This is a genomic window from Salaquimonas pukyongi, from assembly GCF_001953055.1.
In the GTDB taxonomy this organism is placed as follows: domain Bacteria; phylum Pseudomonadota; class Alphaproteobacteria; order Rhizobiales; family Rhizobiaceae; genus Salaquimonas; species Salaquimonas pukyongi.
Genome location: NZ_CP019044.1, coordinates 2105135 through 2220477, shown reverse-complemented (window position 1 = coordinate 2220477; position 115343 = coordinate 2105135). Strand labels below are relative to the sequence as shown.

Sequence of the window (115343 nt, the reverse complement as noted above, 5' to 3'; positions counted from 1 at the left end):
AAGAAAGTGCCGGCCGAGGTCTTGAAAAAGCACCTGGTCTTCAGCCGAGAGAAGGACAAGCCCAGGCGCTATGTCCAGGACGAGTTGCGGGAGATGGAAGATCAGATCGTCGATCTGATCCAGGACCCCGCCACCCATGTTTACATTTGCGGCTTGCGGGCAATGGAAGAAGGGGTTGAGGCCGCGCTTGAGAACATTGCCGAAAGCACCGGGCGCGCCTGGAAGGAAATCAGGGATGTCATGCGCGGCGAAGGCCGCTACCACGTGGAGACCTATTAGAGCAGGAGTAAATGAAGCCGTTTGTTCATGAAATACGCGTCCGCTGGGCGGACTGCGATCCTGCGAAGATCGTCTATACCGGCAACATTCCCATGTTTGCCCTGGAGGCAATCGAGGCATGGTGGGAGGCTCATCTGGGTGCCGACTGGTATCGCATGAACATCGACCGCGACATCGGCACGCCGTTTGTCCACCTGTCGGTGGATTTCCGTTCGCCGGTGACGCCCAGGCATCTGCTGGAATGTTCCGTGGCGCCGCTTCGTATCGGGGAAAGCTCGATCCGCTTTCGTGTCATTGGCCGGCAGGATGGCACTGTCTGTTTTGAAGGAGAGTTCGTGGAAGTCTTCGTGGCAGCGCAGGCGCACCAGAAAATCCCTGTGCCGGCTGAATTCCGCGACAGTCTGGAGGCGCTGGTTACAGCAGCGCAGCAGGGATCATGAGACCATCCGGCCTGCACAAGGATGCTTCCGGCAAAGCCGGTACCGGACAGCACAAGCAGGCAGAAATGGACCAGGCCGTTGATGAACTGATCATCAGGGTTGGCGAGCGTGTGCGGCGGTTTCGGTCAGAGCGCAGCATGCCGAGGCGGGAACTTGCCCAGCTATCGGGTCTTTCGGAACGCTATCTGGCGCAACTGGAATCGGGACAGGGCAACATCTCCATCGGGTTGTTGCAGAAGGTCGCGCTGGCGCTGACGCTGCCGATAGAGGCCTTTGTGCGTGAGGCGGAAGAGGAAGTGCCGGTGCATCTGGCAAAGCTGTTTTGCCGGGCGCCGGAAGACATACAGGCATCGGTGTATGAACTGCTTTCTTCCAGCCGCTTTGAGGAAAAGCGGGCACGGCGCATCTGCCTGCTCGGTTTGCGCGGCGCAGGCAAGTCCACGCTTGGCAAGCTTGCTGCAGAGCGTCTTGGCATGCCGTTCAAGGAACTCAATCACGAGATCGAAAAGCAGAGCGGGCTTGCCATCGGCGAATTCATCGCGCTGTACGGGCAAGAAGGTTACCGCCAGCTTGAGCAGCGGGGCATTGAGCGGATCATCGATGAAAACGACAGCATCCTGCTGGCGGCAGCCGGCGGGATCGTTGCCGACCCGCAAACCTTTGCCATGGTGCTGGACAATTTCCACACGGTCTGGCTGCGTGCAACTGCCGATGAGCACATGGCCAGGGTCAAGAAACAGGGCGATACCCGGCCCATGGCCGGAAATCCCAAGGCGATGGAAGAACTCAAGTCGATCCTCACCGACCGGGAAGCAGCTTATGCCCGCGCTGCCCGCAAGGTGGACACCAGCGGCAGGAGCCTTGATCAAAGCCTTGCAGATCTGCTCGATGCGATCCACTCGCTCCAGGCCGTATAGGGCCGGGCACTTCTATGCGTAGTGCTGTACCGGGGTTCCGGCAAGGGCGGCGATGTTGACCAGCCCGCGGGCGGTGATCGAGGGTGTTACGATGTGGGCGCGGTTGCCCATGCCCATCAGGATCGGCCCCACTTCAAGCCCGTCAGCAACGGTCTTCACCGCATTGCGCACGGCGCTTGCCACTTCGGAGTTGGCAAAGACGAGCACATTGGCCTTGCCCTCGAACCGGGCATTGGGAAAGATGCGCTGGCGCAGTTCGGTATCAAGGGCAGCATCGAGCTGCATCTCGCCTTCATAAATGAAATTGCAGTCGGACCGGTCCAGAATGCCGATTGCCTCGCGCATGCGGCGGGCGGAAGCGGTTTCAAGATTGCCGAACTGGGAATTGGAGCACAGCGCGATTTTCGGCTCAATGCCGAAGCGGCGCACATGACGGGCGGAGGCGCGAACGATCTCGGCGATTTCGGCAGCCGATGCCTCGGGAAAGACCTGGGTGTCGGCAATAAAGAGCGGGCCGGAGTTCTGGATCAGCAGTGACAGTGCGCCGTTGGGCTGCAGTTCCTCGGTTTCCAGCATCTGCCTGACATAGCCCAGATGCCAGGAATACTGGCCAAACGTGCCGCAGATCAGGCTGTCTGCTTCCCCGCGATAAACCATCACCGCGCCGATGGCGGTGGAGTTGGTGCGCAACACCGCACGGGCAATGTCAGGCGTGACGCCGCGCCGCTCCATTACCGAGTGATAGGTTTCCCAGTATTCGCGGTAGCGTGTGTCGGCTTCCGGATTGACGATCTCAAGACGCGAGGAAAAGCTCCTGGGCAGACCGATGCTTTCGCTGCGGCGTTCGATCACCTCCGGGCGGCCGATCAGCACAGGCAGGTCTGTCGTGTCTTCCAGCATGGCAAAAGCTGCGCGGACAACCCGCTCGTCCTCGCCTTCGGCAAAAACGATACGCCGGTTGGCGGTGCGTGCCGCCTCGAAGACCGGCCGCATGATCATTGCGGAACGGAAGACCGCGGCCTTCAGGCTCTCCTCATAGGAAGGCAGGTCGCCTATTGGCCGGGTGGCGACGCCGGTTTCCATCGCCGCCTTTGCAACGGCACCGGCAACCACGTGCTGCAGGCGTGCATCGAAAGGTTTGGGAATGAGATATTCCGGCCCGAATTTCAGTTGTTCGTCGCCATAGACGGCCGCCGTTTCCGCTGTGCTGGTCATGCGGGCAAGCTGGGCAATGCCCTCCACACAGGCGATTTTCATCGCATCGTTGATTTGTGTCGCGCCGACATCCAGCGCACCCCGGAAGATGAATGGAAAGCACAGGACATTGTTGACCTGGTTTGGATAGTCCGACCGCCCGGTTGCAACAATGGCATCGGGCGAAACCTCAAGGACCTCCTCCGGCATGATCTCCGGCACCGGATTGGCAAGGGCAAAAACGACCGGCTTGTCGGCCATTGTTTTGACCAGCTCAGGTTTCAGCACGCCGGGGCCGGACAGGCCGAGGAACATGTCGGCGCCCTTGATCGTTTCAGAAAGATCTCGGTTCTTGCCCGGCTGGGCGTAGGCTTCCTTCTGGGGGTTCATGTCCTCCTTGCGGCCCTCGTGTACCAGGCCATGGATGTCGTGAAGCCAGACATTTTCGCGTTTGACGCCCATCTTCAGCAGCATGTTGAGGCAGGCGATGCCGGCGGCGCCGCCACCGGTGGAGACGATGGTGATGTCCTTGAAGTCGCGCCCGGTCAGATGCATCGCATTGACGGCGGCAGCGGCAACAACGATGGCCGTGCCGTGCTGGTCGTCGTGAAAGACCGGAATGCCCATCCGCTCGCTGCAGATTTTTTCGACGATAAAACAATCCGGCGCCTTGATGTCTTCCAGATTGATGGCGCCGAAGGTCGGCTCCAGCGCGATGACATGCTCGGCGAGCTTTTCGGGATCCTGCTCGTCGATCTCCAGATCGAAGCAGTCGATGTTGGCGAACTTCTTGAACAGAACCGCCTTGCCTTCCATGATCGGCTTGGAGGCAAGGGCGCCGATATTGCCGAGGCCGAGCGCGGCGGTTCCGTTGGAGACCACAGCCACCAGATTGGCCCGGCTGGTGAACCGGGCAGCATCAAGGGGGTTGTCGCTGATCGCAAGACAGGCTTCTGCAACCCCGGGGGAATAGGCGCGCGCCAGATCGCGCGGGCTGGCCATCGGCTTGGTGGGGCGGATTTCCAGCTTACCTGGCTGGGGGAACTCGTGATAATCCAGCGCCGCCCGACGGATGATGGATTGTGCGGCCTCGTCCCGGTCCAATTGCTTCCTCCCCTATCAGTTAAACCCGTCAGGAACCGCTTAGCGCACTTTGATACCAGTTTACCAGCAGCTTTCGTTCGCCCGGGCTCAAGGCAACGCCGAACCGGGCAGCCCCTGGCGGGGGCATGGCAGCGCTTCGGCCGGCCTGCAGATATATTTCGCGCGCCAGCCGGGAAATCTGGTTTTCGTTTTCCAGCAACACGCCTTTTGGCGGGACGATCAGGCCCTCCCAGCCGGGGATTTCCGCATGGCACATGGAGCAGCGCCCCTGCACCAGTTCAACCACTTGGGGGAAGGATTGGGTCGCAGCGAAGCGGTTTGAAGGGGCTGCGTTGTCTGCCTGGCTTGCTGTCTCCCGGTTGTCCGGCGCCAGGCTTGAAAGCCAGATGATTGCCAGGAAGAGCAGGGCAGTTGCCAGCCAGGTCCAGGTTGGGTCGCCGCTTCGTGCGTGCCTTGTATTGAAATAATGCCGGATTGTGACGCCCATCAAAAAAACCAGGGCGGCAATCACCCAGTTGTACTGGGTCGCAAAGGCCAGGGGATAGTGGTTCGACAGCATCAGGAAGATGACCGGTAAGGTGAGATAGTTGTTATGGGTGGATCTGAGCTTGGCGATCCTGCCATATTTGGGATCGGGTCTTCTGCCAGCCTTCAGATCGGCGACCACGATGCGCTGATTGGGCATGATGATGAAAAAGACGTTGGCCGACATGATGGTTGCGGTGAATGCGCCCAGATGCAGCATCATGGCACGGCCGGTGAAAATCTGGTTATAGCCCCAGCCCATGATGACCAGCAGGACGAACAGAAGCACCATCAGCAGGGTGGGCTTGCTGCCGAGACCGGATTTGCAGAGCAGGTCATAGACAATCCAGCCGATCGACAGGGATGCAGCGGAGATGGCGATCGCCTGCCACTGGGTGAGGTCGGCCTTGGCAGGGTCGATCAGGTACAGTCCGGCGCCGGCCCAGTAGACGATTGCCAGCAGCGCCGCACCCGACAGCCAGGTGGCATAGCTTTCCCATTTGAACCAGGTCAGATGTTCGGGCATTTCAGCCGGCGCGACCAGATATTTGCGGATGTGATAAAAGCCGCCGCCATGAACCTGCCATTCTTCGCCATGGGCGTCTTTGGGCAGGCTTTCATGCTGGCGAAGCCCCAGATCGAGGGCGATGAAATAAAAGGACGAACCGATCCAGGCGATGGCCGTTATGACGTGCAGCCAGCGTATGGCAAACGCCATCCATTCCCAAGCAACCGCATATTCGTACATGACGCCTCTCTTGATGGTTCCCGGCTTGATGGTTCCGGGGCCGGTGATCCAGCATGTTGGCCATGATGCCAAAATGCCAGCTTTTGCGCCTTGACAGAACCGCCGGCAGGTCCAAAGACTTTCAAAAAAATCGCAATAATCAGCAAATTACAATGGCATATGTAAGAAATCTCAAGACTTTTGTACGCGTATACGATCTCGGCAGCATGTCGGCCGCGGGCCGTGACCTGCGGGTTTCGGCGGCGGTTGCCAGCAGCCGCATCGCGGAACTGGAAAAACACCTCGGCGTTCGGCTGTTCAACCGCACGACGCGCACGGTGATGCCGACCGAACAGGGGCGGCTGTTCTACAAGGGGGCAATCAAGATCCTCGATACGATCGACGAGGTGGAGAGCGGCATTGCCGAAATTACCGCCAACCCCAAGGGCACCATTTTCGTTTCGGCCCCGCTCGGCATGGGAAAGCGGCTGATTGCGCCGCTGGTCCCTGCCTTCAAGGAGGAATATCCCGATCTGAACGTGCGCCTGCGGCTTTCCGACCGCAAGGTGGATGTGGCGGCGGAAGGCCTGGATGCGGCGTTCGTGCTGGGGCCGCTTGGCGATTCAGAGATGCGCATCAAACCGATCTATGAATTCGAGCGTGTCTTGTGTGCATCTCCGCGATATCTGGAGGCGCACGGCATGCCTCAAAGCGGCGAAGACCTCGTCGAACAGGGACACAAATGCCTGATGTTGCGCTTTCCCGGCACCAGTGAACATGCCTGGAACCTGCGCACCGGCAATGGCATCCGCAAATTCCCCTTCGCGGCGCCGCTCGAATCCGACGATGGCGACGTGCTGACGGCCTGGGCCCTGGCAGGCTGCGGCATCATCAACAAGCCGCGTTTTGAGGTGGCGCCCTATCTGGTTTCCGGCGAGCTGGTTTCGGTGGCAGAGGCGACACCGCCGACCGATCTTCCGTTTTCCTGCATTTATCCGCACAAACGCCTTCAGGATATGAAGGTAAGGCTGTTCATCGATTACATGGTGGCCGGCTGCAAACAGGCGTTGGGGCAGTAACGCAGGATGTGTTCAGCTTCCCCGGTAGGTCGAATAGCCGAAGGGCGATAGCAGCAGTGGCACATGGTAATGGGCGTTCGGATCGTCGATGCCGAAGCGGATCGGGATATCGTCCAGAAACAACGGCAGATCGCCGGAGGCGGCAAGTCCATGGGCGCGAAGATAGGTGCCGGCGCTAAAGACCAACTCGTAATGACCTGTGCTGAACGAGTCTTTCGGCAGGATGGGGGCGTTTGTCCTGCCGTCGTCATTGGTGGTTGCCGAGGCCAGTTTCTGGCGTGCGCCATCCTTGAGCCGGTAGAGGGTAATTTCGATGCCTTCGGCGGGACAACCGCGTGCAGTGTCCAGAACATGGGTGGTCAGATAGCCGTTATTGTCCGTCATGGATGATCCCTCTCACCTTCCGGTATTCGCCGGGCAGCGTGCGCACAAGTCAAGCACGCAGGCGGTAAGAACGAGCTTTAGCGTTTTTTTGAAAATCATGTAATGGAAAGAGGCTAAAACCAATGCCGAATGCCGCCGGGAGACGAGTTAGTTGAACCGCTATCGGAGAGATATGCTGGGCTATGGCGCAACGCCGCCCGATGCCGCCTGGCCAGGTGGTGCGGCAATCGCCTTGCAGTTTGTCGTCAATTATGAGGAAGGCGGCGAGAATTGCATTCTTCATGGCGATACAGCATCGGAAGCCTTTCTTTCAGAGATCACCAATGCACAGCCCTGGCCCGGCATGCGCCACTGGAACATGGAATCGATCTATGAATATGGTGCCCGGGCAGGTTTCTGGCGCTTGCACCGGCTGTTTGGCGGGGCAGGTATTCCTGTCACGGTGTATGGCGTTGCAACCGCATTGCTGCGCTCGCCCGAACAGGTCGCTGCAATGCAGGAGGCTGGCTGGGAAATCGCCTCCCACGGGCTGAAATGGATCGATTACCGCGAACACTCCCGCGAGGCGGAGCTTGCCGACATAAAGCAGGCGATTGCGATACACGAACAGGCTACGGGTGAAAAACCGCGTGGCTGGTATACCGGACGCTGCTCGGTCAACACCGTCGATCTTGTCTCGGAAACCGGACTGTTCGACTATGTCTCAGACTCCTATGCCGATGATCTGCCCTATTGGCGCCGCCATGGCGACCATGACCAGTTGATCATTCCCTATACGCTGGATGCCAATGACATGCGGTTTGCAATCCAGGCGGGGTTTTCCGATGGTGATGCCTTCTATACTTATCTGAAGGACAGTTTCGATGTGCTGTATGCGGAGGGGCAGGCGGGCAAGCCGAAGATGATGAACATCGGCCTGCATTGCCGCCTTGCCGGCAGGCCAGGACGGTTTGCGGCGCTGAAGCGGTTCATCGATTATGCCCGAGACCATGACGGCGTTTGGTTTGCCCGACGGATCGAGATCGCCGAGCACTGGAAGGCACAGCATCCGCCATGCAGACCGCCGATGGTTCCATGTGAGATGGCACGGGCGGCGTTTGTCGAGGCGTTCGGCGGGGTGTTCGAACATTCGCCGTGGATTGCCGAACGGGCGTATGATGGCGAACTGGGGCCGGCCAACGACACTGCGTGTGGCCTGCATGCAGCGCTTGCAGCGCAGTTTCGTGCAGCAACGCCCGAGGAAAGACTCGGGGTGCTGAAAGCCCATCCCGATCTTGCGGGCAAGCTGGCGGCAGCAAAACGGCTGACGGCGGAATCGGCCAGCGAACAGGCTTCCGCCGGGCTGGATTCCCTGACCGATGAAGAGCGCCATATGTTCACCGGGTTAAACGAAGCCTATGTGGAGAAATTCGGTTTCCCCTTCATCATTGCGGTCAAGGGATTGACCAAGGATACCATTCTCAAACAGTTCAAAACGCGCATCGACAACGATCGTGAAACGGAATTTGCCACCGCCTGCAAGCAGGTTGAGCGGATTGCGTTGTTACGCCTGAAGGATTTGCTGCCATGAGCAAGCCAACCTATGCAATGCCCCGGGCGGTGTGCCGCCACAGACCCAATTGCTGACAGGCCGTGCGGTATTCAAGGACGCCTATGCGGTAATTCCCCAAGGTGTCATGCGCGACATCGTTACCTCGCGGCTGCCGTTGTGGGAACAGACCAGGGCCTGGGTTCTGGCGCGGCCATTGTCCGGGTTTGCGGAAACCTTCGTACAGATGATTGTCGAGGTAGCGCCCGGCGGCGGCAGCGAAACGCCCGAGCCGGAGAAGGACGGCGAAGGCATTCTGTTCATTGCCGGCGGCGAAATCCGGCTTTCGGTGCAAGGTGCCATGCACACGCTGTCGCCCGGCGGTTATGCCTACCTGCCGGCAGGCTGCAAGTGGGCGATCCGCAATGATGCTGATGAAACGGCTACCTTTCACTGGATCCGCAAGCGCTATCAGGTAGTTGAGGGCATCGATCTTCCCGAGCCTGTGGTGACCCGCGAGCAGGATATCATCCCTGAATCTATGCCCGGCTCCGATGGCAAATGGCTGACCACGCGGTTTGTCGATCCGGCGGACATGCGGCACGACATGCATGTCAATCTCGTCACCTTCGAGCCTGGCGCGGTAATCCCGTTCAGCGAGACCCACGTGATGGAACACGGGTTGTATGTGCTGGAGGGCAAGGCGGTTTATCGGCTCAACGAGGACTGGGTGGAGGTTGAGGCAGGCGATTTCATGTGGCTGCGGGCCTTCTGCCCGCAGGCCTGCTATGCCGGCGGGCCGGGCAAATTCCGCTATCTTCTGTACAAGGATGCCAACCGCCACATGCCACTGGGGATTTAGGGGACAGGCCGGAGGCTGGGTCATTGACTCACAAGCAGGAGAGCCGGCGGCAATGAAGAAAAGAGGGAGGAAACGATAATGGCAACCGATTTGAACGCGCTCGGCACGCCCGAGCAATTGCGCGATCCGGACTACACGCCACCGCTCGCCAAGGCAGTGCCGCTGGGCATACAGCACGTACTGGCGATGTTCGCCAGCAATGTGACGCCTGCCATTATCGTGGCAGGAGCAGCCGGATTCGGTTTCGGCTCAAACTCTCCGGAGTTTCCAAATCTCATCTACATGATCCAGATGTCGATGTTGTTTGCCGGCATTGCGACCTTGTTCCAGACCATTGGTGTCGGGCCGGTAGGGGCGAGACTGCCCATCGTTCAGGGAACTTCCTTCGCCTTTCTGCCGATCATGATCCCGGCTGTGGCAGGTCTTGGCGCCGCCGGGCTTGGCGGTCTGATGACAGGGGTCTTGATCGGCGGCGTGTTCCATTTCTGCCTGGGCTTCGTGATCGGGCGTATCCGCTTCGCCTTGCCGCCGCTGGTTACAGGCCTCATCGTATTGATGATCGGTCTGGCACTGATCAAGGTCGGCATTCAATATGCCGCCGGCGGGGTGCCGCTGCTTGGAAAACCCGCATTCGGTTCGCTGGCGATGTGGATACCGGCGCTGGTGGTTGTTCTGGTGACCTTGGCGCTGAAGTTCTTTACCCGCGGCCTGGTTTCGGTGGCGGCTGTGCTGATCGGGCTGATCGCAGGCTACTTCGTCGCGCTGGCCATGGGGCAGGTGAATTTCGTCAATGTGGGACGGGCCGGCCTTTTCGAGGTTCCCGTGCCGTTCAAGTGGGGGTTTGAAATCAACTGGGCAATCATCATCGGCATGTGTCTGATGGCAATCATCTCGGCCATTGAAACCGTTGGTGACACCTCCGGCATCACCAAGGGCGGGGCAGGGCGCGAGGCAACCGACCGGGAGATAGAAGGGGCCACCTTCGCAGACGGTATCGGCACTGCCATCGCCGGGGTGTTCGGCGGTTTGCCGAATACCTCTTTCTCGCAGAATGTCGGCCTGATCTCGATGACGGGTGTGATGAGCCGCCATGTGGTGACGATCGGCGCGATATTCCTGATTGTCTGCGGCATGATCCCCAAGATTGGAGCGATCGTCTCCACGGTGCCGATCAATGTTCTGGGTGGTGGGGTTATCGTCATGTTCGGCATGGTTGCGGCCGCCGGTCTCAACATGCTGTCGGAAGTGAACTGGAACCGCCGCAACATGGTGATTTTCGCAACGGCGCTGTCGGTGGGATTTGGCCTGCAACTGGTCCCGGAAGCGCTTCAGCACATGCCAAGAACATTGCAGATTTTGCTGACATCCGGCCTGCTGCCGGCGGCAATCATCGCCGTTGTGCTCAATCTTGTCATCCCGCAGGATGACAGCGAATGAGCATCCATGCGCTCAGGATTACGGCAGTTTCACGAGCCATGGTTCGTCGAAGGCGAATTCCTCGAGGTTTTCGCCGGGGCCGACTCGGTCCACGACAAGAAAGTCGCCGGGTTCATCCAGCGGCGTGAGTACGCCATGCCACAGACCGGCAGGAAAACTCACGCCTTGCCCGGATTGCGTGACAAAGGCCGACGGCGTTCCCGGCTTTCCGGCCTCGTCGGGACACACAACGACCAGAAACGGCCGGTTGTGCAGGGGCATGAACGCCTGGCTGCCAAGGGGATGGCGCTCCACCATGGTGAGCCTTAGCGGCATGTCATAGGGTTTGCCGGCGAAGATGCTGATGGCAGGCCTGCCGCCTTCCGCGGCGTCGACGGGTGCAAGGTCGTGATGGCGGATGCACATGCCGTTGTTGATGTGGCGGACTTCGCTGTCCTTCTTTTCAATGACACTGCCGAAGGGCGCGAAGGCTTCCCGCGTCAGGGGCCTGGCGGTGATGGTTCGGGACATGGCGGCTACCTGGCTTTCATCGTTACGGTATACCGGGTTATTGTGCACCGGCATCGGGCAGATCGGGAAAATCGCAGAGCCGGTACCCGCCACGGCGTTCGGCGATGTCGAGATGCAGATGGTCGTTGTGGTTTGCATCGCTGTAGGGACCAAGCACGGTGGTGAAATGCAGGCAAGCGGCAAAGCGCACCGCCTTCTGATAGGCTTCCTGAGGGCGCCCGGTGCGCTGGCGCGGCTCAACCGCGATCTGTGTGCCGCCCTCAAAGAGGAAGGCCGAAATATCGATGGCCCTGCCAAGGGCATGTTCGGAGAGTTTTGCTGAAGGATTGTTGTTGCGCCCCCGGCAGACATAGCCCGAAGCGTTCCTCAATCCGGTGAGCGCCGGTTTTCCCGGCAGTTTTTCCGCATAGGGCAGGGCAGCGCCCTGAACCCAGCCCGACAGGGCAATGGCGGTCTCACAAGCAAGTATGGCTGGTGGCTGGATGGTGACGCTGCCCGCAATGGCGGTAATTTCATAGGGGGCGGCGATGCCGCAGCCATTCTCGCCACGGATTGCCTTGCGGCGGGTAAAGCGAACGCCAAGCGAGTGCATATGCTCTTCGCACTCGCGCAGGACGCTCTCATCGATTTTGCTATCGGCCGGGCTTTCCTCATCGCCTGATGCCGGTTTGGTTTGGGTGACGGGACCTTTCTCGATAGCCGGCCGTTTGGAAGGTACAGGAACCTCTGTGGCCATTGCTGGCGGTGCGGCCAGAAAAGCCAGTTCAAGAGCGGCTGCAAGCATCATGCAGGCGTAGATGGCAGTGGCGGGGCGGGCGGTCTTCATTTGACCCAAATCAAGGTGGCTGTGCTCCATGCGTCATAATGCATAGGCGCAATTTGGGCCAGAACATGGTTTAGAGCCCCCACGTTTCGTCAGAAACGGGGCAGTGATCTATTTCGCCGGCTATGTTCAAGCGTTCAGGTTTTCTGATGTTGTCAAAATCTGAATTGCCCTGGCATCCGCGGCCATAGATGCTGTATCCAATCAGTTTATCCTGGAGTGCAAGATGAAGCTTTCCCTCGTATCCGTACTGACCGCATTGATCGTCGCAGGTGGCGTTGGCTCGGCCCATGCCGATGGCGATGCCGCTGCCGGCGAAAAGGTATTCAAGAAATGCAAAGCCTGTCACGTGGTCGACAGCGACAAGAAAAAAGTGGGTCCAAGCCTGCAGAATGTAATGGGGCGCACCGCCGGCACCGTGGAAGGGTTCAAGTATTCCAAGGCCATGGTTGCAGCCGGTGAAGGCGGACTGGTCTGGAGTGCAGAGACGGTTGGCGAATACCTGAAGGACCCCAAGGGTTACATCAAGGGCAACAAGATGTCGTTTGCTGGCCTGAAGAAGGAAAAAGATGTTGCCAATGTGATTGCCTATCTCAAGCAGTTCTCGCCTGAAGCGGCCGGGGAAGAATCCGAAGCGGCCGAAGAAGGCGAGACAACGCAATAAGGATTGACTTGCCGTCCTTTGGCAGCAGAAATGTCCTGACCGTCCTGTCTGAACGGTGTGTAACCGGGCACAAATGCGGTCAGGACTTTAAGTTCAGGGCCTTCTGGGCTAGAAAAGAATATATATAAAAAGAAGAATATGTTGACGGGAGCACGGCAGGCCGATGGATTTTGAGGCGTTTTTCGGCGAAAAACTTGATGAACTTCAACACGATGGCCGTTATCGGGTTTTTGCCGATCTGGAGCGGCGCGCCGGCCATTTCCCCGGGCCTACCGCCATGTTGGCGAGGAAGTGCGGGAAGTAACGGTTTGGTGCTCCAACGACTATCTGGGCATGGGCCAGAACCCGCTGGTGATGGAAGCCATGAAGGAAGCCATCGATACCTGCGGGACCGGCGCAGGCGGTACGCGCAACATTTCCGGCACGAACCACACCCATGTTCTGCTCGAGAAGGAACTGGCGGACCTGCATGGCAAGGAAGCTGCCCTTCTGTTTACCTCAGGCTATGTCTCGAACTGGGCTTCGCTTGGCACACTCGCCGCGAAACTGCCGAACTGCGTGGTGTTTTCCGATGAGAAGAACCATGCCTCGATGATCGAGGGAATCCGCCATTCGCGAGCCGAGAAACACATTTTCAAGCACAATGACTGGAAGGACCTTGACGCCCGCCTGTCACAGGTCGAGCCGGGCCGCCCCATCATCGTCGCCTTTGAATCGGTGTATTCGATGGATGGCGATATCGCGCCGATTGAGGAAATTTGTGCAGTTGCGAAGAAGTATGGCGCTCTGACCTATCTCGACGAGGTGCACGCCGTTGGCATGTACGGGCCACGTGGGGGCGGAGTAGCCGAGCAGCGCGGCCTGATGGATCAGCTCGACATTGTCGAGGGAACCCTTGGCAAAGCCTTTGGCGTGATGGGCGGTTACATCACCGGTTCGGCCAGATTGTGCGACTTTATCCGCTCCTTTGCCTCCGGCTTCATCTTCACCACCGCACTGCCACCCTCACTTGCGGCCGGTGCGCTTGCCTCCATCCGCCACCTCAAGCAGTCCAGCGCGGAGCGTGAGGGCCAGCGCCGCAATGTTGCGAAGGTCCGTGCCGGACTGGAGCGCATGGGCATCCCTTACATGCCGAATGAAAGCCATATCATTCCGGTGATGGTTGGTGATGCCAAGAAGTGCAAATGGATATCCGATATTCTGCTGGAGCAGTACGGCATCTATGTTCAGCCGATCAATTACCCGACCGTTCCGGTAAAGACCGAGCGGCTGAGGATCACACCCGGCCCCCTGCACACCGATGAGGATATCGATCATCTTACCCGCAGCCTCAACGATCTGTGGTCGCAATGTGCCCTGGCCCGCCAGGTGGCATAAGGCGGCAGTTCAGCCATATGTGGTTTGCGACAGGCGGCTTTCGGGCGGCCATTTTCGTGCTGCAGGATTGGCTGCTTGCTTCAGGGCGAGAATGACAAACAGCGTGAGACCGCATCCCGCCCTCTACCTTGCCAGGGAATGGTATTCGTCATTGGGCTGTTTGTCGGTGGCTGCGCTCATGCGGTTTGACATGTTGAAAAAGGCGGCCACGGCGGCAATGTCCCAGATCTCGCGGTCCTTCCAGCCTGCCTTGCGCAGGGCGGCACGGTGTTCTTCGTCAATTGCCTCGGGATGCCTGGTCAGTTCCCAGGCGAAATCGAGCATGGCGCGCTGTTTTTCGGTAAGTTCAGCCGTGCGGTAGTTCATCACGAGTTGCTCGCCGAGCTTGGGGTCGCCGGAAAGCTGGCGCACCGCTGCGCCGTGGGCCGTCAGGCAGTAATAGCAGTGATTGGCGGAGGAAACCGTGACCGCAATCATTTCCCGTTCGAGTTTCGTCAGACCGGAATCGCCCAGCATCAGATCGTTGTACATTTCCGTAAAGGCCGCAAATTTCTGCGAATGCCAGGCATAGGCCTGCAGTACGTTGGGCACAAAGCCGAGTTTTTCCTGGGCAACGGCAAGGTACTTTTTCTGGCGGTCGGTCAGGGGAAGTTCCGCCTTTGGCATTTTCAGTGCGACGATGGGTTTTGTCTTGCGTTCTGAGGCCATGATCTACTCCGTGTTCACCGTGCCATTGTCACTGAAAGATGCTGTCAGAAACTTTGACTTGAGCCGTTCTCCGGATTGGCGATAAGTGCGGCATCTTGATTGCCGCCCTGAATCAGCTGGAGAATATCATGATCGAAACCCATCCGCCTCGAAAGCTCAAGGGCACGGTTACCCAGGTATTGCGTGCTGAGGGCAATGACTTCGTATCGGCGAAGGCTGGTTCCCTGCGCCTTGGCTTTGACGGCATTGATGGTGATTTTCATGCCGGCATTGCCCGCAAGTCCGGCGGCCGGGAGCCCTGGTATGAGCGCGGCACGGTGATGCGCAACGAACGGCAGATTTCAATCCTTTCGGAAGAGGAACTGGTTGAAATCGCCCAGGGCATGGGCATTGAGAAGCTTTCCCCCGGCTGGATCGGTGCCAACCTCGTGCTCGAAGGCATTCCGCAGATGAGCTATCTGCCGCCGCGTACGCTGCTGTTCTTCGAGGGAGGGGTGACGCTTCGCGTCGACGGATACAACGCGCCGTGCCGGCTGGCCGGGAGCAAGGTGGCCGAGGCCGTTGGCGCCGAGCCGGGTCCTGATGGGGATTATACCCGTTCCGACATGGCGCTTTCCTTCAAGGATGCGGCAAGGATGAAACGCGGTCTGGTCGCCTGGGTTGAACGGGAAGGGGAGATAACGGCTGGCGAGGAGGTCACTGCCCGGATCTGGGAGCAGTGGATTTATCCTGGCTGATACCGTTCATTCCCCGGCATTAATGCGGCGCGCGCAGCCCCATGCCTCAAGCTGGCGGTTGATGTCATCCAGAACAAAGTGCCGTGCGGCATCTGCTTCATATCCCTCCGCAAGCAACTGGTCATACTCTGTATGTTCGTGCCGGGCGATCGTGGTGGCTGCCTGCCAGGCTGCAATTGCCGGAGGCAAATGGCGCAAATGGCCTTGTTCGGCCACTCCAAGAACCGCCTGATGGCTTTTAAGGGAAGCCAGGGGCAGCAGTGTCCGAATCGCAGTGTTCAACTGCTGCCTTCGCTTTGCAGCGCCGGGAGGCGTCATGTGCGTGCTCGTGGGCGGATGACAGAAAAGTTCATGAATTCAATTGGCTACAGGTTTTTCAACATGAAATGAGACGGGCTCTTGCCAAATTTGGAAAATAATATAAAGATATCTTTATATCCTTGTATTACTTGGGCCTATCGCATGTTACGCAAAACGCAGTTGCCGCTTGATCATACCGTCAGCCTCTTGAAGGCGGCCGGTGAGCATACGCGTTTGCGGCTGCTGGCCTTGCTGGCACAGGGCGATCTTACCGTTTCCGATCTTATCGATATTCTGGGCCAATCCCAACCCCGCATCTCCCGCCATCTCAAACTGCTGAGCGAAGCCGGTCTGGTGGAACGCTATCAGGAAGGCGCGTGGGCCTATTTTCGTGCCAGGGAAGAGGGTGCGCAGGCCCAGTTCGTGCAATCCCTGCTGGCCCATCTGAGCGAGAACGATCCACAGCTTGTGCGTGATCTTGAGCAGCTTGAAAACGTCCGTGCCCGCCGCGCTGCCCAGGCAGACCGGTATTTTGCCGCCAATGCGGCGGAGTGGGATGAAATCCGTTCCCTGCATGTGGACGAAGGGCGTGTTGAGGCTGCGATCCTGAAATTGCTGGGTGAAGAAACGTTTGAGGCGCTGCTTGATCTGGGCACCGGCACGGGCAGGATGCTGCAATTGCTGAGCCGGCTGTACCAGCGCGGCACGGGAATCGATGCAAGCCGGGAGATGCTGTCGATCGCCCGGTCCAATCTGGATCAGTCAGGGCTTTCACGGGTGCAGGTGCGCCAGGGCGACATTGTGAACCTGGCGGTGCAGGAAGAGGCGTTTGATCTTGTGACCGTCCATCAGGTGCTGCACTATCTTGAAAATCCGGCGGTTGCGATCAGAAGTGCCGCCCGTGCCCTCAAGCCGGGCGGGCGCCTGCTGATTGTCGATTTTGCCCCGCACGACCTGGAATTCCTGCGCGAAAAACATGCCCATATCCGCCTCGGCTTTGCTGTCGAGCAGATGAATGCCTGGCTGGAGGCTGCCGGTCTTGAAGTGCTGGAGAGCCTGCGGCTTTCGCCCAGCGCGGCGGAAAAGGAAAAATCCCTGGTAGTGACACTGTGGCTGGCGACCGATCCGAGAAAGCCCGACCCGCAAACAGGCAGCCAGAGCTGAACCCGATTGCAGTTTCAGGAGTAAGCCGAAATGACACTTTTTCAATATTCCCATTCGGTGGCATCGAGCCGCCAGATCAACGTTTCCTTCGAGTTCTTCCCGCCGGTTTCCGACGAAGCCAATGACCGGTTGTGGGCGGCTGTAGAGCGGCTGCAATTGCTGGGGCCGCGCTTTGTTTCGGTCACCTATGGTGCGGGCGGCTCAACGCGAAAGCGCACGCTGGAAACCGTCAAACGGCTGGTCAGCGAGACCGATCTCGATGTTGCCGCACATCTGACCTGTGTCGATGCGAGCAAGAATGAGGTCGATGCGGTGGTGCGCGATCTTTACCAGGCTGGTGTCAGGCGGTTTGTTGCCCTGCGCGGTGATCCTTCCTCCGGCATTGGCGGCCGGTACAGCCCGCGGGAGGACGGTTACGGCAACGGCGCTGAACTGGTGGCCGGTCTGAAGGCGTTCAGCGATTTCGACATTACCGTTGCTGCCTATCCTGAAAAGCACCCCGAAAGCCCGGATTTCCAGCTCGACATTGATCTGCTGAAACGCAAGGTGGACAATGGCGCGACCCGGGCGATCACCCAGTTCTTCTTCGACAATGATGTATTTGAGGCCTTTCTGGAACGGGTGCGCAAGGCCGGCATCTACATTCCGATCGTGCCGGGCATTTTGCCGATCCACCATTTTGGCAAGGTGGCGGGCTTTGCCGAAAAGTGCGGTGCCAGCATTCCCCATTGGCTGGCGGAGCGTTTCGAAGGACTCGACAACGATCCCCATACACGCGAACTGGTTGCAGCAGCTGTTGCCGCCGAGCAGGTTGGCGATTTGACGCGCCGGGGCGTGAGCGATTTCCACTTCTACACCATGAACCGGGCCGAATTGCCGGTTGCCGTGTGCCGCCTCATCGGCATTCATGAACTGCAGCCGGAAACCGGCCGCGAGGTCGCTGCCTGATTTCAGCTGCCGCGCGATGAACGCAACCTGCCGTCAAGCAGCCTGCCGTCGAGTATGAGCAGACCCAGCCCGATCAGCGCCATGCCCGCCAGATGCCATGGCGAAAGGCTTTCGCCAAGAAAGATGATGCCAAGCACCACGCCGGTCACCGGAACCAGGAAAGTGACGAGGGAGACATTGGTGGCGCCGGCACGCGACAGGATGGTGAAGAACAGAACATAAGCGAACGCCGTGCAGGGAATGGCAAGGCCGATGACCGACCAGATGGCCGCTGGTGATGGCAGGGTGAAGGCAAAGAGCGCGCCGCTGGCCAGCACATAGCTCCCCATCAGCACTGTGGATGCGGCCAGTTGGCCTGCGGCGATCAGCATCGGGTCCACGCCCTTGAAGCGCTTGCCGTAAACACCGGCAAAGCCGTAGCTGATTGTTGCACCAAGGACAGCGGCCTGTGCCAGCGCGGAAGCCTTGAGGCCAGCCAGTGCATCGCCGCCCATCAACACCGCCACGCCGATGAACCCGGCAAGAATGCCGGCCAGCTTGCGGCTGCTCAGTTTTTCGTCGGCGGTCATGAAATTGGCAATCAGCACGGTCCAGATCGGCGTCATCGCATTGACGATGGAAGCAAGGCCGGAACCGATTTCCTGCTGGCCGTAGAAGATGAGCGAAAAGGGAATGATGTTGTTGAAAACCGCCATTCCGGCGATGGCAGCAGCGAATGAGAGCGTGATGTGGGGCAGGCCCCGGCGAAGCAGCAGCCAGGTCCAGATCGCCATCGCGGCCAAGGCAACGCGGAAGAACACCACGGCAAGCGGTGCCACTTCCTGTACCGCGATGCGGCCGAACAGGAACGAGCCACCCCAAATCAGCGAAAGCAGCAGCACCAGGCCCCAGGTTGTCATGTCCATTACGGGCGCTGCCGGGGCCTGTGGCCCCTGTTTGGAGTGTTGGGTCATGCAGGTGTATTCCGGTGCTGAAGAACTTGGGTGCTTTCTAGTTCCCAGTCTCGACTGCGGCCACCCGTTTCTTGCTGAAGGCGTTGCTTAATTCGCGCTGTCACTTGCCATCCGGCACAGCTTTGGCCTGTGAGGGTTTCTTAACCTTGCACGCCTATCCTGACATAATGGGAAACCGACTTGTCCGCAGAACAGGCCTCGATGTGCGCCGCCGGCAGGTAATCGCCGCCGGGCCGTTGATGCTGCTTTCAGGCGGTGCGCTGCTTTCAGGTTGTGCCAAAGGGTCTTCCAGCCATGCCGGACGCCGCCTGCGTACCGATGTGCATGCGCAACCCCTGCAGTTTGATGTCAAGGACGGCTTTGCCCGGCTCAACAAGATACGCCGGCGACGCTTGCTGCCGGAATTCCAGATGGATGGAAGGTTGCAAAAAGCGGCGCAGGACTATGCCGATCTGATGGGAAGCCGAGGGCTTTATGGCCATGAGATCGGGCCGGGAACCGATTTCAGAACCCGCATTTTTGCGGCCGGGTTCGATAATTCGGCAGGGGAGAATCTTGGCGTTGGTTACGGCTCCATAGACGAGGCCATTGAGGGCTGGATGGATTCGCCAGACCATCGCAAGAACATGCTGAAAGCCCGCTACCGCCTTGCAGGACTCGGCTATGCCTTCAATACATCGGGGCGCAATGAGCGTTACACCCATTTGTGGGTGCTCATCATGGGGGCTGCGTAGACGGTTCAGACCCGCAGTTCGCTGATCAATCCGCCGTTGATCCAACCGGTCATGTAACCGGCAACCCGTGCAGCCGCGCTTTCCGGATCATCCATCACGGAGGCCAGTTCACACAGGGTGGAAAAGGGCTTTCCGGCGATGCCCTGGTCGATCAGCATTTCCTCCTCTGCATTGATTTCGCGATAGCGGCTGATGAAGTCCTGCCGCCATACCAGCAGGTGGCGGGCTTCCGGCAGTTTGGCAGGGGAAGGCGGTTCGCTCTCATCCTTGAGCGACTGAAAAATCCTCAAGGCGTTGGTTTTCAGGGAAAGCCGGCGGATAGCGGGGGAAAAGACGATGGTCATTTCCGTAATGCGTTCGCCAGGCATAGCTGCAAGATCATCCATGTCTGCAACCGGCGCATCGGGCGCATCGAAAACGTCTTCCAGGGCTCCCTCGATGGCTGCAATTTCCGCAAGCACCGGTTGGTCCTTGTAACGGGTGTCGGTTGCCAGGAATTGCGGCAGACGGGATGAAACGAAACGGGCATTGGGATGGTTTGCGGGGCAGGCATCAAAATAGCGGTCTGCCATTTTGTAGAACTGTTCATCGCCGACATAGATCCACAATTTTTCATGGGACTCGCCAAGAATTTCGATCAGGCGCATCTTGTAGGCATTCTGATAGACGCCGAGCCGTTTTTCCTTGTTGCTTCCCGGTGGTGACTTGATGTCGGGCAGCGTGGTGTGCGAGCGCTGCATGATATCGGCCTGGAGGCGCTCCTGAAGTTCCGCGAGGTTTGCCATGGCCTAGGCTGCTGTCTGAAGGCTGGCGGCAGGCAGTACCTGTCCGGCGATTGACCGTGCGCGGGCCAGTTCCTCCAGCAGTTCTGCAAGCGGAGGAATGTTGTCGTCACGCTCGATCATGGTGGATACCGGACCGAAGCGCTCCAGGGCCTTGCCGTACAGTTCGAAAACCTCGTCGCACACGGGCTGATCGTGGGTATCGATCAGGCAATCCTCGCCTTCGCTATGACCAGCAAGATGGAACTGCACAACACGATCTGCAGGAATGGCCTCGACAAAGCCGGCATCATCAAAGGCGTGGTTCTGACCGGACACGAAGACGTTGTTGACGTCCAGCAACAGCCAGCAGTCGGCGCGGCGGGCAAGTTCTGCGACGAATTCCCATTCCTCCATCTCCGATTCGGCGAATTCCACGTAGGAGGAAACGTTCTCAATGGCGATGCGGCGGCCGAGATAATCCTGAACCTGTTCAATGCGCGAAACCACATGGTTGAGCGCTTCCTCGGTATAGGGAATGGGGATCAGGTCGTGCAGATTGACGCCGTGCACGCCCGTCCAGCACAGATGGTCGGATATCCATTTGGGCTCCACCCGCTCGGCCAGGGATTTCAGCCCGGCAAGATACTCCATGTTGAGGGGCTGGGTTGAAGCAATCGACAGCGACACGCCATGCATGACGACCGGATAGCGCTCGCGGATGCGGTCCAGCATGTGTATCGGCCTGCCGCCCTGCAGCATGTAGTTTTCGGAGATGACTTCAAACCAGTCGATAGGCAGCGTATCGCCACCTTCCAGAATATCGGTATAGTGTTGTGGCCTAAGGCCCAGGCCAAAGCCCAGAAACGGCGGTTTTTCAGCAGTCTTCCGGAGATCGGCAGAGATGGTCATCGGTTCGGGTTTTCAGCCATTTGGGTTCTGGTTCCGGCTCAAGCCACAGGCATAGCCAGTGTGCTACGAAAACCGCCAGCGCTGCAAGCGCCGGCGGAAACTCTCAGATCGCTCAGCGCTTAGCTTTCGTATGTGCCGCCCTGTTCATCGCACTCGGCCTTGGTCAGTTCCAGAAAGCCCTGACCCTTACAGGCGTTAAGTCCTTTACAGGAACTGGTTGCCGTTTTGCAGTCGCTGTGGCCTTTGCACGAGTTTACGCCCACGCACTGGACCTTGTCCTCTGCTGCCTGGGCACCTGAGGGAACGGCAATGCCGGTACCAGTGATGGCCAGGGCGAAAGCGGCGGCTGCAACTGCGGCGCCGGATTTTCCGATATGTTTCATGTTTATCTCCTCTTCCATGATTTCCCCCAGAGACAGGGTGGCCACACCATCGTTGAACGGGCCGTTCAAGTTCAAATAACGCTTGCGTGAGGCAGATCACATGGCTGTGAAGGGCAGGGACATGAATGAGGAAGAAAGGCAAAGGCCAGCAAGCGGTCCGATCCGGTTTTGGGCCAAAGAACTGGGACCGGAACCGGTTTTTGAAGTTGGCTTGCCGGCCAAATGTGCCGGCAAGCCGCGTTTGTTTTCAGCGGGCCGTCAGCCTTCCCACTTTCCGCCGACTTTTTCACACTCGAACTGGGTCAGGCTGACAAATCCCTGACCCTTGCAGTCGTTCAGACCCTTGCAGTTGCTTGTCGCGGTCTTGCAGTCGCTGTGCCCTTTACAGACGTTGACGCCGGTGCACTGAATCTTGGCTTCACCCTGGGCATGGGCACCGCTGGGAACAGCGATGCCGCTGCCGGCCACGGCGAGAGCGAATGCAGCAGCAGCAATAGCCGAACCTGATTTGCCTACATGTTTCATGGAAAATACTCCTCTAGCGTTTTACCCATCCACGACCGGAACCGGTTTTCCCGCGCCACACGGCACAGATCAACTGACGGTTGCGTGTTAAGGCATCACGTCGCCGTGATATTCAATCGCGCAGGTGTGAAGGAGGGCAATTGAGCATGAGGAGGAAGGGCTGAAGCGTAAAAGCCTGCTCTTATGCAGCCTCGGACGCCGTTTCCGCCTGGATTTCGGCCAGGACCTCGCTGAGCAGGTCAAGATCCACAATGAAGTGGGTTGTCAGAAACCGGGTCAGTTCCGTTCCGTAGAGGCCTTTGCGCAGGCAAAGCCTCACGGCATCGCGCATGGCTTCCGTTTCCACCAGACGCAGTTTGGAAACTTCAATCACTTCAGGTTTCATGGTATCCGCCCCACCTTGTTTGCGACAAAAGGGCGAGATTCGCATTCCGGCGTCAACGCGCAGGCGTGAAGCAATCCCCAGTAATGATATTTCACAAGTTGTGTTTTTGACTCATTGCGGCAAATAACCACCTGCGGCGGGGGTCTGAAGCACTACAGCATCGCCTGCCTTTACTTCAGTCTGGTCGCAATGTTTGAGCGTGTCGATGGTGCCACCTGCGCGGCGGATTTGCGTTTTACCGGTTTCGCCATCGCCGCCACCATCCAGCCCCTTGGGGGGGTGATAGCGCGAGGAGGAGAGAATGGCGCAGTCCATGTCTTCAAGAAAGCGCATGATGCGTGTACATCCGTCGCCGCCGGGGTATTTCCCCTTGCCGCCGGAGCCTGTTCTGATGGAAAACTCCTCGAGCACGACCGGATAGCGCATTTCAAGCACTTCGGGGTCCGTCATGCGGGTATTGGTCATGTGGACGTGAACGCCGGATGGACCGGCAAAGCCCCGGCCATCGTTCATTCTGCCGGCTGGAGCACCACCACAAACCGTCTCGTAGTTCTGATAACGGTCATTGCCGTAGGTCAGATTGTTCATGGTTCCCGGGGCGTTGGCCAGTGCGCCCAGCGCCATCAGCAGACAGTTTGTGACGTGCTGGCTGGTCTCGGTGTTGCCGGCGATCACAGCAGCCGGATATTCGGGTTTCAGCATGCAGCCGTCGGGAATAACGATGTTGATCGGTTTCAGGCAGCCGGCGTTCATGGGAATGTCGGCTTCCACCATGAGGCGGAACACATACAGCACGGCTGCGCGGGTGACCGGTTCCGGCGCGTTGAAATTGTTCTTTGCCATGGGGGATGTGCCGGTGAAGTCCACGGTCGCCTCGCGCCTTGCCTTGTCGACCGTGATCTTGACCGAGATCTGCTGGTCATTATCGGTCTGGTAGGTGTACTGGCAATCGGAAAGCGCATCGATCACCCGGCGTACGCTTTCTTCTGCATTGTCCTGTACGTGCTTGAGGTATGCCTGCACGACATCAAGGCCGAAATGGGCAACCATCTTGCGCAGTTCGTTGACGCCCATCTCGTTGGCGGCGATGTGGGCGCGGATATCGGCCATGTTCTGATCGGGATTGCGTGCCGGCCAGGGGTGGTTGGTCAGAATTTCGCGCATGCCGGTCTCATCGATAATGCCGCGCTTGACCAGCTTGAAGTTGTCGATGAGTACGCCTTCCTCGTCGATATGGGTGGCGCGGGGGGTGGCGCTGCCTGGCGCCATGCCGCCGACATCGGCGTGGTGACCGCGGGCGGCAACCCAGAACAGGATTTCCTTTTCATCATCGTCGAAGACCGGGGTGACCACCGTAATGTCCGGAAGGTGGGTTCCGCCATTATAGGGAGCATTGAGAATGAAGACATCGCCGGGATCGACATTGCCCCGGTTCTGCTCGATGACGGTGGTCACCGAGCGATCCATGGAACCCAAATGCACCGGCATGTGGGGCGCATTGGCGACGAGCGAACCGTCCGGGCCGAAGACCGCACAGGAAAAGTCGAGCCGCTCCTTGATGTTGACGGAGTAGGCGGTGTTTTGCAGCGTTACACCCATCTGCTCGGCGATCGACATGAACAGGTTGTTGAACACTTCCAGCATGACCGGGTCCGCCTCGGTTCCAATCGCATGGCCGCGCTTCATCTCCTCGATGCGCTCCAGAACGACATGGTTGAGCTTTGAAATACGGGCCTGCCAGCCCGGCTCGACAACGATGGTCTGGTTCGGCTCGATGATGAGGCCCGGCCCCTTGATGCGATGGCCGGGTTTGAGATCCTCACGCGGGCAGATGCTGGCAGTGTGCCATTTGCCGTTGGAGAAGAACTCCTGGATGTTGTCGGCGGCGATGACAGGGTCGGTAAGCTCGTGTTCGGTCTCTTCGATCTCGGCGCCGCCGCCGACGGCCTCGACCTCAATCGCTTCGACGATCAGTCCCTTGTTCTCGAACACAAAACCGAATTGCTTGCGGTGGGTGCTTTCAAACTCGGAAATCATGGCATCGCTCTCGCCGAGCGTTACCGGGATAGCGGTATCCGTGCCATCGTAGCGAATGTGCGCACGGGAAAAAATGCTTACAGAAGAATCGCTTACTTCCTGTTCTGCAAGTTCGGCGCGTGTTTCTCCCTCAAGTTTTGATTCAACGGCCTGAAGTTCTGATTCAAGCGCCTTGTCGAGCGGCTTTACCAGCGCTCGGGTGCGGTTTGCGCGGATCTTGGCAAGGCCCATGCCATAGGCAGACAGGATGCCGGAGAAAGGATGGATGAGGACGGTCTTCATGCCGAGCGCGTCGGCAACAGCGCAGGCATGCTGCCCCCCCGCGCCGCCAAAACAATTAAGCGCGTATTCGGTCACGTCGTAGCCGCGCTGCACCGAAATCTTCTTGATGGCGTTGGCCATGTTTTCGACAGCGATCTTGAGGAAGCCGTCAGCAACCTCTTCCGGTGACAGGCCGGCTTCCTTTGCCAGTACCGAGAACTTTTCGCGCACGGCTTCAACATCCAGGGGCTGGTCCTGATCAGGACCGAAAATCGCAGGAAAGAATTCCGGACGCAACTTGCCGACCATGACATTGGCGTCGGTAACGGCGAGCGGTCCGCCACGCCTATAGCAGGCGGGACCGGGGTTGGCGCCGGCCGAATCGGGGCCTGCCTGGAACCGGCCATCCTTGAAGGTGAGGATCGATCCGCCGCCGGCGGCGACGGTATGAATGCGCATCATCGGCGCGCGCATGCGCACGCCGGCAACCTCGGTTTCGAACGTGCGCTCCAACTCGCCATCATAATGGGAAACGTCGGTCGATGTGCCGCCCATGTCGAAGCCGATCATCTTTCCGAAGCCTGCGAGTTCGGCGGTCTCAACCGCACCAACCACGCCGCCGGCGGGGCCGGAGAGGATCGCGTCCTTGCCCTGAAAGAGCTGGGCTGCCGTCAGTCCGCCCGAAGACATCATGAACATCAGGCGCGGGCCTTCCCCAATTCCTCGGCGACCTGGTTTACATACCGGCGCAGGATGGGCGAGAGGTAGGCATCGACCACGGTCGTGTCGCCGCGGCCAACCAGTTTGACGAGTTGGGAAACCTCATGGCTGACGGAAACCTGCCCGAACCCCATTTTGCGGGCCAGTTTTGCAATCGCCTGTTCGTGTTCGGGGTATTTCCACGAGTGCATCAGGGCGATGGCAACCGCCTCAATGCCGACGTCGCGAATTTCCTCAAGCTGCCGGCTCACCGCGTCAAGATCCGGTGCCTGTTCCACCGTGCCGTCGGCCAATACGCGCTCATCGATCTCGGTTACGGATTCATAAAGCTGTTCGGGTTTGACGATTTCTTTGGCAAAGATATCCTGGCGCGCTTGGTAGCCGATCTTCAGCGCATCGCGAAAGCCCCTGGTAATCAGCAGCGCAGTGCGGTCGCCTTTTCGCTCAAGCAGGGCGTTGGTGGCGACGGTAGTGCCCATCTTGACCGCGTCGATGCGGCCGGAAGGAACCGCCTCGCCCTTTTTGACGCCAAGGAGATCACGAATGCCCTGGACAGCCGCATCGCGGTAGGCTTCGGGATTTTCCGAGAGGAGCTTGTGTGCATGAAGGCCGCCCTCAGGATCGCGCCCGACGATGTCGGTAAAAGTGCCGCCACGGTCGATCCAGAAGTCCCATTTACCGGCTTCAGCCATGTTTTTTCTCCGTCGGATAAGAAATAAGGATTGCGAACATCTACAATTTATCGATAAAATGTCAATGTTGAAAAGAGGGAATCATGGCAAAACACACGGACAAGGACATTGGTGAAGGTATCGGCAGGGCCGCCGGCGGGGCCGCAGGCAAGGATGAAGGGGCGGCATCCGTCGGCCCGGTTGTGCTGGCTTCGCATCTGGCATCAGGGGCGCTGCCACAGCTTTCGGAGATGGAATATGTGCTGACGGTGGCAACCAATGCGTTTCACCGCTGGATGGTGCGCTGCATGACCGCGGCTGGTCACCCGGGCATGACGCCGCTTGATGTATTGGTGATGCACGGGGTGATGCACAAGGAGCGGGAAAAAACGCTTTCCGATCTATGTGTCGTTCTGAATGTGGAAGACACGCATCTGGTCAATTACTCGCTGAAAAAGCTCGAGGGAATGGGGCTCTTGACCACCGGCAAACGCGGCAAGGAGAAAACAGCAAGGGTGACGGCCGAGGGGATGAAGACCTGCGAGCGGTATCACCAGATTCGCGAAAACCTTCTGGTGGAGAGCGTATGCGACCTGGGCGTCGATGCGGCTGAGCTTGCCAAGGCTGCCCGCCTTCTTCGTGCCGTTTCCGGGCAGTACGATCAGGCGGCACGCAGCGCCACCAATCTGTAGGAACCTTATGAAACGGATACTGAATTCCTTTCCTTATGCCATCGCCTTGTGGTTTTTCGCAGCAATTGCGGTGACCGCAGCTTCCTCGCTTGCCGGATCGGAATGGGGCATGGCAGGGCAGGACATGCCGTTCGTCCGGTTTGAAGCAGGCGGCCGTGTTACCGGCCATGCAGGCTGCAACCGCTTTTTCGGCAGCTATGAAACCGATGGCGAAAAGTTCAAGGCGGGCCCGCTGGGTGCAACGCGCATGGCTTGCCCCGGCGCGGTGATGGAAAAGGAGCAAGCGTTTCTTTCAAGCCTGCAGAATGCACGGAGATTTACCCGCAGGGGCGCCCGTCTTGAACTAATCGACGGCAAGGGCAAAGTCCTGACACTTGTTCAGCGGGATTGGGATTGAAGCCGTTGCCAAGTTGCCGCCCTGGCAAATTTTCTCTTCAATCGGCCATGCAAGTCGCCTAAACGGATTTCATGTCGATCTGGGCAAATTTCGGCGAGTTCATCGCAAGCACTGCCAGCCAGGCGTTTTCGGCGGTCGTCGAATCCGTCCGTACGGTGTTTGAGGGCGATCCTGCCACGCGCAAGCAGGTGACATTTTCCATCGCCATCATTGCGCTGTCTGCCAAGATGGCCAAGGCGGACGGCATTGTGACCCAGGAGGAAGTTACTGCCTTTCAGGAACTGTTTGAGGTGCCACAAAAGGAAGCGGCCAATGTGGCGCGGGTGTATAACCTTGCCAAGCAGGATGTCGCCGGGTTTGAATCCTATGCCAGCCAGGTCAAGGCGCTGTTTCCGGAGGAGGAAGACATTCTGAGGGATGTGCTTGACGGGCTTTTCCACATCGCCAAGGCCGATGGTGTCATCCATGAGCGCGAACTGGGTTTCGTTGAAACCGTTTCCGACATCTTCGGCCTCGGCCACCGGGAGTTCGAGGGCCTCAGGCTGCGCCATATGGAGCCGGAGGAAGGCGATCCCTATCTGGTGCTGGGTGCCGATCCAAACTGGGACAATGAAAGGCTGAAAGCGCATTACCGCAAGCTGGTGCGCGATAATCACCCAGACAGGATGCTGGCCCGTGGCGTGCCGGAAGAATTTTTGCGGATCGCGAACGACCGCCTTGCCGGGATAAACCTGGCCTGGCAGCATTTGTGCAGGGAGCGGGGAATTTGACCTTGCCGCCGGACAGCCGCTGCGTCAGCGATGTGGCAACAGCTGTAAATTTCAATGAGCGCCGTGCGCCGGTCGACATTCTGCTGCTGCATTATACCGGGATGGAGGACGGCGAGAAGGCTCAGCAATGGTTGTGTGCCGAAGAAAGTCAGGTCTCCTGCCACTATATCGTGCACGAGGACGGGCGCATTGTTCAGATGGTGGCGGAGGAAAAGCGTGCCTGGCATGCCGGTGCGGGAAGCTGGCAGGGCAGGGAAGATGTGAATTCCCGTTCCATCGGTATTGAGATTGTCAATCCGGGCCACGAGTTCGGTTATCCGGATTTCTGCGATGCCCAGATTGCCGCCGTCATCGATCTGTGTGGCGACATCATTGCGCGGTGCAGGATCGAACCTCGAAACGTGCTGGCCCATTCGGATGTTGCGCCGGGCCGCAAGCGCGACCCGGGCGAGAAGTTTCCCTGGAAACGCCTTCATGAAGCTGGCATTGGCCACTGGATCGAGCCGGCTCCACTTGCCGGAGGCCGCTTTTTGACCCTCGGCGATGGCGGCCCGCCGGTCGAAGCGCTTCAGGAAATGCTGTCGCTTTATGGCTACGGGATCGGCCGCAGCGGCGAATTCGACCGGGAGACGGCGCAGGTGGTCGCTGCCTTCCAGCGCCATTTCAGGCCTGGAAAGGTTGATGGTGTGGCCGATGTTTCAACCATCGAAACCCTTTACCGGCTGCACCATGCTCTGGGTGAGGGCTGAACGGCGCAATCACGCTGTCTTACATTCCGATACGGAAGTTCAACGCGCCGACACAATCCTGTCACGATTGAAACGCCAATGGCGGCCCGGTCCGGACGGCTCGGGAATCGGGGGAGGCCGTCCAGCTCAATGAAATCAAAGGGGCTCCCTATGACGACTTCAAAGTTACCCGCCGCGGCGCGGATTGCCGCGGCTGTTGCCGGTCTGATTCTTCTTACAGCCTGCACCTCGACTCAAACCGTCACGTCAAGCCACACACAGACCTACGGCTTTACCGCACCATCCCTGCGCACGGTTCCCGGACAGACATCGTCCGGCAAAACCGCCAGCAAGCAGAAAAGTTCCGAAAAAGCCGAACTCCAAAAGCGCAAGCTGGCGGATGCGAAGCGCCGGCTTGATTCTGCAAAGAAGCGCCTTGCTTCTTTCGACGCCATGACCAAGGGCCTCAGCGAGACGCAAAAGAGGCTGATGCAGAGCCAGCGCGACTATCTGGCGAAGAAAGTGAAGACAGCTGAAGGCGAGGTTGGGAAGCTGCAAGTCTCCTTGCGGCCGAAGATCGCGGCAGGCGGCGGTTCGGCGCGATATCACTCCCTGATCGCAAAATATGCCAGCGCAAACGGTATCCCGCTCAAGCTCGCTCACGCCGTAGTGCGCGTTGAAAGCGCCTACAGGGCCAATGCGCGCGGCGGTGCTGGTGAAATCGGGCTGATGCAGCTCAAACTGTCGACGGCACGTCTGATGGGCTATCGCGGTTCTGCCAAGGGGCTCTACAATCCGGAAACCAATATCCGCTACGGCATGAAATATCTCGGTGAAGCGCACCGGCTTGCCGGCGGTTCAACCTGCGGCACCATCCTGCGCTACAATGCCGGGCACGGTGCCAAGCGCATGAACCCGATCAGTGCCCGATATTGCAAGAAGGTGCAGCGGTATATCTGAGTCGTTGAATTTGATTCGCATTCAGGTTCTGCCGGTTCCTGCAGAGCCAGAATTGCTGCAATGCGGTACCGCGGGCGGTCCACCTATTCGACAATGATGCTAATGCGTTTTCCGGACGCCTGCAGGTTGGGCCTGCTGGGTGTACGCACGGCTTTCGGCATTACATAGTTTATTTGAGCGCTGTCTTTTCCGCGAAAGCCAGGCTTTGGCGTATAGAAGAAAACGATAAACCGCCCCTTTTTGTCCTTGCAGGGGCCATCGGCGAACGTTGAGGTGACGACACTGGTGGTTATCGTTCCGTTCTGTGCGTGCATGCGGGTCACCTTGGGAACGGGCCTTTGGTTGCAGTAAGTTCTGTTCCATACTCCAACGGAGTGAATTTCTGTCTTTGTTCCCGCTTTCACGGTAACCGGCTTGTTCCACTGTGCGGTGGCCGGAATGGCGGCAGACAGCACGGTCAAAGTGCCAGCGAGCACACCCGCCGTCACAAGACGTCGATTGATCATTTGAATTCCCCAACACCTGTTAACGCAGGCATGCTAGCAAGCTTTGACTGCGCAATGCAAGCCCCGGTTGTGCCGGTTTACAGTTTACCGAGGAAGCGTTCGACTGCCTTGGTAACGGCGCTGTCGCGCCGGCCGATCGATGAATTGATCGACAGGTGGTTGTAGCGGCTGCCGTCAAAGCGTGAGACCGGCGCGCCGGCAGCCGCCAGCGCATTGGCAAAGCGGATCGAGATCTTGTCGCGGTTCCTGCCGCCCGACCACATCACCAGGGTTGGCGGCTGGTTGCGGTTGTGGACATAGGAAATCGGCGACCAGCGTTTCCACTTCGCCTTCCGGTTCAGGGCCGAGTACAGGCCGGGGACCTTGCCGTTGTTGAGACGCGCCAGATAGGCGATGTCATAGGCGCCGGTATCGTTGCAGATCAACAGTTTCGGCGTGCAGGCTCCCGACAGGGTTGCAAGCGATGAGAGGTGACATCCTGCCGAGTGGCCCATCAGCGCCACACGGTCGCCATTGCCGCCATATTTCGAGATATTGGTCTTCACCCAGTTGACCGCCTGGGCAATCTGAACAGCCTGCTGTTCGGCATTGGCGCGCGGATACAGCGTATAGCCGATGGATACGAAGACATAGCCCTTGTTGGTGAAGTGGCGGGCCTTTGCACCGATCTTCTTCTTGTTGCCTGCCCGCCAGGCACCGCCATGCACGAAAGCCAGAACCGGGGCATTGGCTGCATTGGCCGGCAGGTGGATGTCGAGGGTGTTGGCGCCATAGCTGATGTCTTTCAGGGATGCCGCAGCAGCGGGTGCTGTCAGGGCGAACGGCGTTACAGACGCCAGCGTTGCTGCGGCCAGAGACTGAAGCGTCTGGCGCCGGGTCGGGGCAGAACAAAATCCGGGATCGGGGGTTTTATGGTTCATCGCGCAAACGACCTGCCGTCAATGAATAGCAGCCTGACTATCGCCCCGTTGGATTAAAGTAAGTTTAACCATAGCCGAAAACGAGTCAAAAATCAGGCAGCGCAGAAATTGTTGCCAAAGCCTGACAGATCAGGGGAGGCGAAGAGCGTTGACCTTGGTGGATGAAGATGTCTATTTCAATCCGCCAGCCGGCCGGGCGATCGCCGGTGCAAGTGCTGAAAGGCCGCACTGGAGGAAAGTCCGGGCTCCATGGAAACACGATGCCGGATAACTTCCGGCTGGGAAGCGGGCCATCCCGCGAACCCAAGGGAAAGTGCAACAGAAAACATACCGCCTGCGGCGAACCCGTTCGCTTCGGGCAAGGGTGAAAAGGCGGGGTAAGAGCCCACCGCGCATCCAGCAATGGCTGCGGCATTGAAAACCCCATCGGGAGCAAGACCGAATAGGGGCAACGCGGCAGCGCGAGCTGCCAGCCGGTTTTCAGGCCAGTTGCCCGGGTAGGTCGCGTGAGGTGTCTGGCAACAGGCATCCCAGATGAATGATCGCTGCGTTTCCTGTTCGCAGGAAGCCATACAGAACCCGGCTTACAGGCCGGCTGGCAAATTTTTCCGGTTATGAGCGGTAGTCTTTCGCCGTCACGCAAGCGCCGTCCAAAGGGCCCATGCGAAAAAGACACCATTGGCGCAAAGCAGACAGAAAACCGCAAAGGAGCCAAGGTCCTTTGCCTCCCGGCCATATTGGGAGATTTCCGGCGAGGTCCGGTCGACGACCAGTTCTATCGCCGTGTTGATTGCCTCCACGGCAAAGGTGGCAAGAAACAGGCAAAGGCTGCCGACATAGGCGAACCACCCGGCGCCGGCCCAGACATAAATCAGCAGGATTATCACAGCGGCGGCCAGTTCATGCCGGAAGGCCTGCTCGCCTGCCGCCCGGCGCAGGCCGCCCATCGAGTATTGCGTTGCGGCAACAACATGCGCTGCCCCGTATTTTTTGCTGGCCGGATCGAAGTATTTCTTGCTGTCTTTCATGACCATGCCCTGTTCGCTGCGGCGTCTGGCGGTTTTCAATCACCTGCATATGGCAGGTTTGTTGCAAGCGCAAAAAATTCGATGCCGGCAGGCGGCCGCGGCAGTTGTGCCGGAGGTGTCGTCCTGCATTCATGGATTGACGTTTTTTACGATTGCATCGGCAGCAACGATCGATAGGGTCCGCGGATGCACCCGGCGATGGCCGGGCCGGGAGGATTATTTCATGAAAGCTGCGGTGTGCAGGGAATTCGGCAAACCATTGAGCATCGAGGAGGTCAAGCTTGCCGGGCCAAAGGCAGCAGAGGTGGAGGTCGACATCAAGGCCTGCGCAATCTGTCATTCCGACATCTCGTTTGCTGATGGAGCCTGGGGTGGTGCGCTTCCGGCAGTTTACGGCCATGAGGCCGCCGGGATCGTCAAGCGTACCGGGCGCGGAGTGACGGGGCTGAAAGCCGGCGATCATGTGGTGGTAACGCTGATCCGCTATTGCGGCGACTGCCATTACTGCAATCAGGGCAGTCAGGTCATGTGCGAGGAGGTTTTTGCCCTCGACCGCAAGGGGCCGATTTTTGATGACAGCGGACCGCTGGAACAGGCGATGCGCACCGGCGCCTTTGCCGAACGGGTTGTGGTGCATCAAAGCCAGGCAGTGAAAATTCCCAAAACCGTGCCTTTTGCCAGTGCATCGCTGCTGGCCTGCGGCGTCATCACCGGGTTTGGCGCGGTGGCCAATACGGCGGACGTGAAGCCGGGGCAGAGCGTTGCCGTGATCGGCTGTGGCGGAGTGGGGCTTAACGCCATTCAGGGCGCTCATCATTGTGGTGCGGCAAAAATCATCGGCATCGATCTGGCGCCTGCCAAACTGAAGGATGCAAAGCGCTTTGGGGCAACCCATGGGTATAATCCCGCCAGCGATGATGTTGCCGCAAAGATATCAAAGCTGACCGCAGGCCGGGGTGTTGATCATGTATTTGTAACAGTGGGGGCGCCGGCAGCCTTCGAAGGTGCATTTGACTACATTACCAAAAACGGCAGTGTTGTTGTGGTCGGCATGCCGCCTTCGGGCGTTTTTGCCAAATACGATCCGGGCACCCTGGCAGCATGGAACCAGAGAATTGTCGGTTCGAAGATGGGCGATGCGGTGATCGCGCGGGACATTCCGCGGCTGGTGCGGGCTTATCGCAAGGGTGAATTGAAACTCGATGAACTGGTTTCCAACACCTATCGCCTGGAACAGATCAACGAGGCGATTGCCGAGGTGCGGTCGGGCACCGTCAAGCGCAATGTGATCGTGTTCGACTGATGGAAAACCTGCCGGCAAGGAGGCGAGGATGCATGTTCAGGATGTAAAGACCTGGGTGGTTGGCAATCCGCCGCCACAGACCGGCGGGCGATATTTCATTTTTGTCAAGCTGACGACCAATGACGGTATTTACGGCTATGGGGAAGCTTATGCAGCGACCTTCGATCCGCATCTTACCGCCAGGATGATCGAGGATGCAGCAGCGCGCTATCTGGTCGGAAAAGACCCGCACGATGTCGATGTGCTCTTCCGCAACTGCTATTCGTCGGGGTTTTCCCAACGGCCGGACGTTTCCATGATGGGCTGTTATTCGGCGCTCGAAATCGCCTGCTGGGACATTATCGGCAAGGCGGCCGGCCAGCCGGTTTACAAGCTGATCGGCGGACAGGTGCACGAAACGCTGCGCAGTTACACCTATCTTTATCCCAAGGATGGCCCGGTCTATCCCGACGAGATTGGCGGCAAGCACGTGTACAACGATCCTGACATGGCCGCCGAAGTGGCGGTGGAATGTGTTGAGCAGGGCTTTGATGCGGTGAAGTTCGACCCGGCAGGCCCTTACACGATCCATGATGGTCACATGCCGAGGCTGGAGGACATCGACCTGTCAGCGCGCATGTGCAAGGCGGTGCGCGAAGCTGTTGGCAACAGGGCTGACATCCTGTTCGGGACCCATGGCCAGTTTACGGCCGGTGGTGCGATCCGGCTGGCAAAGGCAATCGAACCGTATGATCCGCTATGGTTTGAAGAACCGGTTCCCCCCGACATGCCGGAAGTCATGGCGCAGGTTGCGCGCGCTACCACCATACCGGTTGCGACCGGCGAACGGCTGACGACGCGGTTTGAATTCGGCAGGGTGATCGAAAACCGGGCGGCCAGCATTCTGCAGCCCGACAGCGGGCGCTCGGGCGGCATTCTGGAAACACGAAAGATCGCGGCAATGGCGGAGACGTTTCACATCCAGATTGCACCCCATTGTTACTGCGGGCCGATCGTGGGGGCGGCCAATATCCAGATTGCGGCCGCATGCCCCAACTTCCTTATTCTTGAATCAATCAAGACCTGGGACGGGTTTCATGGGAAGCTGCTGAAGAAGAAAATCGAGTGGCAGGATGGGCATGTTATCCCGTCCAAAGAGCCGGGGCTTGGCGTCGAGCTCAATGAAGATGTATGCGAGGCGCATCCATGGGAGGGCGATGCGCTGCATCTGGAGATGGCCAGAGAGCCGCTGATGCCCTGACAAGGTTCTCTGACAAGGTTCCCTGACAGGGCGAACATCAAGTGGCGTGACTTGCCGGCCTTTACAGGTTCCAAAGTGTCATCTGCGTTGCAGGCTGGGCGATTTCACCTGCTACTGTCATGCCGGATCCCGCGGCAATTCCGATGGCGATGACCAATGCGGCAATGATGAACTTCATTTCGAAATCCTCCTTCCGGTAAACGCCCAATAGGCGTTTTCGTTGCATCCTCCTTTCTTATCTGAATGCAGATCACCGCTTCATGCTGTGCAATTTGGCACGTCATAACGCTTTGTTAACGCGATTGGGGCAATTGTTACCAACTCACTAAGAAAGGGTTCATTTTTCCCTAATTGCCCACGCTAGTCCATTGACCCCCAAATTTGCCCATGATACTCCAAATGAGATTTGGCCGCTTCCCGGCACCTTGCCGGACATGTGGGGCGGCGGGGAGATCGGCCGGCAGGCAATCGTCGGGGGAATTCCGGTTTGGCGAACGGTAATTGCGGCATGCGCTGCAATTTTCAGGAAACAAACCGGCCAGACGGTGGAACCGGCCCAATGGGGAGTGACGGGCATGGCGGCATGCACGCCCGGAGCCCGCCAGAGCCGGTATGCGGACCCGGGCAATGCCAGGGGTCCGGTTTCAGGTAGCGCGACAGCGGACCAAGGGGAAAACAGTGATGGATCGGTTCGTTTCGAACACGATCAACCGGGTGGACAAGAAGGGCCGCGTTTCGGTTCCTGCTGCCTTTCGGCTCGTCCTTGGCAGCCAGCCTGTTCTCAATACCATTTTGAGCGTCGAACACCCGGTGGCGGAAGCCGGCGGCAAGGAGTTCATGGATTCAAATCTGAAACGGCTGTCGATGATGGACCCGTTTTCAGAGGAATACGCCATGTGGTCGCTGTGCCTGGTGGGCGATGCGGACGAACTGAAAATCGATCCGGAAGGCCGGATCACACTGACGGACAATATCCGCGATCATACCGGGATTGGCGACGAAGTGGCCTTTGTGGGAGCCGGCCATTTCTTTCAGTTATGGGAACCGGCAGCCTTTCAGGCCTATCGCGAAACGGCCCGCGCAAAGGTGCGCGAAATGCGCCGGGCGCTGGGCCAGCATGGAACCGGCCGCGCCACCGGTTTGTCAAACCCCTTACAGAATTCCCCCGCAAGCCAGACGGGTTCGCAGGACGAACCCGGGGCTTTCGGCCCTGCAGGCAGCAGCAAGGAGCAGGATACGTGACGGACGGCGGCGAGGGTGCGGGCGGCGCACCGAAATCCGCTGGCGGACCCGGCCGGCACGTGCCCGTCATGCTCAACGAGGTGCTCGACTGCCTTGATCCGGCTTCGGGGGAAACCATTATCGACGGCACGTTTGGTGCCGGAGGCTATACCAGAGCCATTCTTGAAAGAGGCGCTGATGTTATCGCGATTGATCGCGATCCCGACGCGATTGCCGGTGGAGATGCGCTTGTGCGAGCCCATGAGCAACGTTTGAAGCTTGTAGCCGGCGAATTTGCAGCGCTCGATACAATTGCCCTTGAACAGGGTGTTGAAGGCGTTAACGGTGTGGTGCTTGATGTGGGGGTTTCCTCCATGCAGCTCGACCAGGCCGAGCGCGGATTTTCCTTCCGCGAAGACGGGCCGCTCGACATGCGCATGGGCCAGGACGGGCTTTCGGCTGCCGATGTTGTCAATCATGCCGATCAGGCAACGCTGACCCGCATTTTCGGCCTGCTGGGCGAAGAGCGCCAGGCGCCCAGGGTATCAGCCGCCATCGTCAAGGCCAGAAAGCAGGGCCCGATCACCCGCACCGGCCAACTTGCCAAACTGGTGGAGACGGTCATTGGCAGGAAACCGGGTGAGCGTATCCACCCGGCGACGCGGTGCTTTCAGGGATTGCGGATATTCGTCAACGGCGAACTTGAACAACTGGCCAGCGGGTTGTTTGCCGCCGAACGCATTTTAAAACCGGGTGGGCGGCTGGTGGTTGTCAGCTTTCATTCGCTGGAAGACCGGATCGTCAAGCGATTCTTTCAGGATCGCAGCGGCACGGTTTCAGGATCCCGGCATTTGCCGCGGGCTGAAGCTCCCAAACCGCTCTTTGAGCAGAAGCAGCGCGCTCCCCTTCTAGCGGGTGAAGCGGAAATCGCCGCCAATCCACGGGCCCGTTCGGCAAAACTGCGCTGGGGCATTCGAACGCGCGAAGCTTCCCGCGATGCCAATTTTTCATTGTTCAAGCTGCCCAGACTCTCCATTGATCAGGTGACATCCCGTGCTCAGACCCGTTGACCTTGTAATGATCGGCCTGTTGCTGGGCGGTGCTGCCTTTACCTTCAAGGTGAAGCAGGACTCTGAAACCGCCATAGACCGGGTTGGAGAACTGGAACGGGCCATCGAGGCGGAAAAGGATGCCATCGACGTGCTCAAGGCGGACTGGAGCCTGTTGACCGACCCCAAGCGGATTGCCCGTCTGGTTGAACAATATGCCGACCAGTTGCCGATTTCGCCACCATCGCCGGAGAGCATCGGCACGATTGCCGACATTCCGCCGCGCCCGGCCATTCCGCAATCGCCGCGAACCAAAACCATTGCCGACCTGATAGAGGGGCAGTTTGTCGATACCGCCACCACGGGCTCCGTGGATGGGCCGGAGGACGGGCAATGATGCGGATTTGGAAACAGCGGTCGAAACCAATCCAGGCGGCGGCCGGTGGCGCGGAGTTTTCTTCCCAGTCCCGCCATGCCGGCATGCTGAACCTGCAGGGTACGCGAAAGCGCGCCATCGACCGGTCCAGGTCCCGGCTGGTGATGATCATCATCATGATCATGGCGGTTTATGCGCTCATCGCCGGAAGGCTTGCATATTTCGGGGTTCTCGAACCCTCCGACCGGGTTCGTCTGGCGCTTGCGGACCCGACCATTTCCGCGCGCCGCCCGGACCTGGTGGACCGGATGGGCAGGACGCTTGCAACCGACATCAATACCGCCTCGCTGTTTGGGGAACCCCGGCGGGTGGTCGATGTGGACATGGCAGTCGAGCAACTGGCAACGGTACTGCCCGATCTTGATATCGAACTGACCCACCGGCGCCTGTCGAGCAAGGCGGGGTTTGTCTGGCTTCGCCGAGAATTAACGCCGGCCCAGCAGGGTAAAATCCTGGCATTGGGCATTCCCGGCATCGGCTTTAAACGCGAGACAAGGCGGTTTTATCCCAACGGGTCCACTGCCTCGCACCTTGTGGGGCATGTGAACATCGACAATGTGGGCATTGCCGGGTTCGAGAAGGTGATCGACGAGCGGATACTGGCCGATTTGCGGGCGGCCGGCTTTGGCGATGCGGCACTAGGCGAACCGGTTGAAATGTCGATCGACATCCGCGTTCAGAGCATCGTTCACGATGAGCTGGAGCGGGCCATGGACCGGTATCAGGCGATTGCCGCCGGAGCGGTTGTGCTGGACGTCCACACTGGCGAGATCGTCGCCATGGCATCACTGCCCGATTATGATTCCAACGATCCCGTCCAGGCACTGCAACCCGACCGGCTCAACCGGATGTCAGCGGGGCTTTACGAAATGGGATCGACCTTCAAGACATTCACCACGGCCATGGCGCTCGACAGCGGGCTGGTGACGATGCAGAGCAGTTTTGACGCCTCCAAGCCGCTGCGGATCGCCGGTTTCACCATCAACGATTTTCACGGCAAGAAACGGGTGCTCAGCGTCCCGGAAATTTTCATCTATTCCTCCAATATCGGTACTGCCAAAATGGCCGATGTGGTTGGCATTGAGGGCCATCGCGAGTTTCTTCATCGCCTTGGCCTTCTCGACAAGATGACGTTCGAATTGCCCGAGACCGCGACGCCGGTCGAACCGGCAACATGGAAGAAGCTGAATTCGGTCACCATCTCCTATGGCCATGGCGTCACCACCACACCGCTGCAAACCGCTGTGGCGGGGGCAGCGCTCGTCAATGGCGGCAGGCTTATTCCGCCAACCTTGTTCAAGCGCAGCCGCGAGGAAGCCGAAGCCGTTGCCAGCCAGGTTGTGCGGCCGCAGACCAGCGACATGATGCGCTATCTCTTCCGCCTCAATGTGGAGCGCGGATCAGGACGGCGGGCTGAGGTGAAAGGCTATTGGGTCGGTGGCAAAACCGGCACTGCCGAAAAGGTGGTCAATGGCCGTTATTCGAGCGAAAAGCGGTTCAACGCGTTTCTGGCTGCATTTCCAATCAACGATCCGCAATATGTCGTGCTGACCATTATCGACGAACCGAAGCCGGAGGAGGGGGCGCCCAGCGCGACGGCCGGTACCAATGCGGCGCCCATGGTAGCCAATATCATCCGCCGCTCTGCCCCGGTTCTGGGAATGCGGCCTCAATTTGGTGAAGATTTGAATATGATGTCCGTTCGATATTGACCGGCGGAGAATTGCCCGGCATTCCCAGCGGCTAACCGGCAATTTGTAACTTCCTGAAGCCGGATCGTGCGCAATTGCAATGGATAGAAAATGAAGCTCGGTGAACTGGCTGCGGCATCCGGAATTGACGGTCTCAACGAGCGGTTCGGACCGCAGGCTGAGCAAACTGCTATTGCAGGGATTACGGCTGATTCCAGACAGGTCGCACCGGGATATTTGTTCGTTGCGCTCAAGGGTACGGCTGCCGATGGCGCCGCTTACATTTCCCAGGCGATTGAAAAGGGTGCTGCGGCGGTCTTGATCCATGAAGGTGCGGGGCAGGAAGCGCTGCCGGTACCGGTTGCAAGGCTGGAAGATCCGCGGCAGGCGCTTTCCAGGCTGGCTGCAGCCTTCTATGCCGGGCAGCCTGAAACCATGGTTGCCGTTACCGGTACCGCCGGCAAGACATCGGTTGCCTCTTTCGTACGGCAGATTTGGGAAGGGACCGGCAAGAGCGCCGCCAGCATCGGCACGACGGGCGTCACCGCGCCCGGCCGCGAAGAATATGGCAGCCTGACGACGCCTGATCCGGTGGCGCTGCACGCGCTGCTGGCAGAGCTTGCCGGGGCGGGTGTGACCCATTGTTCGATGGAAGCCTCGTCCCACGGCCTCGACCAGTTCCGGCTTGATGGAGTGAGACTTGCAGCTGGGGCCTTTACCAATCTTGGCCGCGATCACATGGATTACCATCCCACGGTCGACCACTATTTCGATGCCAAAATGCGGCTGTTTGGCGATCTGCTTTCTCCGGGCTCGCCGGCGATCATCTTTGCCGATGATCCCTGGAGCGAAAAAGCGGTCGCGGCAGCGAAAGCTGCTGGCCAAACTGTGCTGACGGTCGGGCGCGCAGGTAGCTATATATCGCTCAAACGGGTCGAGCATGAGCGTTTCGGGCAGGTTGCCGAAATCCATCATGAAGGCAGGCATTACCGGGTGCCATTTCCACTGGCCGGCGATTTTCAGATCGCCAATGCCCTGGTTGCGGCAGGGCTTGCGATTTCCACCGGCAGCGAGCCTCAGGCCGTGATGCATGAGTTGGAGAAACTCAAAGGCGCTTCCGGGCGGCTGGAACTGGTTGGCTATTCTGCAAGCCATGCGCCGTGCTATGTGGATTACGCCCACAAGCCGGACGCGCTTGAAAACGTTCTTGCGTCACTGCGCCCCTTCACGACCGGAAAGCTGGTGTGTGTCTTCGGATGCGGTGGCGACCGCGACCCGGGCAAGCGGCCCATCATGGGCGAGATCGCCAGCAGGCTGGCGGACAGTGTAATCGTTACAGACGACAACCCGCGCAGCGAGGAACCGGCGGCGATCCGTGCGGCGATCATGGCGGCAGCCAAAGGCGCGAAGGAAATCGGTGACAGGGCCCAGGCGATAAACGAGGCTGTTTCCATGCTCGGCAAGGGAGACTGTCTGGTGGTCGCCGGCAAGGGACATGAGACCGGCCAGACCGTTGGCGAAACAACCCACCCCTTCAGTGATCATGAAGTGTTGCGCAACGCGCTGACCGCAGCCGGAGGCAAGGCTGCATGACGCTGCTGTGGGAAAGCGATGCGCTGCTGGCAGCAACGGCGGGCCGGCCGGTCGGCGCCATGCCGGAAGGGATTACCGGCATCTCCATCGACACGAGAACGCTAAAGCCGGGCGAAGCATTTTTTGCCATCAAGGGAGACCGGGTGGACGGTCATGACTATGTCACCGCAGCCATGAAGGCGGGCGCCGGGCTTGCCGTTGTTGCAGAAGAAAAGCTGGTGGCGCTCGGCGGTATTAGCATTCCGCTCGTCGTGGTGCGCGATGTGCTGGAGGCAATGCGCCAACTGGCTGCGGCAGCGCGCGCCAGAACAAAGGCACGCATTATTGCGGTGACCGGCAGCGTCGGCAAAACCACGACCAAGGAGATGATGCGCACGGTGCTTGCTGCGTCCGGCGCGGTGCATGCCTCGGCTGCCTCCTTCAACAACCATTGGGGCGTGCCGCTGACCTTGGCGCGCATGCCGGCGGATACCCGGTTTGGCGTTTTTGAAATCGGCATGAACCATCCCGATGAAATCCGGCCGCTCGTCAAGCTGGTGCGCCCGCATGTTGCGGTAATCACCAATGTGGCGGCCGCACATTTGGGTGCTTTCGACAGCGTCGATGCGATTGCCCATGCCAAGGCGGAGATTTTCGAAGGGGTGGTGCCGGGCGGGTACGGCCTGATCAATCATGATGACAAGCGCTTCAAGCTTCTGAAGGAATTGGCTGGCGAAGCAGGCATCGAACATCTGCTCACATTTGGCCGCAAACGCGGCAGCGACTACCGGCTTAAAAGCGTTTCCATTGAAGGCGATGCCTCGCATTTCGAGATCGCGATGGGAGGCAAGGTCCACAAGGGCGTGCTCAATGTGCCCGGGGAGCATCTTCTTTCCAATCTTCTCGCAGTCCTCGGCGTTGCGCACCTTGCTGGCGCCGATATGGAAAAATCCCTGGAAGCATGCGCATCCATCCGGACCGGCAAGGGACGGGGCGAACGCCACAAACTGAAATATGGCAAGGCCGGCTTTACCCTCATCGATGAAAGCTACAACGCCAATCCGGCTTCCATGCGGGCTGCGATCGAGATGCTGGGTGAGGCGGAGCCGGCCGGCCGTGGCCGCAGGATTGCCGTTCTTGGCGACATGCTGGAACTGGGCAAGGCAAGCGAAAAACTGCATCGGGAGCTTTCCCGGCTGCTTGAAGAAAACAACGTGCAGATAACGATTACGGCCGGAAACGTGATTGCCCCCCTTGCCGAAGCGCTCGGCAAGAAGAAGTCGTCTGGTCACTTTGCAGACTGGAAGCAAGCCAGGGCAAAATTGCTCGAAGTCTTGCGTTCAGGCGATGTGGTCATGGTAAAGGCTTCCAACGGTTTAAGATTCGGGGAGCTGGTTACCTCGCTCAAAAATGAGTTTTCCGGCGAAGCACAAGAATCCGGCAAGACCGGAAAAGAAAGCTAGCGCAGCCGGGGAGTGCCGGAAGGGGAACACCACCATGCTTTATTATCTGTATCAGGAATACGCAGCGTCCTTTTCCGGGTTCAACCTGTTCCGCTACATCACTTTTCGGACTGCCGGGGCGCTGGTGACCTCCGCCCTGTTCGTTTTCCTGTTTGGCCCGGCGATCATTTCGGCACTCCGGCTTCGCCAGGGCAAGGGGCAGCCGATCCGTGCCGACGGACCGGAAACCCATTTTTCGAAAGCCGGCACCCCGACCATGGGGGGATTGATCATCATCGTCGGCATTCTGGTTTCCTCGCTGATCTGGGCCAATCTGACCAGCGTCTATGTCACCGTGGTGCTGACGGTCATGCTCGGGTTCGGATTGATCGGGTTTTATGACGACTATCTGAAAGTGACCAATGCCAGCCACAAGGGGTTTTCCGGCAGGGTACGGCTGGTGCTCGAATTCCTGATTGCCGCCATTGCCTGTTTCGCCATCATGGCAAATGGCGAGCAGCCGTTTTCCTCCTCCCTCACAGTGCCCTTCTTCAAGGATGTGCTGATCGACCTGGGCATCTTCTTTGTGGCTTTCGGGGCCTTCGTAATTGTTGGTGCCGGCAATGCGGTCAACCTGACCGATGGGCTGGACGGCCTTGCCATCGTTCCGGTGATGATCGCTGCGGCTTCCTTCGGGGTCATTGCCTATCTTTCGGGTAACGCCATCTTCGCCAATTATCTGCAGATACATTTTGTGCTCGGTACCGGCGAGATTGCGGTTTTGTGTGGGGCGGTGATAGGGGCTGGGCTGGGCTTTTTGTGGTTCAATGCACCCCCGGCGGCGATCTTCATGGGGGATACCGGATCGCTGGCGCTTGGCGGCATGATCGGCAGCATCGCGGTGGCCACCAAGCACGAGATCGTTCTGGCGATCATTGGCGGGCTCTTTGTGGTCGAGGCGCTCTCCGTCATCATCCAGGTGTTTTCCTACAAGATGACCGGCAAACGGGTGTTCCGCATGGCGCCCATCCACCACCATTTCGAGAAAAAGGGCTGGACGGAAAGCCAGGTGGTCATCCGATTCTGGATCGTTGCGGTGATCCTGGCGATGATCGGCCTTTCAACCCTGAAACTGAGGTAGCTGGATTTAGAGCCTTTCACACCCAGATGGAAGCAGTTTGAATGGATGGATTTTTTGCATCTGACGAGGAAAACACCACAGCAGGATGTCTACCCATCCTGCGAGGATTTCAACGAAGTCAGGGCGAAAAAGGCGCCACAACAGGAGTCCAAGTGTTTGAAAAAATGATCTTTCTGCAATCGTCTGAACTTGGTTCTTTAGCCTTCGGGCGTCGTCGGGAAAAGCTCACGGTGTTTACACCGTGTCGCATTCCGCTTCCAGCCGAAGACCAAACTCCCTGCGTTCAAACGATTCAATCTGGGTGTGAAAGGCTCTAGAGACGTGATCGCGGCGAACACGGAAAAAGGAAAGCGGATTGCCCTGTTCGGGCTGGGCGGTTCCGGGCTGGTAACAGCACGATCACTGCTTGCCGGCGGGGCAGACCTTGTCTGTTTTGACGACAATCCCGCCAGTGTGGAAGCGGCGGCAGGCGAAGGGCTTCCAACCGGCGATCTCAGGGAAGTGGATTTTTCCAGCGTTGACGAACTGGTACTGGCGCCGGGCGTGCCGCTGACCCATCCCAAGCCGCACTGGACGGTGGAGATGGCCAGGGAAGCGGGCAAGCCGGTGATTGGCGATGTCGAGCTGTTCTGCCGCGAGCGGCGGGAAAAATGCCCGCAAAGCGTTTTCGCCGGCATCACCGGTACGAACGGAAAATCGACAACCACAGCGCTTGTTTCCCATGTATTTGCCGCTGCCGGGCGCGACGTTCAAATGGGCGGTAACATTGGCAGGGCCGTGCTGTCGCTCGATGAGCCAGCGCCAGACAAGGTTTATGTGGTCGAATGCTCCTCCTACCAGATCGATCTGGCGCCAACCCTCGACCCCAGTGTCGGGATATTGCTCAATCTGTCGCCCGATCATCTGGACCGGCATGGCACCATGGAAAATTATGCAGCAATAAAAAAGCGGCTGGTGGCCAACAGTGCAACGGCAATTACCGGTGTTGATGACGAATTTACCGCGGCCATTGCCGGCGAACTGAAGGCTGCAGGCCGGTCAGTGGTGACCATATCGGCAAAAGGGCCGCTTGATGACGGCATCTTTTTTGACGATGGCCGGCTGTGGCGGGCAGGTGCCGGCAAACCGGAACAGCTCTTCGACATGGCAGAAGCCCCGGCATTGCGCGGCAGCCATAACGGCCAGAATGCGGCAGCGGCCTGGGCTGCGGGAGAATGCGGAGGCCTGTCGGCAGAGCAAATCTGCCGGGGTCTTACCAGCTTTCCCGGTCTCATTCATCGCATGGAGCCGGTCGGAAGATGCAACGGTGTGCTTTTTGTCAACGACTCCAAGGGCACCAATGCCGATGCGGCGGCAAGGGCGCTTTCCTCCTACCATAACATATTCTGGATTGCGGGCGGGCTTGCCAAGGAAGGCGGGATCGAGCCGCTTCAGCCCTATTTCGGGCGCATCGAAAAAGCCTATCTGGTTGGCGAGGCAGCCCCCCAGTTTGCCGCTACCCTGGGGGCGGCTGTTGCTTTCGAAATCTCCGGAACAATCGAGCAGGCAGTTGCCAGCGCCGCTGCAGCCGCGGCGCAAAGCGGGCTGGATGAGCCGGTGGTGCTGCTTTCACCGGCATGCGCCAGTTTCGACCAGTTTCCCAATTTCGAGGTTCGCGGCGAAGCCTTTCGCCAGGCGGCCAAATCACTTAAGGGCTTTAAAGCCATGAAGGAGTTGACGTCATGATCAGCCGCGCGGACCGCTCACAGCTCGCCGAGTGGTGGCGAACCGTGGATCATCTCCTGCTTGGAATGATCCTTCTCCTGGTGATTTCCGGTTTTTTGCTGTCCTTTGCGGCAAGCCCGCCAGTGGCTGAACGCATCGGACTTTCCCCCTCTCATTTCACCATTCGCCATGCAATCTATCTTGTGCCTTCGCTGGCGCTGCTGGTCGGGCTTTCCTTCCTGACACCCAAGCAGGTGCGCCGCGCCGCACTGTTGCTGTTTGCCATCTCCATTCCCCTGTTGCTGGCGACGCTGTTTTTGGGGGCCGACGTCAAGGGGTCGCGGCGCTGGATATCGTTTGCCGGATTCTCGCTGCAGCCGTCGGAATTCGTCAAACCTGCCTTTGTGATCATTTCCGCTTGGCTGTTTGCCGAAAACACAAGACGGCCGGAAATACCCGGCAATCTGTTTTCCATCATTCTGTTCGGCATTGTCGCCGCGCTGTTGATCGCCCAGCCCGATTTCGGCCAGACCCTGCTGATCGGCACGGTCTGGGGCGGCATGTTCTTTCTTGCCGGCATGCCCTGGGCGTGGATTGCAGTGCTCGGACTGCTGGCTTTGTCGGGCATTGTGGCGGCCTATTTCTTCTTTCCCCACGTTGCCGGGCGCATCGACCGGTTCTGGACCGGCAGTGGTGACAATTTCCAGGTCGAGACCGCGCGTGAGGCGATCATCTCCGGTGGCTGGCTGGGGCAGGGCGCAGGCGAAGGAACGGTCAAGCGCTATCTGCCGGACAGCCATACCGATTTTACCTTCGCCGTGGCGTCGGAGGAATTCGGCATTATAGCCACCATCCTTCTGGTTGCGGTCTTCGCCTTCGTGGTGTTGCGCATTCTCAATACGGCATTGCGCGAGCGCGATATCTACATCCGGCTGGCAGTAAGCGGACTAGCCCTGCTGTTTGCAGTACAGTCCATGATCAACATGATGGTGACATTGCAACTGATCCCGGCCAAAGGCATGACCCTGCCGTTTATCTCTTATGGCGGCTCCTCGCTGATTGCCATGTCGATCGGCATGGGGTTTGCACTGGCGCTGACCCGGCGCCGTCCGGAAAGCTTGCGCGGGCCGCAAACCGGCCTCGATCTTAAACCGTACTCACCGGCGCGGGGTTTTTAGTTTTGGATAAACCGGTTCTGCTGGCTGCCGGCGGTACCGGCGGACATCTGTTTCCTGCCGAGGCACTGGCCCACGAACTGGTGGCTCGGGGCTATTGTCCAGTGCTGGTGACGGACAAGCGCGCCGAGCGGTTTACAACCGGGTTTCCGGCGGACAGCGTTCATGTGGTTGCTTCGGCCACGCTTTCATCGAAAAACCCACTGGCGGTTCTGCGGACCGGCTGGGCGCTGTTTAGGGGATACCGTCAATCCGCCAATCTGGTGCGGAAGATCAAGCCCCTGGCGGCTGTTGGCTTCGGCGGATACCCCACCGTGCCGCCGATGGTGGCGGCGACCTCGGCAAACGTGCCGGCAATCGTACATGAGCAGAATGCCATTTTGGGCCGTGCCAACCGGATGCTGGCGCCGCGGGTCAAGCTGATCGCCACCGGGTTTCGCCAGGTCGGCAAGGCCACCGACACGCTTACGCTGGAAACCGGCAATCCGGTGCGTCCCACGGTTTTGGCTGTTGAGGACGTGCCTTACCCGGAAAGATCGGCATCCGATGCGCTGCGCCTGGTCATATTCGGCGGTAGTCAGGGTGCACGGTTCTTCAGCGAGGCGATGCCGCCCGCACTGGCGCTGCTTTCAAAAGAGCAAAGGGCAAGATTGTCCATTGTGCAGCAGGCTCGCGAAGAGGATGAAGCAGCGCTGAAGGCAGCCTATGAAGGGCTGGGTATCAAAGCCGGTATTGCGCCTTTTTTCACCAGCATGCCGGAAGAGGTTTCCAGGGCGCATTTTGTTATTGCCCGGGCCGGCGCCTCCTCCGTCACCGAGCTTGCGGTGATCGGCAGGCCGAGCCTCCTGGTGCCGCTGCCGGAGTCTCTTGATGGCGATCAGGCGGCCAATGCGATTGCCATGGCCGAGGCTGACGGCGCCTATGTGGTCAAACAGGCGGAGCTGGATGCGGAACGGATTTCGGGATTTCTGCAACTTGCTCTTGATGAACCTGGCAGACTTTCCGCCATGGCGGCCAATGCCCGCAAAACCGGCATCGCCGATGCGGCAGGGCGGCTTGCCGATTGCGTCGAATGTGTTATCAGCGGCGGCGATCTCAACGCACTTAAATTCTGATTGTTCAGCTGCGGACCATTTCCCATGAGAATGACAGCCACCATCGGTACCGTTCATTTTGTCGGCATTGGCGGTATCGGCATGAGCGGCATTGCCGAAGTGCTGCACAATATCGGCTACAAGGTGCAGGGCTCCGACCAGGCCGAAAGCGCCAATGTGGAGCGCCTGCGCGCCAAGGGGATTACCGTTCACATCGGCCACAGGGCGGAAAATCTCGGTGAAGCGGAGGTGGTGGTCGCTTCAAGCGCCATCAAGCAGGACAATCCCGAACGGGTGGCTGCCCGCGAGCGGCGCATTCCGCTGGTGCGCCGGGCCGAGATGCTGGCAGAGCTGATGCGGTTCAAGAATGCCATCGCCATTGGCGGCACCCACGGCAAGACCACGACAACCTCCATGGTGGGGACGCTGCTGGAAGCTGGCGGGCTTGATCCGACTGTCATCAATGGCGGCATCATCAACCATCTCGGCACCAATGTGCGGCTGGGCGACGGAGACTGGATGGTGTGCGAGGCTGACGAGTCCGACGGCACGTTCCTGAAGCTTCCGGCAGACGTTGCAGTAGTGACCAATATCGACCCCGAGCATCTGGATCATTATGGCGATTATGATGCAGTCAAACAGGCCTTTCGGGATTTCGTAGAGAACGTTCCCTTCTATGGTTTTGGTGTTTGCTGCATCGATCACCCCGAAGTTCAGGCCATGGTTGCCAACATCACCGACCGGCGGGTGGTGACCTATGGCGAAAACCGGCAGGCCGATGTGCGGTTCCATAACATGGAAATTGCCGGGCCGAAAAGCCGTTTCGATGTGGACATCCGTGACCGCAAGAAGGGCGAGACATTGTCGATAACCGGCCTCGAATTGCCAATGGCGGGCCGCCACAATGTGTCGAATGCCACTGCCGCCATCGCCATTGCCCATGAGCTGGGCGTCGATGAGGAAGGCATCCGCAAGGGCATTGCCTCTTTCTCGGGCGTCAAGCGGCGCTTTACCCATACGGGAAGCTGGAACGGGGTTGAGATTTTCGATGATTACGCCCATCACCCCGTTGAAATCACGGCAGTGCTGAAGGCGGCCAGGGCCGCCGCATCCGGCAAGGTGATCGCCATCAAGCAGCCGCACCGCTTTTCCCGGCTGCAGGATCTGATGGGCGACTTCTGCGCCTGCTTCAACGATGCCGATATCGTCATGGTGGCGCCGGTCTATCAGGCAGGCGAAAGCCCGATTGAGGGCGTTGATGAGCACGCGCTGGTTTCCGGCCTGAAGGCCGCCGGCCATCGCGATGCCAGTGTTATATCCGGGCCTGAGGAAATCGCCGGCCGGGTGGCGGCGATTGCCGAACCGGGTGATTTCGTCATCTTTCTGGGTGCCGGTGACATCACCAAATGGGCCCATGCACTGCCGGGCGAGCTTGAAGCGCTCGGCAAGGAATAAAGGCGACACCAATGGCTAGCGCGGGCGAAGCATTGCTGGAGCGTCTGTCCGGGCAGTTGGACGGGCTGCGTGGCCGCCTGCAACCCGATGCCGACATGTCGAAACTGACCTGGTTTCGCGTCGGTGGACCGGCGGATTTGCTGTTTCAGCCGGCAGACGAAGACGATCTGGCGCTTTTTCTAAACCGGTTGCCGCAGGATGTTCCCGTCACGGTGGTGGGCGTCGGCTCCAATCTGCTGGTGCGCGATGGCGGCATAGAAGGCGTGGTGGTCCGCCTTTCCGCAAAAGGCTTTGGCGCGGTCGAACAGATTTCCCAAAATCGCCTCAAGGCTGGCGCTGCCGTGCTCGACAAGAAGCTTGCGGCGGCAGCGCTCGAAGCGGGCATTGGCGGCTTTGCCTTCTATCACGGCATTCCCGGCGGCATCGGGGGCGCCTTGCGCATGAATGCCGGTGCCAATGGTACGGAGACGACCGAGCGGGTTGTCGAAGTGACGGCAATAGACCGGCAGGGAAAGCGCCATGTGCTTTCCCATAACGACATGGGCTACACCTACCGCCACAGTTCGGCTGCGCCTGATCTCGTCTTTACGTCTGCCGTTTTTGAGGGCGGACCGCAGGATCGCGAAGAAATCCAAAAGGCGATGGATGAGGTTCAGCATCATCGCGAAACCGTGCAGCCTGTGAAGGAGAAGACCGGCGGATCGACCTTCAAGAACCCGCAAGGCCATTCAGCCTGGCGGCTGGTGGACGACGCGGGCATGCGGGGTTTTCGCGTCGGTGGTGCGCAGATGAGCCAGATGCATTGCAACTTCATGATCAACACCGGCGAAGCGACAGCCTATGATCTTGAAATGCTGGGCGAATCCGTCCGCCGAAAGGTCTTGGAAAATTCGGGAATTCGTTTAGACTGGGAAATCAAACGCATCGGGCGATTTGCCGACGGGGCGGAAGTCCAAGAGGGGATTTGACCGGCGCGGCAGGCGGAAGCAAGCCGGGGACAAGCTTGCAGCCTGAAAATGCGGCGACAACCGGTATCAAGCCGGGAAGCAATCAGACAGGGAAGAAGAGTGATCCGGCCGGATTGATTCCGGCAACGGATGGATTCTGATTCCGGCCGTATGCCGGAAATCGCAGTGGCGTTTGATGGAGGCAAGCCGGATGGCGGCCAAGCATGTGGCGGTATTGATGGGGGGATGGGCGGCGGAGCGTCCGGTATCGCTGTCTTCCGGCAATGCCTGTGCAGACGGCCTTGAGCGCGCCGGCTACAAGGTCACCCGGGTGGACATGGGGCGTGACGTGGCCGATGTCCTGAAAAAGCTCAATCCCGATGCCGTTTTCAATGCGTTGCACGGGCCGTTCGGCGAGGACGGGACCATTCAGGGCGTGCTGGAACTTCTCGAAATCCCTTACAGCCATTCCGGCGTATTGGCTTCGGCGCTGGCGATGGACAAGGAAAAGGCGAAGACGATTGCCCGGCGGGTCGGCATTCCGGTGGCCGAAGCAAAGATTCTCGATCGCAAGGATGCGGCCGAAAAGCACGTCATGGCACCGCCCTACGTTATCAAGCCGGTCAATGAGGGATCGTCCTTTGGCGTGCTGATCGTGCGCGAGGATCAGTCCCATCCGCCGCAGGAATTGTATTCCAGCGACTGGCCTTATGGCGAGCGAATCATGGTCGAACGCTACATTCCCGGGCGCGAATTGACCTGCGCGGTGATGGGCGATGTGGCGCTGGGCGTCACGGAAATCATTCCGGAAGGTCATGCATTCTACGATTATGACGCAAAATACGTCCAGGGCGGCTCAAAACACCGGTGTCCGGCAGAAATTAAACCAAATATTTACCAAAAGATTCAGACACTGTCGCTGAAGGCCCATCAGGCGATCGGATGCAGGGGCGTGACCCGTTCGGACTTCAGATTTGATGACGGACCGGCAGGGACGGGCGAGCTGGTCTGGCTTGAGGTCAATACCCAGCCGGGAATGACCCCGACCTCCCTTGTTCCCGAGATCGCCGCCCATGCTGGGCATACATTCGAAGAACTCCTTACCTGGATGGTGGAGGACGCAAGTTGCAACCGCTAGGCCCCATGGCCCCCGATACTGGATTTGACGCGATGCCGGAAGCGGTTTTCGGCAGCAGGGTCGTGCTGCCCCGTCTTCTGCGCAAGCCGGTTCGCCATTTGCAGCGGCTGTTTTCCGGCGGCATCCGGTTTTCCCGCCACGGCCTTGTTTGGTCTGCCCTTTGCCTTGTTGCTGTTTGCGGTGCTGCGGCTGTGCACCAGTCGGGTCATGGCCGCGCAATGGTGAGCAGTGTGGTCCAGGGGCTGGGTATCGCGGTCGCCCGCTATGAAATCTCCGGAAATATCGAGACGCCGGATACCGAAGTCGTCGGCATGATTGCCGCTACACCGGGCCACGCCATCCTGGAATACGATGTGGAGGCTGCCCGCAAGGCCCTTAGGGAGCATCCCTGGATCGAGGATGCGGTCGTCAGCCGGGTTTATCCAGATACAATTTCGATCAGCATCACCGAATATCCGCCGATGGCGCTCTGGCAGGCGCCTGACGGGGTCAAGATCATTGGCGAAAACGGCCGTGTGCTCGTCGACTATGACGGCAACCCGCGCGGCCTGCCGCTGATTGTCGGCAAGGGCGGCGAGCGCGAAGCCGATGCGATGCTGGAACTCATGCAGCGTTATCCCGGCATATCGTCGCGAACCAAGGCGATGGTGCGGGTAGGCGAGCGGCGCTGGGATCTGGAACTGGCCAGCGGCGTAACGATCATGTTGCCGGAAAGCGGCGAAGCAGCCGAACTTGAGCGGCTGTCGCGGATGGAACGCGATCAGGACTTGTTCGAACGCGATATCGAGATGATCGACATGCGCATGCCCGATCGCATGGTGATCCGCATGTCCCAAGAGGGCCGCGCACTGGTGCGTGCCAAGCGCGAAGAGCAGATCAAGCGCATGGCCACAGCCCAAAAGGAGAGGAACACATGAGTCTTCTCCGCAATGACGGCTTCATCCACGGCATCAAGCCGTTATCGTGCAAGAAACCGAGCGTTATCAGCATTCTTGACGTGGGAACGTCAAAAATCTGCTGCATCATCGCCACGCTCCATCCGCGCGATCAAAGCCAGGTGCTGCCCGGACGAACCCACAAGGTGGAGGTCATCGGCATCGGCCACCAGCGTTCGCGCGGGATCAAGTCTGGCGTCGTGATCAATCTGGATCAGGCGGAACAGGCGATCCGCAAATGCGTTGATGCAGCCGAAAGAATGGCCAATCTGACGGTGGAATCGCTGATCGTCAACGTATCCTCCGGGCGGCTGGTCAGCGAAGCGTTTTCGGCCAATGTGGACGTCGGCGGCCACGAGATTTCGCACAAGGATATTGCCCGGGTGTTGCGGGCCGGTGCCCAGCATGCACTGGCGCCGGAGCGCTCCGTCGTTCATTCCTTGCCGATCGGCTATACGCTTGATGGCGAGCAGGGCATTCTCGATCCGCGCGGCATGCTGGGTGAGACACTGGGAGTCGACATGCACGTGCTGACGGCCGAAAACGCCCCGCTGAGAAATCTCGAACTTTGCATCAACCGCGCCCATCTTTCCATCGAGGCGATGGTGGCGACACCCTATGCCTCCGGCCTTGCCGCACTGGTGGACGATGAAAGCGAAATGGGGTCTGCCTGCATCGACATGGGCGGCGGTACCACCACGCTGTCGGTGTTCATGAACGGGCGTTTCATCTATTGCGATGCAATTGCCGTTGGCGGTCATCATGTGACCATGGACCTGGCACGCGGCCTTTCAACGCGCCTTGACGATGCAGAGCGCCTGAAGGTGCTCCATGGCTCGGTGCTGGCCGGCGATGTGCGCGGCGACGACACGGTGTCGGTGCCAACCATGGAAGGCAGCGGCCAGGATGCGACGGCGCAGGTGGCGAAATCCCATCTCACCCGCATTATCCGCCCGCGCATCGAGGAAACGCTTGAGCTTATCCGGGACCGGCTGGCCCGTTCGGGGTTTGCCGATGCTGTCGGCAAGCGCGTGGTGTTGACCGGTGGTGCCTGCCAGCTCAACGGCGTTGGCGAAGCGGCAAAGCGCATCTTGTCGAAAAACGTGCGCATCGGGCGCCCGATGGGCATTCGCGGCATGCCGGAAGCGGCCAAGGGACCGGCCTTTTCAACCGCGGTGGGCCTGCTGGTTTATCCGCAGATATCACAGATCGAATTCACGCCGCCCCGGTTCGAAGAGCCGGCCTTCCTGATGACGGGAACGGGCGGAAGACTGCAACGCCTCGGCCAATGGCTGCGGCAGAGTTTGTAACGCAATTCCGCGTCCACGGCGGGGCGCGGAGGACATGGTTCTGGAAGACTAACCCTCTTTCCGGAACAAAAACGGAGACGAGGAAATGACGATCAATCTTCAAAAGCCCGATATCAGGGAACTCAAGCCGAAGATCACCGTATTCGGTGTCGGCGGCGGCGGCGGCAACGCTGTAAACAACATGATCAATGGCGGCCTTGAGGGCGTCGATTTCGTAGTGGCGAACACAGACGCCCAGGCGCTGGCCATCTCGAAGGCCGAACGGGTGATCCAGCTCGGCATCGATGTGACGGAAGGTCTTGGTGCGGGGTCTCAGCCGGATGTGGGCGAAGCGGCGGCTGAAGAATGTATGACCGAAATCCAGGATTATCTTTCGGGCACCCATATGTGTTTCGTAACCGCCGGAATGGGCGGGGGAACCGGTACGGGGGCGGCGCCTGTCGTTGCCCGAATTGCGCGCGAACTCGGCATCCTCACCGTGGGCGTGGTCACCAAGCCGTTCCAGTTTGAAGGTGGGCGCCGTCTGAAAACGGCCGAGGACGGCATCCTCGAACTGCAAAAAAACGTCGATACCCTGATCGTCATTCCGAACCAGAACCTGTTCCGTATCGCCAACGACAAGACCACCTTCGCCGACGCCTTCGGCATGGCAGACCAGGTGCTCTACTCAGGCGTTGCCTGCATTACCGACCTGATGGTCAAGGAAGGGCTCATCAATCTCGATTTTGCCGATGTGCGCTCGGTCATGCGCGAAATGGGCAAGGCGATGATGGGTACGGGCGAAGCTTCCGGTGAGGGGCGCGCGCTGCAGGCTGCAGAAGCGGCCATCTCCAATCCGCTGCTCGATGAAACCTCGATGCGCGGGGCGCAGGGCCTGCTGATCTCGATCACCGGCGGCCGCGACATGACGCTGTTCGAGGTGGATGAGGCGGCAACCCGCATTCGCGAGGAAATCGATGCGGAAGCCAACATCATCGTCGGTGCAACCTTTGATGAATCGCTGGATGGCGTGTTCCGCGTCTCCGTGGTTGCCACCGGTATCGACAATTCCGCCCGGCAGGCAAATCCGGCTTCCACACCGATGCGCACACAAGCGGTTTCCCGGGCCTCCATGCTGGCCAGCGCGCCGCAAACGGCAGAGACCGCTGCTTCTTCGCCGGTTTCGAAAACGGCCAGGGTTGAGGCAGCGCTGGAATTGCCGGCAACTGCTGAAAAGCGGGAGCAGGCCGAAAGTGTTGCACGCGACGGGATACACATCGCGCCGATGAAACCACAACCAATTGCTGCTTCCGACGACAGCGATGACGAGTTCAAAAAGGCGCTTGAAGACGAGTTGATGCCGGTAGCCGAACCTTATGTGCCCCCGGCGGCTGAAACGCCGAAAACCGGTGATGCGCCGGCCGTCGAGGATTTCCCGCCCGTTGCCCGTGATGGCATGGCGCACGGCACTGAAACCCGGCATGGCGGTGAGGAGCACCGCGACGGCAGTCCGTTCAGCCTGCTGCAGAAACTGAAAGCCGGCTTTGGTGCCCGTGAGGCGGCTGGCGAAACAGCAGAAACCTCCGATTCGCCGGTTAGAAGCGAGCCGGTGGTTGAGCTTGCGGCAAAAGCCGAGCCTGCTGGCCAAAGCGCGCCGCGGGATGTGGACAACCCCTATGCCCCCCGCCGGACGCAGGGCAGCGTTGATCAGACGGGCCGTCAGACCACCCAGGCACCCCAGCCTGCCCAGGCACGGCCGCTGCACGACGATGACCAGTTGGACATTCCGGCGTTCCTGCGCCGTCAAGCCAATTGATTTGACGGGTGTTTTAGGGTTTCAGCGGCATTTTCCGCCGGAAGCCGTACTCTGCTACGAAAGTTGGACCCCTGCCGCTCGCGGCGGGGGTTAATCTATTTTAACCTTTTGTTGTTATTGTTCTTTTTACGCAACGTAACGCCCTGTTCGTTACAATTGGTAAGAAAGCGTGATTTGGACATTCTGTTCCCTATGAGTACACAGATTGCAGCAGATTCCGGTACCAAGCGTGATCTGCACAATGATAAGCAAGCCTGTTTCATAGAGGGGAGCCATGCGGTCCGATAATCCGCAGGCGGATTTGAAACCGGTCAAGCAGGGATAATGGGGAACGTCGTGCTGGGATACCAGACAACACTTCACGAAAAACTGGAATTTTCGGGTATTGGCGTACATTCAGGCCAGCCTGTGACCATGACGCTTCTTCCCGCTGAAGCCAATACCGGCATCGTCTTCAACGTGACCTGCCCGAAAAACGGCCAGAACGAAGATATTCCGGCAAAATTCACCTCCATCGGCGCGACCGATCTTTGCACCGTCCTTGGCAACATGGGCGGTGTTTACATAGCGACCATCGAACATCTGATGGCGGCGCTGCGCGGTCTGAACGTGGACAATCTCATTGTCGAGGTGGAAGGCAACGAAATTCCGGTGATGGATGGCAGTGCGCGCCCCTATGTAGAGGCAATTCGCCAGACCGGTCTGAAGCAATTGTCGGTTCCACGCTGCTTCATCCGGGTGAAAAAGCCCGTACGGGTGGACATGGGCGCCTCCTGGGGTGAAATTGTGCCCCATGACGGAAGCCGCTTCGAAATCGAGATCGATTTCGACAGTGAGGTGATCGGGCGCCAGAAATTTGCCGCCGATCTGACCGCCGACGTGTTTGCCAACGAGATTTGCGGTGCACGCACCTTCGGTTTCATGAAGGATGTGGAGCGACTTTGGGCCGCCGGTTATGCACTGGGCTCCTCCCTTGAGAACTCCGTCGTCATCGGCGACGACAACCGCATCATCAATCCTGAAGGCCTGCGTTACGAAGACGAGTTTGTCCGCCACAAAGCGCTTGATGCTGTTGGCGACCTGGCACTTTCCGGTGCTCCTATTCTTGGCTGCTACCGTTCCTACCGTGGTGGCCACAAGCTGAATTCCCTGGTTCTGAAATCCCTGCTGTCCGACCGCGAAGCGTTTGAGTTCGTCGAAGTACCGATGAACCAGACCAGAGTGGGCTATTCCGAACTGGTGGCAGTGGGCGCGCCGGCATATGCGGCAGTGCTGGTCTGACGGCTTTATACGCCTTCAAGGCCCGATCAGAAAATCCGTTGATTTCCCTTGCGCCGTTTACCGCGTATGCAGTGAAATGTTTACGCTGCCCAAATGTTGCGGTAATTGAAGAGCAGTAGACGGGCTGAAGGGTTCCGGCAGGGGATTTCAAGTGGTTGCAATCCCTGTTTTCCGGTACGGTTTTTGAAGACTCATCGAAATTGTGGCCATGATTACGCAACGTTTTACATCGCTGGCATTTACCGGTTTTTCCCGTGCTTTCACGCTTGTTGCAGTGGTGGCCATGCTGGCGCTGGCCGGCTGCAAGTCGAGTGAGGTTTCCAGCAGCGATTTCGTCGATGATATTGTGCCTGCTGACGAACTCTACAACCAGGCGCTTTCCAGCATGGATGCAGGTAATCTGCGCCGGGCACAGAAAAAGCTCGAGCAGCTCGACAAGCAGCATCCGTATTCGGAATACTCCCGCAAGGCACTGATAATGCAGACATTTATCAGCTATCGGCAGCAGAAATACGAAGAGACAGCGCAGTTTGGCAAGCGGTATGTATCGCTTTATCCCGGAGACAGGGATGCGGCCTATGCGCAGTACCTGGTGGGCATGGCCTATCATCGCCAGATTCCCGAAGTGACCCGCGACCAGACGATCACCGCTCGTGCCTATAATGCCATGAACAATCTGGTGGAGCGCTATCCCGAGAGCGAATATGTCGAGGATGCCAAGGCGAAAATGCGTTATGCCCGCGACCAGATCGCCGGCAAGGAAATGGTGACAGGCCGCTATTACATGGAGCGGCGGGAGTTTCAGGCTGCCATCAACCGTTTCCGCTACGTGGTGGAGAAATTCCAGGATACCCGTCACATCGAGGAGGCGCTGGCCCGCATGACCGAGGCTTATTATTCGATTGGCCTTGCCAACGAGGCCCAGGCCGCAGCTGCCGTGCTGGGGCACAACTTCCCCGACAGTCAATGGTATGCCGATTCGCTGAAGCTGCTGCGCACGGGCGGACTTGAGCCGCGCGAAGACCCCAAATCCTGGCTGGCGGCCATCAGCCGGAATCTTTCCAAAAGATCCTGACCGCCGATGCTGGTTCAGCTGACGATCCGCGATATTGTGCTCATCGAGCGGCTGGATCTCGCTTTCAACGACGGCCTGTCGGTTCTGACGGGCGAAACCGGTGCCGGCAAATCCATCCTTCTGGACGCCATGTCCCTTTCGCTGGGAGCGCGCGGCGATGGCGGGTTGGTTCGCAATGGCTGTGATCAGGGCCAGGTTGCCGCCACCTTCGACCTGGCGGCAAGCCATCCCGTACAGGCCGTGCTCGAGAAACACGGCATTGCGCCGGAAGCCTTTCTCATTCTCAAGCGTATTCAATCTGCAGACGGCCGCAGCAAGGCTTTCGTCAACGATCAGCCGGTTTCTGTCTCGCTGATGCGGGAGATCGGCCGCCGGCTGGTTGAGCTGCACGGCCAGCACGATGAGCGCGCGTTGTTGCAGACCTCGGTGCACCGCGATCTGCTGGATGCCTTTGGCGGCCACCAGGGCCTTGTGGAGCGTGTTGGTGCCGCCTGGCGGGATTGGCAGGAGAAGCGCAAGGAGGTTGCCGCCTTCGCCGAGACGGTGGAAAATGCCCGCCGGGAATCGGACTATCTGCACAATGCGGTGGATGAGCTGACGGCCCTTGCTCCCCAGCCTGGCGAGGAAGGGGAACTGGCTGCCCGCCGGCAGGCCATGATGAAGGCCGAAGCGGTTGCCGCTGATCTCAACGAGGCTGCAGAAACCCTGTCGGGGGATGCCTCCCCCATTCCCGTGCTGATGGCGCTGGCAAAGCGGCTGGAGCGCAAGGCGCGGGAAGTGCCCGATACGCTGGAAACAGCGGTAACCCAGCTCGACCAGGGGCTGGATGCCATCTATCGCGCGCAACAGACCATCGAGGCGGCCCTTTCGGCGGCCGATTTTGATCCGCGTGAACTGGAACAGGCCGAAGAACGGCTGTTTTCCCTTCGCGCAGCATCACGAAAATACGGTGTCGCGGTGGAAAACCTGCCGGAACTGGCCGTGAAACTGGCTGATGATCTGGAGGCGCTGGTATCCGGCGAGGACCGGCTGCAAGCCCTCAAGCGCGAGTTGGAAGCACTGGAAAAGGACTATCACGGGCTGGCGGACCGGCTTTCGGGCGAGCGTTCTTCGGCAGCCTCCGCGCTGGCCGAGATGGTGATGCGCGAATTGCCGCCCCTGAAGCTTGAGGCTGCCCGCTTCATGGTTCGCCAGGAAGCCGACAAGGCCAATGCCGGCGCTGCGGGAATCGATTCAATCGAATTCTGGGTGCAGACCAATCCGGGCACCAAGCCCGGTCCGATGATCAAGGTCGCCTCGGGTGGTGAACTGTCGCGCTTCCTGCTGGCGCTGAAGGTGGCGCTGGCCGACAAGGGATCAGCCCCGACGCTGGTATTCGACGAGATCGATACCGGCATTGGCGGTGCGGTGGCCGATGCCATTGGCCGGCGCTTGCGGCGGCTTGCCGAAAAGGTGCAGGTGCTCTCGGTTACCCATGCGCCGCAGGTGGCCGCACGCGCAACCAGCCATTTCGTCATCACCAAACAGCAGCTTGAAGCAACCGGGCAGGAGCGCACCGAAACACAGGTTGCGGCGATTTCGCAATCTGACCGGCGCGAGGAGATTGCCCGGATGCTGGCCGGTGCGCAGATTACCGACGAGGCGCGGGCCGCGGCACAGCAGCTGATGGACCACTCGGCGGCGTGAACCAGCAAGGTTTCAGCTTCGCACCGCCGTGCTTGACTGGCGGGCAAGAGTGTAGAAAATTCAACGAACGGGGTCGCATCGAGGAGGGATTGATGGCTCGCAGGAGGATTGGCACCACAATCTGCGCCGTTCTTGGTTTGATGGTGGGCTTTTGTTTTTCGCCAGGAATGGCAGGCGATGCGTCGGCCAAGGTCAAGGTCAGTGTCAAAACGACGTATTATCCGATATCGGGCAAGAGCGGCAAGGCCCTCAATGCGAGCATGCTGCGCGGCGGGTCGAACCGCATCAGTCTGAGCCACGCGGTAGCAGCAACGGAGACCGAGCTCGACTTCGGCGAGCCGAAGATTTCAATCAAGAAAGGCAAATGCATTGTCGAGGATGTCGATGTGTATTTGAAGATCCGCTACATCTATCCGAAATGGAAGGGCAGGGGTGCGGCCAAAACGCAGGTCCGCAAGCGCTGGGATGCCTTCTGGCGGGAATTGAAGCGCCATGAGGAAAACCATGGCGAGATTGCCAAGGCCGGCGCGAAGGCGCTGGAAAAGGAATTGATGCGCATGAAGGGCAATGTTGCCCTTGGCTGCGCCGATTTCGGCGGCTTTGCAAGGCTGAGGCTTGATGCGATCATCCGCAAGACGGCCAGGGCGCAGCGGAATTTCGATCGCCGGGAATATGCCGCATCCAGCAAGATATCACGCCTGCAAAGGCTGCTCTACGAAGCACGCTGACACCGCACGCCTTTCATTCACACCACGTTCAAAATAACTGACTGGAACCGGCTGCCGTCATGTGCATGATGCCAGGCAGGTTCTATTTCCCGCAGGTTGCATGACATCTGAATACGCCGACATTCCGGTCGAGGAACTGACCGAAGAAAGCGCTGCCGTTGAGCTTGAGCGGCTGGCAAGGGAAATCCTGCGCCACGACAAGCTTTATCATGGCGGCGACAGCCCGGAAATCAGCGATGCAGCCTATGATGCGCTGCGCCGCCGCAATCTGGCAGTCGAGCAGGCATTTCCCCATCTGGTGCGGGAGGATTCGCCCTCGCGCAGGGTAGGGTTTGTTGCGCTCGACAAGTTCGAGAAGATAACCCACGCAATGCCGATGCTGTCGCTGGCCAATGCGTTCAGCGACGAGGACGTCGCCGATTTCTGGGATTCGGTGACCCGCTTCCTGAAGCTCGATGGCCGGCCGGCACTGACGGCGGAACCGAAAATCGACGGATTGTCCCTGTCGTTGCGCTATGAAAACGGCAGGCTGGCAAGCGCTGCAACCCGCGGCGACGGCGTGGTGGGCGAGAACGTGACCACCAATGCTCGGACCATTTCCGACATCCCCAATGTGCTGGCAGGGAATGACATTCCGCAGGTCGTCGAAGTGCGCGGCGAGGTCTACATGACCAAGCAGGCCTTTCAGGCATTGAACGCAAAGCTCGAAGCAGAAGGCAAGCCGGCATATGTAAACCCGCGCAATACGGCTGCAGGCTCCCTGCGCCAGTTGGACAGCGCTGTAACCGCGCAGCGTCCCTTGCGCTTTTTTGCCTATGCCTGGGGCGAAATGAGCTCCGTGCCGCGCAGCACCCAGATGGAAATGGTGGCGCTGCTGGGGCAATGGGGTTTCAAGACAAACCCGCTGATGAAGCGCTTTACTGGGCTTGCAGAATTGTTGGAGCACTATCACGCCATTGAGGAGGGGCGCGCCGAGCTTGCCTATGACATTGATGGCGTTGTCTACAAGGTGGACGATCTTGGCCTGCAGGCGCGGCTTGGCATGCGGTCCAATTCGCCGCGCTGGGCGATAGCGCACAAGTTTCCGGCCGAAAAGGCCTGGACCCTGCTCAAGGACATCGAAATACAGATCGGGCGAACCGGAGCGCTGACACCGGTTGCAAGGCTGGAGCCGGTAACGGTGGGCGGCGTTGTGGTAACCAATGCAACGATGCACAATGAGGATTATATCAAGGGCATCGGCAATGATGGTCAGCCGATCCGCGGCGGCAAGGATTTGCGCATCGGCGATACGGTGATGGTTCAGCGGGCTGGTGATGTCATTCCGCAGATACTGGACGCCGATCTGGAAAAACGCCCAGAGGATTCACGTCCGTTCGAGTTTCCCACCGTGTGTCCTGCCTGCGGAAGCCATGCTGTTCGCGAGGTCAATGTTCAGACAGGAAAACAGGATTCAGTTCGGCGCTGTACCGGCGGGTTGATTTGCCCGGCCCAGGCGGTGGAGCGGCTGAAGCATTTCGTCAGCCGCAATGCGTTCGACATAGAAGGCCTCGGGGACAAGCAGGTCGAAGCGTTTTACGCCGAAGGGATGATCAGGACGGCAGCAGACATTTTCAGGCTCAGGGAAGAAGATGAAAAATCCTTGAAGCGGCTGAAAGACCGGGAAGGCTGGGGCGAGACCAGCGCGAAGAACCTGTTTGAGGCGATTGAGGTCAGGCGTGATATTGCCCTTTACCGGTTCATTTTCGGGCTTGGCATTCGCCATGTTGGCGAACAGACCGCGAAGGATCTGGCCCGCGCTTACGGCGATATTGACGCATTCAGCGCCGCAATGAAGAAACTGGCGGCAGGAGAAGAGGAAGCGCAGGAAGAACTGATCGCCATCGACGGCATTGGTGGCACGGTTGCCTTTGCCCTCAAGGAGTTCTTCGCCGAGCCGCGCAATGTGGCTGTCTATGATGCGCTGCTTGAAGAAGTGCGCCCGCAGCCCGCCGAGCAGGCAGCAAGCGACTCGCCGGTTGCCGGCAAGACGATCGTCTTTACCGGATCGCTGGAACGCATGACGCGGGATGAAGCAAAGGCCATGGCCGAGCGTCTTGGGGCAAAGGTCTCCGGCTCGGTTTCTTCCAAAACCGATCTCGTGGTGGCTGGTCCCGGCGCGGGCTCCAAGCTGAAAAAGGCAGCCGATCTGGGTGTGGAAACCACCGACGAGGACGGCTGGTTTGAACTGGTGGGGCAGGCATGAGCCAAGAGCAGCAGGTAAAGACTGCCGAAACGCGCAATGGCGGTAGCAGGGAAGAAATTCTGGCGGCACTGCGCGATCAGGCACCGCTGGTATTTCCGGTTACCGCTTTCGGCATGATCTTCGGTGCCGCATCGACAGCAGCGGGCCATTCCATTGCGATGACGGTTTGGTCGAGTATTGCCATCTTTGCCGGTGCCAGCCAGTTCGTTTTCCTCGATGTCTACCGGCTGGGGGTTCCTGCCTGGTCGGTGGTGTTGGCGGTATTTGCGGTCAACTTCCGCCATATTCTTTATTCGGCGGCAATCGGCAGCAAGATTTCCCATTTTCCGCCTCTGGCCAAGCTCGCCGCATTCTTTCTGCTGACTGACCTTCAGTTTGCGGTGGTCGAGAAACGGCATGAAAATTCAGCCGGAAGACTGGTCATAACGCTGGCCTATTATTTTGCCTTCGGTCTTTCCGGTTACCTCATGTGGATATCGGCAACAGCGGTGGGGGCGCTTTTCGGTTCCCTGATCGAAGACCCCGCGCTAATCGGCCTCGATTTCATTCTGCCGATTTATTTTCTATCCATCCTGATGGGCTTCCGCAGCCGGCGCAATTTTCTTCCGGTAGTGGTGGTAAGCGCGGTTGTGGCGGTCGCCGTTGAGAAGACACTGGGTGCGCCCTGGCACATTTCGATTGGCGCCTTGTGCGGGGTTGCGACGGCAATCCTGCTTTCGCTTTCGGGTGGAGAAAAGGAACTGACACAGGCAGAAGGAGAGGGCGGCAGCAATGGATGAGGTGCTGGCATTTTACGGCCGCCATGAGGTGGCGCTGCTGATTGCCATGCTGGGCCTGGTGACCCTTGCAACGCGCGCTGCGGGCTATCTGGTTCTGGCGCGTTTCCAGCGTATTCCCGCGCCGGTACAGGCGGGGCTTGAAGCCGTGCCGGCCGCGGTTATCACGACGCTGGTTCTGCCACCCGCACTGACCGCCGGGCCGGCGGAAATGATTGCCATGATTGCAGCAGGACTCGCCTGTCTGCGCCTGCCGCCCGTTGCGGTAATCGCTCTGGGCATCGGCCTGCTGGTGATGTTGCGCCAGTTAGGGCTTTGACTCTAACAGCGGGCGGGTAGCCTGCTGAAGCCAGGCACGTTCCGCGTCCTCCAGATGGGGCGAAAGCGCCCGATGAACTGCGTCATGATAGGTGTTCAGCCATTCGGTTTCATGCGGTGACAGAAGGCCGGCGTCAATCAGCCTGTGGTCGAACGGGCACAATGTGATCGTTTCAAACCCCAGCATCGGCATGTCGCCACCTGCAATTGACGATGCTTCTTTAACGATCACGAGGTTCTCCAGCCGGATGCCATAGTGCCCCTCGCGATAGTAGCCGGGCTCGTTGGAGATGATCATTCCAGGCAGCAATTCCTGCATTCCGCGTTTGGAGATCGATTGGGGGCCTTCATGCACGTTGAGAAATGCGCCGATGCCATGGCCTGTGCCGTGGGCGAAATCCTTGCCGGCCTGCCACAGTGGTTTGCGGGCGTGGGAATCCAGGTCGACACCGCGGGTTCCTTCCGGAAAGCGTATTGTGGCGATGGCGATGTGCCCCTTGAGAACAAGGGTATAGTCGCGTGCTGCGCCCTTTGGCGGGTCGCCGATTGCAACGGTGCGGGTAATGTCCGTGGTTCCGTCTTCATATTGTCCGCCTGAATCAACGAGATAAAGATTGTTCGGCTGAAGCGTGGCGTTGGTTGCCTCGGTCACCCGGTAGTGGATGATCGCGCCATTGGGTCCGGCACCAGATATCGTGTCGAAGGAGATTTCCTTCAATTCGCTGTTCATTGCGGCTGCGGTTTGGCGGCGCATTGTCTCCAGCTTGCAGGCAGCGCCGATCTCGTCCACGGAGCCCGGCTCCTGGCCGTCAAGCCAGGCAAGAAAGCGCACCATGGCAACACCATCGCGCAGATGGGCATCTCGTGCGCCTGCAAGTTCAACCCCGTTCTTGACCGCCCGCAACAGGGCCACCGGATCCTGCCCCTCGATGATCCGCCCTCCGGCGCCGGTGATGCCATCGGCAAGAGCACGGACAACCAGCTGCGGATCGCAGTGGAAACTGTGGCCATCGGCATTGGCGGCAAGCCAGTCATTCAGATCGGAGGGTTTTCGCAGTTCCGCCAGGGCCTCAAGCCCGGCTTCTGTTTCATCGTCGAGTTTGCGGCGGTCGATGAAGAGCACGGGTTTTGTTCCATCTGCAAACAGCACGGCGAAGGCGAGCGCCAGCGGATTGTGGGCAACATCGCTGCCGCGCAGGTTGAACGTCCAGGCAATTGATGCGGGATCGGTCGCCAGCAGGCAGTCGGCGCCAGCCTCCTTCAGCTTTTCTGCAAGGCCGGCCAGTTTGTCTTGCGCCGGCTTGCCCGAAAACCGTTCGGGGTGCAGCCAGGCCCTGCCCAGCGGTGGTGACGGGCGGTCATGCCAGATCCGGTCGATCAGGTTGCCGACCGGTTTGAGGGTTGCTCCGGCTTTCGAACAGGCCTTCTCCCAGCTCTTGGCCTGTGCGATGGTCATCGTCCAGGGATCGAAGCCGACCGCATCGTTTTCCTGCAGGATGCCGGCGGCAAAGCGTGCGGGTGGTTGTGTCACCAGGCTGCGGATTTCAAAATCACTGCTGTTGACCTGGTTTTCTGCCTGAAGGGCATAGCGCCCGTCGACAAACAGAAATGCCTGTGTTTTGCCGACGATGGCAAACCCGGCAGAACCGGTAAAGCCGGTCAGATAGGCAAGCCGCTCGGCGCAAGGGGGCAGGTATTCGTTCTGGTGTTCATCGCCATGGGGAACCAGATACCATCCGATGCCGGCCTGGGCCATGGCGTCACGAAGGTTGTCAAGGCGGCCATCTGCGGCGGCAGCAGGTGGTGCATTAAAGGTTTGAAACAAGCTAGCCTACCTCTGCGGAACCGGGATGGTGTTAGAGCGTGTCCTGGTCAGATGGAAACCCCTGAACCTAGTTCCCGGGCCGTCGGACCGCGTTGCAAAAAGCTGACAATGCCTGCACTGCTGCTTTTTGCGCCCTGCCGAAGACCCGGTTACCGGCGTTCAAGCTGCTTCCAGCTGCTCTGGCTTTCAGTAAACGCAGCCATGCGCCGATTGCAAGGGAGACGTGAGCCGATCCGCCTTGCTGATGATGTCGAATGCACCTAGCTATTTGCGGTGGGAGGGAATGCAAGCAACAGGTAGTCGCCATGTCCCTTTTTAGAACTCTCGGAAACAGAATCATCGAAGCACGCCAGCGCGAAGCTCGCGCCCAGGTCAATGCGATTCTGCGCCACTATGATGCCGAAACGCTGAAGCGCGCCGGGTTTACCCGCGAAGAGATTGAACATCCCGTTTCTGGCACCCGCTTTCTCTAGAGCGTGTCTCGTTTGGCTGGAAGCAGTTTGAATGGATGGATTTTTCGCCTCTGGCAAGGAGAAGACCACAGCAGGATGTTTATCCATCCTGCGAGGATTTCGACGAAGCCAGAGCGCAAAAGACACCACAGCCGGGCACTTAACATCATGAATGTATTGGGTTTTCTGCAATCGTTTGAACTTGGTTCCTTGCCCTTCGGGCAGCGTCGGAAAATACTAACAGTGCCTGCACTGCGTCGCATTTTCCTCCTTGCCGAAGACCAAACTCCCGGCGCTCAAACGATTCCATCCAACCAGGACACGCTCTAAGCGCCCAAAACTGCATTGCCATTTGCCAGGTTACGGCTTGCGAAACTCCATGGTCATCCACCCGTCCCGATAATGCGCGTGGACAAAGTGAAGTCCCTGCAGGCGGTAGCTGGCGGCGATGCGTGCCCTTTGACGGGGAAGCAGGCCTGACAGGATCGCGGTTCCGCCAGGCGCCAAATGGCTGGCAAAGTCGCGTGCCATGGTTTGCAGGGGACGCGCCAGAATGTTGGCAACAATCAGGTCATAGGGTTTACGGACAGCAATTGCGCGATGGGAAAACCCGCGTGCGGTGATGGCCGTAACCGCATCTCCAACGCCATTCAGGCGTGCGTTCTCCATGGCAATCCTTGTTGCAATGCCGTCGATATCGGTAGCCAGAACCGGTATGTGGGCTGCCTTTGCGATGGCAATCGCAAGCACGCCGGTGCCGGTGCCAAGATCAAGGGCATTGAAGAACCGGCACCGTTTCATTGCCCGGCCGATCATGTGGAGGCACCCGGCGGTCGTGCCATGATGACCGGTGCCGAAAGCCATGGCCGCATCGATCCAAATGCCATGCTCGTAAGGGCGCACCGTATTGCGGTCATGACTGCCATGGACGACGAACCTGCCGGCGTGAACCGGCGCAAGGTCCTGCAGGGTTTTTTCAACCCAGTTTTCGTCCGCCAATGCCTCTTCACCGATATTCGGGGTAACGCCGAGGCTATCCATGACGGACTTTATAGCCGTGCTCACCTGGGCACGGGCGTCTTCACCGCAATAGACCGAGACAGTCCAGACGGCATTCTTCTCGTCCGTCTCGAACACGGCAACGGGAAAGCCGGTTTCTTCCAGTGCGGTGTCGAGTGCCTGGTAGGCTGACTGCGCAAGATCAGCGTGCACATCGAAATGAAGGCGTATCTGCTGCATGCTATTTGGCATCCCGATCTTCTTGCCCGTTTGCCTTTCCGCTTGCCTTTCCGCTTGCTTGTCCGTTTGTAGGCCTTGCCTTCCGAGAGCGATCTCGCGGCGGGCCGAAGGATATGACGATCGTATCGCCGCCTGGGGCTGCATCGGGATTGCTGGCGGCAAAATGAAAGACACCGCCCGGCTTGAACCAGAACAGGGTCTGGCTCTCTTCAGGGCGTGAACTCAAGAAAGCCTCGTAGTTGAACTCCTTGCTCAGCGTGGATGAAGTTATCTGCCAGCCACTGGCGATTTTATCGTTCATCTCGTCATAGGACATGCCGGGCCGCATCAGCGCCCGCCCGCCCAGGGTAAAATGCAATTCGCGTTTTTCCGAGACACTCTCGCGGTCACCGATCTGCAACACGTTGCCGCGGCCAACCTCCGGACCGAATTCGGTGCAGACCAGCGCATTGTAGGCATCGTTGTCGCTTGCAGCGATGAGCGAGGACCATACGCCGATATCAAGTTCGTGGTGAGCATGTTCGGAAAGCACGTCGCCGAAATAGGTCGGGATGCTTTGAGCGCGGGCGCGGCCCAGATGATTCCAGTTCCCGTCGGCGATCATCACCGGCACATCGCAGGCCTTGAGCTTTTCTGCCAGTGCAATTGACCAGGGGGAGCCGCCAACGACAAGAATGCCCGGTTTTGCGACCGCCCGCAGGTTGAGCAGTCTTGCCAGCAGCGGCAGGCTGAAACCGTGCAGCAGGATGGTTGCAGCGACGACGGCGAAGGTATAGGCGATCATCTTTTCGCCATCGGCGATGCCCTGTTCGGCGAGGGCGGTGCCGAAAATGCCGGCAATGGCAACCGCAACGACCCCGCGCGGGGCAATCCAGGCGGTCAACAGGCGTTCCTGCCAGGTCAGTCCCGTGCCCATGGTGGCTATGGTGATCGCCACGGGGCGGGCGATGAACAGGATTGCCGCGACAAAGGCGGCCGCCTGCCAGCCCAGTTCGTAGATCAGGTTCAGATCAAGAGATGCGGTCAGGAGAATGAAGACGCCGGAGACCAGTAGAACGGTGATCGTCTCCTTGAAGCGTTTCATTTCCGCTAGGCTGGCAATGCGCGAATTGGCCAGAATGATGCCCATGACCGTTACCGTCAGCAGGCCGGCTTCTTCAAGAAACAGGTTGGTGACGGCATTGGCGATCAATGCTGCAACGAGCAGAAAGGGCGCCTTGAGGTATTCGGCGATATGGCCGCGCAGGAACAGCCAGACAATGAATTTTGAAAACAGCCAGGCTCCCGGCAGGGCGATCAGCGCCGCGATTACGCCGTTAAACAGCAGGTTCTCAGCTTCGTGTACATTGTTGGCGACGAGAAATATCTCGAAAGACAAGACCGCCAGCAGGGCGCCGATGGGATCGTTGACGATCGCTTCCCATCGCAGCAGGGAGGCAGCGCGCTTTTTCAGCCTTGCCTGGCGAAGCAGCGGCATGATGACGGTAGGCCCAGTTACCACCAGAATGGCACCCAGCAAAATCGCGGCCTGCCAGGAGAGGCCGCCGGCATAGTGGGCCGCCAGCGTCGAAAACAGCCAGACCAAAGGCCCGCCAACAAGGATGATGCGGCGAACGGCCTTGGAGGTTTCGCTGATTTCCTTGAGGTTAAGGGTCAAGCCGCCTTCAAACAGGATGATCGCAACGGCGAGCGAAATGACCGGCCGGTAAACCTCGCCGAAGTCGCGAACCGGATCGATCATTCCCGTCAGGGGACCGGCGGCAAGGCCGGTCAGCAGCAGCAGGGCGATTGCCGGCAGGCTGAAGCGCCAGGAAATCCATTGCGCCAGAATGCCGGCAAGGCCAACCAGGGCCAGTTTCAGCTCGATGGCGTGCATCTATTCCTCCGCGATCCCGCCCAGGCAGCGGCACGGGCCTGTGCCATGCTTGTCACCTATTTTGCACCGGCAACGGCGCGGAAGAACGCAACGGTTCTTTCTGCATTGCCCGGTTCGCGGAATTTGCGGTTGGCGGAGGTCTTGACGATGACGCTGTTGGTGATTCGGTTGACGTAGATGTATTGGTCATAAATGCCGCGCGCCATGAACTCGCCATCTGCCGCGCCTGGCGGTATCCACCACTGATAGCCATAGCCGAACCCGTCTTCGCGGACCGATTGTGCAGGCGCTGTCGCCACTACCGACTGGTCTGCCCATTCACGCGGAACGATCTGCTTACCGTACCACTTGCCATGCTGCAGGAACATTTGACCGAAGCGTGCATAATCCCGGGTGGTAAGGTTAAGGCCGGCGAGCGCGAAGGCGACACCCTCGCCATCGGTCAGGTAGTATGGCGCTTTTTCAAAGCCGATCGCCCCGACGATCTGTTCGCCGACGAGTTCGATCAGGCTTCTGCCTGTGGCAGCGCGCAGCACCATGGCCAGGACATGGGTGTCGATGGAAGTATATTGGCGCACTGTGCCCTGTTCGCGGACACGTTCATCCAGCGATGCGGCGAAATCATCCATCGAAGTGCCGAGCGCCAGCGTGCGGCCCATTTTGTTGATGTCGCTCCAGAAGTCGAGATAGTCCTCGTTGAACTTGACGCCGGTTGCCATGTTGAGTGTGTTGCGGATGGTGACGCCGTCATAAGCGGTGCCAGTAAGCGCCGGAACGTATTTGGTGACGGGATCATCCAGGCTTTCAATCTGGTCGTTTTCCACCGCAATGCCGAAAACCGCAGAGAGAAAGGACTTTGCCACCGACCAGGAGATGCGCAGATCGTCCGGCTTCGTGCCGAGATAGTATTCCTCAAAGGTAATGGCGCCATTGCGCACCACGAGCAGGGAGGTTGTTGCGGTTTCCTCAAGAAACGTACCGGTGGCAATGTCATTGCCATCATGCGGGAAGCTGGAGGGAAGGGGCGCTGGCCATCGCGGCCATTCCTCCACCTCATCGCCGGGGCCTTCCGGCGGAATGGGAGCATTAAAGAACATGCCCTTCATGTTTGAAAAATTGCCGACGATTTTTTCTTCACTGAACAGCGAATTGACGGCAAGCAGACGGGTGATCCGATCGCGGTAGATCAGGCTCAGAACAAGCGCTGCAGCGATCATGAGAACAAGAGCGATGAGCAGCCACTTCAGCAGTTTGCGCATGCGAAATCTCCGGGAGTTGCCGTGCATGGGAAATAGAGCGTGTCTGCTCTATAGGCAGTCCGGGGGCGTTGCAAGGCATCGGGCCGGCGGCACGGAAGCGCAAATCTGGCAAAAACGGAATCAAGAAAATGAAAAGCCGGCGCTGGGGACGCCGGCTTAAGGGCCTTTCTTGTGGGAATGAAAGACCCTGAGGCCAAATCGGATTGGCCGTGGCGGGGCAAAGGGGCTGGACTGAAGACTCTGCCCCGCCAGAAGTTACTGTATCAGTCGTCCCAGCCGTGGCGGGGACCATCACCGCGGCCATGTTTGCCCCAGTGTTTGCCCCAATGCTTGCCTCTGCGGTTCTCCATGTGTTCGCTCATGCGCTCGAGCCGCGCCATCACCTTCTCGCGCTGATCATCGTTGAGCGTGTTGTAGAAGGAGACGAATTCGGGAATGATCGCATCGGCACGGCGGTCGAATTCCGCCTTGATCTGGTCGCGCAGTTCATTGACTTCATCGACGGTAAGCGACTCATCCTGTGCCAGTTCTTTCAACTGGCTGGACAATATGGTCATGAATTCCGGCCGTGCACCGCGGATTTCCACATAGCTGTCGGTGACTTTTTTCAAAGCATCCTTCTGGGCATCGTCCAGTTCCAGGCGCTCCGAAATGCGCTCGGTTGCCCATGCAGCGCGTTCTTCAGGCGAATGGTCGCGCCATTTGGCGGCAAAAGCGGCAGTGCCCAACAGGGCGGCAATGACACCGCCAACGATCCAGGTGCGTTTCTTAAGTCCAAACATGTGTTCTCCTTTCCGGGTTCATCCGGTTTGACCAGGCGGATTCGTTTGGGCCGGTTTTGTTTGAGCCGGGTTCCATCCCATCGTTCCGGTTGCTGTCTTGCCCCTCCAATTTCGGGGCGGCAGACCCGAATTTCAAATTACAGGTTGGTAAGGTGGATTAAATCTCTGTAAGGAAGGGAAACCGCTTCAAGATCGCGTGTTGCGTCCGGCCTGGTAGCGCCTACCGGCAGCGGTTCCCTCCTTTTGCAGAAAGTTCAGCCCTTGAGCACGAAACAAGACGGCCTGCCGGATCGGTCCGGCAATGGCGGAGAAAACAGACAAGATGTCTCCTTCAGCGGGCTTGGCCTGTCCGAGCCAACCATGAAATCGCTTTCGGCCATGGGTTATACCGAGCCCACGCCGATACAGCGCAAGGCCATACCCATCATCATGGATGGCCGTGACGTATTGGGCCTGGCTCAAACTGGTACCGGCAAGACGGCCGCCTTCGGACTGCCGCTGGTGCAGAAGCTGATGGCTATCGGCAGCATGCGGGAAGGCAGGTCCGTGCGGGCGCTGATCCTGTCGCCGACCCGTGAACTTGCCAACCAGATCGCCGAAGCGCTGAAGATGTTTACCCGCAATGCCCATCTGAAGGTCGCGCTGGCTGTCGGCGGGCAGTCCGTCAACGTTCAGCAGCGGCGGCTTGAAAAGGGATGCGACATTCTGGTCGCAACGCCCGGAAGGTTGCTGGATCTGGTCGAGCGCAAGGCGGTGTTTCTGGATACGGCGAAGTTTCTGGTTCTCGATGAGGCCGATCAAATGCTTGATCTGGGGTTCATCCACGCCCTTCGGAAAATCGCCAAAATGGTTCCGCCGCAACGCCAGACCCTGTTGTTTTCAGCCACCATGCCCAAGGAGATCGCCAGGCTTGCCGAAGCGTTCTTGACTAACCCGCTTCGTGTCGAGGCGGCGCCGCCCGGCAAGACCGCAGACCGGGTGCGCCAGGGCGTCTATCACGTTTCCCGCCGGGGAAAACCGGACCTTCTGGCCGAGCTGCTCGAACGCCAGCCGAACGACATTTCCATCGTGTTTGCCCGCACCAAGCATGGCGCTGAAAAGCTCAAGCGGATGCTGACGCAGCGCAAGTTTGATGCCGCTTCAATCCATGGCAACAAGAGCCAGTCCCAGCGCGACCGGGCGATCCGCGCGTTCAAGGCAGGCGAAATCAACATTCTTGTGGCAACGGATGTGGCAGCGCGCGGGATTGATGTTCCCGGCGTTACCCATGTCTACAATTTCGATCTGCCGGAAGTTCCGGCGCAATATGTGCACAGGATCGGCCGTACGGCACGGGCGGGCGAAGATGGCGATGCGGTTGCTTTCTGCGCGCCGGACGAAGCACATTTGCTGAAGGCCATCGAAAAACAGCTCGGCATGGCAATCCCGGTGCTTGGTAATCTGCTGGTGGCAGGTGATGAAGAACCGGAACCAGAAAAGCCGGGCCGAAGGGCAGGGGGCGGCAAACACCGGTCCGCCAATCGCCCCGATGGCAAAAGTCGGGGCCGCCGGCGCAAGCCATCTGGAAAGCCTGCAGGCGATGCGCCAGGTAGGGAAAAAAAGGACAGTGCGCCATCGCGGCCGGCAAAGCGGCGCAAACCGGATGCTGCCAGGGCGGAGGCGGATACCGAACGAAAGGCCGATGGCAGCGCAAAGGCGGAGAAGAATGCCGGAGCCTCGAAAATGAAACGGCGCGGCAAACCGCGTCACTGGCAGCGCAAGCGCAGCAGCAATAGAAGCGGCGACTGATAGCGCAGCAAATCCTGTGTTGACCGGCCTTTCGAACGGCAATTGAACGCATCGTCAATTCAAAGCCGGTTGTCATCGGCGTTTCGAACCCTAAATTCTGTCGAAAACGGAGGCTGATCATGCAGCGACTACAGGTGCAGGGCGTACACCACATTACGTTGACCGGGGCAGACCGCCAGACATCCATCGATTTTTGGGAAGGTGTGCTGGGCATGCCGTTTGTCTTCGAGCAGCCCAACCTCGACGATGATGAGGAAAGCCACCTTTATTTCGATCCGGGCGACGGACGGCTGATCACGGTTTTTACCAAGGAAGACAGGACTGCCGACAACCGGCGCACGCCGACCGATCCTGGATGCGTGCATCATCTGGCTTTTAATGTTTCGAGGGCGATGCTGTTACAGGTTGCAGACCGTCTGAAGTCGCGGGGCATCGGTCATTCAGGCATCAAGGACAGAGGCTTCATGGATTCGATCTATTTCAAGGATCCGCTCGGCCTTTTGATCGAACTTGCCAGCTACAAGTTCGAGCCACCGGCTGGTATTGGCCATGGGGAAGTGCTGTTTGCCGCCCACCGCATCCGGGTGGAAAAGGGCGATGACCACATTGCCGAAACCCATGTGGCGGAGGCGATCGAGGAACTTGTCCGGCAGCGCGCCAACACCCTTTCTCGATAGGAAAGCTGACGGCGTGGTAATTACCTGGAGATTCTCAGATCGGAAATCTCGTTGCCGATCGCCTGCATGGCGGCGGCAAGCGCATCCCCCGACACATCGAAATAGTATTTCGTGCCATCGCCACGGCTGGAGGCACAGTCGTAAAGCAGTGTCTTGACGCTTGAGCCGTCGGCGACGTCATAGGCGATGGTAAAGATCTTGTAGGCCGGCTCATTGTCGGCATCCATGACCGCCTTGATGTTGTCACAGGTTGTTTTGGTGTGGGCGTTCATGGCGTTAACGGCTGACATGCTTGTCGGCAAGCCGCCGAACACCCGGCCATGCTTTTCGTATCCCCAGGAAGTGTATTGGGAATCGTTTCGGGTGTACTGGCTGGGATAGGTGTTGTTGCCGTCGGTCAGAACGATGATGTATTTGTCGTTCTCGGGTACGCTGTAGTCACGTCCCTGGGTGAACGGTTCGCCGGCCGAAAGCGTGCGCCATCCCCAGACGATCCCCGCCTGCACATTGGTATAGCCGCCTGCATCCATGGCATTGATGGCGCTTTCAATGGTGGCTGCCTGATTGGTCAGTGGGGTAACCGGGTTGGTCGTGCAGCCGAAATTCGGGCCGCGATTGCCGAAATTGTTGCTGTAATACTGGTTGAAGCTGCTGCGCTTGGCATCGTCGTTGTACTTCATGCCCCAGTCCTGGCGCCATTGCTGGCGGGTGTAGTTGCCGTAATTGTAGCCCTGGCCGGGGATATTGCGTTTGAGGCGATGAACGCTCCGCGAACTGTCCCAATAGGTCAGGCCGCCAGGATTGGCATAGGCCCGGTAGTAATCGTCGAGATAGTTGTTGGTATAGTCGTCGTCTTCATTGCTGTTTTCCTCATCGGGCTCGTCAGGCGCGAACATGGGAACAAACAGCGTATCGGCGTTGAGATCGGACGGGGTGTCGTCCGTGGTGTGATAGGGCCAGGGCCGCATTTCAACACAGCCTTCCCAGTCGAGGCCCAGCGCGTCAAACAAGGTCCAGCGGGTCAGCCAGTCGACCGCAACCACGCCGGAAGTTGGTGGTGCGGTTTCGCTTCCGGCCGCATAGCCCTTGAAGCCGGCTGGATAGCTGACCAGCTCAGGCCAGTCATCGCCACGTGTGTCCGTGCCTTCCCAGTTGAGGTTTTCATGGTGGATGGAAGACCAGCCTTGCATGTCCATCCAGGCCTCTCCCCGATACTGGTTGCCGATGTTGACGGAGTGGCCGAAGGGGACGACCGAGATCTTGACCGGATCGGGCTTGTTGGAGATGTTGGCAAGGGCAAAAAGCTGATCGGACAAGGCGACGGCAGCTTCCTGTGCCTTTTCAAGCCGGGTGTCCCAGCTTGAGCCGGTGTAGGAATCCATCGAGCCGGAATTGTCGATGACAATGGCGACCTCGATGGTGCGGTTACCGGCGGTAACCTCGGAGGATATGTCGAGCAGCAGTTCATCCATGCCGAGAAACTTCAGCATGAAGTCGTAGTCGTAATCGGCTGAAACGCGAATGCGCTTGCCCGAATCGGGAACGTCGAGAAACTGAAAGCCGAAGTTGATCTTTTCAGGTTCCAGGGCGCTGCCGAGATTGGAATCGAAGAAATCCTGCGCATAGCCGCGCAGAATGTCCTCATCGGTGGTGACAGCAAGCTGTTTGCCGGTTGCCAGCGCGGAAGCATCGAGCGCTGCCTGCAACTGGGCGCGGACCCGGCTGATCGATGACATTTCCACAGAGGCGGAAACGACACCGAATATCGCCGGGGTGGCGAGCGCAAATACCGTGACATAGGTCCCGGCCTCGTTGCGTATAAACGCGCCAAGCAGTTTGGTTAGCTGTTTGCATTCCATCGCGGCATTCCCTGCTGATGCGGAAAATTAGCGAAAGAAGTTTGCTGTTCCCTTTATCGCCTTGCACAATGTTTCGTTAAAATATGAACGGTTAACCAAAGTGCTGTTTGGATAATCCGGCTGGTTTTTCGGTGGCAGGGCATGGCCTCTCCCCGCTTTAGTGATGGTGCTCTTCGGCCGTGGCCTCGGCGAGTGCCCGGTTGAAATAGCGCAGGCCATGGGTCAGGTGTGCCCAGCCGATGATGCGGGTTTCGTCGCTTTCATCAACCACCGGCAGCGTGCTGTGGCCGCCATTGTCGAACGTCCGCAATGCATATTCCAGCGTCCAGGATGGTTTGAGAAAGGTCTCGTTCCCTTCCGGATCAAGGGGCGCCGGTGCTTGCTCTTCCGGATCAAGGGGCGTCATGAAATCGCGGACGCGGCGCTGGCGCAGCAAGGTTTGTTGCGGTCCTTCGTTGACGAACAGGCCACGCATTTCAAGCTGCCAGTGGAAGAAGGAGTGGCCGTGGATTGCCTGGGCAATGCCGTTGGAGATGGAAACGGTCAGCAACAGGCCGATGGATAGAGCATAGCCGCCTGTCAGTTCGAACACCATGACGGTGGTTGAAACCGGTGCACCGAGGACGGCGGCGGCAACGCCGCCCATGCCCAGAATGGCATACAGACCTTCGCTGGAGGCCATGTCCGGGAAAAAGCTGGCGGCAATGATGCCGAAGGCGCCACCGGCCATGGCACCAAGATACAGGGACGGGGAGAAGACGCCGCCGCCAAAGCGGGAGGCGAGGGTAATGGCGGTTGCCGTCGTCTTGGCAATGAGCAGGCCGAGCAGGAGTGCCAGTGGCAGCTGCGATTTGAGCGCCATGTCGGTTGCCTCATATCCCACGCCAAGCACCTGGGGAAAGAGGATCGCAATCGTGCCGATCAGGAAGCCGCCGGCAACCGGACGCAGGATAAGCGGCATGTTGATGTTTCTGGCGACGTAATCGGTGCCGATCAGGGCAAACTGGAAGATTACGGCCACCAGTGCGCAAACCACGCCGAGCAGGGCAAAGGCGGGAAACTCCCAAAAGGAGGTGATCTGGTAGTCGGGGATGGCAAAGGCGGCGATATCGCCGAACCACAGCCTTGAAAGAATGGTCGATACCACCGATGCGATGACGATGGGCACGAAGGCGCGCATGGCATAGTGACCGAGGATCACCTCGTGAGCAAACAGCACACCGGCGATCGGCGCGTTAAAGCTGGCTGATACGGCGGCGGCAACGCCGCAGCCAAGCAGGGTGCGCTTGCCCCAGGCTGGCAGGTCGAAACGGCGAGCTATCGTGCTTGAAAAGGCGGCGCCGAGATAGACCACGGGCCCTTCCCGTCCGCCGCTTGCACCGGCCCCCAGGGACAATGCGGTAACCGTACCTGACAGGGCTGTTTGTTTAAGGTCAAAGCGATCATTGCCGGTGGTTTTTGCCTCGATCACATCGGCAACCGCATGGGTTCTCTTGGAGCTCAGGAGATATTCAAGACACAGGCCGACCAGCAGGCCGCCGGCCACCGGGCCGAAAAACACCCAGTACCAAGGCAGGGCAGAAAGCGTGGCTGAAAGGGTTTCGGCAGTGGTCCCCGTCCACAGGAACTGAAAGATGCCGATCAGCTCGCGGAAGATGATGGCGACCACGGCAACCAGGGCGCCAGCAGCCAATGACAGCAGCCAGACAAGTGGCTGACGCGATTCCCAGTGCTGCGCCAGATTGGGCGTTACCCAATCCCTGAGCATTTTCGGCAGTTGTCGGATCAGGTCACGCATGAACACCGGGCGGAAAGGTTAGGAATTGATGCAGGCGCGTTTTTGGCGCTGCAACGATCAAGCAATAGAAAATGCCAGCCGTCAAATAAAGACCTGGTCGCAGAATTGGCCTTTGCCACTTTCCTTTTGGCGGTCTTGGAGTAAGGTCGAGATGCATCAAAGATCAGGCAGGGCAGGCAGGTGAACAAGCCGGTAACAGAGAACGCGGGCCAGCGGCGCAATGGGCAGCGCGACATGCAGCGCAATGGGCAGGCGGTAAAAACCGTTTGCGATGTCCTGGCACAGCGCTTTGGCGGGCAATTCCAGACTTCCACTTCCCTGCGCGAGCAGCATGCCCATACCATGACCTATATCGCCAGCCAGTTGCCCGACGCGGTGCTGTTTGCCCGTTCGACCGATGATGTTCAGCAAGCAGTGCAGGTGTGCGCCACCCATGGGGTTGCGGTCATTCCGTTCGGGACGGGAACCTCGCTCGAGGGAAACGTCAACGCGCCATATGGCGGCATTTCGATCGATCTTTCGCACATGAACCGGGTGCTGAAGGTGAGCACCGACGATCTTGACTGTACGGTGGAGGCAGGATGTACCCGCGAGGAACTAAACGATTATCTTCGCGATACCGGCCTGTTTTTTCCCATCGACCCGGGCGCCAATGCCTCGCTTGGCGGCATGGCGGCCACACGGGCATCCGGCACAAATGCTGTGCGCTATGGAACCATGCGCGACAATGTGGTGAATGTAACGGCCGTGATGGCGGATGGAAAAATCGTTCATACGGCACAGCGGGCAAAGAAGACGTCTGCCGGGTATGATCTGACCCGTCTGCTTGTGGGATCGGAAGGCACACTCGGCGTCATCACGCAACTGACATTGCGGCTTTACGGTATTCCTGAAAAGGTCATGGCCGGGGTGTGCCAGTTCGGTGATGTGGATGCCGCCTGCCGCACCACGATTGCAGCGATCCAGGCGGGCATACCGGTTGCCCGCATTGAACTGCTGGACGCGCTGCAGATGGAGATGGTCAACCGCTATTCGAACCTCTCCCATGCCCACCAGCCGACCCTGTTTTTGGAGTTTCACGGTTCTGAGAACAGCGTGGGCGAGCAGGCGGAGTTTTTCCAGGCCCTGGCAGAGGAGGCAGGCGGCAGCAAGATCGCATGGGCGGAAAAACAGGAAGACCGAAACCGGTTGTGGAAGGCACGCCATGATGCATTTCACGCTGCCCTTGCCTGGCGGCCGGGGGCGAAAGGCGTTCCCACCGATGCATGCGTTCCGATCTCGCGGCTTGCCGAGTGCGTTGAGGAAACCCGCAGGGATGTCGAGGCACTGGGGCTGATTGCACCGATTGTCGGCCATGTGGGCGATGGCAATTTTCATGTTCTGCCGCTGGTGATGATGGAGGATGCGGACGAGGTTTCGCGGATGGAAACAATGGTGAAGCGGCTTGCCGAGCGTGCCATTGCCATGGATGGCACCTGCACTGGCGAACATGGCATTGGCCAGGGCAAGATGAAATACATGGCACTTGAGCATGGCCATGGCTGGGAGGTGATGAGCGCCATAAAAAGGGCACTCGATCCGGGCAATATTCTCAATCCCGGCAAAGTCGTGCATTTCTGACAAGGCCGGTGTTTCACACCGGATTACCGGATTTTTTGACGCATGCGACCGCCCGGCATGCGCAGTTGAGGGAGTTTGAAAAGGCTTGTTCCGCCTGTTCGTATTCAGTGGTGTGCTGGTCGTCATCGCGCTTTTTACAGCGTTGGTGGCGCCCTATTTCATCGACTGGACGGCCTACAAGCAGGATTTCGAGCGCCAGGCGAGCCAGGTATTCGGCCAGCCGGTGAAGGTTGGCGGAGGCGCAAAGGTGCGCATCCTGCCGCTCCCCTCGGTCACCTTTGGCGACCTTTCCGTCGGTAAAACCAGTTCCGGCGAACCGCTGATGACGGTCGACCAGTTCTCCGCCAATGTGGAGCTGGCGCCGCTGCTTTCGGGCGAAATCAGGATCGTCAACATGTCGTTGACCCGCCCGCACTTCAACATCGAAGTGGATGAGAGTGGCCGGATTGCCTGGACACAGCGGCGGGAATTGCTGGTTGATCCGGACCAGGTGGCCCTGGACAGCCTGACGGTCCGCGGCGCCAGTTTCATTCTAAGCGGCCTTGCCGGTGGTTCCACGATTACCGGCGACAGGATTGATGCGGACATTTCCGCCCAATCGCTTATCGGTCCCTGGCGGATCGAAGGCAGTGGCGACGTCGCAGGCAGCGCGACGGCATTTTCGGTTTCCACCGGCCGGCTTACCGAAGCAAGAACGATACGCCTCAAGATCACCGGAGTGCGCGAAGACCAGCCCTATGAGCTCAAGGCTGACGGCCCGGTCAGCCTCAAAGAGGATGTGCTGGCCTGGGAGGGGATGTTCGAAATTGCCCCGGTGGGTCAAAACGGTGCCAGCGGTTTGCGCGGTGTGTCGGCCAGTGAGACGGGACTTCCGGTGCGTACAAGAGGCAAATACCGGCTGGTTCCAGCACAGCTCGATCTTGACGAACTTTCTGTCGAGATAGGCTCGAGAGACGATCCCTTTGTGCTGAGCGGACTGGGGACTGTTGATCTGCGCGGCAGCAAAGGATTCAGGCTTCAACTGGATGGCCGGCAGATCGATGTGGCGCGGATTGCGCAGATGCGCGGCAGCGAGGGTGGGGCGACAACCTTGGAAGAGCGCATCGCCCTGGTGCGCGGCATTCTTGATGAAGTGCCCGTGCCGGCAATAAACGGTGTGCTGGATTTTGAAATTCCGGCCATTGTGTCCGGTGACACGATGTTGCGCGAAATCAGCACGGTGGTGCAGCCCGAGGGGAAGCGCTGGAAGGTGCACCGTCTCGAGGCGACACTGCCGGGCAATACTATTCTTGAGTTTTCCGGTTCTATCGGCACGGGTGACGATTTCGGCATCGATGGCGATATAGTTGTTGCCACCCGTCAGCCCTCCGGGCTTGCCGGCTGGCTTGCGGGAAGGGCAAGCCCGCATATCCGCCGTATCAAACGGGCCGGCCTTTCGGGAAGTATCAATGCCTCCCCCTCGCAACTGGACCTGCAGAACCTTGAAATCCGGCTCGACGATCATCTGATCACCGGGCGGATCAATCGCCTGGCGCCGGTTGAAAAGCTCGACGGAACACTGGGAAATCCGGCCGTTCTGGTCCGGCTGTCCGGCGATGCCATTCAGCTTGACGATTTGCGGGCGCTCTATCTTCTGACCGGTCATGACGATCTGGCAGCGGGCAATCACGATCTTGACGTTGCCGTCAAGGCCGGCCGGCTTTCGGGCTATTCATTGCGCGCAGAGGGCGTTGATCTGGAATTTCAGTTGCGCAGCGGGAAACTGTCCGTTTCCCGGCTCAATGCGGAGCGTTTTCTCGGCGCACGGTTCAAAAGCACCGGCCAGATAAAAAACCTGCTCACCGATGCCAGCGGCAATCTGCGTATCGAAGTTGAGGCGGCAAACCTTGCCCTCCTGGCAGCAGAGGCAGTTTCCAGATTTGGCGATGTGCCGGTTGTCTCGGATATGGCTCGTGAGCCTTCGCTGACTGCCGATGCGCAACTGGTGCTGGAAATTGATGCCGGGGGGAGCACGGGAAAAGGCATTGCCTCGCAGAACCGCTATGTGGTCAGGGGTCTTGCCGGCGGTACTGAATTCGACATGCATGGCGGTTTCGATGGCGGGCTGAACACATTTGCCCGGGACGGATTTGCCTTGACCCTCAAGGCGGTCAATATGGACAGTTCGAAACTGCTTCTTCAGGCCGGGCTGGGACGGTACGGGTTTACCCCTTTGCTTGGCGGGCTGTCGGGGCCGCTGCAGGTCAATCTCGACATGGTGGGCAGCACTGACAAGGGATATTCCACGGCGCTGATCGCAAACGCCTCGGGCACGGCCCTGAATCTGCAAGGTCTTTATTATCCTGCCAGGGCCGGTGAGGCCGACTATCAGTTTGACCTGACTTTCGGTACCCAGGATCTTGCGCCAATCGTTACCGCATTCGGGCATGTGATACCGGGTTTGAACTCGGTTGCCGGTGATGTCGTGCCCTTCTCGGTGGCAGGACAGCTTGCGCGGACCGATGGCCAGGCACACACATTCGAGATTTCAGGCGGGCAGCTCGGCGGCAACTCTATCGGAGGCAGGCTCGACTTCGTGCAAGGAAATGGGCAGACCCTTGTGGGCGGCAAGCTTGATCTTGACCATTTTTCCCTTCCGGCAGTGCTGGCTGGTGTTTTCGGCATCCAGCCGGAAATCAGTCTTTCCCCCGATGGAATGCCGTGGCCACAGGCTGAATTCTCCGATCCTTTGATCCCGTTTGACGGTGCGCAAATCCGCCTTACTGCAACGTCCGCCGATCTTGGTGTTGGCGGTTTGGCAAAGGGCTTTCTGGCGGACATGAAGCTGGGGGAAACGGGATTTGAGCTGAACGAAGCGAAGGCTGACTGGGCAGGCGGGAAGCTGTCTGGCGAGATGTCTCTTACTTCAGGCGACAGCCTAGGCATGCGCCTTCGTCTGGAGGCGTCTGAACTTGATCTGCAAATGCTTGCAGCAATCCATGACGTGCCGCTCGACATCCGGGGAAGTCTGGAGCTTTCCGGCGGATTTGACGGTCTTGGCAAGACGCCGCGGGCAATTGTCGGTTCCCTTGGTGGAGAAGGGGTGCTCTCGGTGACCGGCGGACTTGTGAAGGGCATAAGGCAGCAGGGGCTGGCATCGGTACTGAAGGCGGCAGATGCGGAGGGATTTGAAATCAACGCCCAAGCGGTCCCCCAGCTCGTGCAGGCGGCCTTCCTGACAGGGGAAACTGCCTTTTCCATTCCTGCCACGGCATTCACCGTAAGCCGGGGAACCATGCAGATGCGCAATATCGTGCCCAAGACGCCCGAAAGCCCGTCGCCCAGCCTCGACCTGATGCTCAATCTTACGGACGGTACCGGTTCGGCTGTCCTTGCGATGGCACCGGAGGCAGGACTTGAGGCACAGGAAGGGGCAAGCACCGAGTTTACCGTGAAACTGGCAGGGCCGGTTGTTGCGCCGGAGCTGGAAATTGCAACCGCTCCGCTGGAGGGTTTTCTGTCGCTGCGGGCTTTCGAGCGAGAGCAGCGGCGGGTTGAAATCCTGCAATCGGCCGTGCTCGAACGCCAGCGCCTTCGGCAGGACCTGCTGCGCTCTGAAATGCGCCAGCGCCATGTGGCAGCAAAGCTTGAAGAGCAGCGCCGCCGTGAAGAGGAAGAGCGCGAGCGAATTCGCCTTGAGAAGGAGCGCGAGGCTGAACGCCTGCGCCAGCAGGAAGCCGAGCGCCAGCGCAAGCTTGAGGAAAAGCGAAAGGCCGAGGAGGCAGCCCGCAAAGCTGCCGAAGCGGCTGCAAGGGCCGAGCAGGAACGCCTTGCAAAGGAGCAGGAAGCACAACAGCGCCAGGCAAAACAGTCGCGCAAGACACAGGTCAAGGAAGGAGTGGAGGCCCGCCCGTTGCCCCCGCCGACCGCAAACGATCTGTTCAAGAACATCGAAAAACTGTTTCAGCGCAACACACAATAAGTGCCAGGATCAGCAGGTGCCAGGATCAGCCGCGCTGCTGTTTGAGGTATTCCAACACGTGGAGGCGCAGCGCAGAGGAAAGATTGATGCCGCGGCTGCGTTCCCGGTCAATGCGGGCGATGAGCCGGGCGACCGATATGCCCTCCTGGCCGGCGATTTTCTGCAACTCGGCCTGAAAGGCATCTTCCAGGGAATAGCTGGTACGGTGTCCCTGAATGGAGATCGATCGCTTCTTCATGGCGTAACAGCGCCGGTCAGATCACTTCTTCTTCCGGAATGCATCGAGGGAGACGACTTCGCCGGACGCGCCTGAAGCGTCACCGGCTTCTTCCCCGGCGGGTTCTTCGCTTTCATCCCTTTTCTCGCCCCGCCGCTTCTGCTGTATCTCAACGGGCGCTTCCCGGCGTTCCTGTTCCCGCGCCTCGACAGCCGCTTGGCCATCGTCCGCGGTTTCGATGGCAACGTCGAACTGAAGGCCGAATTTTACCGATGGATCGAAAAAAGCCTGGATGGCGGCAAAGGGAATGGCAAGGCGCTCGCGAATGTCGTTGAAGGTCAGATCCACCTCGAAGCCCCCATCATTGACCTTGAGGTCCCAATAGGTGTGCTGAATGACGATGGTCATCGATTCGGGGTAACGCTCGCGCATGCGCTTTGAAAGCCGTACGCCGGGAAAGCCGGTATCGAACGTTATGAAGAAATGATGGTCGCCGGGAAGCCCGGCCACGGCAACTTCATCAAGAACCTTGCGGATGACGCTGCGAAGCGCGTCCTGGGTCAGCACGTCATAGCGTATCAAATCTTCGCTGACCTGTTCCTCGTCCATGGTTCCTTCCGCGCCCTGTTCTGTTCGGCCAACCCATCAGCGGGCAGGCACGCCATACCCAGCTTATATGCGTTTCGGCTTCGAAAGCAAAAGGCTTTAGGTTCAATCGTTACCAGGGAATTGAAAGTGGAGGCTTCTGTTGCCAGGTGCCTCCGAACCCCGCCTGAAAGTGCGAACCCTCAGGAGTTCATGTGAAGCTGTCACACCGCCTTAGGCAGCGAGACGTGCTTCCGCATAGTTGTCGTTTGCAACTATCAAGTTTGGCCCGATAACGGTGGCTACCATGCCGGACGAAAACACAGTCTTTACACCCTCGTCGATCCTGTTTCGCCCCCATCAAAAGCCATCGCGGCAAGCCTGGCGGCCAGGCGATGGTTTTTGGTGGAGGCGCCGGGTACCGCCCCGGGTCCGATAGGCTTATTACACAGGTCATTTATCGTCATAGCCGGAAAACCGGCAGGTTTAATGTAGTGTGCCGGCGCGGTTCGTTCAATCGGTAATTTGTCCCCATTGCCTGCGCTGGCGGAGCGCCAGGCGTGCTGTGGACAAATTCATGGTGACGCATCGTAAAGTGTGTGATACAAAAATCGGCATTTACTGGACAAATCTCCGGTGAAAAGGCGATTTCCACATCAAATGCCGTGTGGGATGGCACATGCAAGGAATAGCTAAAAGGGAGAGTTTTCATGAGTGATTATCTTGGTGATGTACAACGTTACGATGCAGGTGCAGATGCCGGTGTGGTCGACAAAATCGTCAAGCATCTGGGAATCGCGCTTCGCTCGCGGGATGCTTCGCTTGTTTCCTGCACCGATCAGAGCGAGCTGGATCGCGTTCGCGAGAGCTGGTGCATGAAGAAACTCGGGATTGGCGATGCAGCAGCTTGTGACAGCGCGATTGCGAGTGTTTGCGAAACCATGTCCGGTGACCGCAACAAGCAGCGGGTGACCTTCTACTATCTGGTAGCCAAGGAGATGGGCAAGCTCGGCGACCTGTGATCCCGATTGTCGATTTGACCTGAGCCTGTTTGGAAGTCCCGGCGCGGCTGCCGGGGCTTTTTTCTGTCCGGCTGGTGCTGCGGGGCGTCGCCATTTGCATCACAAATGCGTTTGTGGAATCCTTGCTGCAAGCAGATGCAACAGGCAGGAATTGTTTAGGGGTTGAGATGAAACTCCTCGACCGTTTTTTCCGATCGATTATCCGCACCGGCAAATTGGTGGTGACCGATGTGGATGGGGTCCGGCACGTTTATGGAGACGGCGGAGAGCCGTTTTCCTCCATCCGCCTGCATGACCGCAAACTCTACCGCGACATCGTCGTGAAGACAGAACTTTCGGTGGGTGAAGCCTATATGGATGGTACGCTGACCATGGAGGACGGCACCCATCTTCGCGACATGCTGGCGGTCTACAACAAAAACCGCAAGGCGCTGGAGGGCAATGCCTGGCTGGCACTGCTGGCGAGAGGATCGCGTCTGTTCCGCCGGCTGCAGCAATCCAACCGCCGGGGGCAGGCACAACGCAACGTTGCCCATCACTATGATATCGGCAATGATTTCTACAAGCTCTTCCTCGACCGGAACCTGCTGTATTCCTGCGCCTATTTCAGGAATGACAATGAGAGCCTGGAGCAGGCGCAGCGCAACAAGCTGCGTCTGATAGCGGCAAAGCTGGCGATGGAGCCGGGACAGAAGATACTGGATATCGGCTCGGGATGGGGCGACATGGCGCTCTATCTGGCGCAGTTGTGCGAGGTCGAAGTTACCGGGGTGACCCTATCAAGGGAGCAATGCGAACTGGCAAACCGCCGGGCACAGGATATGGGGCTTGGCGACCGTGTCCGGTTTGAATTGCGCGATTACCGTGAACTGACCGGCAAGTTCGATCGAATCGTGTCGATCGGCATGTTCGAGCATGTTGGCGTTCATCACTATCCGGAGTTCTTTTCAACGATCAATGCGCTGATGCCCGATGACGGGGTCATGGTGCTGCATTCCATCGGCCATATGAGTCCGCCTGGAACGGCGAGCCCCTGGCTGCGCAAATACATCTTTCCCGGCGCCTATTCGCCCGCTCTGTCGGAAGTGTTTCCGGTGGTGGAGAACGAGCGGTTATGGGTGCTTGATCTGGAATTTCTCAGAACCCACTATGCCAAGACGCTCAACCACTGGAACCGCCGCTTCCAGAGTAACCGGCAAAAGGTCGTGGAAATGTTTGATGAGCGCTTTGCGCGGATGTGGGAGTTTTATCTCATTTCCGCCGAGGAAATGTTCCGAAGCGGGGCGCAACTGGTCTTTCACATGCAGCTCTCGCGGCAGCGCGATGCCGTGCCGCTGCAGCGGGATTACATTTTCGAAAAGCAGGCCGAATACGAACGGCTGGAAGCCAAACTTGGCATGGCGGCCTAAACCTGAACGCCGATACAGCCTAGCTTTTTTCCGGCTCAAGAGCCGGGTGTCAGAAGACGGAAGCGCCGGCCGAACTCCTTGGGGGGTCGTGGGATGGAAAATGGAGCCTGAACAGCTGCAACCGCCCTCTGACCCTGCCAATATGGCAAGTTGCGCATTCAACTGAAAATGAGAGTTTCATGAACCGGGCTTGTTCGTATCTCACGGTTTTGCGAGGCAATTCCGGATTTCGGTGATTGCTGCTGATCGTGATTGAAAACCGCACTATCGGCCGGCCGGTGATTTCAATTAGAGAAGGCACGTTTTAAAAGGGGCGAATCGCGCAAACGGAACACGATCATGCGGCAATATCTCGATCTGCTTGAAACCGTGCTGAAGGAGGGTTCGGACCGGGGCGACCGGACGGGTACAGGAACCCGTTCGATTTTCGGTCATCAGATGCGGTTCGAACTGTCGCGGGGATTTCCCGTGCTCACGACCAAGAAACTGCATCTGCGTTCGATCATCATCGAACTGCTGTGGTTTTTGCGCGGTGAGACGAATATCGGCTGGCTGAAGGAAAACGGCGTTTCCATCTGGGATGAATGGGCCGATGAAAACGGCGATCTTGGCCCGGTCTATGGCTATCAGTGGCGCTCATGGCCGGCAGGTGAGGGGCATTCGGTTGACCAGATCGAAAACCTGCTGGACCAGATCAGAACCAATCCGAACTCCCGCCGCCTGATTGTTTCAGCATGGAACCCGGCGCTGGTCGATGAAATGGCACTGCCGCCCTGCCACTGCCTGTTTCAGTTTTATGTCAGCGACGGAAGGCTTTCATGCCAGCTTTATCAACGCTCCGGCGATATCTTTCTGGGCGTTCCGTTCAACATAGCCTCCTACGCATTGCTGACGATGATGATCGCCCAGGTGTGCGATTTGAAGCCGGGCGATTTCGTCCACACGCTGGGGGATGCGCATCTTTATCACAATCACTTCGAGCAGGCGAAACTGCAGCTTGCCCGCTCCCCCAAATCCCTGCCGGAGATGCGGATCAATCCCCAGGTGCGCGATCTGTTTGAATTCACCTATGAGGATTTCGAGCTCATCGGTTATGAAGCCGATGCCCACATCAAGGCACCGGTGGCGGTTTAGATCCATGGCCTTGCAGTATTTCAGTGCAGCAGTGTGAGTATCATGGCCAAAGACCGCCCCGTTCTCTCCCTTGTTGTCGCCATCGCGGCCAATGGCGTCATTGGCGTTGATGGCGGATTGCCGTGGCGGCTTTCCTCCGATTTGAAACGCTTCAAGCGCGATACGATGGGCAAGCCCGTCATCATGGGGCGCAAGACGTGGGAATCGATCGGAAAGCCGCTGCCGGGCCGCGAAAACATCGTGGTAACGCGCACGAAAGGCTATCAAGCGCCGGGCGCGCATTGTGCAGGAAACCTCGAAGAAGCGATTTCGCTTGCCGGCAGCCTGATCGCCGACAAGAAATTGCCGGCAGAGATCTGCGTGATCGGCGGCGGGCAACTTTATGGCGAGGCAATTGCCCTGGCAGACCGGCTTTACGTCACGCATGTGCTGGCGGAGCCGGATGGCGATACCCGTTTTCCCAACATCAATCCGCAGGAGTGGCAACCGGTTTATCGTGAGGCCTTTGCAGCGGGCGAAAGGGACGATGCGGAAACTCTTTATGTGATTTATGAGCGTGCTGCCGCCAATCTGGCCGGTTGAGATTGCCGCAGCGGGTATGAATTGCCGCAGTGCCGGGTGCGCATTCATTGCACGGTGGCCGTTGAAAGCGGGCCGCACGATCCCTATAACAAGCTGCAAATGCAATCCTGCAGGCAAAGGACAGTGAATGCCCTGGAACAATCAAAGTGGCGGCCCCTGGGGTGGGGGTAACAATAATGGCGGCGGTCCCTGGGGGCAGGGACCTTCAGGACCACGGGGCGGCGGAAGCCAGCCGCCCGACCTTGAAGACATCATCCGCAAGGGACAGGAAAAGCTCAAACAGGCGATTCCGGGTGGCGGCGGCTTCAGCCCGCTGGTTCTCGGCATTATCCTGCTGGCAGCGGTAGCGCTTTATGCCTTCAAGTCCGTTTACACGATCCAGCCGGACGAGTTGGGCATCGAATTGCGCTTCGGCAAGCCGAAGGAAGAGGTTTCCGGTCCCGGTCTGCACTTTCATTGGTGGCCGGTTGAAACCTACGAAGTTGCCAATATCCGCGAAAACCAGATCAATATCGGTACCGTCGGCCGTGGCACCAACACCACCGGCCTGATGCTTTCTGGCGACCAGAACATTGTCGATCTGGCATTTTCAGTCCTTTATCAGGTCACCGATCCCGAAGATTATCTGTTCAACACCCGCGAGCCGGATGAACTGGTGCGCCAGGTGGCCGAAAGCGCGATGCGCGAAGTGGTTGGCCGGCGGCCTGCTCAGGACGTCTTCCGTGATGACCGTGCCGGTGTCGCAGAACAGGTACGCTCGATCGTTCAGGATACGCTTGACGATTACAAGACCGGCCTGACGGTCAACGCGGTCAACATAGAGGATGTGGCACCGCCGGGACCTGTGGCCGACGCCTTTGACGAGGTGCAGCGCGCTGAACAGGATGAAGACCGCTTCATCGAAGAGGCAAACCGGTATTCCAACCGTATTCTGGGCGCCGCGCGAGGCGAGGCAGCGCAGATTCGCGAAGATGCGGCAGCCTACAAGAACCGCATCGTGGAGGAAGCCAAGGGTGAAGCCCAGCGCTTCATTTCCGTTTACGATGAATACAGCAAGGCGCCGGAAGTCACCCGCAAGCGGCTGTTCCTTGAAACCATGGAAAAAGTACTTGGAGGCTCCGACAAGGTGATTATCGAACAGGGCGGCAGCGGCACGGGCGTCGTTCCCTATCTGCCTCTGCCTGAACTCCAGAAACGCAGAAACAGCGAACCGGAAACCAGTGAGGGAGTAAGCCAATGAGCCGCGGACCAATCATTCTGATCCTGCTCGCCGTTCTGGCGTTCCTTGGTCTTAACTCTTTTTTCGTGGTCAATGAGCGCGATCAGGCGATCGTGCTGAGGTTTGGTGAAATCAAGCGGGTGGAGACCCAGCCTGGCCTTTATTTCAAACTGCCTCTCACCATGTTTGAACTGGATACGGTGCAGATCGTCGAGGACCGGCTGTTGCGCTTTGATCTCGACGACATCACGGTTCAGGTTTCAGGCGGCAAGTTCTACGAGGTTGATGCTTTCGTGACCTACAAGATCTCCGATGCGGCGCGTTTCCGGGGGCAGGTTTCAGGCCGTCTGGAACTGGCCGAGCAGCGGCTGCGCACCCGTCTGGATAACTCGCTTCGCCAGGTCTACGGCCTGCGCGGCTTTGAAGCCGCGCTGTCCGAGGAGCGCTCGGCGATGATGCGGGAGGTCCGCGACCAGTTGCGGCCTGCTGCCAATGAACTTGGCATCCAGATTGAGGATGTTCGCATCCGGCGTACCGATCTGACGCAGGAAGTCTCCGAACAGACCTTTAACCGGATGACTGCTGAACGTCTGGCGGAAGCCGAGCGGTTGCGGGCGAGAGGCCAGGAAGCAGCGCGACGGATCCGTGCGCGGTCTGATCGCGAGGTGGTGGAAATCGAAGCTGCTGCCCAGCGCGATGGACAGATCCTGCGCGGTGAAGGCGATGCGGAGCGCAATGCGATCTTTGCCAATGCCTTCAACCGGGACCCCGAGTTCTTCGAGTTCTACCGTTCGATGACGGCCTATCTTGAAGCGCTTGAAAAGTCCGGCACGACCATGGTGCTGTCGCCGAATTCGGAGTTCTTCCAGTATTTCGGCAATGCAACGGGCGCTCCGGACAGGCCCGCGCGGCAATAGCTTCTGGCCGGCGGGCGGAATGCCTCTATTTCGCCCGCTTGCTGTGAGAGCAAGCCCTGTCGATCGGGAAATGCCGTGAACGAGTTAATCATAGCAGCAGGTTTGTTCCTGGTTCTCGAAGGTTTGATTTACGCTGTCTTTCCCGGCGGTATAAAACGTATGGCAGAACAGTTGCCGTTTATCCCCGATCAGACCCTGCGGACGCTCGGCATCGTGGTGATGACCATTGGGGTTGGCATTGTGTGGCTTGCCAAGGGTTAGGCGGCGCAGAATTTTCGCGGCTTCTACGCAGCGCAACAGGAAAGGAACGGGTGCATGGTGCACGACTTCAAACAAAAAATTGCAGCTTTTGCCATTGCACTGTCGCTGGCTGTCCCGGCAACCACAGCAGGTATTGTACCGGCTCTGGCGCAGCCCAACGGGCCGGTTTCAGTAGCCGACCTGGCGGAGGGCCTGCTTGGGGCCGTGGTCAATATCTCGACCTCCCAGAAGGTCAAGCAACGCCGGCCGAAACTGCCGATCCCCCAGGTGCCCGAAGGCAGCCCGTTTCAGGAGTTTTTTGACGATCTGTTTCCACGTGGCGGCGATGATGATGACGGGCCGACCCGCAACAGGCAATCGCTCGGCTCCGGCTTTGTCATCAGTGCGGACGGGCTCATCATCACCAACAATCATGTGATCGCCGATGCAGATGAAATCGTCGCCAATTTTGCCGATGGCTCCAAGCTGGTGGCGGAGATTGTCGGCACGGATCCGAAAACCGATATTGCCGTGTTACGCGTGAAGCCGGATGGCGATCTGGCTCATGTGGACATCGGGGATTCGGAAAAATCGCGGATCGGCGACTGGGTCATGGCAATCGGCAACCCGTTCGGCCTTGGCGGTTCGGTCTCCATGGGCATCGTCTCGGCAATCGGACGCGATATCAATTCCGGTCCCTATGACAACTTTATCCAGACGGATGCGGCCATCAACCGGGGCAATTCCGGAGGGCCGCTGTTCAACATGGAAGGCGATGTGATCGGCATCAACACGGCCATCATTTCTCCGTCGGGCGGGTCGATCGGCATCGGATTTGCCATCCCGACAGCGCTCGCAAAGCCGGTTATCGACCAGTTGATCGAGTTTGGCGAAACGCGCCGTGGCTGGCTCGGGGTGCAGATTCAGCTCGTCAGCGAGGAGATTGCCGAGAGCCTTGGCCTTGATGAGGCAAAGGGCGCGCTTGTGGGAGACGTTTTCAAGGACGGACCGGCCGACAAGGCAGGCATCCAGTCGGGCGACATCGTGCTTTCCTTCGATGGCAAGGAAGTCGAAACCATGCGTGACCTTCCCAAGATCGTTGCCGATACGCCGGTTGGTGAATCGGTGGATGTGGTGCTCTTCCGCAAGGGAGAGAAACAGACCGTCCAGGTTGAGGTCGGGCGCCTTGAAGAAGGCGAAAAGGCCATCAAGGCTTCGAAGGAAGAGGACGACGACAAGAAGAGCGACAGTGCCAAGCCGGTACTCGGCATGATGTTGCAGGAACTTGATGATGCGTTGCGCGATGCCGAAGGCGTCGCTGCCGAGGTAAAGGGTGTCTATGTTCTAGATGTTGCGGAAGGCACCAGTGCCGAGGACAAGGGCATCGAGGCCGGCAATGTTATTGTCGAGGTCAATCAGGAGCCTGTTGCAACGCCGCAGGACGTGTCCGAACGGGTCGAGGAGTTGAAGAAGAGCGGACGCAAGAACGCATTGCTGATGATCGCCAACAAGGAAGGCGACATCCGTTTCGTCGTGGTGCGCATCGAAAGCTGACAGAGCCGCCCGAAACCGGATCAATCAATACGGCCCGTACCACGCGCGGGCCGTATTTTTGTATGCCGTTGCAGGCGTCATCTCGTTGACAGGTTGAGTCAGGTGCTTGTGAAGCTGAATCCGGCCGGCCCAGCAACTGTCTGATTTTAAATAGAATCTTTTTGTGCCGTGTTCTGCCATTGCTGCCTGCTGATGGCATGGCATACATGGCGCTTCAGATGGGGGTGGGTGTCCGGAACGCCGGGGTGATCGAAGTTGCGAGCCGGATCGGGCTGCATGCCGAGGCGCTGCATTACCGCAAGCGAACGGTGATTGTTGTGAACGGCGAAGGATACGACTTCGGCCAGTTTCAGTTCCTCGAAGGCAAAGGCGAGCAGGCGTTTTCCCGCTTCCGTTACATAGCCCTTGCCCCAGGTTTCGGGCAGAAGCCGCCAGCCGATTTCCACACTGCCATCGGGAAAAAACGGTTCGAGATCGGTGCGGCTCAGTCCGCAAATGCCGATACAGTCGCCTTCGTGCCTGCGTACAAGTGCGGCAAAGCCAAAGCCGTGCTCGGCAATCCTGGCATTGAGGAGGTCCATTACCGCATCTGCCTGTTCGGGCGTTCTGCGGAACGGGAAGAACTCCATGATTGTGTCTTCACGGTTGAGCCGGTGAAAGACCGGCCGGTCGCTTTCGCGCCAGGGCCGCATGGCAAGGCGCTCGGTTTCAAGTTTCATGGCGACACGAACTCCTCGGCGCGATAGCCCTGAAGATGGAGCAGGGAGGTCAGGTCGCCATGGTCAATGCGGAACTTCGCCTTTTCTGCCACGACAGGCTTGGCGTGGAGGGCAACACCGGTTCCGGCGGCACCCAGCATGCCCAGATCGTTGGCACCATCGCCCACCGCGATGAAATCTTCAGGCGAAAGCTGCTGTTCTTTGGCCACGCGCTCAAGGGTGTCGATCTTTGCCTGTTTTCCCAAAACGGGTTCAATCACCCTGCCTGTCAGCTTGCCGTTTTGAATTTCCAGCCGGTTTGCGTGGTGCTCGTCAAACCCGAGCGCAGATGCAATATGGCTCGTAAACAGGCTGAAACCGCCGGAAACCAGGACGCAGTGGCAGTTGGCGGCTTTCATCGTGGCGAGCAGAACCGGGCCGCCGGAGGCAAGGGTGATGCGCTGCTCAATGACTTTACCGGCAATGGTGTCCGGCAGTCCGGCCAGCAAGGCAACCCGTTCGCGCAATGCCGGTTCGAACTCGATTTCACCGTTCATGGCCCTTGCCGTAATGGCGGCGACCTTGTCCTTCAGCCCCACCTCGGCAGCCAGTTCATCGATGCATTCCTGATCAATCATGGTCGAATCCATGTCGGCAATCAGTGCCTTCTTGCGCCGTGTAGCCCTGTCCTGCAGGGCAATGTCGATGGGAAGCGTGCCGATGATCGTGCGGATCGCCGTCAGGACCGAGGCTGCATCGGCTTGTGCGTCAGGCAGAAAATCGGCCACGTGGTTTTCATGGAGCCATTCGCTCCTGCAATCGCCGAGCACGCGGCGTACTGCGCTCATCCTTTCGGTGTCGAGCAATGCCTCGCCAGGCGGGCACAGAAGGGTTATGACGGGATTTTCGATCATAAGCGGGCCGGATATTTGCGGTCCGGTTGGCGCAATCGCAAGGGATTGGCGTACCGGCGGTGTAATGTGAAGAGGCCTGTTTTGATAGCCGGACCCACGGCAAGCGGCAAGTCCGCATTGGCCATGCAGCTTGCACGGGCGGGCGGAGCGGTGATCAATGCCGATTCGATGCAGGTATACGGTGTGCTTGAGGTCGTTACCGCGCGTCCCGGTGAAGCGGAAACAGAAGGGGTGCCCCATCATCTGTTTGGCCATGTCGATCCGCGCGAGGCCTATTCTGTCGCGCGCTGGCTAGATGATGTGAAATCAGTGCTGGACGGCCTTTGCCAGAACACAATGCGTCCGGTTTTTGCCGGTGGTACCGGTCTGTACTTTAAGGCCCTGCTGGAGGGGCTCTCACTGATTCCGCCTGTCGATCCGGAAATCCGCCAATCCCTGCGCGAGGCGGCAAAAAGCGATGTGTCTGCGCTTTACCGCGAACTTGAGATGATGGATCCTGAAAGCTGGCGCAAAATCAAACCGGGCGATGGCCAACGCATCGTGCGGGCACTGGAAGTTGTGCGGTCGACCGGCAAGCCGCTTTCCTGGTGGCAGATACGTGACAAGGGTGAGGGGGTGCTGGCCGGGCAGAACGCCATCAGGATTGTTCTTGAACCCGATCGTGCCCGGTTGCGGGAGAAGATTGCCGAGCGGTTCAAGACCATGATGGAAAGGGGCGCCATTGAAGAAACCCGGGCGCTGCTGGCGCTGGATGCAGCCCCCGAATTGCCCGCGATGAGGGCTATCGGCGTGCGGGAAATCAGGGCGTTCATCGATGGGGAGATTTCCCGGGACAAGGCGGTTGAACTTGCCATAACCGCAACAGCGCAATACGCGAAACGCCAATCGACCTGGTTTCGCAACCAGTTTGGCGCGGACTGGCACCGGTTTACGGACGCGGAAGCCGCCCATGCCTGGATTTCAGATCAACTTCAACGGGCCGAATAACAGGTCAACCGGCTTCATAATTTACGCTTCATTAACCATGAGGTTTAAGGCGCCCTTTAAGGATGTGACCTATAGTCAAATTCAAGCCGTGAGCTTCATGTTGAGTGCACCGCAAAGTCGGGAAGCCAGTGTCGAAACGAGGAATACATTTCGAGGGCATCATTGCCCCGCTGAACACGCTGCTTTTGCTGGCGGCATTGGCGCTTGCCAGCTTCTCCCTCTACACCTCAATCTACAACTGGGAAGCCTTTACGCTGAAGACCGGCGGCATGCTTTCCTATGGCGAAAAGCTGCAATTCTATCTGGCAGGCCTGCTGCTTGCCGCGGTGACCTTTTCCGTCCTGATCGTCACACCGGTCATGCGGCGCAGCACCAAGGAGCGCACGCAGATGGACAAGCGTGCGCAGACATTCAAGACCCAGGCAAATACCGATCCTTTGACGGGCATGCACAATCGCCGTTATTTCGAGCGCGCACTGGCCGGCTATCTGAAGGAGTTCAATGCGGTTGAAGCGACCCTGGGCCTGCTGATACTCGACCTCGACCACTTCAAGAGCATCAATGACAATTACGGTCACGATGTTGGCGATATCGTTTTGAAAGAGGTGGCCCTGCGCATGCGTGCCATCAGCCGCGACCATGATATCGTGGCCCGCCTGGGGGGAGAGGAATTCGCCGTCATCACGCCCTATGCCAATCGCGAGCAGCTGCTGGGTGTTGCCGAGCGCTACCGCAACATGGTTGAGGCACTGGCGATCAGGCACGGCAACATCATCATCCGCCCGACGGTTTCCATTGGGGTAGCGACCAATGAAGGCGAAGTGGACAAGGCGGAAGATCTGTTCAAATCGGCCGACCAAAAGCTCTATCAGGCCAAGAATTCGGGCCGCAACCGGGTGGCCGCCTGACCGCGGCCTGGCTGCCGCGTCCTCCACATCCTGTCATGTACCTGTCATACTTGGCGCCTACGGGCAGCAGTCAGTTTCCAACTTGGGGCGGGTAGATGAAAAATATCCTTGTTCTGTGCACTGGCAATTCCGCGCGTTCCATTCTGTGCGAGGCGTTGCTCAACCGGTTGGGTGCAGGCCGGGTAAAGGCTTTTTCCGCAGGTTCAGATCCGAAGAATTCCCCCCATCCGGCCGCGCTTTTGCTGCTGGAAGCGGAAGGATATGAAACCGACGCCTTTTCCTCGAAGAAATGGGATGTGTTTGCCGGCGAGGACGCGCCGAAAATGGATGTGGTCATTACCGTTTGCGACAATGCAGCCGGTGAAGCCTGCCCGATATGGCCGGGGGCGCCGGTTTCCGCCCATTGGGGCGTTGCCGATCCTGCAGCTGTCGAGGGCGAGGGGCAGGCAGAAGCATTTCTTGCTGCCTACCGGCAACTGGGCGAACGGGTGGAAGCCTTGCTGGCCCTGCCGTTTGAGGATATGGCACCGGCGCAATTGAAAGCAGCACTCAACGAAATCGGTGCCCAGTCGGATGGTGCGACCGGGATGGCGCTGGAAAAAGGCATGGGAAATGGCTGAGGCAGACGGCAAACAACTGGTGTCTGAGTTCCTTGGCACGGCGTTGCTGCTGGCAACCGTGGTCGGTTCGGGAATTATGGCCGAAAACCTTGCCGGCGGAAATATTGCCATTGCGCTGCTCGCCAACACGATTGCGACGGGCGCGATCCTGTACGTTCTCATCACCATGTTCGGGCCGGTATCCGGCGCGCATTTCAATCCCGCGGTGACCTTTGCCTTTTGGTTGCGCCGGGAAATTGCACCCGCACCCGCCGGTCTTTACGTCGTGGTCCAGATCCTCGGCGGGATTGCCGGTGTGCTGCTGGCCAATGCCATGTTCGATCTTGCGGTATTCCAGATCAGCGAGAAGTTGCGCTCCTCGCCCGGCCAGTGGCTTTCGGAGGCCGTGGCCGCCTTCGGACTGGTGCTGGCAATCTTCATGACCCTGCGCGCAAGGCCGGAGTTGGTCGCTCCCGTGGTGGGGCTGTATATCACAGCAGCCTACTGGTTCACCGCCTCCACCTCATTTGCCAATCCGGCGGTGACCATCGCCCGCCAGTTTTCCAACACCTTTGCCGGCATCGCACCGTCAAGCGTTGCCATTTTCATTGCCGCGCAGATAGCGGGCGCTGCCATTGCATTCTGGCTGGACCGCTATCTGGCAGCGCCCGGCAAAAGCGCCTGAATTGACTATCTGGTTCCGCTTTTGTCGTTAACCATTTGTAAAGGTTTCATCTTTCTTAAAAAGATATCTTTTGACTTAACGGAATATTTACCGTTTCCTACGGGCCGGGACAGCATATCCATCCAGTTGCTTGGTAGGGGAAATCAGTTTGAAATTATTCCGGTCGTTGTTGACGGCCGCGTTTGCGGTGCTCGGTTTTGAGCACGTGAACGCAGCCGATGTTCTTGATTCGCAACAATTCGAGGAACGGTTCTCCGGTCAGGCGGTCTCGGCACTGAATGGCAAAGTTGAGGCCGGGGGTTTTCACGTGTCGTTCGATTCTGATGACGATGTGGGAGAGAGCCTGCAAACGGCCGAGGGCTACATGGTGAAGGGCGCCTTGTCCCTGCCGCTTGGCAGCCGGTTCGGGCTGCAGATCGATGCAGGCGGCTTGCAGGGCAATGTCGAGACCGACGGTCTTGCCTTCGCGTCGCAAACCCTTGGCATCGAAGCCTATGGGCTGGGAGGGCAACTGTTCTGGCGCGATCCGCAGATCGGCCTGCTTGGCCTCTATGGCCAGCAAACGCGCTATGATCTCGACGATATCGAAATCACCCATACCCGTTTTGGCCTGATGGGGGAGGCCTATCTCGGTGATTTTACCCTCAAGGGGTTCGCCGGCCGCGATATGGCCGATTTCGGGTTTTTTGGCGAAGGCGTCTATTGGGCCGCCACGGGCGAGGTCGACTTCTACATTACCGATGACCTGATGGTGAAAGCGGGCATTGAGCACAGTTTCAACACGACTTCCGCCTTTGCAGGCGTTGAAGCGATGTTTACCTCGGGCAAGATAGCCTCTTCGCTGTTTGCCGAAGCCTCTTTCAGCAAAACCGAGACCAGGACGATGGCGGGCATACGGTTTTACATTGGCCAACAGGCCAAGAGCCTGAAGCGCCGCCACCGCGAGGACGATCCGGAAGTCGATTTGTTCGGCGATCTCAATGCAATCGGCAACTGCCTCAATGGCGTGACCGCACCGCCGGAGGAAATGCTGCCGCTTCCTGCTGTGGGGCAGAAGATCAGCGCGCCGGTTGGCTCTGCGGTGCCGATGCCGGGCCTTTCGATCCCCAAATCCGATCCCGCAAACTGCGATGTGGATTATCAGCCGGTGATGGCGCTGCCCTGACAGGCCGGATCTGATAAGGGCCATGGGGGCAAAAAGGCGGTTGACGGGATGATGCCTGCTGGCTAGTTTGCCCGCGCAATCGAAGGAGTGGCGAAGTGCCCAAATTCATTCTCGTGGTGGTGTGCGCATGCGCGTGACAGGTTGGTAAACCTGTCGCTTCGGCAGCGTATGCGCAAAACAGGCTCCGAAAGGGGCCTTTTTTATTGCCCTGTTTATGAGTTCATGACCTAAAGCAGAAACCGGCAAGCCGGTGCGAACAAGAGAAACGGAACCATGCCCAAAAGCGTCAAGATGAAAAAAGCGAAATCTGCGGCCCGAAAGATGACCGGTGCCGAGATGGTTATCGAGGCCCTGGCCGACAATGGGGTCGATACGGTGTTCGGCTATCCCGGCGGGGCAGTGCTTCCGATCTATGACGAGATATTCCAGCAGGACAAGGTAAACCATGTTCTCGTCCGCCACGAGCAGGGCGCAGGACATGCCGCAGAAGGCTATGCCCGCTCGACTGGCCGGCCGGGCGTCATGCTGGTCACCTCCGGCCCCGGCGCCACCAATGCGGTAACGCCCCTGCAGGATGCGCTGATGGATTCGATCCCGCTTGTCTGTCTGACAGGCCAGGTGCCAACCGGCCTGATCGGATCGGATGCGTTTCAGGAAGCTGATACCGTGGGCATTACGCGCCCCTGCACCAAGCACAACTGGCTGGTTTCCTCTGTGGATGAGTTGCCGCGCATCCTGCACGAGGCCTTTTACGTGGCAACCCATGGGCGCCCCGGTCCCGTGCTGATCGACATTCCAAAGGACGTCCAGTTTGCCACCGGCATGTACTATCCGCCGGAGCATTACGAACTGAAAAGCTACAAGCCGCGGGTTGAAGGCGAGGAAGACGCGATTGCCGCTGCCGTTCAGTTGATGGTCGGTGCCAAGAAACCGGTTTTCTACACCGGTGGCGGCGTCATCAATTCAGGTCCGAAAGCCTCGCAACTGCTGCGCAAGCTGGTGGCTGAAACCGGTTTTCCCATTACCTCGACGCTGATGGGCCTGGGGGCTTATCCCGCATCGGGGGAAAACTGGCTCGGCATGCTGGGCATGCACGGTACCTATGAAGCAAACATGGCCATGCATGACTGCGATGTCATGGTATGCGTCGGTGCGCGGTTCGACGATCGCATCACGGGCAGGCTCGACGCATTCTCGCCGAATTCGAAAAAGATCCACATCGACATCGATCCCTCCTCGATCAACAAGAACGTTCGCGTCGACGTTCCGATTATTGGCGACGTTGCCAATGTTCTGGAGCGCATGCTGGTCTTGTGGGATGCGATTGCGGAAAAGCCGGAAGAAGACAGGCTCAACAATTGGTGGTCGCAGATCGAGCGCTGGCGCAGCCGGCAATCGCTTGCCTACAAGCCGTCAAAAGACGTGATCATGCCGCAATATGCCATTGAACGGCTGTATGCGCTGACCAGGGATCGCAAGACCTATATCACCACGGAGGTGGGCCAGCACCAGATGTGGGCGGCACAGTTTTACGGTTTTGAGGAACCCAACCGCTGGATGACATCGGGGGGGCTGGGCACGATGGGCTACGGCCTGCCTGCAGCCTTCGGTGTGCAGATGGCACACCCGGATGCGCTGGTGATCGACATTGCAGGCGATGCCTCGGTTCTGATGACGATCCAGGAGATGTCGGCGGCCGTCCAGCACCGGGCGCCGATCAAGATATTCATTCTCAACAACCAGTATATGGGCATGGTTCGCCAATGGCAGCAATTGCTGCACGGCAACCGCCTGTCGCACTCCTATACCGAGGCCCTGCCGGATTTCGTCAAGCTGGCGGAAGCCTATGGCGGCGTCGGCATCAAATGCGAAAAGCCTGACGAACTCGACGATGCGATCCAGCACATGATCGATACCGATGCGCCGGTAATCTTCGATTGCCGTGTGGCCAATCTTGCCAACTGTTTCCCGATGATTCCCTCGGGCAAGGCACACAACGAGATGCTGCTGCCAGATGAAGCAACCGACGAGGCGGTGGGTTCGGCGATCGATGAAAAGGGCAGGCAGCTGGTTTAAGCAATGCAGATTACAGCCGACGAGCTACGCCAAGCCCGCAAAACGGTGGGTGAGGTTTTGACACCGACGCCTGCCCATTGCTGGCCATTGCTGGGCGAACGGGTGGGCGCGAGGGTTATCGTCAAGCACGAAAACCACAATCCCACCGGTGCCTTCAAGGTGCGCGGCGGCATTGTCTACATGGACATGCTCAAGCGGACGCAGCCTGATTGTCCCGGCGTGATTTCTGCAACGCGGGGCAATCATGGGCAAAGCATTGCCCTGGCCGCAGCGAAGGCCGGTATCCCGGTTACCATTGTCGTGCCGCAGAAAAACTCCAGGGAGAAGAATGCGGCGATGGCCGCCTTCGGTGCGCGGCTGATCGAACACGGTGAGGATTTCGACGATGCCAAGGCGCATGCCGATGCGCTTTCTGCCGAACAGGGGCTGACCTTCGTGCCGTCCTTCGACAAGTGTCTGGTTTCCGGCGTTGCCGGATATGGTGCCGAACTGTTCGAAGCCCATGACGATCTGGACGCTGTGTATGTACCGATCGGTCTTGGTTCCGGCATATGCGGGACAATTGCTGCGCGTGACCTGCTGGGTGCCAAGGCGGAGATTATCGGCGTTCAGGCGGAAGGTTCGCCTGCTTATGCACGTTCCTTTGCGGCTGGCCATCCCGTTTCGACCAACACGTGCAAGACGTTTGCCGACGGGATTGCGACAAGGATACCCGATCCGCAGGCTGTTGCCATGATCAATGCAGGGGCGTCGCGGATCGTGACGGTCAGCGATGAGGAAATCGCAGCCGCGATACGCCACTACTGGACCGATACCCACAATCTGGCGGAAGGAGCGGGCGCAGCGCCCCTTGCTGCAGCGCTAAAGGAAAAGCACGCCAATGAGGGAAAGAAGATCGCCCTGATATTGTCCGGCGGAAACCTCGATCTGGACCTGTTCAGGGAGCGCGTTTTCGGCGCGCCGCCGCCCGATGAAGCGTGAACAGCCCGGTCTTGCCGATTACGGCCTGCTGGCACTGCTGGCAATGATCTGGGGCGGCAGTTTCCTGCTCCAGAAAGTGGCGGTTGCCGAAGTGCCGCCGGTTACGCTTACCGCAGTGCGCCAGTTTCTGGGGGCAGCCATTTTTGCCGTTATCCTGTTTTGGAGCAGAACGCATATCCAGGCGACATGGCGCGAGCATGGGCTGATGTTTTTGTGCGCCATTTTTGGAAATGCGCTGCCCTTTTCGCTGATTTCGAGTGGTTTGCAGGTTATCGACAGCGGGCTGGCGGCAATCCTGATGGGGGTTATGCCTCTTGTCACCATTGTCCTTGCGCATTTCGTCACCGATGATGAAAAACTCAACATCAACAAGCTGATGGCCGTTGGAATGGGAATTGCCGGGCTAGTGATCCTGTTCTGGCCGGCGCTTGTGCAGGGGGTGACGGACAACCTGTTCTCGCAGATGATCGTGTTTTGTGCCGCGATCTGTTATGCCATCAACTCGCTGCTCACCAAGAGGCTGATCCATCTCGACGTCTCCATGCTGATGGGGATCATCGTTGCATGGTCTGCGGTCATCCTGCTGCCGGCGGCCCTGGTCCTTGAAACCCCGCCGCAGCAGGTGCCGGGCGCCGCAGCATCGGTGTCGATCCTTCTGCTGGCTGCCCTGCCCACCGTGGCAGCCTCCTTCCTGATGTATGTGCTGATTTCACGGCAGGGCGCGGGCTTCTTCGGCCAGATCAATTTGCTGGTGCCGCTTGCCGGCGTCTTTTGGGGAACGCTGATCCTGTCGGAAAAACTGCCCTGGAACGCCTGGCTCGCACTAAGCGTCATTCTTGGCGGCATTGCCGTCTCTCGCAACTGGAACGCCACCCGAAAAGCGGCTAACTCACAACAACAAACCACAGGAACGAAGTAACATGAGCCCGAAAAAACAACAGGCAGGCTCTGCCTATTTCATCGCCAGGGAGACCGAAGTTCCGCGCACCCATGTGCTTTCGGTTCTGGTCAACAACGAGCCGGGCGTGCTTGCCCGTGTCATCGGGTTGTTTTCCGGCCGCGGCTACAACATTGAAAGCCTGACGGTTTCGGAAACCAGCCATGAAAAGCACCTTTCACGGATTACCATTGTCTCCAGCGGCACGGCGCATGTGCTCGAACAGATCAAGAAGCTTCTGGAACGGGCCGTCCCTGTGCACCGGGTGGTCGATCTTACGCTGGTTGCCGATGAAAAAGGCTATGACAAGCCGCTGGAACGGGAACTGGCGCTGGTGAAAGTGGCAGGGCGCGGCGAAAACCGCGTCGAGGCCATGCGGCTGGCCGACGCTTTTCGCGCCCAGGTGATCGATGCTTCCATCGATCATTTCACCTTCGAGATCACCGGCCGCATTTCCAAGATAGAACAGTTCATCGCCATCATGGAGCCACTGGGTCTGGTTGAGGTCTGCCGTACCGGGGTTGCTGCCATGAACCGCGGTGCGGAAGGTATGTAACCATGCCGGTGACCATCTTTCGCAGCCGGTTGAGGTCCGAAAACAGCGAAAAATATTATCAGTGGTCCGAGCGCATGAATGAACTTGCCAAGGCAATGCCCGGCTATGTTTCCCACAAGGGGTTTACCGCACCGGACGGGGAGCGGGTGACTATCGTTGAGTTTTCAGATTTTGAAAGCCAGAAAGCCTGGGCCCAACATCCCGAACACCGCGAGGCGATGAAGCTTGGCAGGGCCGAATTCTACGAGGATTACGAGATTATCGTCTGCGACGTGGTGCGGCGTTCGGCGAAGAAGAAATAGCACCGATTGCGGAAGGTGATGGCGGCTGCTAGAGCCAAAAAGCTGTCGTTCAATCGTTTTTCTGGCTGTCACTCATGAGAAATACCAAAACCTGCGGCGAGGCGATCGTTGCTTTGCTGGAACAATACGAAGTCGAAGTCGTGTTCGGCATTCCCGGCGTGCACACGCTGGAGCTTTATCGCGGCCTTGTGGGCAGCCGGATCCGCCATGTTCTTCCGCGCCACGAACAGGGCGCCGGTTTCATGGCCGACGGCTATGCGCGGGCAAGCGGCAAACCCGGGGTCTGTTTCCTGATCACCGGACCGGGAGTCACCAATGCTGCAACCCCCATCGGCCAGGCCTATTCCGACTCGGTTCCCATGCTGGTGATTTCTTCCGTCAACGAGACCCATCATCTGGGCAGGGGGCGGGGTGAATTGCATGAATTGCCCGATCAACAAAAGCTGATGAGTGCCTGCACGGCGTTTTCGGCGCGGGTGGAGACACCGGCTGATTTTCCCGGCCTGCTCGCCAGGGCCTTCGATGTGTTCAACTCGGCCCGGCCAAGGCCGGTGCATATCGAAGTGCCGATAGACATTTTTGCGCAGGAGGTAGGAGAGGACTGGACGCCCCAGGCAGCGGCAATGAAGCCGCAGGCCGATTCAAACGCGATACAGCAGGCAGCCGGCCTGCTTTCGGAGGCTTCAAATCCGCTGATGATTGCCGGTGGCGGGGCAATCGGTGCAGAGGCGGCAGTTCTGGCGCTTGCCGACAAGCTTGCCGCACCGGTGGTAACAACGGTTGCTGCAAGCGGTATTCTGCCGTGCTCCCACCCGCTGAGCCTGGGTCCGACCCTGGTGTCGGCGGCAACCCATGAGCTGGTTTCTACAGCGGATGTTGTGCTGGTGGCAGGCAGCGAACTGGCAAGCACCGAGATCTGGGGCAATGAGTATGCGTTTAACGGCAGGCTGATCCGCATCGACATCGATGCCGGGCAATTCGGCAACGGCCCCAAAGCGGATATCGAACTTCATGGCGATGCACCGGCTGTTCTCGATGCGCTTTCCAAGGAGGTTCGGGCTGCTGCAAACGATGCACGCACCAAGAGCACGGCGGGCAGGGTTGCCGCTGCACTGGCCGCCTATGATGAAAGCCTGGATGAGGCAGAGCGGCTGCGCCGCAAGGTTTTCGAGACGGTGGTCGATGCCTTGCCGGAGAAAACCCTGGTCGCCTGCGACATGACCCAGATCGGCTATACCGGACATGCGGTGTTCCGGCCCGAAACTTCCGGGCGAATGCTGTTCCCGCAGGGTTATGGCACGCTGGGCTATGGCCTTCCTGCGGGGATTGGCGCCAGGCTGGGCGCGATGGAAAAGCCGGTGGTGGTTTTCACCGGCGATGGCGGCATCCTCTACACCATTCAGGAAATGGCAACCGCGGTGGAGGAGAAGCTGCCGGTCATTGTGCTGTTGTGGAACAACCAGTCGCTGAAACAGATTCGCGACGGTTTCATCGAATTGGGCATTGAGCCGATTGCCGTCGATCCGCAAGTGCCCGATTTTCAGATGCTGGCGGGGGGCTTTGGCTGGCAGGCTGTGCAGATTACTGCGTTGGAGAACCTTGCGGGAGCCGTTCGCAAGGCGCACGAGTCAGGCCGGACAGACGGCATGCCGGTGCTGATCGAGGTGATGGCAAACGCGCTGTGACAAGCACACCGCTGTTATGCGCTGGAGACATGGCGGCCACGCTTTTCCGCAATGGACTGATTTCATTGTGGTTTTCCCGGGCATGTGCGTCTGGATGCTTTTGAAGCGGCCATTGGAGCGGGAAATTGTTCCCCTTGCGCGATTTTATCCTTGCATCGCTTGTGCGCTTTGACTACATGCGCGCCCACAGACGCCAACGCACGCGCCTCTGGCCAGCGGTTCAGTAGTCCGCACTCGGTTTACGTAGCGACGGTAACGTCTCCCTTGGAAGTGAGCGGTCATACGCGGATTCCCCATGCGGGGTCCAATGGCCGGGTCTATTGGAGATGACCATGAACGCATACGTAACCGGCCTTGCCGGCGGCGCTGCCGTCGGCTATTCCCCCCGCCCGATTTCCCGTATTGAAGCCCATATCCGTTCGAACGTGTTCGACCGGCCAACGCTGGTGCTTGATCCTGCTGTGGTCGCAGAGAATTACCGGGCACTGAAAGCGGGCCTTGGCCGTGCATCAATCCACTATGCGGTAAAAGCCAATCCGGAAACCGCGATTATCGACACGCTGATCGCCGAAGGATCGCACTTTGATGCCGCCTCGAAAGGGGAGATCGAGCTTTGCCTGGCGCGCGGAGCAAGGCCGCAGCACATTTCCTTCGGCAACACGATCAAGCGCGCATCCGATATCGCCTGGGCATTTGACAACGGCATCCGCCTGTTTGCCGCCGATGCGGAAGAAGAGATCGAAAAGATCGCCGATAACGCACCGGGCGCGGAAGTCTACATCCGCCTGATCGTCGATGTTACCGAAGCCGACTGGCCGCTGTCGCGCAAGTTCGGCTGCGCGCGCGACAAGGCGATTTACCTGCTGGAACTGGCACGGCGGCATGGCCTTAATCCCGTAGGTTTTTCCTTCCATGTGGGTTCGCAGACCCGCAGGCCGCAAATGTGGACGGCAACGCTCGATCAGGTGGCAGCGATCTGGCACCAGGCAGCAGATGCCGGGTTCGAGCTTACCCTTCTCAACATCGGTGGCGGTTTTCCCGCATTTTATGGTGAGGAGGTGACGCCCGCCACCGCCTATGCCGCCCAGATCATGGAACTGGTGCGCCAGCGCTTTGGCAAGGTGCCGCGTATCATGGCAGAACCGGGCCGGGGGCTTGTTGCCGAAGCCGGCATGATTGCAGCCGAAGTGATGCTGGTATCGCGCAAGTCCGACAGCGATGCCCATCGATGGGTTTATCTTGATATCGGAAAGTTCTCCGGTCTTGCCGAAACCATCGATGAGGCGATCCGCTATCAGTTCATCACGGATCGCGACCATGAGGTGACCGGCCCTTGTGTGCTGGCCGGGCCATCCTGCGACTCCGCCGATGTGCTGTATGAAAAGCGCCCGGTGCATCTGCCGCTTGGGCTGAAAGCGGGGGATCAGGTGATCATCCGCAATTGCGGCGCCTATACCTCGAGTTACTCGTCGGTCGGCTTTAACGGCTTTCCGCCGCTTGCCGTCGTGGTTCTTTGATTCAATTTTCGTTTTGCATGGAAGAAACCCGGTCGAACCCGGCCGGGCACACAGGAGTGCCGCCATGACCCATCCCGTTTACGGCCGTATCGAAGGCCCTGTCGTGATCATCGGTTTTGGCTCCATCGGCCGCGGGACACTGCCGCTGATCGAGCGCCATTTCGACTATGACAGGAACGATATTCACGTTGTGGAACCGTCTGCCGAGCATGCGGGTTTTCTGGAGGAAAAAGGCGTCAGGTTCCACCAGGTAGCACTGACCCCGAAGAACTATCGCGAGGTGCTGGACAGTCTCTTCAAGGACAAGCCCCAGGGCTTCTGCGTCAACCTGTCGGTCGATACCTCTTCGCTCGACATGATGAAGCATTGCCGGGCGCTGGGCACGCTCTACATCGACACGGTGGTTGAACCCTGGCTCGGCTTTTACTTCGACGAAACCGCGACGCTGGCCGAGCGCTCGAATTATGCCCTGCGCGAGACCGTGCGGGCCGAAAAGCGGAACAATCCGGGTGGCACGACGGCGGTGTCCTGCTGCGGCGCCAATCCGGGCATGGTGTCGTGGTTCGTCAAGGAAGCGCTCTTGAACATTGCCCGCGATACGGGCTTTGCCCATGAAACGCCGAAGACGCGCAAGGACTGGGCAAAGCTGATGCAGGGGCTCGGCGTCAAGGGTGTGCACATTGCCGAGCGTGATACCCAGGCACCGAACTATCCGCGGCCGCGTGGTGTTTTCGTCAATACCTGGTCAGTGGAAGGGTTCATCTCCGAGGGCTTCCAGCCAGCGGAACTTGGCTGGGGAAGTCACGAGAAGGCACTGCCGAAAGGTGCCAGCACCCATGGGGAAGGCTGCAAGGCGGCAATCTATCTTGACCGCCCCGGTGCCATCACCAAGGTGCATAGCTGGTGCCCCACACCGGGACCGCAATACGGTTTTCTCGTCACCCATAACGAGGCGATCTCGATTGCCGATTACTACACGGTGGGTGAGGGCGCAGAGCCTGAATACCGGCCGACCTGCCATTATGCCTATCACCCGGCCGACATGGCTGTGCTCTCGCTGCATGAGTGTTTCGGCGCGCCGCAGCCCCAGAAGGAGCACCGCATTCTCGATGAAAACGAGATCGTGGAAGGCATCGACGAGCTGGGCGTCTTGCTGTTCGGCCACGAAAAGAACGCATACTGGTATGGTTCACGGCTTTCCATGGAGGAAACCCGGAAGCTTGCGCCCTATCAGAACGCGACCGGGCTGCAGGTAACATCCGCAGTGCTGGCGGGCATGGTCTGGGCGCTGGAAAACCCCGAGGCCGGCATCGTCGAGACCGACGAGATGGACCACGCACGCTGTCTTGAGGTGCAAAAGCCGTATCTTGGGCCGGTGGAAGGCCATTACACGGACTGGACGCCCCTCAAGGCAAGGTGGGACCGCAAGACCGCCGACCTCGATCACGACGACCCCTGGCAATTCAAAAACATTCTGGCGGTGTGAGGGCGTCATTCCTGCGTTTCGTCATCGTCTGGTCAAGCCCGAGGATGACGAAGTACGGTGAATGGCCAATGACGAAAGGGTGGTTAAACCACGCGGACCCTGGTGCCTTTCGGCGCGCGATTGTAAAGGTCGATGATGTCGTGGTTCAAAAACCGGATGCAGCCAGACGACATCGACTTGCCGATGGAATCCCATTCCGGTGTGCCGTGCAGACGGTAAAGCGTGTCGCGGCCATTGGCGTAAAGATAAAGCGAGCGTGCGCCGAGCGGATTGTCCGGCCCGCCGGGCATGCCGCCTGAATATTTCACCAGTTCGGGCCTGCGCTCGATCATTTCCTGCGGCGGGGTCCAGACCGGCCAGTGTTTCTTCAATGCGATGACCGCATCGCCTGACCACTCGAAACCGGCCTTGCCAACCCCCACCCCGTAACGCACGGCCTCGTCCCGGCTCAAGCCGAAATAGGCGTGGTGATTGCGGGTATCGACCAGAATGGTCCCTGGTGCGACACGAGCCTGGTTGGGCACGCGCTGGCGGCGGAAACGCTGATCCATCTCCTTGTAGGGAATGGCGGGAAGCGAATAGGGCCCGTCTGCCAGCGGGCCATACATCTCGGCGGCACTGGAGAGATTGGGATCAAGGCCGATCGATGGCGCCAGCCGGTTGGTGCCGATGGAGCCGGTCGTCGTCATGTCGACACCGGCCGGGCCGTAAGGCGTGCCCACCGGTGCGCGTGCCGGAGCTTGCGAGAAGGTCTGCTCGGTAAAGTTGGAAAGGCTGCAGCCGGCCAGAACAGAGCTTGCACCGGATATCGTGCCTGCCAGAAAGGTTCGCCTGGTCAGCCTGGAGTTCATGGGTTTGCCACCGCTGATTTCGAAATCGGGACGCCCGAAACGCCGCCTCACCGTGAAGCTACCCCAAGGTAATTAAAACTCTGTTAAGCATGATGCGATTGCCGGCAGATGTTGCCGGACGCGTCAATGCTCTTGGCGGGTTTAATGGGTGCGCTGCGCAAGCCAGCGCCGCCAGCTTTTCTCATTGCCGTTGAAGACGTTGAGATCGATCTGGGTGCTGTGTCCTGCCGAAAGGCCAGTGCCTGAATATTGCCAGAAGGCGAAGTCACGGCCAGGATAGCGTTTCTTGGGGTGGGCGGCCACCGAGCGCAACCAGAAGGAATACTCCCTGAATTCCCCCTTCAGGTTGTCCTCATAGAAGTCCGGCGCGGTGTAAATCACCGGTTTCTGGCCGTAATGACGCTCAAGCTTCTTCATGAAGACCTTCATCTTCTTCAACACCATCGCGCGGGGCGGGCGGTGCTTGCAGGTGCGCGAATGGGAATTCCATTCAACGTCGATCACCGGGGAAGGGCGCCTTTTTCCTTCGGCACGTGGCGGATGAACCAGTCGGCCTGCAGTTCTGCTTTCGAACACCAGTAGAAAAAGTGGTAGGCGCCGCGCGGGATTCCGGCCTTGGCGGCAGCAGACCAGTTGCGGCGGAACATGGCATCGGTGTGATCATCGCCTTCGGTAGCCTTGATATATGCGAAATTGGCGCCCTGGCGGCGCAGTTTGACCCAGTCTAGGTCACCCTGCCAGCGCGAAACGTCGACACCGTGAACTGCATAATGACGGGGCTTTACCCGCCCGAAATTGATGGGCTTGGCGTCCTTGAAGCGAGGGGGGTAAACCTTGACACGGCCATGGGTATTCCTGCCTTGCGGGGACGGCGCCGGGCGCACCATTGCGGTGCGTACGGGTTCGCTGACCTGTTTTTCGATGGCTTTGCTGGAGGGGACGTCAGGGGTGTCGGCCAGTGCCAACTCCGAGGCCAGGGAAACGGACTGGCTGGGCACCGGAGCGCTTCCGGCGACCGAGCCCGTGGTCTGGCTGGAAGTACCAGTGACATCAAGGGCGTCGGTAACGCCTGACGAATTGCAAGATGAAAGGAAAACGGCGGCCACGGCAATGGCCGGAAGAACGCAAGAACGCATGTTTTGCCTACTCGAAACTGTTACACCGGCGATGGCCGGAGGCGGCGTCCGGCGAGCATTAAGCAAACCTTACCGAAAAAGACTGAATCCGAAGTAAATGAAATGAGGCGGGCAAGGCAGCCCTGGATTCGAGCTGCACGGTTTGTTGGGGCAGGAGGAGCCGTGTTTTCTCGTGCAAGTGTCAGAATTCATACTGGATGTTACGGTTAACAAACGTGGTTAACGCTATGTTTACGCCGCTCGGCGAAGGTTCCCCCGCGATAGCACTAGGGGCCATCATGCGAATACTGGTAGTTCTGCTCACAATCTTGCTCGTGTCCTGCGCGACACCGAAAACCCAACCCAATTCCTTCTATTCGGGCGTCTATGTGCCGGGGAATGTGGTGATAGAAAATGGCGGGGCCTATCGTTCCACCGCTTCCGTTTTCGCCAAAAAAGACGTGGCTGTAGCGCGCAAGGCGGCCTATGCCAGACTGTTGCTGGAAGCGAAGGCGGCCGGCTATGCTTACTTCACCATTGCTGACGTTGACCGGCGGTCGGTCATCGGCACCCGGATCACCATTGCCGGCAAACTGTTTCGCAAGGCAGCGTCTGACGCGGCGGTCTATCCAATCGATGCAATCAAGCGGCTGTTGAAAGGCCTTCCCATCAGGACCCTGAAGGAGATTGCTGCCGAACGGCGCCGGAAGCAGGCCGCCGAAGCTGCCCGCAAACGCGCCGCCGCGAAAAAACAGGCGGCACGCAGACAGTCCGCCAAACGTGCGAGCACTGCGGCCGCGCCATTACCCACATCACATCATCCCGGCACGGTTTCCCCTTCTGCCCGTACGCCCCAAACAGAAGAAGGCGGGCCGATTATCATCATGGCGCCACAGGATATTACCGGCTCCATCGGCAAGGCGAAGCGCCGTCAGCAGCCAGCCCGGGGTGCGGTTTCAGGCAGCGATAGCGGAGCGGCCAGGATGCCGCAGTCTTCCGGGCAGGTTCCGGCGGGCCGTCCACTTGGCGTGAGCGGCATTCCTTCCGGCGTTTACCTGCTGCGCAACTGACGATGCGTACTGAAGGGGCGTGAATACCGTCCGTGTGGTGATTCAACCTCCGAATCATGCCACATGACCGGGATGGAATTTTCAGCAGAACAAGACCGTGCCCTCGGCGCCGTGCATCAATGGCTGAAGGCGGGTGACCGTCAGGTTTTCCGCCTTTTCGGCTATGCCGGAACGGGCAAGACCACGCTGGCGCGCCACTTTGCCGAAGGGGTGGACGGGGACGTGCTTTTTGCGGCGTTCACGGGCAAGGCGGCACAGGTGCTGCGCTCCAAGGGTGCCCGCAAGGCCTCGACCATCCATTCCGTCATTTACCGCCCGCGCGGCGAGGAAGAGGTGGAAGATGAGGAAACCGGTTCCAAGAGCATAGCCCCGACCTTTTCGCTTAACCGCCGCTCGCCTGTTTCGGAAGCCAAGCTGATCATCATTGATGAATGCTCGATGGTCGATGAGGCGCTGGGCCGCGATTTGCTTTCCTTCGGCACGCCGGTCCTGGTGCTGGGAGATCCGGGCCAGTTGCCGCCGGTTTCAGGTGGTGGCTTTTTTACCGATTACGAACCCGATTTCCTGCTTGAGGAAATCCACCGGCAGGCACGCGGAAATCCCATCATCGATCTGGCCCAGCAGGTTCGGGAGGGACGGGCGATCATGTATGGTGATTATGGCGCCACGGCCAGGGTGATTTCCAAATCGGAGGTGACCACCGACCAGGTGCTGGCTGCCGACCAGGTGCTGGTGGGGACAAACCGCACCCGGCGGCGCTACAATGACAGGCTGCGGCAGTTGAAAGGGTTTGACGGCCCCTTTCCGCAGGCTGGCGACAAGCTTGTCTGCCTGCGTAATGATACGGCGAAGGGCCTGCTCAATGGATCGTTGTGGACTGTCACAAGTGCGGCCAGGACGGTAAAGTCCTTCATGAATCTGCTGATCCGGGCAGAAGATGACGGCATTGACCGCTATTCTGCGAAAGTCAAAGTCTTGAAATCCGTGTTTGAAACGCCCGATGCCGATATTCCCTGGCAGGAGCGCCGCCGCTATGATGATTTTGACTACGGCTATGCGCTGACGGTACACAAGGCGCAGGGCTCGCAATGGGACGAAATCATCCTTTTCGATGAAAGCGGGGCGTTTCGCGAGCATGCCCAACGCTGGCTCTATACTGGGATCACCAGAGCTTCAGAACGCATCACGATCGTGCGTTAGGCCAATTCGCTTTGGGCAATTGCGGTCGTTGAGGTTCCGCAAAAACATGTGTAACCGGTATGGATTTTTACCGCAGGTTAACCATAATTTGACAACAATCCGGCTACCCAGGTGGGGAAGGGCCGGTATGAGAAACAAGTTCAATAAGTACAGAGGTTGGCACGGCTGGATTTTGCGTGTCGCATATGTGTTTGCGTTGGTCGCCATTCTTGGCGTTTCCTATCGTTTTTATAATCAGCAGAACATGCAGAACCGCGACATCAATGCGATACGCGTGATGTCAGACAAGTTTGCGGCGCTGGATGCGGAATTGCTGGCGTTGGCCGACAAGGCTCAACGGGTGGCGGAAACCTTTGCGAAGGCGGAGGAGGGCGCCTTTGTTTCGGCCATGATGGCGGGCATGACGCTGAAGGAACGCAAGGCGTTTCTTAAGAGCCAGCCGGTCGACAGCGACATCGTATCGCCGCGCACGGGACTGCTGTTTTACCAGGACAAGGCGGAAAAGGCATTTGATTCGTTTCTCGATTCCTGGCGTCTTGCCGGTGGCGAATTGAGTAGCTTTGTCGTTCAGGGTGCGCGTTTTGCGACGTTGGACGACCCCTTCAAACATCATGTCGCCCTGCTTAATTCGTCACTCATCGAAAAGACCCGAACCAAAAAGGACATCTACTGGGCATCGCGTCAAATCACGGAAAACTACAACAGTTTCGTGCGGCCAACCAATGCGCATTTTCAGGATCGCATCCGCCTGCTGCTGGACAAGGGTGCCCAATCACAGGGCAGGTTGCTGGAAACCTATCTGCTGTTCGGCCTCGGGCTGGTAGGCGCATTGCTGTTTCTGGTTTTCATTCCGGTCGACGTTTTTCTGCAACGGTTGCTCAACAAGCTGGAGCGGGAGCACTTCAGGGCGGAGGAAGCCTTGAGAAAGGCAGAATCAGCCGACAATGCCAAATCGGAGTTCCTTGCCAATATGAGCCATGAAATCCGCACGCCGATGAACGGTGTGATGGGAATGGCAGAATTGCTGGCCAAGACGGAACTCAATGCCCGCCAGAAAACATTTACCGACATCATCGTTAAGTCGGGTGCTTCCCTGCTTACCATTATCAACGACATTCTCGACTTCTCCAAAATCGATGCAGGCCAGCTTGAGCTGGATCCCGCGCCGTTCAGGCTTGGCGAATCCATTGAGGATGTGGCAGCGCTGGTTTCCTCCCGGGTGGCTGAAAAGGATATTGAGCTGATCGTTCGCATCTCGCCGGACATGCCAGCCTGGCTGATCGGCGATGTCGGGCGGGTCCGTCAGGTGGTAACCAACGTTATCGGCAATGCGATCAAGTTCACCGAGAAAGGGCATGTTTACGTCAATGCCCATGTGACCGGGTTTGCCAACAAGGGCAAGAGCGGCGCGCGCCAGGCAATGGTACGCATTGAGATCGAAGATACCGGCATCGGAATTCCCGAAGCGCAATTGGACAAGGTATTCGAGAAATTCTCCCAGGTGGACGGTTCTTCCAGCCGCAACCACGAGGGGACCGGACTGGGACTGTCCATCGCTTCTTCGCTCGTTGATCTGATGGGTGGCACAATGGGGGTTCAGTCCACGGAGGGTGAAGGCTCGCTGTTCTGGATCGAGGTCCCCTTCATGGTGGAGGCAGAAAAGCCTGCGAGCAAACCGGTGCCGAGGGATGTCAGCGGTTCGCGCGTGCTGATTGTCGACGACAACGAAGTCAACCGGGCGATCCTTTCCGAGCAGCTCTCATCGTGGCAGTTCGATCATGCCGCCGCGGCAAGCGGTGCAGAAGCGATCGAGTTGCTGAAGGTGGCAAAGGTCAACGGTATTTCGGTGGATTGCGTTATCCTGGATTATCACATGCCGGGTATGAATGGCGGCGATACCGTTCGGGCCATTCGTGCAGATGCCCAGATTGCCGACATTCCCGTGGTCATGCTGACCAGCGTCGACCAGACAGAGGACGGCAAGACATTTTCCTCGCTCGGTGTGCAGCGGCATCTTACCAAACCCACCCGTTCGGCATTGCTGCTTGAGACGCTGGTGGAAGTCATCGGCGAAACCGCATTGCGGGAACAAAAAGCCGATGAAGCGACGAAGGGCATCATGATGGCGCGCCAGATCGCACTGGGAACGGTTGATGGCGATGAGAGTGCTGATGGGGCAGGTGAAGAATTCTCCCACAACAGCGATGCCAACGCCACTGCGGCTGTGGCGGAAAAGGAGACCCATGTCATGGCGGTTGAAGAAAACGGCACAGCTGCCGGCGGAGTGGCTGAAACAGCAGTGCCTGATGAAGCTGATGCTGACGATGTGATGAAGGAACAAGCCGGCACCATTGATGAAGGCGACTACGAAATTCTGGTATGCGAGGATAATGAGGTAAACCAGATCGTCTTCACGCAAATCCTGCTGTCGACACCGTACCGGTTCCACATTGTGAACAATGGCGAAGAAGGGCTGGCGGCGTTCCGCGAACGTGCCGGCAATCCGCCGAAGCTCATTTTGATGGACGTTTCGATGCCGAAAATGAACGGGTTGGAAGCGACGGCGGAAATTCGCCGTGCTGAAGCGGAAACCGGCGGCAGAACGCCGATCATCGGCGTCACGGCCCATGCCATCAAGGGCGATCAGGAGACCTGCATCAATGCCGGCATGGACGATTATCTTTCCAAACCCGTTTCACCGGAAAAGCTGATTGCGAAGATCGATCAGTGGATTTCCGGCAAGCAGGCAAGCCAGGTTGCCTGAGCACAGCTAACCAAGACAGGCTTAGCTGGCGAGCGGCAGCTTTCCGTGCTGGGGCCTGGTAACGACCACCGCTTCGAAGACATCGGCAGATAGCGGCGGATGAAAGTGATAGCCCTGAAAGCCGCCACAGCCGCGCTCCTGCAGATAATCATGCTGCAGCGCATTGCCTACATGTTCAGCCACCGTATGGAGCTTCAGGGCATGGGCAATGCCCAGTATGCCGGCAATCATGCTGCGTGAACTGCCGTCATTTTCAATCGATGAAACCAGCAGGCCGTCAATCTTGATTTCGTCAACGGGCAGGTGATTGAGGTTGGCCAGCGACGCAGAGCCCGTGCCAAAGTCGTCGAGTGAGAACCGCACACCAGCCTTCTTGATCTGATGCATTTTCGAACCAACGGACTTCATGTTCCGGGTAAGCAGGCTTTCGGGCAATTCAAGGGTCAGCCTGGAAGGGTCGACTTCGGATTTTTCAAGCAATGCTTTGAGGTTTTCGGCAAAGCCCGGCAGGGAGAATTGCTGAACCGACAGATTGACCGACAGGCTGAGATGGCGAAGCTGCGGGTTTTTCTGCCAGGACGCCAGGCGTTCGATTGCCTGGTGCAGTACCCATTCGTTGATTTCGGTAATGAGCCCGCTTTTTTCGGCCGCTGGCATAAAGTCGGAGGGTGCGATGATGCCGTGTTCGGGATGCTCCCACCGGATAAAGGCCTCAGCCCCCGAAATGCGTCCGTTACGGTCGATCTGCGGCTGAAACACCAGATGAAATTCGCCCCGATCGGCGGCGCCGGGAAGATCTGAAAGATAGCCGGCGATGGCGCCACCCGCGTTTTCGCGCTTTTCGTCGAAGATGACGAAGGTGTTGCGGCCGCTTTTCTTGGCCTGATACATCGCGGTGTCGGCGCGCGACAGGATTTCTTCCACGCTGGCTTGCTCAGGGCCGATCAGGGATATGCCGATCGATGGCGAGCAGTGGTGCTCGCTCCCCTGTAGCTCAAATCCCTCGGCGAAACTGTTAAGAAGCTTGCTTGCGAAGGCCGCGGCCTTTTCACGGGACAGCTCAAGGTCGGTACCCAGATTGTCGATGACAATGACGAATTCATCACCGCCGAAGCGGGCAACCGTGTCACAGGCGCGGGTCTGGGAGCGCATGCGCTGGGCGACCTGACGCAGCAGCTCGTCGCCCGCCTCGTGCCCGTGGGTGTCGTTGAGTTGCTTGAAATTGTCCAGATCGATGAACAAAAGTGCGGCATATTCGCCACGCCTGTTGCAGGCGGATATCGCTGCCTTGACCCGATCTTCCATCACGCTGCGCTGGGGAAGCGAAGTGAGCGTGTCGAAATTCGCCATACGCTCCAACCGTTGTTCGATCTCTTTCTGGCGGGTGATTTCCAGCGCATGGCCGTGCCAGACAATGACGCCGTCTTCCTCCACTTCCGGCGTTGCGGTAACGTGAATCCAGATTTCCTTGTCATTGGTGCCGGAATAGCGGATTTGCTGATCCAGCGGCTTTAGTTCCCGTGCGGATGCAGTAAACGCCTCATTGTAGTGTTTGAGATCGCCCGGCTCGATCCGGCTGGTGATGCATTTGAGAACATCTTCGGCAGGTACACCCTGAAGTCCGAAGAGGCTAACAAATGTATCGCTCATGTAGTGTATTGAAACCCTGCGTCCGCCATGCTGGGTAATCTGGAACAGGCCGCCTGGCAGGTTGGCGGCAAGCTTCTCCAGCCGGTCACGTGTCTCCGTCAGTTTCATTTCATGGGTGATGTCGCGGACCGTACCCTCGTAATAAAGCGGAGTACCGTTTTCAGGATCGGTTACCAGGCGCGCATTTTCGCTGATCCAGATGCGCTCGCGTGTTTTGTGCCGGTAAACCTGCGATACGAACCCGCTGACGTGGCCGCGTTCGAACAACTGGCATTTGAAGTCATCGCGCCGGCCCGCTTCCACATACCATTCGGCTGCGATGTTCTTGACGGCATCGAGTTGCTCCTGCTCGGTGCGGTAACCGTTCAGGCGCAC

101 protein-coding genes, 2 other RNA genes and 3 pseudogenes (2 of these 106 running past the window's edge) are annotated in these 115343 nt (G+C 58.8%); 73 read left to right on the top strand and 33 right to left on the bottom strand.

Annotated elements, in window-relative coordinates:
• The 3 genes in view from boxA to BVL55_RS10640 are tightly spaced (at most 11 nt apart) and all read left to right on the top strand, a layout consistent with a single transcriptional unit that may run on beyond the window.
• A protein-coding gene (gene boxA / locus BVL55_RS10650; RefSeq protein ID WP_075996882.1) for a benzoyl-CoA 2,3-epoxidase subunit BoxA crosses the window boundary here: on the top strand, positions 1–279 show its 3' end. It extends 909 nt beyond the left edge of the window; only the last 279 of its 1188 coding nucleotides appear in the window; its start codon lies beyond the left edge, outside the window; the stop codon is at positions 277–279.
• A gap of 11 nt (positions 280–290) precedes the next feature.
• The gene (locus BVL55_RS10645) at positions 291–719 is read left to right on the top strand and encodes an acyl-CoA thioesterase (protein WP_075996881.1); all 429 of its coding nucleotides are present in this window, start codon (positions 291–293) and stop codon (positions 717–719) included.
• The gene (locus BVL55_RS10640; RefSeq protein WP_075996880.1) at positions 716–1636 is read left to right on the top strand and encodes a helix-turn-helix transcriptional regulator; all 921 of its coding nucleotides are present in this window, start codon (positions 716–718) and stop codon (positions 1634–1636) included. The genes BVL55_RS10645 and BVL55_RS10640 overlap by 4 nt, the downstream gene beginning before the upstream one ends.
• 12 nt (positions 1637–1648) lie before the next feature.
• Here the strand turns inward: BVL55_RS10640 and BVL55_RS10635 are convergent, their stop codons facing one another.
• Positions 1649–3934, bottom strand: coding sequence for an NADP-dependent malic enzyme (locus BVL55_RS10635; RefSeq protein WP_075996879.1), 2286 nt, complete (start codon positions 3932–3934; stop codon positions 1649–1651).
• Positions 3935–3962: 28 nt separating this feature from the next.
• Complete coding sequence (locus BVL55_RS10630) at positions 3963–5207, bottom strand: urate hydroxylase PuuD (RefSeq protein ID WP_075996878.1); 1245 nt, start codon at positions 5205–5207, stop codon at positions 3963–3965.
• Between the two features lie 152 nt (positions 5208–5359).
• Between BVL55_RS10630 and BVL55_RS10625 the strand changes: the two genes are divergently transcribed.
• Positions 5360–6265: a LysR family transcriptional regulator gene (locus BVL55_RS10625; RefSeq protein WP_075996877.1), complete on the top strand. Its 906-nt coding sequence runs from the start codon at positions 5360–5362 to the stop codon at positions 6263–6265.
• 12 nt (positions 6266–6277) lie between these two features.
• Here BVL55_RS10625 and uraH read toward each other — a convergent pair whose 3' ends face one another.
• Positions 6278–6649 carry a hydroxyisourate hydrolase gene (gene uraH / locus BVL55_RS10620; RefSeq protein WP_075996876.1) on the bottom strand — a complete coding sequence of 124 codons (372 nt, stop codon included), beginning with the start codon at positions 6647–6649 and terminating at the stop codon, positions 6278–6280.
• A gap of 172 nt (positions 6650–6821) precedes the next feature.
• Here uraH and puuE point away from each other — a divergent pair, with 172 nt between their 5' ends.
• The 3 genes from puuE (at position 6822) to BVL55_RS10605 (ending at position 10476) form a co-directional block, all read left to right on the top strand.
• The gene (puuE, locus tag BVL55_RS10615) at positions 6822–8219 is read left to right on the top strand and encodes an allantoinase PuuE (RefSeq protein ID WP_075996875.1); all 1398 of its coding nucleotides are present in this window, start codon (positions 6822–6824) and stop codon (positions 8217–8219) included.
• Between the two features lie 31 nt (positions 8220–8250).
• The gene (locus tag BVL55_RS10610; protein ID WP_244530486.1) at positions 8251–9039 is read left to right on the top strand and encodes a bifunctional allantoicase/(S)-ureidoglycine aminohydrolase; all 789 of its coding nucleotides are present in this window, start codon (positions 8251–8253) and stop codon (positions 9037–9039) included.
• 78 nt (positions 9040–9117) lie between these two features.
• Complete coding sequence (locus BVL55_RS10605; RefSeq protein ID WP_075996873.1) at positions 9118–10476, top strand: uracil-xanthine permease family protein; 1359 nt, start codon at positions 9118–9120, stop codon at positions 10474–10476.
• An 18-nt stretch (positions 10477–10494) separates the two neighbouring features.
• On the opposite strand, the gene BVL55_RS10600 is transcribed toward BVL55_RS10605, so the two are convergent.
• Both BVL55_RS10600 and BVL55_RS10595 read right to left on the bottom strand, forming a co-directional pair.
• Positions 10495–10986 (bottom strand): ureidoglycolate lyase, encoded by a 492-nt coding sequence (locus BVL55_RS10600; RefSeq protein WP_075996872.1) that lies wholly within the window; start codon positions 10984–10986, stop codon positions 10495–10497.
• 37 nt (positions 10987–11023) lie between these two features.
• Positions 11024–11812, bottom strand: coding sequence for an extensin-like domain-containing protein (locus BVL55_RS10595; protein WP_075996871.1), 789 nt, complete (start codon positions 11810–11812; stop codon positions 11024–11026).
• Between the two features lie 223 nt (positions 11813–12035).
• Between BVL55_RS10595 and BVL55_RS10590 the strand changes: the two genes are divergently transcribed.
• Positions 12036–12473, top strand: coding sequence for a c-type cytochrome (locus BVL55_RS10590; RefSeq protein WP_075996870.1), 438 nt, complete (start codon positions 12036–12038; stop codon positions 12471–12473).
• A gap of 163 nt (positions 12474–12636) precedes the next feature.
• Positions 12637–13850, top strand: a pseudogene (gene hemA, locus BVL55_RS10585) (5-aminolevulinate synthase).
• Positions 13851–13973: 123 nt separating this feature from the next.
• On the opposite strand, the gene BVL55_RS10580 reads toward hemA, so the two are convergent.
• Positions 13974–14558 (bottom strand): peroxidase-related enzyme, encoded by a 585-nt coding sequence (locus BVL55_RS10580; protein ID WP_075996869.1) that lies wholly within the window; start codon positions 14556–14558, stop codon positions 13974–13976.
• Between the two features lie 128 nt (positions 14559–14686).
• Between BVL55_RS10580 and BVL55_RS10575 the strand changes: the two genes are divergently transcribed.
• Positions 14687–15295 carry an MOSC domain-containing protein gene (locus BVL55_RS10575; protein ID WP_075998076.1) on the top strand — a complete coding sequence of 203 codons (609 nt, stop codon included), beginning with the start codon at positions 14687–14689 and terminating at the stop codon, positions 15293–15295.
• Between the two features lie 6 nt (positions 15296–15301).
• On the opposite strand, the gene BVL55_RS10570 is transcribed toward BVL55_RS10575, so the two are convergent.
• Positions 15302–15577, bottom strand: coding sequence for a DUF2293 domain-containing protein (locus BVL55_RS10570; protein ID WP_244530485.1), 276 nt, complete (start codon positions 15575–15577; stop codon positions 15302–15304).
• 180 nt (positions 15578–15757) lie between these two features.
• Here BVL55_RS10570 and BVL55_RS10565 point away from each other — a divergent pair, with 180 nt between their 5' ends.
• Both BVL55_RS10565 and metF read left to right on the top strand, forming a co-directional pair.
• On the top strand, positions 15758–16759 hold the full coding sequence (locus BVL55_RS10565; RefSeq protein WP_075996867.1) for an ArsR/SmtB family transcription factor: 1002 nt from the start codon (positions 15758–15760) through the stop codon (positions 16757–16759).
• A gap of 30 nt (positions 16760–16789) precedes the next feature.
• Positions 16790–17707: a methylenetetrahydrofolate reductase [NAD(P)H] gene (metF, locus tag BVL55_RS10560; RefSeq protein ID WP_075996866.1), complete on the top strand. Its 918-nt coding sequence runs from the start codon at positions 16790–16792 to the stop codon at positions 17705–17707.
• A gap of 2 nt (positions 17708–17709) precedes the next feature.
• Here the strand turns inward: metF and BVL55_RS10555 are convergent, their stop codons facing one another.
• The gene (locus tag BVL55_RS10555) at positions 17710–18660 is read right to left on the bottom strand and encodes a DMT family transporter (protein ID WP_075996865.1); all 951 of its coding nucleotides are present in this window, start codon (positions 18658–18660) and stop codon (positions 17710–17712) included.
• A gap of 167 nt (positions 18661–18827) precedes the next feature.
• Here BVL55_RS10555 and BVL55_RS10550 point away from each other — a divergent pair, with 167 nt between their 5' ends.
• Positions 18828–19394 (top strand): CAP domain-containing protein, encoded by a 567-nt coding sequence (locus BVL55_RS10550; protein ID WP_075996864.1) that lies wholly within the window; start codon positions 18828–18830, stop codon positions 19392–19394.
• A 5-nt stretch (positions 19395–19399) separates the two neighbouring features.
• Here the strand turns inward: BVL55_RS10550 and BVL55_RS10545 are convergent, their stop codons facing one another.
• From BVL55_RS10545 to BVL55_RS10520, 6 genes and pseudogenes are all read right to left on the bottom strand, one after another.
• A complete protein-coding gene (locus BVL55_RS10545; RefSeq protein ID WP_075996863.1) occupies positions 19400–20179 on the bottom strand; it encodes an HvfC/BufC N-terminal domain-containing protein in 780 nt (259 codons plus the stop codon).
• A 3-nt stretch (positions 20180–20182) separates the two neighbouring features.
• Positions 20183–21067, bottom strand: a complete 885-nt coding sequence (gene bufB, locus BVL55_RS10540) for an MNIO family bufferin maturase (protein ID WP_075996862.1) — start codon at positions 21065–21067, stop codon at positions 20183–20185.
• Positions 21068–21186: 119 nt separating this feature from the next.
• A complete protein-coding gene (bufA2, locus tag BVL55_RS10535) occupies positions 21187–21450 on the bottom strand; it encodes a BufA2 family periplasmic bufferin-type metallophore (protein WP_075998075.1) in 264 nt (87 codons plus the stop codon).
• A 258-nt stretch (positions 21451–21708) separates the two neighbouring features.
• Complete coding sequence (gene bufA2, locus BVL55_RS10530) at positions 21709–21975, bottom strand: BufA2 family periplasmic bufferin-type metallophore (protein WP_075996861.1); 267 nt, start codon at positions 21973–21975, stop codon at positions 21709–21711.
• Positions 21976–22156: 181 nt separating this feature from the next.
• Positions 22157–22360 carry a hypothetical protein gene (locus BVL55_RS10525; RefSeq protein WP_075996860.1) on the bottom strand — a complete coding sequence of 68 codons (204 nt, stop codon included), beginning with the start codon at positions 22358–22360 and terminating at the stop codon, positions 22157–22159.
• 111 nt (positions 22361–22471) lie between these two features.
• A pseudogene (locus tag BVL55_RS10520) lies at positions 22472–26070 on the bottom strand (hydantoinase B/oxoprolinase family protein).
• Positions 26071–26153: 83 nt separating this feature from the next.
• Between BVL55_RS10520 and BVL55_RS10515 the strand changes: the two are divergent.
• The 5 genes from BVL55_RS10515 to BVL55_RS17060 all read left to right on the top strand — a co-directional run bounded on the left by BVL55_RS10515 (position 26154) and on the right by BVL55_RS17060 (position 29596).
• Entirely contained in the window at positions 26154–26741 is a 588-nt protein-coding gene (locus BVL55_RS10515; RefSeq protein WP_083649489.1) for a winged helix DNA-binding protein, read from the top strand.
• A gap of 7 nt (positions 26742–26748) precedes the next feature.
• Positions 26749–27138 carry an META domain-containing protein gene (locus BVL55_RS10510; protein WP_075996859.1) on the top strand — a complete coding sequence of 130 codons (390 nt, stop codon included), beginning with the start codon at positions 26749–26751 and terminating at the stop codon, positions 27136–27138.
• A gap of 71 nt (positions 27139–27209) precedes the next feature.
• Positions 27210–27908, top strand: coding sequence for a molecular chaperone DjiA (locus BVL55_RS10505; protein ID WP_075996858.1), 699 nt, complete (start codon positions 27210–27212; stop codon positions 27906–27908).
• A 32-nt stretch (positions 27909–27940) separates the two neighbouring features.
• On the top strand, positions 27941–28657 hold the full coding sequence (locus BVL55_RS10500; protein ID WP_244530484.1) for an N-acetylmuramoyl-L-alanine amidase: 717 nt from the start codon (positions 27941–27943) through the stop codon (positions 28655–28657).
• 150 nt (positions 28658–28807) lie between these two features.
• Positions 28808–29596 (top strand): lytic transglycosylase domain-containing protein, encoded by a 789-nt coding sequence (locus BVL55_RS17060; protein ID WP_083649486.1) that lies wholly within the window; start codon positions 28808–28810, stop codon positions 29594–29596.
• An 83-nt stretch (positions 29597–29679) separates the two neighbouring features.
• Here the strand turns inward: BVL55_RS17060 and BVL55_RS10490 are convergent, their stop codons facing one another.
• The gene (locus tag BVL55_RS10490) at positions 29680–30102 is read right to left on the bottom strand and encodes a hypothetical protein (protein ID WP_075996856.1); all 423 of its coding nucleotides are present in this window, start codon (positions 30100–30102) and stop codon (positions 29680–29682) included.
• Positions 30103–30179: 77 nt separating this feature from the next.
• Positions 30180–31022, bottom strand: coding sequence for an alpha/beta hydrolase (locus tag BVL55_RS10485; RefSeq protein WP_075996855.1), 843 nt, complete (start codon positions 31020–31022; stop codon positions 30180–30182).
• Positions 31023–31206: 184 nt separating this feature from the next.
• Between BVL55_RS10485 and rnpB the strand changes: the two genes are divergently transcribed.
• Positions 31207–31625: RNase P RNA component class A (rnpB, locus tag BVL55_RS10480), an RNA gene on the top strand.
• Between the two features lie 32 nt (positions 31626–31657).
• On the opposite strand, the gene BVL55_RS10475 is transcribed toward rnpB, so the two are convergent.
• Positions 31658–32050, bottom strand: a complete 393-nt coding sequence (locus tag BVL55_RS10475) for a diacylglycerol kinase (RefSeq protein WP_244530483.1) — start codon at positions 32048–32050, stop codon at positions 31658–31660.
• 223 nt (positions 32051–32273) lie between these two features.
• On the opposite strand from BVL55_RS10475, the gene BVL55_RS10470 reads away from it, so the two are divergent.
• Both BVL55_RS10470 and BVL55_RS10465 read left to right on the top strand, forming a co-directional pair.
• Complete coding sequence (locus tag BVL55_RS10470; protein WP_075998072.1) at positions 32274–33353, top strand: Zn-dependent alcohol dehydrogenase; 1080 nt, start codon at positions 32274–32276, stop codon at positions 33351–33353.
• Between the two features lie 28 nt (positions 33354–33381).
• Positions 33382–34593 carry a mandelate racemase/muconate lactonizing enzyme family protein gene (locus BVL55_RS10465; RefSeq protein WP_075996853.1) on the top strand — a complete coding sequence of 404 codons (1212 nt, stop codon included), beginning with the start codon at positions 33382–33384 and terminating at the stop codon, positions 34591–34593.
• Between the two features lie 61 nt (positions 34594–34654).
• On the opposite strand, the gene BVL55_RS16555 is transcribed toward BVL55_RS10465, so the two are convergent.
• Positions 34655–34819, bottom strand: coding sequence for a hypothetical protein (locus tag BVL55_RS16555; protein WP_156892513.1), 165 nt, complete (start codon positions 34817–34819; stop codon positions 34655–34657).
• 455 nt (positions 34820–35274) lie between these two features.
• On the opposite strand from BVL55_RS16555, the gene BVL55_RS10460 reads away from it, so the two are divergent.
• The 23 genes from BVL55_RS10460 to BVL55_RS10350 all read left to right on the top strand — a co-directional run bounded on the left by BVL55_RS10460 (position 35275) and on the right by BVL55_RS10350 (position 62808).
• Positions 35275–35835: a division/cell wall cluster transcriptional repressor MraZ gene (locus tag BVL55_RS10460; protein ID WP_075996852.1), complete on the top strand. Its 561-nt coding sequence runs from the start codon at positions 35275–35277 to the stop codon at positions 35833–35835.
• A 68-nt stretch (positions 35836–35903) separates the two neighbouring features.
• Positions 35904–36884 carry a 16S rRNA (cytosine(1402)-N(4))-methyltransferase RsmH gene (gene rsmH / locus BVL55_RS10455; protein WP_083649667.1) on the top strand — a complete coding sequence of 327 codons (981 nt, stop codon included), beginning with the start codon at positions 35904–35906 and terminating at the stop codon, positions 36882–36884.
• Entirely contained in the window at positions 36868–37260 is a 393-nt protein-coding gene (ftsL, locus tag BVL55_RS10450) for a cell division protein FtsL (protein ID WP_156892512.1), read from the top strand. The genes rsmH and ftsL overlap by 17 nt, the downstream gene beginning before the upstream one ends.
• Entirely contained in the window at positions 37257–39011 is a 1755-nt protein-coding gene (locus BVL55_RS10445; protein WP_075996849.1) for a peptidoglycan D,D-transpeptidase FtsI family protein, read from the top strand. The genes ftsL and BVL55_RS10445 overlap by 4 nt, the downstream gene beginning before the upstream one ends.
• Positions 39012–39101: 90 nt before the next feature.
• On the top strand, positions 39102–40583 hold the full coding sequence (locus BVL55_RS10440; RefSeq protein ID WP_075996848.1) for a UDP-N-acetylmuramoyl-L-alanyl-D-glutamate--2,6-diaminopimelate ligase: 1482 nt from the start codon (positions 39102–39104) through the stop codon (positions 40581–40583).
• On the top strand, positions 40580–42025 hold the full coding sequence (locus tag BVL55_RS10435; RefSeq protein WP_075996847.1) for a UDP-N-acetylmuramoylalanyl-D-glutamyl-2,6-diaminopimelate--D-alanyl-D-alanine ligase: 1446 nt from the start codon (positions 40580–40582) through the stop codon (positions 42023–42025). Before BVL55_RS10440 ends, BVL55_RS10435 begins: the two co-directional genes overlap by 4 nt.
• A 34-nt stretch (positions 42026–42059) precedes the next feature.
• The gene (mraY, locus tag BVL55_RS10430; RefSeq protein WP_075996846.1) at positions 42060–43145 is read left to right on the top strand and encodes a phospho-N-acetylmuramoyl-pentapeptide-transferase; all 1086 of its coding nucleotides are present in this window, start codon (positions 42060–42062) and stop codon (positions 43143–43145) included.
• 321 nt (positions 43146–43466) lie between these two features.
• Positions 43467–44870 carry a UDP-N-acetylmuramoyl-L-alanine--D-glutamate ligase gene (gene murD / locus BVL55_RS10425; RefSeq protein WP_075996845.1) on the top strand — a complete coding sequence of 468 codons (1404 nt, stop codon included), beginning with the start codon at positions 43467–43469 and terminating at the stop codon, positions 44868–44870.
• Positions 44867–46027 (top strand): FtsW/RodA/SpoVE family cell cycle protein, encoded by a 1161-nt coding sequence (locus tag BVL55_RS10420; RefSeq protein ID WP_075996844.1) that lies wholly within the window; start codon positions 44867–44869, stop codon positions 46025–46027. Before murD ends, BVL55_RS10420 begins: the two co-directional genes overlap by 4 nt.
• Before the next feature lie 2 nt (positions 46028–46029).
• Positions 46030–47139 (top strand): UDP-N-acetylglucosamine--N-acetylmuramyl-(pentapeptide) pyrophosphoryl-undecaprenol N-acetylglucosamine transferase, encoded by a 1110-nt coding sequence (locus tag BVL55_RS10415; protein ID WP_075996843.1) that lies wholly within the window; start codon positions 46030–46032, stop codon positions 47137–47139.
• Positions 47140–47163: 24 nt separating this feature from the next.
• A complete protein-coding gene (gene murC / locus BVL55_RS10410; RefSeq protein ID WP_075996842.1) occupies positions 47164–48573 on the top strand; it encodes a UDP-N-acetylmuramate--L-alanine ligase in 1410 nt (469 codons plus the stop codon).
• An 11-nt stretch (positions 48574–48584) separates the two neighbouring features.
• Positions 48585–49541 (top strand): UDP-N-acetylmuramate dehydrogenase, encoded by a 957-nt coding sequence (murB, locus tag BVL55_RS10405; protein WP_075996841.1) that lies wholly within the window; start codon positions 48585–48587, stop codon positions 49539–49541.
• Positions 49542–49731: 190 nt separating this feature from the next.
• The gene (locus tag BVL55_RS10400; RefSeq protein ID WP_075998071.1) at positions 49732–50658 is read left to right on the top strand and encodes a D-alanine--D-alanine ligase; all 927 of its coding nucleotides are present in this window, start codon (positions 49732–49734) and stop codon (positions 50656–50658) included.
• 5 nt (positions 50659–50663) lie between these two features.
• Positions 50664–51575, top strand: coding sequence for a cell division protein FtsQ/DivIB (locus tag BVL55_RS10395; RefSeq protein WP_075996840.1), 912 nt, complete (start codon positions 50664–50666; stop codon positions 51573–51575).
• On the top strand, positions 51572–52903 hold the full coding sequence (gene ftsA, locus BVL55_RS10390; protein ID WP_075996839.1) for a cell division protein FtsA: 1332 nt from the start codon (positions 51572–51574) through the stop codon (positions 52901–52903). Before BVL55_RS10395 ends, ftsA begins: the two co-directional genes overlap by 4 nt.
• Before the next feature lie 85 nt (positions 52904–52988).
• Complete coding sequence (gene ftsZ, locus BVL55_RS10385; RefSeq protein ID WP_075996838.1) at positions 52989–54698, top strand: cell division protein FtsZ; 1710 nt, start codon at positions 52989–52991, stop codon at positions 54696–54698.
• A 324-nt stretch (positions 54699–55022) separates the two neighbouring features.
• Positions 55023–55979, top strand: coding sequence for a UDP-3-O-acyl-N-acetylglucosamine deacetylase (gene lpxC / locus BVL55_RS10380; protein ID WP_075996837.1), 957 nt, complete (start codon positions 55023–55025; stop codon positions 55977–55979).
• Between the two features lie 208 nt (positions 55980–56187).
• Entirely contained in the window at positions 56188–57054 is an 867-nt protein-coding gene (locus BVL55_RS10375; RefSeq protein ID WP_075996836.1) for an outer membrane protein assembly factor BamD, read from the top strand.
• Positions 57055–57060: 6 nt separating this feature from the next.
• Positions 57061–58740, top strand: a complete 1680-nt coding sequence (gene recN, locus BVL55_RS10370) for a DNA repair protein RecN (RefSeq protein WP_075996835.1) — start codon at positions 57061–57063, stop codon at positions 58738–58740.
• Positions 58741–58832: 92 nt separating this feature from the next.
• On the top strand, positions 58833–59468 hold the full coding sequence (locus tag BVL55_RS10365; protein WP_083649485.1) for a DUF922 domain-containing protein: 636 nt from the start codon (positions 58833–58835) through the stop codon (positions 59466–59468).
• A gap of 100 nt (positions 59469–59568) precedes the next feature.
• Positions 59569–61713: an NAD-dependent DNA ligase LigA gene (ligA, locus tag BVL55_RS10360; RefSeq protein ID WP_075996833.1), complete on the top strand. Its 2145-nt coding sequence runs from the start codon at positions 59569–59571 to the stop codon at positions 61711–61713.
• Positions 61710–62492: an AzlC family ABC transporter permease gene (locus BVL55_RS10355; RefSeq protein WP_075996832.1), complete on the top strand. Its 783-nt coding sequence runs from the start codon at positions 61710–61712 to the stop codon at positions 62490–62492. Before ligA ends, BVL55_RS10355 begins: the two co-directional genes overlap by 4 nt.
• The gene (locus BVL55_RS10350) at positions 62485–62808 is read left to right on the top strand and encodes an AzlD family protein (RefSeq protein WP_075996831.1); all 324 of its coding nucleotides are present in this window, start codon (positions 62485–62487) and stop codon (positions 62806–62808) included. The genes BVL55_RS10355 and BVL55_RS10350 overlap by 8 nt, the downstream gene beginning before the upstream one ends.
• On the opposite strand, the gene BVL55_RS10345 is transcribed toward BVL55_RS10350, so the two are convergent.
• Positions 62797–64632, bottom strand: a complete 1836-nt coding sequence (locus tag BVL55_RS10345) for an aminopeptidase P family protein (RefSeq protein ID WP_075996830.1) — start codon at positions 64630–64632, stop codon at positions 62797–62799. The genes BVL55_RS10350 and BVL55_RS10345 overlap by 12 nt on opposite strands.
• A gap of 305 nt (positions 64633–64937) precedes the next feature.
• Between BVL55_RS10345 and BVL55_RS16550 the strand changes: the two genes are divergently transcribed.
• Positions 64938–65105, top strand: coding sequence for a hypothetical protein (locus tag BVL55_RS16550; RefSeq protein ID WP_156892511.1), 168 nt, complete (start codon positions 64938–64940; stop codon positions 65103–65105).
• A 339-nt stretch (positions 65106–65444) separates the two neighbouring features.
• Here BVL55_RS16550 and BVL55_RS10335 read toward each other — a convergent pair whose 3' ends face one another.
• The 4 genes from BVL55_RS10335 to BVL55_RS10320 form a co-directional block, all read right to left on the bottom strand.
• Positions 65445–66335 carry a 50S ribosomal protein L11 methyltransferase gene (locus BVL55_RS10335; RefSeq protein WP_244530482.1) on the bottom strand — a complete coding sequence of 297 codons (891 nt, stop codon included), beginning with the start codon at positions 66333–66335 and terminating at the stop codon, positions 65445–65447.
• Entirely contained in the window at positions 66325–68199 is a 1875-nt protein-coding gene (locus tag BVL55_RS10330; RefSeq protein WP_075996827.1) for a cation:proton antiporter, read from the bottom strand. The genes BVL55_RS10335 and BVL55_RS10330 overlap by 11 nt, the downstream gene beginning before the upstream one ends.
• Positions 68200–68255: 56 nt before the next feature.
• Entirely contained in the window at positions 68256–69458 is a 1203-nt protein-coding gene (locus BVL55_RS10325; RefSeq protein WP_075996826.1) for a serine hydrolase domain-containing protein, read from the bottom strand.
• Positions 69459–69721: 263 nt separating this feature from the next.
• Positions 69722–70240 carry a Spy/CpxP family protein refolding chaperone gene (locus BVL55_RS10320; RefSeq protein WP_075996825.1) on the bottom strand — a complete coding sequence of 173 codons (519 nt, stop codon included), beginning with the start codon at positions 70238–70240 and terminating at the stop codon, positions 69722–69724.
• 261 nt (positions 70241–70501) lie between these two features.
• Here BVL55_RS10320 and BVL55_RS10315 point away from each other — a divergent pair, with 261 nt between their 5' ends.
• Both BVL55_RS10315 and BVL55_RS10310 read left to right on the top strand, forming a co-directional pair.
• Complete coding sequence (locus BVL55_RS10315; RefSeq protein ID WP_428977259.1) at positions 70502–72028, top strand: DEAD/DEAH box helicase; 1527 nt, start codon at positions 70502–70504, stop codon at positions 72026–72028.
• Between the two features lie 119 nt (positions 72029–72147).
• Positions 72148–72705 (top strand): VOC family protein, encoded by a 558-nt coding sequence (locus BVL55_RS10310; RefSeq protein ID WP_075996824.1) that lies wholly within the window; start codon positions 72148–72150, stop codon positions 72703–72705.
• A 20-nt stretch (positions 72706–72725) separates the two neighbouring features.
• Here the strand turns inward: BVL55_RS10310 and BVL55_RS10305 are convergent, their stop codons facing one another.
• Together BVL55_RS10305 and BVL55_RS10300 are read right to left on the bottom strand one after the other, a co-directional pair.
• Positions 72726–74564, bottom strand: coding sequence for a TadE/TadG family type IV pilus assembly protein (locus tag BVL55_RS10305; protein ID WP_075996823.1), 1839 nt, complete (start codon positions 74562–74564; stop codon positions 72726–72728).
• 157 nt (positions 74565–74721) lie between these two features.
• Positions 74722–76362, bottom strand: coding sequence for a chloride channel protein (locus tag BVL55_RS10300; protein WP_075996822.1), 1641 nt, complete (start codon positions 76360–76362; stop codon positions 74722–74724).
• A 234-nt stretch (positions 76363–76596) separates the two neighbouring features.
• Here BVL55_RS10300 and BVL55_RS10295 point away from each other — a divergent pair, with 234 nt between their 5' ends.
• Both BVL55_RS10295 and BVL55_RS10290 read left to right on the top strand, forming a co-directional pair.
• The gene (locus BVL55_RS10295) at positions 76597–77982 is read left to right on the top strand and encodes an FAD-binding oxidoreductase (RefSeq protein ID WP_075998069.1); all 1386 of its coding nucleotides are present in this window, start codon (positions 76597–76599) and stop codon (positions 77980–77982) included.
• Positions 77983–78067: 85 nt separating this feature from the next.
• Positions 78068–81943, top strand: coding sequence for an AsmA family protein (locus BVL55_RS10290; RefSeq protein WP_075996821.1), 3876 nt, complete (start codon positions 78068–78070; stop codon positions 81941–81943).
• A 25-nt stretch (positions 81944–81968) separates the two neighbouring features.
• Here the strand turns inward: BVL55_RS10290 and BVL55_RS10285 are convergent, their stop codons facing one another.
• From BVL55_RS10285 to ssrA, 3 genes are all read right to left on the bottom strand, one after another.
• Positions 81969–82181 (bottom strand): ribbon-helix-helix domain-containing protein, encoded by a 213-nt coding sequence (locus tag BVL55_RS10285; RefSeq protein WP_075996820.1) that lies wholly within the window; start codon positions 82179–82181, stop codon positions 81969–81971.
• 21 nt (positions 82182–82202) lie between these two features.
• Positions 82203–82769 (bottom strand): SspB family protein, encoded by a 567-nt coding sequence (locus BVL55_RS10280; RefSeq protein ID WP_075996819.1) that lies wholly within the window; start codon positions 82767–82769, stop codon positions 82203–82205.
• A 125-nt stretch (positions 82770–82894) separates the two neighbouring features.
• Positions 82895–83266: a transfer-messenger RNA gene (gene ssrA, locus BVL55_RS10275) on the bottom strand.
• 189 nt (positions 83267–83455) lie between these two features.
• Between ssrA and BVL55_RS10270 the strand changes: the two genes are divergently transcribed.
• The 8 genes from BVL55_RS10270 (at position 83456) to BVL55_RS10235 (ending at position 90822) form a co-directional block, all read left to right on the top strand.
• A complete protein-coding gene (locus tag BVL55_RS10270) occupies positions 83456–83767 on the top strand; it encodes a DUF2853 family protein (RefSeq protein ID WP_075996818.1) in 312 nt (103 codons plus the stop codon).
• Between the two features lie 167 nt (positions 83768–83934).
• Complete coding sequence (locus BVL55_RS10265; protein ID WP_075998068.1) at positions 83935–85176, top strand: SAM-dependent methyltransferase; 1242 nt, start codon at positions 83935–83937, stop codon at positions 85174–85176.
• A 339-nt stretch (positions 85177–85515) separates the two neighbouring features.
• The gene (locus BVL55_RS10260; protein ID WP_075996817.1) at positions 85516–86310 is read left to right on the top strand and encodes a thymidylate synthase; all 795 of its coding nucleotides are present in this window, start codon (positions 85516–85518) and stop codon (positions 86308–86310) included.
• A 42-nt stretch (positions 86311–86352) separates the two neighbouring features.
• Positions 86353–86892 (top strand): dihydrofolate reductase, encoded by a 540-nt coding sequence (locus BVL55_RS10255; protein WP_075996816.1) that lies wholly within the window; start codon positions 86353–86355, stop codon positions 86890–86892.
• 127 nt (positions 86893–87019) lie between these two features.
• Entirely contained in the window at positions 87020–88132 is a 1113-nt protein-coding gene (hflK, locus tag BVL55_RS10250; protein WP_075996815.1) for an FtsH protease activity modulator HflK, read from the top strand.
• Complete coding sequence (gene hflC, locus BVL55_RS10245; RefSeq protein ID WP_075996814.1) at positions 88129–89028, top strand: protease modulator HflC; 900 nt, start codon at positions 88129–88131, stop codon at positions 89026–89028. The genes hflK and hflC overlap by 4 nt, the downstream gene beginning before the upstream one ends.
• A gap of 75 nt (positions 89029–89103) precedes the next feature.
• Positions 89104–89289 (top strand): DUF2065 domain-containing protein, encoded by a 186-nt coding sequence (locus BVL55_RS10240; RefSeq protein WP_075996813.1) that lies wholly within the window; start codon positions 89104–89106, stop codon positions 89287–89289.
• A gap of 54 nt (positions 89290–89343) precedes the next feature.
• Positions 89344–90822, top strand: a complete 1479-nt coding sequence (locus BVL55_RS10235) for a DegQ family serine endoprotease (RefSeq protein WP_075996812.1) — start codon at positions 89344–89346, stop codon at positions 90820–90822.
• A gap of 146 nt (positions 90823–90968) precedes the next feature.
• On the opposite strand, the gene BVL55_RS10230 is transcribed toward BVL55_RS10235, so the two are convergent.
• A complete protein-coding gene (locus BVL55_RS10230) occupies positions 90969–91541 on the bottom strand; it encodes a GNAT family N-acetyltransferase (RefSeq protein ID WP_075996811.1) in 573 nt (190 codons plus the stop codon).
• Positions 91538–92434, bottom strand: a complete 897-nt coding sequence (serB, locus tag BVL55_RS10225; RefSeq protein ID WP_075996810.1) for a phosphoserine phosphatase SerB — start codon at positions 92432–92434, stop codon at positions 91538–91540. The genes BVL55_RS10230 and serB overlap by 4 nt, the downstream gene beginning before the upstream one ends.
• 123 nt (positions 92435–92557) lie before the next feature.
• Between serB and miaA the strand changes: the two genes are divergently transcribed.
• From miaA to BVL55_RS10160, 13 genes are all read left to right on the top strand, one after another.
• Complete coding sequence (miaA, locus tag BVL55_RS10220) at positions 92558–93421, top strand: tRNA (adenosine(37)-N6)-dimethylallyltransferase MiaA (protein ID WP_244530646.1); 864 nt, start codon at positions 92558–92560, stop codon at positions 93419–93421.
• 128 nt (positions 93422–93549) lie between these two features.
• Entirely contained in the window at positions 93550–94329 is a 780-nt protein-coding gene (locus BVL55_RS10215; RefSeq protein WP_075996808.1) for a GGDEF domain-containing protein, read from the top strand.
• A gap of 95 nt (positions 94330–94424) precedes the next feature.
• Positions 94425–94949 (top strand): arsenate reductase ArsC, encoded by a 525-nt coding sequence (locus tag BVL55_RS10210; RefSeq protein ID WP_075996807.1) that lies wholly within the window; start codon positions 94425–94427, stop codon positions 94947–94949.
• Positions 94942–95613, top strand: a complete 672-nt coding sequence (locus BVL55_RS10205; protein ID WP_075996806.1) for an aquaporin — start codon at positions 94942–94944, stop codon at positions 95611–95613. The genes BVL55_RS10210 and BVL55_RS10205 overlap by 8 nt, the downstream gene beginning before the upstream one ends.
• A gap of 205 nt (positions 95614–95818) precedes the next feature.
• On the top strand, positions 95819–96778 hold the full coding sequence (locus tag BVL55_RS10200; RefSeq protein ID WP_156892510.1) for a hypothetical protein: 960 nt from the start codon (positions 95819–95821) through the stop codon (positions 96776–96778).
• Positions 96779–97099: 321 nt separating this feature from the next.
• Entirely contained in the window at positions 97100–98854 is a 1755-nt protein-coding gene (locus BVL55_RS10195; RefSeq protein ID WP_244530645.1) for an acetolactate synthase 3 large subunit, read from the top strand.
• Positions 98855–98857: 3 nt separating this feature from the next.
• The gene (locus BVL55_RS10190) at positions 98858–99835 is read left to right on the top strand and encodes a threonine dehydratase (protein ID WP_075996804.1); all 978 of its coding nucleotides are present in this window, start codon (positions 98858–98860) and stop codon (positions 99833–99835) included.
• Complete coding sequence (locus tag BVL55_RS10185; RefSeq protein WP_075996803.1) at positions 99825–100754, top strand: DMT family transporter; 930 nt, start codon at positions 99825–99827, stop codon at positions 100752–100754. The genes BVL55_RS10190 and BVL55_RS10185 overlap by 11 nt, the downstream gene beginning before the upstream one ends.
• 1 nt (position 100755) lies before the next feature.
• Positions 100756–101328 (top strand): acetolactate synthase small subunit, encoded by a 573-nt coding sequence (gene ilvN, locus BVL55_RS10180; protein ID WP_075996802.1) that lies wholly within the window; start codon positions 100756–100758, stop codon positions 101326–101328.
• Positions 101329–101330: 2 nt separating this feature from the next.
• Positions 101331–101630 (top strand): antibiotic biosynthesis monooxygenase family protein, encoded by a 300-nt coding sequence (locus BVL55_RS10175; RefSeq protein ID WP_075996801.1) that lies wholly within the window; start codon positions 101331–101333, stop codon positions 101628–101630.
• A gap of 74 nt (positions 101631–101704) precedes the next feature.
• Complete coding sequence (locus BVL55_RS10170) at positions 101705–103315, top strand: 5-guanidino-2-oxopentanoate decarboxylase (protein WP_075996800.1); 1611 nt, start codon at positions 101705–101707, stop codon at positions 103313–103315.
• Between the two features lie 332 nt (positions 103316–103647).
• Complete coding sequence (locus BVL55_RS10165) at positions 103648–104832, top strand: type III PLP-dependent enzyme (protein WP_075996799.1); 1185 nt, start codon at positions 103648–103650, stop codon at positions 104830–104832.
• Positions 104833–104896: 64 nt separating this feature from the next.
• Entirely contained in the window at positions 104897–106318 is a 1422-nt protein-coding gene (locus BVL55_RS10160) for a homospermidine synthase (protein WP_075996798.1), read from the top strand.
• 83 nt (positions 106319–106401) lie between these two features.
• Here the strand turns inward: BVL55_RS10160 and BVL55_RS10155 are convergent, their stop codons facing one another.
• Together BVL55_RS10155 and BVL55_RS10150 are read right to left on the bottom strand one after the other, a co-directional pair.
• A complete protein-coding gene (locus tag BVL55_RS10155; protein ID WP_075996797.1) occupies positions 106402–107169 on the bottom strand; it encodes a L,D-transpeptidase in 768 nt (255 codons plus the stop codon).
• A gap of 141 nt (positions 107170–107310) precedes the next feature.
• Positions 107311–108305, bottom strand: a pseudogene (locus BVL55_RS10150) (glycoside hydrolase family 25 protein).
• Positions 108306–108583: 278 nt separating this feature from the next.
• Between BVL55_RS10150 and BVL55_RS10145 the strand changes: the two are divergent.
• The 3 genes from BVL55_RS10145 to BVL55_RS10135 all read left to right on the top strand — a co-directional run bounded on the left by BVL55_RS10145 (position 108584) and on the right by BVL55_RS10135 (position 113318).
• Positions 108584–109354, top strand: a complete 771-nt coding sequence (locus BVL55_RS10145) for a hypothetical protein (protein WP_075996796.1) — start codon at positions 108584–108586, stop codon at positions 109352–109354.
• Between the two features lie 72 nt (positions 109355–109426).
• Positions 109427–110554 carry an ATP-dependent DNA helicase gene (locus tag BVL55_RS10140; protein WP_075998066.1) on the top strand — a complete coding sequence of 376 codons (1128 nt, stop codon included), beginning with the start codon at positions 109427–109429 and terminating at the stop codon, positions 110552–110554.
• Between the two features lie 127 nt (positions 110555–110681).
• Positions 110682–113318 carry a response regulator gene (locus BVL55_RS10135; RefSeq protein ID WP_075996795.1) on the top strand — a complete coding sequence of 879 codons (2637 nt, stop codon included), beginning with the start codon at positions 110682–110684 and terminating at the stop codon, positions 113316–113318.
• A 21-nt stretch (positions 113319–113339) separates the two neighbouring features.
• On the opposite strand, the gene BVL55_RS10130 is transcribed toward BVL55_RS10135, so the two are convergent.
• Positions 113340–115343 carry the 3' portion of a putative bifunctional diguanylate cyclase/phosphodiesterase gene (locus BVL55_RS10130; protein ID WP_075996794.1) on the bottom strand. The gene runs 189 nt beyond the window's last position, so 2004 of the gene's 2193 nt are visible here — the last part of the coding sequence; the start codon falls outside the window, past its right edge; it ends in the stop codon at positions 113340–113342.

Coding starts and splice junctions, on each gene's coding strand:
- BVL55_RS10645 (WP_075996881.1), top strand. CDS start 291: ATGAAGCCGTTTGTTCATGAAATACGCGTCCGCTGGGCGGACTGCGAT.
- BVL55_RS10640 (WP_075996880.1), top strand. CDS start 716: ATGAGACCATCCGGCCTGCACAAGGATGCTTCCGGCAAAGCCGGTACC.
- BVL55_RS10630 (WP_075996878.1), bottom strand. CDS start 5,207: ATGTACGAATATGCGGTTGCTTGGGAATGGATGGCGTTTGCCATACGC.
- BVL55_RS10625 (WP_075996877.1), top strand. CDS start 5,360: ATGGCATATGTAAGAAATCTCAAGACTTTTGTACGCGTATACGATCTC.
- uraH (WP_075996876.1), bottom strand. CDS start 6,649: ATGACGGACAATAACGGCTATCTGACCACCCATGTTCTGGACACTGCA.
- puuE (WP_075996875.1), top strand. CDS start 6,822: ATGCTGGGCTATGGCGCAACGCCGCCCGATGCCGCCTGGCCAGGTGGT.
- BVL55_RS10605 (WP_075996873.1), top strand. CDS start 9,118: ATGGCAACCGATTTGAACGCGCTCGGCACGCCCGAGCAATTGCGCGAT.
- BVL55_RS10600 (WP_075996872.1), bottom strand. CDS start 10,986: ATGTCCCGAACCATCACCGCCAGGCCCCTGACGCGGGAAGCCTTCGCG.
- BVL55_RS10595 (WP_075996871.1), bottom strand. CDS start 11,812: ATGAAGACCGCCCGCCCCGCCACTGCCATCTACGCCTGCATGATGCTT.
- BVL55_RS10590 (WP_075996870.1), top strand. CDS start 12,036: ATGAAGCTTTCCCTCGTATCCGTACTGACCGCATTGATCGTCGCAGGT.
- BVL55_RS10580 (WP_075996869.1), bottom strand. CDS start 14,558: ATGGCCTCAGAACGCAAGACAAAACCCATCGTCGCACTGAAAATGCCA.
- BVL55_RS10575 (WP_075998076.1), top strand. CDS start 14,687: ATGATCGAAACCCATCCGCCTCGAAAGCTCAAGGGCACGGTTACCCAG.
- BVL55_RS10565 (WP_075996867.1), top strand. CDS start 15,758: ATGTTACGCAAAACGCAGTTGCCGCTTGATCATACCGTCAGCCTCTTG.
- metF (WP_075996866.1), top strand. CDS start 16,790: ATGACACTTTTTCAATATTCCCATTCGGTGGCATCGAGCCGCCAGATC.
- BVL55_RS10555 (WP_075996865.1), bottom strand. CDS start 18,660: ATGACCCAACACTCCAAACAGGGGCCACAGGCCCCGGCAGCGCCCGTA.
- BVL55_RS10550 (WP_075996864.1), top strand. CDS start 18,828: ATGGGAAACCGACTTGTCCGCAGAACAGGCCTCGATGTGCGCCGCCGG.
- BVL55_RS10545 (WP_075996863.1), bottom strand. CDS start 20,179: ATGGCAAACCTCGCGGAACTTCAGGAGCGCCTCCAGGCCGATATCATG.
- bufB (WP_075996862.1), bottom strand. CDS start 21,067: ATGACCATCTCTGCCGATCTCCGGAAGACTGCTGAAAAACCGCCGTTT.
- bufA2 (WP_075998075.1), bottom strand. CDS start 21,450: ATGAAACATATCGGAAAATCCGGCGCCGCAGTTGCAGCCGCCGCTTTC.
- bufA2 (WP_075996861.1), bottom strand. CDS start 21,975: ATGAAACATGTAGGCAAATCAGGTTCGGCTATTGCTGCTGCTGCATTC.
- BVL55_RS10525 (WP_075996860.1), bottom strand. CDS start 22,360: ATGAAACCTGAAGTGATTGAAGTTTCCAAACTGCGTCTGGTGGAAACG.
- BVL55_RS10515 (WP_083649489.1), top strand. CDS start 26,154: ATGGCAAAACACACGGACAAGGACATTGGTGAAGGTATCGGCAGGGCC.
- BVL55_RS10510 (WP_075996859.1), top strand. CDS start 26,749: ATGAAACGGATACTGAATTCCTTTCCTTATGCCATCGCCTTGTGGTTT.
- BVL55_RS10505 (WP_075996858.1), top strand. CDS start 27,210: ATGTCGATCTGGGCAAATTTCGGCGAGTTCATCGCAAGCACTGCCAGC.
- BVL55_RS17060 (WP_083649486.1), top strand. CDS start 28,808: ATGACGACTTCAAAGTTACCCGCCGCGGCGCGGATTGCCGCGGCTGTT.
- BVL55_RS10490 (WP_075996856.1), bottom strand. CDS start 30,102: ATGATCAATCGACGTCTTGTGACGGCGGGTGTGCTCGCTGGCACTTTG.
- BVL55_RS10485 (WP_075996855.1), bottom strand. CDS start 31,022: ATGAACCATAAAACCCCCGATCCCGGATTTTGTTCTGCCCCGACCCGG.
- BVL55_RS10475 (WP_244530483.1), bottom strand. CDS start 32,050: ATGAAAGACAGCAAGAAATACTTCGATCCGGCCAGCAAAAAATACGGG.
- BVL55_RS10470 (WP_075998072.1), top strand. CDS start 32,274: ATGAAAGCTGCGGTGTGCAGGGAATTCGGCAAACCATTGAGCATCGAG.
- BVL55_RS10465 (WP_075996853.1), top strand. CDS start 33,382: ATGCATGTTCAGGATGTAAAGACCTGGGTGGTTGGCAATCCGCCGCCA.
- BVL55_RS16555 (WP_156892513.1), bottom strand. CDS start 34,819: ATGCAACGAAAACGCCTATTGGGCGTTTACCGGAAGGAGGATTTCGAA.
- BVL55_RS10460 (WP_075996852.1), top strand. CDS start 35,275: ATGGATCGGTTCGTTTCGAACACGATCAACCGGGTGGACAAGAAGGGC.
- rsmH (WP_083649667.1), top strand. CDS start 35,904: ATGCTCAACGAGGTGCTCGACTGCCTTGATCCGGCTTCGGGGGAAACC.
- BVL55_RS10445 (WP_075996849.1), top strand. CDS start 37,257: ATGATGCGGATTTGGAAACAGCGGTCGAAACCAATCCAGGCGGCGGCC.
- BVL55_RS10440 (WP_075996848.1), top strand. CDS start 39,102: ATGAAGCTCGGTGAACTGGCTGCGGCATCCGGAATTGACGGTCTCAAC.
- BVL55_RS10435 (WP_075996847.1), top strand. CDS start 40,580: ATGACGCTGCTGTGGGAAAGCGATGCGCTGCTGGCAGCAACGGCGGGC.
- mraY (WP_075996846.1), top strand. CDS start 42,060: ATGCTTTATTATCTGTATCAGGAATACGCAGCGTCCTTTTCCGGGTTC.
- BVL55_RS10420 (WP_075996844.1), top strand. CDS start 44,867: ATGATCAGCCGCGCGGACCGCTCACAGCTCGCCGAGTGGTGGCGAACC.
- murC (WP_075996842.1), top strand. CDS start 47,164: ATGAGAATGACAGCCACCATCGGTACCGTTCATTTTGTCGGCATTGGC.
- murB (WP_075996841.1), top strand. CDS start 48,585: ATGGCTAGCGCGGGCGAAGCATTGCTGGAGCGTCTGTCCGGGCAGTTG.
- BVL55_RS10400 (WP_075998071.1), top strand. CDS start 49,732: ATGGCGGCCAAGCATGTGGCGGTATTGATGGGGGGATGGGCGGCGGAG.
- BVL55_RS10395 (WP_075996840.1), top strand. CDS start 50,664: ATGGCCCCCGATACTGGATTTGACGCGATGCCGGAAGCGGTTTTCGGC.
- ftsA (WP_075996839.1), top strand. CDS start 51,572: ATGAGTCTTCTCCGCAATGACGGCTTCATCCACGGCATCAAGCCGTTA.
- ftsZ (WP_075996838.1), top strand. CDS start 52,989: ATGACGATCAATCTTCAAAAGCCCGATATCAGGGAACTCAAGCCGAAG.
- lpxC (WP_075996837.1), top strand. CDS start 55,023: ATGGGGAACGTCGTGCTGGGATACCAGACAACACTTCACGAAAAACTG.
- BVL55_RS10375 (WP_075996836.1), top strand. CDS start 56,188: ATGATTACGCAACGTTTTACATCGCTGGCATTTACCGGTTTTTCCCGT.
- recN (WP_075996835.1), top strand. CDS start 57,061: ATGCTGGTTCAGCTGACGATCCGCGATATTGTGCTCATCGAGCGGCTG.
- BVL55_RS10365 (WP_083649485.1), top strand. CDS start 58,833: ATGGCTCGCAGGAGGATTGGCACCACAATCTGCGCCGTTCTTGGTTTG.
- ligA (WP_075996833.1), top strand. CDS start 59,569: ATGACATCTGAATACGCCGACATTCCGGTCGAGGAACTGACCGAAGAA.
- BVL55_RS10355 (WP_075996832.1), top strand. CDS start 61,710: ATGAGCCAAGAGCAGCAGGTAAAGACTGCCGAAACGCGCAATGGCGGT.
- BVL55_RS10350 (WP_075996831.1), top strand. CDS start 62,485: ATGGATGAGGTGCTGGCATTTTACGGCCGCCATGAGGTGGCGCTGCTG.
- BVL55_RS16550 (WP_156892511.1), top strand. CDS start 64,938: ATGTCCCTTTTTAGAACTCTCGGAAACAGAATCATCGAAGCACGCCAG.
- BVL55_RS10335 (WP_244530482.1), bottom strand. CDS start 66,335: ATGCCAAATAGCATGCAGCAGATACGCCTTCATTTCGATGTGCACGCT.
- BVL55_RS10330 (WP_075996827.1), bottom strand. CDS start 68,199: ATGCACGCCATCGAGCTGAAACTGGCCCTGGTTGGCCTTGCCGGCATT.
- BVL55_RS10325 (WP_075996826.1), bottom strand. CDS start 69,458: ATGCGCAAACTGCTGAAGTGGCTGCTCATCGCTCTTGTTCTCATGATC.
- BVL55_RS10320 (WP_075996825.1), bottom strand. CDS start 70,240: ATGTTTGGACTTAAGAAACGCACCTGGATCGTTGGCGGTGTCATTGCC.
- BVL55_RS10310 (WP_075996824.1), top strand. CDS start 72,148: ATGCAGCGACTACAGGTGCAGGGCGTACACCACATTACGTTGACCGGG.
- BVL55_RS10305 (WP_075996823.1), bottom strand. CDS start 74,564: ATGGAATGCAAACAGCTAACCAAACTGCTTGGCGCGTTTATACGCAAC.
- BVL55_RS10300 (WP_075996822.1), bottom strand. CDS start 76,362: ATGCGTGACCTGATCCGACAACTGCCGAAAATGCTCAGGGATTGGGTA.
- BVL55_RS10295 (WP_075998069.1), top strand. CDS start 76,597: ATGCAGCGCAATGGGCAGGCGGTAAAAACCGTTTGCGATGTCCTGGCA.
- BVL55_RS10285 (WP_075996820.1), bottom strand. CDS start 82,181: ATGAAGAAGCGATCGATCTCCATTCAGGGACACCGTACCAGCTATTCC.
- BVL55_RS10280 (WP_075996819.1), bottom strand. CDS start 82,769: ATGGACGAGGAACAGGTCAGCGAAGATTTGATACGCTATGACGTGCTG.
- BVL55_RS10270 (WP_075996818.1), top strand. CDS start 83,456: ATGAGTGATTATCTTGGTGATGTACAACGTTACGATGCAGGTGCAGAT.
- BVL55_RS10265 (WP_075998068.1), top strand. CDS start 83,935: ATGAAACTCCTCGACCGTTTTTTCCGATCGATTATCCGCACCGGCAAA.
- BVL55_RS10260 (WP_075996817.1), top strand. CDS start 85,516: ATGCGGCAATATCTCGATCTGCTTGAAACCGTGCTGAAGGAGGGTTCG.
- BVL55_RS10255 (WP_075996816.1), top strand. CDS start 86,353: ATGGCCAAAGACCGCCCCGTTCTCTCCCTTGTTGTCGCCATCGCGGCC.
- hflK (WP_075996815.1), top strand. CDS start 87,020: ATGCCCTGGAACAATCAAAGTGGCGGCCCCTGGGGTGGGGGTAACAAT.
- hflC (WP_075996814.1), top strand. CDS start 88,129: ATGAGCCGCGGACCAATCATTCTGATCCTGCTCGCCGTTCTGGCGTTC.
- BVL55_RS10235 (WP_075996812.1), top strand. CDS start 89,344: ATGGTGCACGACTTCAAACAAAAAATTGCAGCTTTTGCCATTGCACTG.
- BVL55_RS10230 (WP_075996811.1), bottom strand. CDS start 91,541: ATGAAACTTGAAACCGAGCGCCTTGCCATGCGGCCCTGGCGCGAAAGC.
- serB (WP_075996810.1), bottom strand. CDS start 92,434: ATGATCGAAAATCCCGTCATAACCCTTCTGTGCCCGCCTGGCGAGGCA.
- miaA (WP_244530646.1), top strand. CDS start 92,558: ATGCAGCTTGCACGGGCGGGCGGAGCGGTGATCAATGCCGATTCGATG.
- BVL55_RS10210 (WP_075996807.1), top strand. CDS start 94,425: ATGAAAAATATCCTTGTTCTGTGCACTGGCAATTCCGCGCGTTCCATT.
- BVL55_RS10205 (WP_075996806.1), top strand. CDS start 94,942: ATGGCTGAGGCAGACGGCAAACAACTGGTGTCTGAGTTCCTTGGCACG.
- BVL55_RS10195 (WP_244530645.1), top strand. CDS start 97,100: ATGACCGGTGCCGAGATGGTTATCGAGGCCCTGGCCGACAATGGGGTC.
- BVL55_RS10190 (WP_075996804.1), top strand. CDS start 98,858: ATGCAGATTACAGCCGACGAGCTACGCCAAGCCCGCAAAACGGTGGGT.
- BVL55_RS10185 (WP_075996803.1), top strand. CDS start 99,825: ATGAAGCGTGAACAGCCCGGTCTTGCCGATTACGGCCTGCTGGCACTG.
- ilvN (WP_075996802.1), top strand. CDS start 100,756: ATGAGCCCGAAAAAACAACAGGCAGGCTCTGCCTATTTCATCGCCAGG.
- BVL55_RS10175 (WP_075996801.1), top strand. CDS start 101,331: ATGCCGGTGACCATCTTTCGCAGCCGGTTGAGGTCCGAAAACAGCGAA.
- BVL55_RS10170 (WP_075996800.1), top strand. CDS start 101,705: ATGAGAAATACCAAAACCTGCGGCGAGGCGATCGTTGCTTTGCTGGAA.
- BVL55_RS10165 (WP_075996799.1), top strand. CDS start 103,648: ATGAACGCATACGTAACCGGCCTTGCCGGCGGCGCTGCCGTCGGCTAT.
- BVL55_RS10160 (WP_075996798.1), top strand. CDS start 104,897: ATGACCCATCCCGTTTACGGCCGTATCGAAGGCCCTGTCGTGATCATC.
- BVL55_RS10155 (WP_075996797.1), bottom strand. CDS start 107,169: ATGAACTCCAGGCTGACCAGGCGAACCTTTCTGGCAGGCACGATATCC.
- BVL55_RS10145 (WP_075996796.1), top strand. CDS start 108,584: ATGCGAATACTGGTAGTTCTGCTCACAATCTTGCTCGTGTCCTGCGCG.
- BVL55_RS10140 (WP_075998066.1), top strand. CDS start 109,427: ATGGAATTTTCAGCAGAACAAGACCGTGCCCTCGGCGCCGTGCATCAA.
- BVL55_RS10135 (WP_075996795.1), top strand. CDS start 110,682: ATGAGAAACAAGTTCAATAAGTACAGAGGTTGGCACGGCTGGATTTTG.